The organism is Undibacterium sp. Ji49W, from assembly GCF_049340205.1.
In the GTDB taxonomy this organism is placed as follows: Bacteria; Pseudomonadota; Gammaproteobacteria; order Burkholderiales; family Burkholderiaceae_D; genus Undibacterium.
In genome coordinates, this window is sequence record NZ_JBMPOW010000005.1 from 230,686 (window position 1) to 346,028 (window position 115,343).

A 115,343-nucleotide genomic window follows, 5' to 3' on the forward strand; every position below is an offset into this window, starting at 1 on the left:
TGTATGAAAATCTGGATTACCCGCTCAACATCTTCGACAAAAACCATCAGTTGACTGGTGGCTTGCAAAAGGATTTTACTGACCTGCTTGCAAAAAAACTATCAGCACAGGTCAGTTATGCCGCCTATTCGCGACGCCGCATCGAAAATGCTGTGATACAGGGTGAAGCGGACCTCATGTGTTATTCCAGCCCGGGCTGGTTTGATTTGCCGAAAGAAGTCAGTTGGTCTTTGCCAACTTTTCCCCAGGTGGAAAGAGTGGTGGTGATGGCAGACAAACCTGCCCTTGAAAATTTTCCTCAGCAACTGGAAGGCAAAAAGCTGGCAGTGCAACTGGGCTACCATTATCCACAGATAGGTACACAACTGACAGAAGGAAAAATCAAGCGCGTGGACCTGACCGATGTACCGGGCATGTTTCGTATGCTGAGTCTGAGAGGGGCAGATGCCATGATCAGTTCCGACAGTGAAATCGAAGGCTATTTTAAAAATTATCCCGACAAGCGTGCTTTGTACAAAGTATCTAAAACCGCTTTTGCCATCGTGCATACCCAGTGTGCCTTGTCACATAAGTCTGGCTGGAAAATTGAACAGATCAATGCTGCCATCCAGAGCATGCAGGACAATGGCGATATCGACAAGATCATGCGCCGGTACGGGCTCTCATCCCGCTAGGGTTTGGAATGAGGCCGCCACGCAGATTAAGTTTGAAATTGCGCTGCCATTAGCGGTATCCTGCTGCCTTTACCATTTTCTTCCATAGACGATGAAATCATCCCTGAGTGCCGTGTTGACTGCATTAGTCTGTAGCCTGAGCTTGCCGGCAATGGCGGCAGCCGATCCGAATAAAGTCCTGCATCTGTCGTTTGAAGCTGCCGATGATGGTTTTGATGCCATGCGCACCAATAGCGCCTATTCCAACTGGGTGTCAGATGCCATTTTCGAGGGACTGGTGACCTATGATTATCTGGCACGTCCGGTCAAACTGGTGCCCAACACCATTGTCGCCATGCCTGACATCAGTGATGATGGCAAAACCATGACTTTCCGGCTGAAAAAGGGCATCTATTTCGCACCTGATCCAGCCTTCAAAGGCCAGCGCAGGGAATTGCTGGCCAGTGATTATGCCTATACCTTCAAACGCCTGGTGGACCCGAACAATCGCTCCACGCAGGCGAATATCCTTGAAGGCAAGATCGTTGGTCTGGATGAACTGGTGGCTGCTGCCAAAAAATCCGGCAAGTTCGACTATGACAAGCCAGTTGCCGGGCTGGAAACACCAGACCCGTATACCCTGATCATTCGTTTGAAAGCACAAAACCTTGGCCTGATTTACTACCTTGCCAAACCCATGGGGGGTGCTGTGGCGCGTGAAGTGGTTGAACATTATGGCGAAGCCGTCAACCAGCACCCGGTAGGCACCGGTGCTTATATGCTCAAGCAGTATGTGCCGCGCAGTAAAATCATTCTGGAAGCGAATCCCGAATACCGTGGTTTTGTCTGGGACTTTCAGGGTACCGGCAGTGACTGGGACAAACAAATCATCAAGGATATGAAGGGCAAGCAAATGCCGCAGGTTGGGCTGATAGAGATTGCCATCATAGAAGAAGAGCAGTCACGCTGGCTGGCCTTTGATTCCGGTCAGCTGGACTTTGAAATGCTGGTACCGGCAGCATCCGTCAAATTGCTGGATCAGGGCAAACTGAAGCCGGAATATGAAGCCAAGGGTCTGCGGCTGTATCGTACGGTAGACCCCGGCATCACCCGTACCTTCTTCAATTTCCAGGACCCGACCGTAGGCGGCTATACCAAAGAAAAAATCGCACTGCGACGCGCTATTGCCCTGTCCTTCAACCATCAGGAAGAAATTGATCAGGTCTGGTTCGGGCAAGCCATCAAGGCCAAATCCATGGTGCCGCCTGACGTGGCAGGACATGACAGTACCTATCGCAACAGCAATGCCTACGATCCCAATCTGGCCAACAAGCTGCTGGATAAATTTGGTTATAAACGTGGTGCTGATGGCTTTCGCAGCATGCCCGATGGTTCACCACTGAAATTGCGCATTCATTCCGCCCCCAAGACCAAGGACTATGCCCGCATGGAAGTCTGGAAGCGTTCGCTGGACAAGATAGGCATACGCGCTGAATTTCCGGTAGCCGGTTTTGCCGACAACCTGAAATCCGCTTACCAGTGCAAGCTCATGATGTTTGGCATGGGATATATCGCCGACATCCCGGATGGTATGGATTTCATGGAACTGTATTACGGCAATAACGCCTATCGCGGCAATCATGGCTGCTATAAATCAGCAGCCTTTGATGCCGCCTATGAAAAGGCCCGCATGATGCCGAACGGCCCGGAACGTCAGAAAGTCTTCAACACCATGGAAAGACTGCTGGAAGCCGATACCGTACACAGCCTGGAACTGTGGCGCGTCCGTAACTGGTTGATACAGCCCTGGGTCAAGGGCTATAAGACGCATCCCATCATGCGCGGTGACTGGCGTTTTCTGGATGTGGAAAAGAGCAAGTAAGTCCTCGGACTATTCAAACACGGGTTTGAAAAAGCTGCGTTCATAACTGACGATGCACTTGGTTTCTTCGGCAAACTTGAACGCAGCCTGGCATTCTGCATCGGCCATCATCTGTATGCGGTATTGTTCGTACGTCGCCAGACTGGGAAAGCTGAACAGTGCCAGCGCGACATTATTCGCACCCTCAGAAGGCAGGAAATAACCATGATGCTGGCCACCAAATTTGGTGACCAGTGGTATCCAGAGTTTGCCGTAATGCTCAAACTCTTTCAGTTTGACGGGGTCGATGATGTAGCGGATGTAGCAGGTGATCATGATTGGCTTTGCAAGGTGGGAGATATGGCATGTTACACCTCCTGCGTGTACCTTACCTGCCAGGGCAGCGCCTTATCTTGCTACACGCTATCCCTGGCAGGCATGGATCGGATCAGGCTCCGAAAAACAATCTGTTTTCGAAAAACAAACCCTTCAGGCGTTTGCGGAATATGGCCAGGCCAAGGGCCAGCACTATTACGAGTACATTGAAACCGAGGATTTTAGTGCCGCCCAGATCAACAAAGGGAATGGCATTCGAAGGCATGGTGGCAGCATACAGGCCGCGATCGTAACTTGCGCCTATCACCTGCCCGGTGTTGTTGATGGCATTGGTCAGGTACAGGCTTTTTCCAGAAGGGTGCAGTACCATCTTGTTGTCACGCCAGACGAAGGATAAACGCATATCCAGCGTATCGACCACACCGACCACATGGCCTTCATTGTTGATGCCGGTGGCGAAACTGTCGCCAAAACCTATCTTGTCGCCCAGGTCCACCATTTTGCTGCCGTCATGCACAAAGGCATGCCAGCGCCGGTCTTTGGTTTCCGATGTGCCCACCACTACACCCTTGTCATTGATGGCCGTCGCTGAACTGTAACGACCTCCTATGGTGCCAAGATCCACCATGCCCCGGGTGCTGTCATATAAGAAAGCGTGACGTGAGCCATCGGCTATCATTGCCGTGCCGGTTACTTGCCCCAGGTTATTGATGCCGCTGGCATAGCTGACCTTGCCACCCAGAGTGCCCAGGTCTTTCAATGCTTCGCCGGGTGTGTACAGGAAGGCATGCCAGTCACGGCTGGGGGTATCGGCAAAGCCGACTGCCAGACCGGCATTATTGATTGCAGCACCATAACTGCTGGGGCCTCCCAGCGTGCCCAGCTCTTGCGTGTCATGGTCTCGGCTGCGGATGAATGCGCGCCAGGACTGGTCTTTTTTTGAAGAACCGACTACCTCGCCCTTGTCATTGATGCGCTTGGCCTCACTCTCGGTTTCGCCCGGCAGTTCAAGCTTGATCAGCTTGCCATTTTCAAAAAACACGGCATGCGGCGTGCCATCCTTTTCCTTGATGACAGCAGCAACCTGGCCCGCCGCATTCATGTCATAGGCGATGGATTCGCCATATTGTTTACGTTCTATACCCAGAGAATGACTCGTCGCGGCGGCTTCGCCACCAATCAGGGCCAACAGCAACAAACCACTACGCAATGCATGAGGCATACGAGCATCCTTTCAAAAGGAGTTTTGTGCGGGAGAATTAGCTGATGAATATACAGATGTATTGCTTGATGATAAAGATAAATTATGGCTTCTGTCGTTACCGGCCATCGCGCAGCGTTTCTGATGCGCGATGGGTCGTTGAGTTTGCCTTATTCTTTCGCCGGACGATAGTGGCGCGCCCAGTTTGCAAAGGCGCCGACGCTGCGGGTCTGTATCCACAGCTTGCCTTCACCCTTGAAGCGGCAGACAAAGCCTTCGCCGGAGAAGAACAGGGATTTGTAGCCGCCGACTTTGCTGATGCTGTATTCCAGTCCATCGGTAAAGGCGACTATGTTGCCGGTGTCGACGACATAGCCATCCTTGACGTCGATTTCTATGATGGCACCGTAGCTGTTGAGCCACAGGTCACCTTCGCCGGAAGCACGGATCAGGAACAGGCTTTCGCCAGAAAAGAAACCCTTGGTAAAGCCTTGCCACTTAGTTTCTATGTTGATGCCCGGGGTGCTGGCTACAAAGGCACCGCTTTGCAGGTACAGGGTTTCACCCCGCAGGTACCGGTGGATCAGGTCACCAGGTGTGGCCGGGGCGATGCCGATTTCGCCTGGTCCGTTTTCAGCAGTGAATTCATTGAGGAACAGGTTTTCGCCAGACAGCATGCGCGAGATGCCGCCTTTCATCTTGGTTTTCATGACCAGGTTGGTGTCCATGGTGGCCATGGCACTGGCTTCGACTTTCAGCGTTTTTCCAGCTGGTATGTCAACGGTCAGGAAGCCGAAATCCGGGCTGCCGTCAATTTTAAATTTGAGACCTTCAAAGGTAACAACGGCGGTTGGCTTTGCCGGTTCGATGGCGTTTTGAGCGACAGGCGGCGCTTGTCTGGAAAGAGCAGGTGTTGCGGCATCTGGTACAGCGTTTTCCAGTGCTGCTGGTGCAGGTGCAGGTGCAGGTGCAGGTGTAGGCGCAGGCGCTACAGTTGCGGTAACCTCGCTTGCCACTGCGGTCGCGTCCCGCAGGCTGACCTTCAAGCCAGCTTTTTCTATGGTCAGGCGATATTTTTCTGCGGTGGCCGCATCCAGTCCGCGCTTGATGACACGCGGGGCTGTGTCGAGTAATTGTCTGGCCTGTTCGCTGGAAAGTTTGAACAGCTTTTCTATCGTCGAGCAGGCTTGCTCGACACTGATGCCTTCGGCCAGTTCACCGGTGAGGACGATATCTATATTGGTATTATTCATGGCTGTCCTTATCCTTTGCTGCCTGGCTTGAGATCGGGACCGAGCAGGCTGCCGAAACTGCTTTCATTGTGCGATTGGCACCAGACCGTGCCACGGCCAGAAAATTTACACACCAGACCTTCACCACCGAGTATGGATTGCAACCAGCTTTTACCGGCCTTGGTGATGGAGAATTGCAGGGTTTCGCTGAATGCCACGATGTGACCAGTATCGACGATGTAATCGCCGTCGATTTCTATGGGGTAAATGGCACCGAAAGAAGACAGGATAGCTGTGCCCCGGCCTTTCAGCTTGAGCCAGAAAATACGTTCCCCCGACAGGATGGATTTAAAGCCCTGCCAACCCAGATCAACTTCTATGCCCTGGTCGCAGGCGAGGAAAGAACCACCCTGTACGATCAGATTATCGTTGTTTAAGGGCAGTACTACCATGTCACCTGCCAGGTCGGTACCCAGCCACACTTCGCCCGGTGTATTCTGCGGTTCGAAATGATTCAGGAACAGGGATTCACCACCCAGCAAACGCTTGGCCGCCTTCAACAGCGAGCCGCTTTGTTTTTTGTGGGTAGTGGTAGTGATTTGCATATTGCTGCTCATGGCCAGCATGGCACCAGATTCAGCGGTACAGACTTCACCGGGGCGCAGGCTGATTTTGGCAGCGGTATTGCCAGGCTGGCTGACTAATTCTACTTGCATGATCGCGTCCTCTTATAATTTGGGATTAAGCCAGCCAGTCAGGCTGGAAATGCTGCGGGTTTGTATGATGATCTTGCCCTTGCCGCTGACACGCGTCACCAGACCCTCGCCACCAAAGAAACTGGAAAACAGGCCGCCGGCCAGTTGCAGGTTCAGACGCAGGGAAGGCTCATACGCCACCAGATGACTGGTATCGACGATGTATTCGCCATTTACTTCTTTTTCCAGCAGCGCACCATAGGCACCAAACCAGACCTTGCCATTGCCGCTGACCTTGATGCGGAACAGGCCTTCACGCGCTACCCAGGAAGCAAAACCGGCAAAGCCCAGCCCGATCTTTACACCTTCTTCGCAGGCCAGAAAAGCGCCGGGTTGCAGGTAATAGACTTCATCATTCAATTCCCTGCACAGGATTTCACCTGGCGTAGGTTGAACAATGTTGATGCGGCGGGCAGATGAAGTCGCATTCTTGAAACGGCTGATGAACAAGGATTCGTCACCCAGATATTTGCGTAGCAGACCCTGGATCAGGCCGCCATTGAAATGCGCCGTCAAATCCAGACTGGCATCCATGCTGGACATGGCATCGGGTTCAGTCAACAGGCTTTCACCCGGTTCGAGTTCGATCTCGACATAGGAAAAAGCATGTCCTCCCTTGATATTTGCTTTCACTGCGACACTCCTTTTGTTTGGTCAGGATGCTGATACTGATACTGACACTGACGGTTTTTCTGCTGTTGTTTTCGGTGGTTCTGCTTCGGACGATTTGGCGACAAATTTTTTGACGGCTTCCTGCAAGTCTCTGAATGCTGCTTCCTGATTCACGTATTGTCCCTTGGATTGACCGATCAGACTACGCAAATTTGTCAAGCGCTTCTCGCTGGCGGGGTGGGTACTGAGCAAGCCCATGGCGCGTTTGTAAGCTTCCCTTGCCTGCTTGTTGTCGATTTTTTCCATGGCGGCTTTTTCTTCCGCAATCATGCGTTCAAAAAAACGTGGCAAACCTTCGGGGTTGATCCGCGCGCGCTGCAACAGGATTACACCTCTTTCATCTGCATCAGTTTCAAATTGACGCGAATATTGCTGACTGAGCAGCAAGGGCGCAGCATTACCTACTGTCGCCAGCAAACCGCTGACATCGCCGAATACAGCACTGGCGACCAGATAGATGCTGGCATTGCTGATGACGCTGCGCATGCCATGTCTGGCTTCTACATGGCTGATTTCATGTGCCAGCACACCCAGTAATTCTTCAGCGCTGCCCGCCTTCAGGATCAGGCCAGAGTTGATGGTGACGTACCCACCCGGCAGCGCAAAGGCATTGGTGCTGCTGTCATTGGCGATGACGATGGTGTAGCGGTAGGGTGAATTTTGCAGAGCCTGTAGCAAGGGTGCTGTCAGTGGCTTGAGCAAAACATCCGCCTCTGCCCTGGGCATATGCTTGTTTTCCAGCGCCTGTTCAGCGGCAACGCCAGCACCCAGTTTTTCTTCCCATTGCACCGGGATTTTTTTTGCAGCATATTCTGAGAAGCTGCCCATTTGCCACAGCATACCCAGAAACAGTGCGATCAGCAGCAGACTCAGGCCCAGCAAGATGGTCCAGCCCTGCACGCGCTTGCGGCGGGCCACGCCTATCTGGCGTGAACATTCGGGATGGGTGCGCAGAATGGGGTTGTCCAGTATGTCCAGATCGCTGGTGTACAGGACCAGATCAGGGTGATCCTGGTGTTTGATGAAGACCAGTTTGTTGGCTGCCCCACCCAGTGTCAGTTCCAGTCGTGTAAATGGCAGGGTGCCGACCAGCGTTGCCACTTGATAACTGACCCCCATTTGCGTCAGTTGCAGTTCACCGGTATCACGGCCACCCGGCAGGGATGCATGAAAGGCATGACACGAATAAGTGGTGGAGGTGAGCGCAGCTGCGTGCATGAATGTCCTGTGTGATGATAAAAAAGAAACTGCATCTTGCCTGACCTTGGCCTGCATGTGATCAACATAGCCAGGATGATGGCTGAATTGTAAATCAGGCCTTGTCGTCTTTTGATATTGTTTTTGTCATGCACATTATTCATGCATTGCACGTAGCCAGGTCGAAGGGATTGGCTGTGCCGGCAGCCAAACGCTTATTCTCAAGCTATTGGGGTCAGGGCTGTCAGTCAGCCGCCCGCCGAGGCACGGTTGACTTCTTGAACAGGCACGTTGAATTATTTTTTTGCTGGCGTATCTGATGAAACCGACCAGCTTAAACTGCCCTTGTTGCTGCCTGTCGCCGTGCGCAGGCTGGCCAGCAGGCTGTTTGCCGATTCTGCCGTATCATCATTGACGGCCATAGGTTTCTGTAGCTCGGCTGCCCAGGTTGTGGAATGTCCGCCCTTGTTATCCGTTTTTTCGGTTACCGTTTTCAGATAGCGTAAATGATTGACGTTTAATACCTTGCAAAAGGAATCGAAGGCATCACCGTTGTCTGTCTGGAACTTGACCTGAAACCGGATGTTTTCAAGCCGGTTCTTGCTCATGGCATGTATGAGATCGGAAGGCAAATCATTGCCTGCATACACATTCGCAGAGGTGGCAATAGCCATGCTGGCCAAAGCAAGAAACAGGTAATTTTTCATGGGCGCGCGCTTTGATTTAAATTGTATTTGTCATAATGAAGTGAATTGTCCGTCATTTTGCTGGTGCAAGGTTAGTGTCGTCAGCAGTCATAATAATAACAAAAAAATAATAACATCTGGTGCAGTTTATGGTCAGCAGGACACTGCGCAAGACAGGAAATTCCCCTCAGTTCAAGGCATAAGAGTAAACTACGGCTATTAATATCCTGTCGCATCCTGCGATACGAGCGAACGAGCGAGCATCGCCATGTCAGAAACCAAACCCCCGATTACTTTTGAAGACCTGCAATTGAGCGCGCCCATCATGCGCGCCTTGCAGGATGTAGGCTATGAAACACCGTCGCCGATACAGGCGGCTACCATCCCGATTTTGCTGTCCAACCGTGACGTGTTGGGCCAGGCCCAGACCGGTACCGGCAAAACCGCTGCTTTTGCCCTGCCTATCCTGTCACGCATCGATATCCGCCAGACCACTCCACAGGCACTGGTGCTGGCCCCGACACGTGAACTGGCAATACAGGTAGCCGAAGCCTTCCAGACTTATGCGCGGCATATTCCCGGCTTTCACGTCCTGCCTATCTATGGTGGGCAAAGCTATGGTCCGCAATTGTCGGCATTGCGCCGTGGCGTGCATGTGGTAGTGGGTACGCCTGGCCGCGTGATTGACCATCTGGACAAGGGCACGCTGGATTTGTCTGCCCTGAAAACCCTGGTGCTGGATGAAGCCGATGAAATGCTACGCATGGGCTTTATTGATGACGTAGAGCGCATCTTGCAAGAAACGCCGGAAGGCCGTCAGACTGCATTGTTCTCGGCCACCATGCCTTCCGCCATCAAGCGCATCGCCCAGACTTATCTGAACAAACCGGCAGAAGTGACAGTCGCTGCCAAGACTGGTACTGCCGACAATATCCGCCAGCGTTACTGGCTGGTCAGCGGCATGCACAAGCTGGATGCCCTGACACGTATACTGGAAGCCGAGACTTTTGACGGCATGATCATTTTTGCCCGTACCAAACTGGGTACGGAAGAACTGGCAGCGAGGCTCGATGCAAGAGGCTTCTCGGTTGCCGCCATCAATGGCGACATCAACCAGCAACAGCGCGAACGCACTATCCAGCAACTGAAAGACGGCAAAATCGACATCCTGGTCGCCACTGACGTTGCTGCCCGTGGTCTGGATGTGGAACGCATCAGCCACGTCATCAACTACGACGTACCGTATGACCCGGAAAGCTATACCCACCGCATAGGCCGTACTGGTCGTGCCGGTCGCAGTGGTGAAGCCATCCTGTTCATTACCCCGCGCGAAAAAAACCTGTTGAAGGCGATTGAACGGGCAACGCGCCAGCCAGTGTCACCACTGGAGCTGCCAACCATACAGACGGTCAACGATGTTCGTATCGCCCGTTTCAAGGATCAGATTTCTGCCACGCTGGCACTAGGTGGTCTGGAACAATTCACGTCCCTGATCGAAGATTTTGAACGCGAACAAAATATCCCGGCAGTGGAAATTGCTGCCGCACTGGCCAAAATGGCCCGCGGTGATGAACCTTTGCTGCTGGATAAAAACCGTAAAGAAACCAAGACTGACGATAGCTGGCGCGATGAACGTCCGGCCCGTGCCGAGCGTGGAGATCGTGGTGACCGCGACCGTGGTGACCGGGGTGACAGATTCGAACGCGCCCCGCGTGAAGACCGTAGCGCACGCCGTGAACACAGTCCGCGTACGCCAGAGCCTGGCATGCAGACTTTCCGCATCGCGGTTGGGCATGACCATGGTGTCAAGCCAGGCAATATCGTCGGCGCGATTGCCAACGAAGCGAATATAGAATCCAAGTTCATCGGCCGTATTGATATCTATGATGACTACACCATCCTTGATCTGCCAGACAATCTGCCTGGCGACATGATGGAACATCTGAGTTCGGTACGTGTTGCCGGCCAGGCCCTGCGCATCAGTGCAGAAAAAGGCAGTGGTGGTAGTGCTGCATCATCTCGCCCGGCACCACGTGCAGCGCGTGAAGAAGCGCCTCGCGAACGCGCACCCCGTGCCTTTGCCCCTGGTGTTGCTGAAGCAGCACCAGGCAGCAAGCTGAATCAGGTCGTGGATCGTGCTGCCCGTGCACCTTTGGATGAAGAGCGCCCGGCCAAACCGAAAAAAGACAAGGCCGACGGCAAGGGCAAGGTCAGCATCCCCATGCAGACTTACCGTATCGAAGTCGGCAAGGCCGATGCCGTTACCCCCAGTAATATCGTTGGTGCGATTGCCAACGAAGCAGGGCTGGAAGCCAAGCACATAGGCCGTATTGATATTTTTGACGACTACAGCACACTGGATTTGCCAGATGGCATGCCCAAGGAATTGCTGAAACAGTTGAAGGCAGTCTGGGTCGCCGGCAAGCAAATCCAGATCAGCCCGGTGGGCGAAGAGCATGTGCGCAAGCCTTTGCCAGTAAACCAGCCATCACCTTTCGGCCCCAAGAAAGCAGGCGGTGATCGCCGCGTGACAGAAAAAGCCAAGGGTTATGGCTCGGGCAAACCCAAAACAGAGTCGGCCAAGCCGCATCGCAAAGGCCCTAAAGTTTGAGTGAGTCAGTGCTGCCAAGGTATCAGGTTTGACCGCACTAGCCGTATCTGTGCAAGTTAGACCACTACAAACCCCCGCTTTCATGCGAGGGTTTGTATTTGGTGCTCTGGGGCAGTATGCCCTGCGTCTGATTGATGGTATGCCACTTGCACGCAAGCACACCGCAGATAATGCTTGTTTTAAGATTGTGATTTGTATTTAAACTACATAATTGTTTTGTGATGGGATGTGTTTGTGAAATTTTTTGGCATCGTTTTCATGAGCTTTCCTCATAGGAGAGTCTAAAAATCATAGTCTGTCATTGTAGTGATTCTTGTTTTATTTTCACTTGATCCGTATTTTTTGTTGATGTATCTTGACTACATAAACAACAAAGAGACAAGATCATGAACAAACTAGCCAGTCTGGCCTTGCTTGGCCTGCTATCGCTGTCGGCACATGCGCAAACCAGCAGCAGCGTTAAACATCCGGCATGGAGCAGGAATGCGGCGATTTATGAAGCGAATATCCGTCAGCATTCTCCCGAGGGCAGTTTCAGGCGCTTCCAGGACTATCTGCCTGAATTGAAGAAAATGGGCGTGGGTATTATCTGGATCATGCCCATCAATCCAATAGGTGAAAAAAACCGCAAGGGCACACTGGGCAGTTATTACGCGGTCAGGGATTACAAAGGCGTCAATCCTGAATTTGGAACGCCAGCCGATTTCAAGAGCCTGGTGGATGCCGCCCATGCGCTGGGCATGAAGGTCATCATAGACTGGGTTGCCAACCACACCGCCTGGGACCATCCCTGGGTCACATCTCACCCCGAGTATTACCTCAAAAATGACAAGGGCGAATTCGTGCCGCCTGTACCCGACTGGCAGGACGTCATCAAGCTCAATTATGCGAACAGGCAACTGCGGGCTGAGATGATAGATTCGTTGAAGTTCTGGCTGACTGAATATGGTATTGATGGCTTCCGCTGTGACGTGGCCGAGATGGTGCCGACCGATTTCTGGAATGAAGCCAGGGCTGCACTCGACAAGGTCAAACCGGTCTTCATGCTGGCCGAAGCCGAGACCACAGACTTGCACGAAAAAGCCTTTGACATGACGTATGCATGGCAACTCAAGGATTTGTTTGGCGAAATCGCCAAGGGGAAGAAAAACGCCAATGACCTGGCGGCCTACATGGCTGGGCCGGAAAAGAAATTTAACCGCAATGCCTATCGCATGCTGCATACCTCCAACCATGATTTGAATTCATGGGAAGGTACAGAATTCGAACGTCTGGGTGATGGCGCAGAAAATTTCCTGGTGCTGTCGAATTTGCTGAAAGGCATGCCCCTGCTGTATTCGGGCCAGGAAGCGGGTAACACCAAGCGTCTGGAATTTTTTGAGCGTGACCCGATACAGTGGAAAGACCATCCCTATAAGACGATCTATACCACCCTGTTCCAGTTGAAAAAAACCAATCATGCCTTGTGGAATGGGCTGGATGGTGGTGAGCAAATGCGCTTGCCAACGACCAATGATGCAGCCATCTATGCATTTTCACGCAGCAAGGCCGGTAACCAGGTGGTGGGTATTTTCAATCTCAGCGGACAGGTGCAGCAATTCAGTTTCAGCAAGGCACCTGCTGCATCGCTGAGCAATCTGTTTTCCGGCCAGAAAGAAAGCCTGAAACAGGGCCAGCAAATCAGCCTGAAGCCCTGGGAATACAAGGTATTGGTCAAGTAAGTCCGATTACCAAATTAGTGTTTATCCGATATCCGACACCGGCACTGCCAGCCGGTCCGGATTGCTGATGCCGGCAATCCGGGTCAGGGTTTGCGTCAGCACCGCCACATCATGATCGAAATTGCCATGCCCTGATGGCATGCTGTGCTTGCCGTCATGCATATATTTGTCGTGAATGATGTGCAGAGTGGATGCCTGTGTTTTACTCAGACCCGCACCGGTGGCGGCAAAGCCTGAAGGTATTTTCCTGGCCCAGTAAAACTGGTTCCAGCTTTGCAGGCTGCGCATGCTGGCATGATTCCATTGTCCGTTTTGCTGGTTTTTGTCAGCAAAGCTGGCGGCATCGAAACTGGCTGCCATGCCCAGCAGAGGGGTCTTGTGCTGGCTTTCAAAAGCGCGTGCAATCAGATACAGCATGGATTTTTGATAGATGCCACCAACGTTGTCATCCAGCTCGCGGGTGTCAGACAGCAGGTGGATATGAAAGCTCTGTCGTGGCAGCAGGCCGGAACGTATGGCCGGGCGGTAAGTGCTGTCGGCAAAAGCGATACTGCATGCTGGTGCATACAGGCTGCAGGTTTTAACATCCAGCTTGTGCTGCTCCAGAAGACTCAGCAGATGTCCGTGCAGGATGGCACCGGCAGAATGGCCTATCAAATGGATTTCCAGCCTGTCCTGGCCGATGGCATGCCGTAATTCTTGCAGGTATTTTGCTAGCACATACAATCCGCGTTGCGGGTCGCCATCTTCCGCTGCCTGCGCTGCATTCATCTTCATCTGCACCCACAGGCCTTTGGCACCGGATGATTCGCAGGCAGCTTCCAGGGTGCGGTCCAGTGCTTCCTGTGCAGCCCTGTTGATGACAGGCGCATGTTCCTGCATCTTGTCTTGCAGTAGGTCGTTAAGGGCAGGGCAAAGGCCAGTCTTCCAACTGATGAACAGCGGGTAGATGCCATTTGCCAGAAAATAAGGTGCCAGGGCGGCACTGCGTTGCAGGCTGGCTTCTTCGCTATCCATGCCTGCCTGGGCATACAGCACCAGCTTCAATTTTTTATTGCTGCCCAGATTTGCCAGCCAGGCTTGCGGCGCTTGCAGCACCACCTGTTCCGCCGCTGCCACTGCGTCGGCGGCGCCCAGCAGGCGTTGTATCAAGCCGCCATCATTGCCCAGCACCAGCGTCAGGCCATAAGCCTGATCGACGCTCAGACTGGGTGGCCCGGCCTTGCTGCTGGCTGGTAAAGCCTGCGGCCGGACTGCGGAACCACTGGCACGGTAGGCCGGTAAGGCTGGCAATGCAGTCAGTTTGGCGGCACGCGGATTGCTGCCCTGCCAGTGGTGACGCAGGGCTGGGCGTTCGATTGCCACCCCCAGCGATATGGCCCAGGCATCGCCGCCGTAGGTAATCCAGTCATCATAGGTGAGTATCGCGAAACCCTGGTGGCCCCAGCCCTTACCCCAGGAATTTTGCACAATGAAACCCTGCCCGGTATAACCGAGTATGGCGTAGGCATGCCCGCTGGTGGGACCATTGTCAAACGAGAACGGGATCACCGGCAATTGTGCAAAGCTGGCTGCGACGTTTGCCTTGTTGTCCTGTTCCAGCGCCCAGCCCGCATGTACCCTGCCGGATACGTAGATGGCACCGATTTCCAGTAGCGCTGCCTGCATGTCAGTCACAGAACTCTTGTCAATGCGGTAGTACACACCAAGCGGCCTGTGTAAGGCTTCTTCCGCCCAGCCTTCACGCGGGGCTTCAAAGGCAGGGGCTCTGTCGTTTTTATTGACGGTGTAAGGCCATAAATCGCGTCGGCATACGCCATGTTTGTGCCAGCCCTTGAGCGCACCACGGCAACTCGAGCCGGTATAGTCTTCACCGGCCCATTCATCATAAAACTTGGCCAGGTGGTACAGCATTCGCGGGCTGCATTGCAGGCTTTCCGGGTCGCGCAGCCAGAACAGGTAATTGATGATGGCAGCCAGACCAAATCCTGTGCAGGCACCATCATTGCCCTGGTTCAGTACCATGCCGGCTTTGACGTATTCGGGAAACACGGTGCTGAGTGTCGTTGTCGGCGGGTGGCAGGGCGGCAGATTGCTGATCCGTGGTGCATACTGGCGGTCACGAATGTCGAGGCGATCCGGGCGTGCATCCAGCGACAGTGTGGCGGTATTGAACTGGAATTGACTGGTAGACATGCGGTTTCCTGGCGATGTGGACTATGCGTACGACTATGCGTACATTGCTTAATTTGCAATCGTAAAGTGTCGCAGGAATGCCAGCACTTGGCAATAGCGGGCGATAGTGAGCAATAGCGAGCAATATCGGGGAAGACACCAATAGGGAGGAGTGTGACTGGAGAGCGCTGGCAGCGCTGGTGATGCAATGGCTGCCAGTCTTTCGCATTCGCCAGGCGATACTGGCGAATGCGTGTTACTGATACTAAAGCCTGATTACTTCTTCACTTCAGCAGATGCGGAAGCAGAAGCCGATGCAGACGGTGCAGGCGTTGGTGTGCCAGGCGTCACTGTCAGTGGTGTACCAGTTGCAGCAGCAGCGGAGGCCGGTGCAGGTGCTTCGCCCTTGATTTCTATCTTGGCTTTTGCTTTCAGGTCATCCAGCATGGTTTTCAGGTTTTGCTGTTGCAATTGCTGAGTCAGGCCAGCTTTGACATCTTCCAGTGAAGGTGGCGTCAGTGGACGGCTGTCGTCAAGAATGATGACGTGATAACCGAACTGGGATTTGACTGGCTCTTCAGTGAACTTGCCTTTTTCCAGTTTGGCGACTGCTGCACCAAATTCAGGCACCATGCCGCGTGGGTTGAACCAGCCCAGATCGCCGCCCTTGTCTTTCGAGCCAGGATCTTTGGATTTGGATTTTGCCAGACCATCAAAAGCCTTGATGTCTTTCTTGATCTTGGCGATGATGTCTTTGGCTTCATCTTCTTTGGCAACCAGGATATGGCGGGCTTTATATTCGGTGCCGCCGGCTGTGGCCTTGAACTTGTCGTATTCGGCTTTCAGTGCTTCATCAGTGACCGTGGCTGTCTTGATGTAGTCTTTGACATAGGCATTCGCCAGGATGGACTGTTTGGTCATTTCCAGCTGGTCAGCCACTTCTGGTGACTTGTCCAGACCTTTGGTCACTGCCAGTTGGGCTACCAGGATTTGCATGGACAGGTTATCAATCACCATCTTGCGTGTTTCTGGTGTGTCAGGCATGCCCTGGGCTGCCTGTTGCTGCATGATCTGGTCCAGCTGTTTTTTGCTGATGGCCGTACCATTCACAGTTGCTGCCACTTCTGAGCTGCTGGCAGCAGCAGATGCGGATGCCGCCGCTGGTGTCGACGCTGTTTTTGCAGCATCTTTATCATTACAGGCGCTCAGTACCAACATGGCAAGCGCGCTACCCAGAACAACACGGGATTTAATTGACATACGAATTCCTTCAATATTGAGCTGTATCACAGCACGGATCATGAGCGCATGCAGCACAATCCGCATGCGACGAATAAAAAATGACGGTGAATTTTACTCGTGATTATGCTTGTTTTGCCAGAAATTCATTTTTACTTACCAATTAAAGATCAACTATCAAAGATCAACTATCGCAGCGCTTGTCCGGCGTGTTGCCATGCATTGCCAATCAGTTATCTTCATTTTTAAGATAAATTCCCTGCAAATGTTGAAAAATTTGCTGAATTCCCCTGAAAACAAGGAACAAAAGCGCAATTATTAACTCAAAGCAATGCTTTTAGCAGCAGGACAAATTAAGCTAAATGAACCCGACCCAGCTTTGCAACAAAGCAATGTCACTATCAAAGACACCCCAGATTTCCTACAGGAGACCAGCAATGCGCATGTTTCACGTTTTATTGGGTACCGCCATCGTCGCCAGCAGTTTTACCGCAAGCGCCAGCTTTGCCGCTGCCGCGACTGAAGAGAAGGTTGATCTTGAGCTCATCACCCGCTTGCGTGATGAAGCCATGAACCGCTCCAAAGCCCAGGAAATTTTTGGTGTACTGACCGATGAAATCGGGCCGCGCCTGACCGGCTCACCGGCATTGCGCAAAGCCAGTGAATGGACACGTTCAAAATTCAGTGAATGGGGTTTGCAAAATGTGCACAGCGAAAGCTTTGCCCCCTTTGGCCGTGGCTGGACGTTGGAAAAGACCACCTTGCGCATGGTCTCACCTTCACAGTTTGATATATACGCCATCCCCAAGGCCTGGACGCCAGGTACCGATGGCATGCAGCGTGGCAAGCTGATGATTGCAAAAATGCTGGCCGATGAAGACCTGGCAAAATGGAAGGGCAAGCTGGCCGGTGCGATAGTGTTGCTGGATGAACCTCTGCCCATCAAGCCGCATATGAAGGCCGATGCGCATCGTTATTCGCATGAAGAACTGGATGAACTGACCAAGGTCGATTTTGAAGCCGCACCCTCGCGTCGCGGTGATTTGCCGACCTATATCAAACAACTGGCCTTTCGCAAGAAATTGCGTACTTTCCTGGCGGAAGAAAAAGTATTGGCAGCACTGAACGTCACGCGCGGCGAAGACGGCACAATTTTTGTCCAGGAAGGTGGCTCTTACAAAAAGGATGAAGCCACTGGCCCCGCCAATCTGGTCGTGGCCAGCGAAACCTATAATCGCCTGTACCGCCTGGTCGAAAAGAAAAAAGACGTGGAGCTGGAAATCGACATCAAGGCCAGATTCAACGACGAAGACCCGGAAGCCGCCATCAATGTACTGGCAGAAATCCCCGGCACCGACAAAAGGGATGAAATCGTCATGCTGGGCGCGCATCTGGATTCATGGCATGGTGGCACCGGTGCCACCGACAATGCGGCCGGTGTAGCCATGGTGATGGAAGCGGTACGTCTGCTGAAGGTCAGCGGCTTCAAGCCGCGCCGTACCATACGCATAGCCTTGTGGGGCGGTGAAGAGCAGGGTTTGCTGGGTTCACGTGCCTATGTCAATAAATGGGTAGCTTCGCGCCCAGAACCGACCGATCCCAAGGAACTGGAATTGCCCCCCTTTGCCCGCAAGCTGACCGGCCCCATGAGCGTCAAGCCCATGCATGGCAAGATTTCTGCGTATTTCAACCTGGACAATGGTGGCGGCAAAATCCGCGGCATCTATGCGGAAAACAATGCAGCCGTCAAACCGATTTTTGATGCCTGGCTGGCCCCTTTCAATGATGTCGGCGCGACCACCACCACTCTGCGCAGCACCGGCAGCACTGACCATGTGAGTTTTGACCGCGTTGGTGTACCAGGCTTCCAGTTCGTTCAGGATGATATGGATTATGCCAGCCGTACCCATCATTCCAGCATGGACCTGTACGACAAGGTGCAAAAAAGCGACCTGACCCAGGCTTCCCTGGTCTTGGCCAGCTTTGTCGCCCATACCGCAAACCGCAACGACATGCTGCCGCGCAAGCCTTTGCCGAAAGACCCACCGGCAGAGGAGAAGAAGGAAAACAGCAAGGAAACAACAGCAACTGCTGACAGTAAGAAATAAATCCGTCGATAGCGCCTGATTGAGGGCCAGTTCTGCATTGCATTCCCGAACAAGAATACAATGCAGACTGGTCCTTTTTTATTGATGCGCAGACGATGAGCGATACTTTGCAAGACAGCCTTCCCACCAGCCTGGCAGATATGCTGCCGGTAGGGATGATTGCTGGCGGTGGCCTGGCCGCAGCAGCGATGGCGATCGTGGCACAACGCAAGCAGCAGCAAAGCGGCTGGGAAGCTTTTCATTACGAAAGAATTTCCTCAGCCGAATTTGAAATTACCGGCGGTATCGCCGTCATCAATGGTGGCGTAAAAAAATTCCAGGGCGCGCATGACAGCGTCCTCATCAGCGAAACCGAAATACTGGCAGAAATGCGCCGTCAGCAGGGTGATGCTGAACCAGTCAAGGCAGTCTTGTCTTCGCCACCGGTTCCGCTATCTGTCGCAATCAGCTCTGGCACTCCACTCCTGAAAGTAGTGTTCAGTCTGCCCGAAGATGAAGCCGGGCAACAACGTATTTTGCGTGCATTTCAATTGCAGGCCGACTTTTTTGGCGCCAAAGTCCAGTCCTGTTCCCTGCATGATGCCAGCCTGTTGAAGCTGGACTAAGTATCGGTATGGCGTCCGGCTCATGATCAGAACCACTTTACGCTGGCTGGTATTCTTCAGCGTCTGGCTGCTGGTGATTTCCATCTGGCGACGCGATATATTGCCGCCCTCGGCAGAATTAAATTCCATCCTGCTCAATGAACCGGTGCAGACCGAAATTACCCAAAAGGCTTTCCAGACCACGCGAGGTGGTGTTACCTATACGGTACAGCCTCTGTATGACTACGACCTGGTCGGCCTGGTTGTCAGCAAGCATGATGCGAATGCCTGGTGGGATTATTTGCACCGCGAATGGAACGATAACCTGAACGTGGTGGATTTGTGCGTGGTCTGGGGCAAGAACGTGAAAACCGGCGCCTATGGCGACCTGAACTTTTCCAGCGGCCAGTTCACCTGTAATTACGGCAGCAGTTCCATGGAAGCCTTTGCTGCCTTTGATGAAACCGCGATTTCAAATAATCATTTGCTGACCGATCAGACCAGGCTGGCCAAGATCATGCAAAAGGTACAGGTCGGCGACCAGATCCATTTCCGTGGCCGCCTGTCTGAATATTCACATCATCATAACGGCATGCCCTTCAAGCGCGGCACCAGCATAGTCCGCACCGATACCGGCAATGGTGCCTGCGAAACCGTGTTTGTCGAGAGTTTCGAGATCATCAAAAGCGGCGGCCAACCCTGGCGCAGCCTGGTGTGGGTCGCCGCCATCATGCTGGTCGCCAGTATTGTGGGATGGTTCATGCAGCCGGTGCGGTTCAATGATCGTATGCATTGATGGTGGAATGGTGGGATGGTGGGCCAGGCATGCTGCACTGCACATTGGCGTTCGTGTGTTTTTTCTGATCGCCTCGTCTGAAAATTTGAGGAAACGCAGAAAGTTTGTATTTATCGCTGTCTGAATATTTTTGTATTTTGTCTGCATTTTTGTCGGAGTAAGCAACACTTAAGCACGCAATATCCGTCTTTGTCCTGTTTCATTGATTTGCCGCACGGTCGTGCTCGTTTTGATGTCGGAGCATACGTTTGTTTGAACATGCATAATGGAGGATACTTGCACCACCAGATTGCATGCACCGCTGCAAACTTATCTCTCGTTATCTTCCAATCAGAAGGAGAACGTATGACCTCTTCCCACTTCGCTGAGCTGATCGCTTATGCGCAAGCGCACACTGGACCTGCTACCGAGCGTCAGGGCCATTTTATTACCGCGTATTTTGAAAATACCGACCCGGATGAAATCATCACGCGTGGGCCGGCGACCCTGTTTGCGCAGGCGAATGCCCACTGGCGTTTGCTGGATGCACCGCGTACGGCACATACGCCGAAGATACGCGTGTTTAACCCGACCTTGGCAGAAGATGGTTTTGTCAGTGACCATACGGTCGTGCAGATCGTCAATGACAATATGCCTTTCCTGGTGGATTCGGTGACGATGGCGATCAACCGCAGTGGCCGTACTGCACACTGGATCGTGCATCCTTTGCTGAGCGTGGCGCGGGATGCCAGCGGCAGTGTGGCTTCGGTCAGTACCGTGGCTGCGGCCAAGGCGGCGGGGCATGCTGATCCGGTCGAATCCCTGATCCTGGTGGAATGTGACCGCATTGTTGATCCGGCAGCCCAGCAGGCGCTGGTGGAAGACTTGAAAAGTGTCTTGTCCGATGTACGTGGTGCCGTGGTCGACTGGCAACCCATGCTGGCACGAGCACGCGAAGTGCGTGCAGCCTGTGAAAAATCTACCCAGTCACCAGAAAAACGTGATGAAGCGATTGCTTTCCTGGCCTGGCTGGAAGACCGTCATTTTACTTTCCTTGGCGTGCGCGACTACGATCTGAAGCGCGACGGCGACAATGTCAGTCTGGTGGCGATAGCCGATTCTGGCCTGGGTATCTTGCGTGGCCCTGTCAAAACAGCTGAAACCCGTTTGCCGCCAGAAGTCGTGGCCTTGATGGAATCAACAGAAATGGTCATGGTCACCAAGGCCATGACACGTGCTACCGTGCACAGACCAGCCTGGCTGGACTATATTGCCGTCAAGCGTTTTGATGACGCGGGTAATGTCATTGGTGAATCGCGGTTCCTGGGTCTGTACACTTCAACAGCGTATTCTGAAGCGGTGGGCAACATCCCGCTGGTGCGGCAGCGTGTGGCGAATGTCATGAGCACATCTGGCGTCGTGCCGGAAAGTCATGCGGCCAAGTCCCTGCAAGCCATCCTCGATGATTATCCGCGTGATGAGTTGTTCCAGATTGATGCCGCCACCCTGGCTGAGCACGCGATAGGCATTCTGCGCCTGCAAGAACGCCAGCGCACCCGCCTGTTCCTGCGCCGTGATCCTTTTGGCCGTTTCACCTCAGCCCAGGCGTTTGTCCCGCGTGACCGCTATAACACCGAGTTACGCGTCAAGATCGGCAATGAATTGATGATGGCCCTGAATGGCCAATCCATCGAGTTTACCCCCATGCTGACCGACAGCCCGCTGGCGCGCATCCATTACCTGGTCAGGGCCAAGGATGTGGCACCTCAAAACGTCAATCTGGCCATGCTGGAAGCACGCATCGCCAAACTCGCACAGCGCTGGGAAGATGATTGCACTTCAGAGCTGTTGCGCTCGCATGGCGAAGGCAATGGCCTGAGCCTGGCAAACCGTTTTGCGAATGCCTTCCCCACTGCATACCGTGAAGATTTTTCTGCACTGGTTGGTGCCGAAGATGCAGACATGCTGGCCAGCCTGAATGCCGGTTCACCGATGATGGTCAAGTTGTACCGGCCACTGGATGCTGGCCCGGGTAATTTACGCTTCAAGATTTATAACACCGCCAAGGTGGCCCTGTCTGATTCCCTGCCGGTACTGGAACACATGGGTGCCAGGGTACTGGATGAACACCCTTACGCCATCGTCAGCGGTGCAGAGACCTTATGGATACATGACCTGGGCTTGCAGTTACCTGTCAATACCGATTTGTCTGCGGTCAAACTGCGCTTTGAAAACCTGTTTTCGCAAGCCTGGGGTGGTGAGGTTGAAAGTGATGATCTCAATCGCCTGGTGCTCAATACGGCATTGGATGCTCGTTCCATCGCTGTCTTGCGTGCCTGTTCACGTTACTTCAAGCAACTGGGTTTCGCCTATAGCCAGAACTATATAGAAGCAGCGCTCAACAAGAATGCCGCCATCACCCAGTTGATCGCCGAACTGTTTGGTGCCCGCTTCAAGCCCGATTATGTTGGTGATCGCGAGCAGGCGCAAAAGCATATACGCGAACAGCTGGAAACCCAGATGAGCAATGTAGCGAGTCTGGATGAAGACCGCATCTTGCGCCAGTTTATCGCCACCATCGTTGCCACCTTGCGTACCAATCTGTGGCAAACCACGGCGACTGGCGCGTTCAAGCCTTACATGAGCTTCAAACTCAATCCACGTGAAGTGCCGGGTGTGCCTGAACCGAAACCGCTGTTTGAGATCTGGGTATATTCTCCCCGTGTTGAAGGTGTGCATCTGCGCGGTGGCAAGGTGGCCCGTGGCGGCTTGCGCTGGTCTGACAGGCGTGAAGATTTCCGTACCGAAATCCTGGGTTTGGTGAAAGCCCAGCAAGTCAAGAATACAGTGATTGTGCCGGTCGGTTCCAAAGGTGGTTTTGTGCTGAAAAATGCGCCACCGGCGACAGACCGTGAAGCCTATCAGGCGGAAGGCGTGGCCTGCTATAAAATCTTCCTGTCCGGCCTGCTGGATGTGACAGACAATATCGTCAAGGGTGCGGTAGTACCTCCGAAGCTGGTCGTCCGTCATGATATTGACGATCCTTACCTGGTCGTAGCGGCAGACAAGGGCACGGCCACCTTCTCGGATATCGCCAATGGCGTGTCGGCTGATTATGGCTTCTGGCTGGGTGATGCGTTTGCATCCGGCGGCTCGGTCGGCTATGACCACAAAAAAATGGGTATCACCGCCCGCGGTGCCTGGGAATCGGTCAAGCGCCATTTCCGTTCAGTGGGTGTGAATACGCAGGATACTGAATTTACAGTAGCCGGTATCGGTGACATGTCAGGCGACGTGTTCGGCAACGGCATGCTGCTGTCCCAGCATATCAAACTGGTGGCTGCGTTTGATCACCGCCATATCTTTATTGATCCATCACCAGATGTGGCGGCTTCATTTGCCGAACGTCAGCGCCTGTTCAACCTGCCGCGTTCCAGCTGGGATGATTACGAAAAAAGTCTGATTTCTGCTGGCGGCGGTGTCTATCCGCGTACGGCAAAATCCATCAGCCTCAGCCCTGAGGCACGCGCAGTATTGGGTATAGAAACGGCTGAACTGGCGCCGGTAGAATTGCTGCGTGCCATTCTGCAAGCCCCTGTTGATCTGTTGTACAACGGCGGTATAGGTACCTATGTCAAAGCCAAGTTTGAAACTCATGCCCAGGTTGGTGACAAGGCCGGCGATGCCTTCCGTGTCAACGGTAGTGACTTGCGCTGCAAGGTATTGGCCGAGGGCGGCAATCTTGGCTGTACCCAGAATGGCCGCATAGAGTTCGCGCAAAAAGGTGGCCGCATCTATACTGATGCGATAGACAATTCTGCCGGTGTCGATTGCTCTGATCATGAAGTCAACATCAAGATACTGTTGGGTAGCATCGTCGAAGCTGGTGACCTGACATTGAAGCAACGCAACGACTTGCTGGCGTCGATGACGGATGAAGTTGGCCACTTGGTGCTGACCGACAATTATTATCAAAGCCAGGCACTGGATATTGCTGCGCATCGTCCATTGTATGTGCTTGATGGCCAGCAAAGGCTGATGCAGTCGCTGGAAAAACAGGGGCGACTGAACCGTGCCATTGAATACCTGCCCAGCGATGATGAAATCTTCCACCGCAAGGCATTGAAGCAGGGCCTGACTGCACCCGAAGGTGCGGTGGTACTGGCCTATGCCAAGATGTCAGTGTTTGATGAACTGGTCGCCAGTAATCTGCCGGATGATCCTTTCTTCAGCCGTGCATTGAAGGCTTACTTCCCGCAAGTCCTGTCGGAACGTTTTGCCGAAGCGATTACGCATCACCCGCTGAAACGTGAAATCATCGCTACCTTTATCACCAATACCGTGGTGAACCGTGCCGGTGCGACTTTCGTCAATTTCATCGCTTCTGAAGCAGGGGCGACTGCGGCTGATGTGATTCGCGCCTTCAATCTGGCACGCGAGATTTTTGATTTGGAATCCTTGTGGGATCAGATTGATGCACTTGATTATGTGGTTGATTCCAAGCTGCAACTTGATCTGCTGTCCAAGCTGATTGCGATCGCCCAAAGAGCTTCGCGCTGGATGTTGCGCATACGTTCGCAAAGCACCGATCTGCCAACGCTGATACAGCGCTACCAACCTGCCGCACGTGAGTTGCGCTGGCAACTCGACGACTGGTTGCCAGCCAATGCCCACGCCAACTGGCAAAAAGAGGCAGATGCACTGACGCAGGCAGGTGTCGAAGCCACATTGGCACAAAACCTGACGGCGCTGGAATACATCTTCCCGGCACTGGACCTGGTTGACCTGGCGCAAAGCACCAGCACCGGTCTGGAACAGGCGGCCCGTGCTTACTTTGGCATTGATGATGAGCTAGGCCTGACTGGCTGGCGCAATCAGATCAACCGCCTTCCTACCGACACACTGTGGCAGACCCAGGCGCGTGGTAGTGCACGTGATGACGTGTATTCGATCGCCAGCCAGATTACCCGTGGCTTATTGTCACGGCAGGAAGATGTCAGCAACTGGCATGCCCAGCATGCACCAGCCATAGACAGGCTGACCGCCTTGCTGACCACCATCAGCGCACAGGGGCCGGATCTGGCACCGGTATCGGTGGCCCTGCGGGAATTGCGGCATCTGGCTTAAGCTATTAGCTTCGGTATTTTTGAAGTATTGCCTGAAGTATTGTGCGGTGAAGCCGGCCTGTTTTGACTAACAGGCCGGTTTTTTTATACGCATTTATTGTTTGCTGACCGGCTTGCAGCTTGCATCCAGCGAATACTGCCTTGGTTGCCGGTTTTTCTTTGTGCCTTCCATACTCTGCACGCGTATCGTGTTGCCGTTGATTTTCCAGTGGGAAACGGATACATCCAGGTCATGCAGCTTGCTGCAATCGGCTGTCTTGTAAAACATCAGATAATCATTGGAACCGCTGTATTCGTGGGTCACCAATACCTGCTCATCCTGGCTCAGATAGACATCCTTTCTGACCCAGATACCGCTGTTGATTTCACACTGCTGATGCGTGGCATTGTGCAATACCTGTAAGGGTGGTTCAGGAAAGGCATCGACTTCAGGATCATTGGTATCGCTGTGGAAGCGCAATTCCACGGATTTGGCAAGCGCGTGGAATGTGTCATAGCGACCCGGCTTGAGCGGGGTCACCAGGATATGTTCCAGCTTGCAGGCGGCAGCCTGTGCCTCTGTCGCCAGCATGCAGAGCAGCGTAGCGAGCAGGATGGTCGGTTTGAGTGACATGCGTGATTCAGTCATGTGGCGGAACTATATACAATTTATATGAAATTTTAGGTACAGATGTTGAACGTATTCCGTTTTTTTTACTCCAAATGGCCTGTTCTTTTCTCATCCAGTTTTGAATAATAATGAAAAAACATCCTGCACACTATTTATCTTCTGCCTTGTTGGGATTGGTACTGGGGCTTCCTGTATATGGTTTTGCGCAAGCACAGGCGAACAGGGTAGATGAAACTACCTTGCGCGCTCATCTAGCGCTGTTGTCTTCCGACCTGTTTGAAGGCCGCGGCACCGGGCAGCGCGGCGGTGATTTAACGGTTGCTTACCTGGAAACCCAGGCCGCCGTTGCCGGTTTATTGCCTGTCAATGGCAACAGTTACAGGCAAGCCGTTAGCATCAATGGCACCAAGTCCTTGCCACAGGCAAGCAGCCTGCGTGTGGAAAGTGCCAGCAAGCAATTGAGCTGGAATTTTGGCAATGACTGGATCTGGAGTGCGGGTGATGCCGTGGCCCTGCATCAGTTTGACCATGAATTGCTGTTCGTCGGCTATGGCATCAACGCGCCTGAAGAACAGTGGGATGATTTCAAGGGTGTTGACTGCACCGGCAAAATCCTGGTCGTCATGGTGAATGACCCGCAACCGACGGCGGAACAGCCTGATCGCTTTGGTGGCAAGGCCCTGACTTATTACGGCCGCCGTACCTACAAGACCGAAGAAGCCCTGCGGCGCGGTGCTGCCGGGGTCTTGCTGATACACACCGATGTGTCCGCCAACGCGAGCTGGGATGTCTTGAAAAACGGTGGCATGGGTGAGCAATTCCAACTGGCTAGCAAGGATGCAAAGGGGCTTGCCTTGCAAGGCTGGATCACGGATTCCGCAGCAACTGCATTGTTCAGCGCCGCCGGTCTGGATTTGAACGCCTTACGCCAGGCTGCTGAAGGCAAAGATTTCAAACCGGTGGCCATCAATGCCAGACTCAAGGGCGAAGCAAAATCGCAAATACGTCAGCTCGAACAATTCAATATCGCCGGTGTCGTGCCAGGCACCGATGCGCAACTGAAAAATGAGCTGGTGATTTACAGCGCGCACTGGGATCATCTGGGCAAGCACGAAGGCGCAGGAGATCAGATATATAACGGTGCAGTCGATAATGGTTCTGGCACGGCAGCCTTGCTGGCCATGGCAAAAGCCGCGGCGCAGCAACCGGCAAAACGTAGCCAGATGTTCTTGTGGGTGGCCGCAGAAGAACAGGGCCTGTTGGGTAGCGCCTGGTATGCTGCCCATCCATTGTGGCCTTTGAAGCAAACTGCCGCTGCCCTGAATTTGGATACCCTGAATTTTGTTGGCCGTACCAAAGACATCAGCGCCTTTGGGGCCGACCGCAGTGATCTGATTGTCGCTGCCGGCAAGGTCGCGCAAGCCATGAATATGACGGTTGCGCCGCCGCGTGTGGATGTCGGTGGTGGCTATTTCCGCAGTGACCATTTCAGCTTTGCCAAGGCGGGTGTACCAGCGTTTTCCATAGGCAGTGGCCGCGACTATGTCCAGAATCCGGAAGCCTCGCAGGAAAAAGCGCGTGGCTATGGCAAGCGTTACCATCAGGTTACGGATGAATATGACCCGGCATGGGATTTGTCCGGCATGACTGAACAGGCACAGTTCACCCTGAACCTGGGACGAGAAATTGCCAATGCTGTAAAAATGCCGGTATGGAAGGAAAATGATCCTTTTGCAAAAGCACGTCAGTAGAAAAAATTGGAAGAAGCAGGCGCAACGCATTTGTAGTAGCGTTCTGCATGACCAGCTTAATTTGCAACAAGCTCTAAAAGAATTCACAGGAAAGAAAATAATGAACCAGACAACATTTAAATTAAAGCCCGTCGCCAGCGTCTGCCTGCACCTCATGCTGGCCCTGCCTTTGATGCATACTCAGGCACAGGCCGCCGATGCGCCAGCAGCAAAAACAGCAACGGCTGCAAAAACAGAAAGTGGCATGGATACCTCCGTCGCACCGGGCGATGACTTTAACCGCTATGCCAATGGTGGCTGGGAAAAGACGGCGGTCATCCCCGATCATAAAGTTGCAGTAGGCATCTTTGATGTACTGGTGGAAGAATCCGATGCCAAGGTTTTGAAGCTGATAGAACAGGCGACCAAAGCCGATGCCGGCAGTGCGGCCCGCAAGATAGGTGATTTTTATACTTCTTATCTGAATACCGATGTCATCAATCAGCGTGGCCTGGCACCTTTGCAGGGCGAGATGCAAAGCATTGCTGATCTGAAAGACAAAACTGCACTGGCAAGTTATCTGGGCAAACATTTGCGTGCCGATGTTGATCCTATCAATGCCACCAATGTATTCACTGAAAACCTGTTTGGCCTGTGGGTGTCGCAAGGTTTCCATGACCATACGAAATACATGCCTTACTTGCTGCAAGGTGGACTGGGTTTGCCTGACCGTGAATACTATCTGTCAGCCAGCCCCAAGATGGTGGAGCTGAGGAAAAATTATCTGGCGCATATTGCCGCCACCCTGAAGCTGGCCAATGTGCCGGACCCGGAACAGGCAGCCAGGCGCGTATTTGATCTGGAAACCCTGATCGCCAAAGGCCATGCAAACCGTGAAGCAACGTCTGACGTTCTGAAGGCTGACAATACCTGGACCCTGGCCGACTTCAACAAGAAAGCACGTGGTCTGGACTGGGCTGCCTATTTCAAGGCCGCAGGTCTGGATGGCCAAAGTAAATTCATCATCTGGCATCCGGGTGCCATGAAAGCCTCATCGGCACTGGTGGCGAACACACCGCTGGCCAACTGGCAGGATTACTTGCGCTTCCATGCCATCAACACGCGTTCCACAGTATTGCCACAGGCTTTCTTTGATCAGCGCTTCAAGTTTTACAGCGCACTCAGCGGTGCCAAAGCGCCACAGCCACGCTGGAAATATGCCGTGACAGCGACCAATAATGCGCTGGGTGAAGAAGTTGGCAAATTGTATGTGGCCGAAAATTTCTCGCCAGAATCCAAGACGCGCATCAATGGCATGGTGAATAATTTGCTGGTCGCATTTGGTGAACGGGTCCAGGCCCTGAAATGGATGACACCTGCAACCAAGCAGGAAGCATTGGCAAAAATCAAGTCTACCTATGTCGGTGTCGGCTACCCGGATAAATGGCGTGATTATTCCGGCCTGAGCGTGGATGCGAATGATGCCTTTGGCAATCGTGAACGTTCGCAGGAATTTGAATACCGTCGTGCCCTGGCAAAATTTAGCCAGCCTGTGGATGTTACCGAGTGGTGCATGAATCCGCAACTGGTGAATGCCGTCAACATGCCGCTGCAAAATGCCATCAACTTTCCGGCTGCGTATCTGCAATCACCCAACTTTGATTTGAATGCCAGCGACGCCAGCAATTACGGCGCACTGGGTGCCACCATAGGCCATGAAATCAGCCACAGCTTTGATAATTCCGGTGCCATGTTTGATGCAAAAGGTGAATTGCGCAACTGGTGGAGCAAGGCTGATCTGGCGCATTTCCAGGCGTCTTCCAAGGCACTTGTCGCCCAGTTCAACCAGTACAAGGCTTTCCCTGATCTGTCCGTCAATGGTGCGCAGACCCTGGGCGAAAATATTGCCGACCTGGCTGGCCTGATGGCTGCTTACGATGCTTACCGTGCGTCGATGAAACAAAAAGGCCAGGCCATCACCAAAGAAGATGAGCAGGAATTTTTCCTGGCCTATGCCCGCAGCTGGCGCGGCAAAATGCGTGATGAAACCTTGCGCACGGCTATCATTACCAATGAACATGCGCCAGGACAGTTCCGTGTGCTGACCGTGCGTAATCTTGATGCCTGGTACGACGCCTTTGCCGTGCAGCCCGGCCAGAAACTGTATCTGGCACCCAAGGACAGGGTTAAAGTCTGGTAAAAAAACCTGCTTACGATCTTACTGCGCGAGCGCAATCGTAGTTCACGCGGGACTCATGTGCTGCTCAAAATGCTCATGTACTACAGTACATTCCGCTTTTTGCGCTGCGCTTAGTTACCCTGACCCCGCTGACGCACGCTCGCTACAGATCGTAAACAGGTTTTAAGAAAAAAAGATGTCAGCCGGGCCGCAAGCCATCATGCATGCGCCGTCTGACTTCAGCAACATAGCGCTCGCTGACGGGGACTTTGTCCTGGTTGGCGAGCACTAGTTGATAGACTCCGTCACCCAATACCTCAAGCTGGCTGAGCTGATCACAGCGCACGATGGCGCTACGGTGCACGCGCATGTAGCTTGCCGGATCGAGATGTTTTTCCAATCGGCCAAGAGCAACCCTGTGCAATACCTGTCTCTGTCCCAGATGCAGTTGCATGTAATTTCCTGCTGCTTCTATCCATAAGACATCAGCCAGTTGTATGCACTCTATGCGGCCTACTGAGCGAATGCTTACTTGTTGCCAGTAAGCTGGTTGTTCTTTTTTTGCCTCATCTTCAGCCCTGACATACTGGCTCATCGCCTGCGCATAACTGGCTTGCTGACGTTGTTTGAGCATGGCAGCAGCGCGTTCCAGCGATAGCGCCAGACGCTCATCGTCAAAAGGTTTCAGCAAGTAATCAAGAGCATGCAGGTCAAAGGCTTCAATCGCATGGGCGTTGAAGGCGGTGACAAAAATCACCAGTGGTGGTGTCGCCTGGGTACTCAGTTCACGTGCCAGTATCAGGCCGGTTTCGCGCGGCATCTGTATATCCAGAAAAATGACATCGATCGCCTGCTGCGCCATTACGTCACGGGCCGCGGCCACGCTGGCGCATTCCGCCACGATCTGCCAGTCGGGATGATCTTGCAAGGCAAAGCGCAGATTGATGCGGCCAGGCTCCTCGTCATCGACGATCAGTGCACGTATGGTGGTCATTATGCTGCACCTTCCGGCATATGCAGCGGCATGCGGATTTCCACTTCATAGCGACTCTGCCCCGCATCTGATACCTTGCCACTTTGCATGCTGGCACGTCCGGCATACATCAGTTCCAGCCGGGCGCGGGTCTGTGGCAGACCCAGTCCCAGGCCTGGGTTGGCAGCATTGCCATCAGTGACAGTATTGCTGACCCTGATACTGAGTTCTTCATCCTTGAGGCTGAACTGCATGCGTATATCGCTATCGCCTTCATGACAGTCAAGGTCATGGCGCAAGGCATTTTCCAGCAAGGGTTGCAGCAGCAAGGGCGGGCAATCACCCGCCAGTATGGTCGCGGTATCACCGTTAATGTGTATGTGCAGACGTTCGCCATAACGTAGTCTTTGCAATTCCAGATAATCGCGGATGAATGTCATCTCGTCTTCAATACGTACCCAATCCTTGCTGCTTGCAGTCAGGGCATAACGCAACAGGTCACTGAGCCGGTTCAGGCCAGTCAGGGCAATACGCTTGTCGTCGCTTCTGACCAGGGCACTGATGGCGTTCAGGCAGTTGAAGATGAAGTGCGGTTCCAGTTGGCCACGCAGGGCGTTCAGTTTTTGCTCTTCCAGATCCAGCCGCAAGCGCAGTATGTCGTTCATGGATTGTTGCAGGGCCTGTTCACGTACCCGGCCCTGGCGCCAGGTACAGATTGCCAGCACGGCGATGAAGGTACCAGTACACCAGGCAAATTCGAGGAAGATGGTAAAGCCACGCAGATTGAAAGCGGTGCTTACTATGTCTTGCAAGCCAAAGCCGGGCTTGTCCATGGGCAGATCAAGGATGGTGATGTACATCAATTCCAGCGGCAAAAATCCCAGCAGCATGACGCCATAGGCCAGCGCGATGCCACCCACCTTATTGATTAGCCGTTCGCGGCGCATGAAGATCAGATAGAGGCAGGTGCTGAAGACCATCATCAGTAAATGACTGCTGACCCAGGCCCATAGTATCTCGCCATAGTTGCGCTGGGTAGTCCCATACTTGATCAGGTCACCATAATTGCCCAGGGCACCAACGGCGCACATGCTGGTCCATATCAGGATATTGGTGAGCAATAGCTTTAGCACACCCGCTACGGTGCTGGCCGCAGTCCGGGGCTTGAGCGCATTGTCAGAGATCAGGTTTTCCATGCGGCACAGTATAGCAGCCAGCATAACCTCATTCTGCCATGGAAGGGGGAGGTGGTAACAGGATTTCGGGGTTTCATCACAAGCGCTGTCCTTGCAATTCGACCTTGCCAGATAATCTGTCGCAGCAGTTAGTGTCCAAAGACAACTGGAGGGAAATATGCACCTGAATCTGAAAGTCAACGGCCAGGCCCGGCAGTGTCAGGCAGATGGTGATACCCCGCTATTGTGGATATTGCGTGAAGACCTGGGCCTGACAGGCACCAAGTTTGGCTGCGGAGCAGGGCAGTGCGGTGCCTGTACCGTGCACCTGGATGGGCAGGCCATGCGCAGTTGCGTCATGCCGGTAGAGGCTTTGAATGGCCGCAGCATCACCACCATAGAAGGTTTGTCACCTGATCGCAGCCATGTCCTGCAACAGGCCTGGATAGAACATCAGGTACCGCAATGTGGCTACTGCCAGTCGGGTATGCTGATGGCGGCGGCTGCGCTGTTAAAAGCCACGCCACGGCCCACAGACAGGCAAATCGACGCGGCAATGACCAATCTGTGCCGTTGCGGTACCTACCCGCGTACCAGGGCGGCTATCCACACGGCTGCCGCCAGGCTGAAACCGCAAACAGGCAAGAAGGGGAGCAAGGTATGAGCATAGTCGCTTCCCCTGCACGCAGGAGTTTCCTGAAATCTTCCCTGGTTGCCGGTGTCTGGGTCGTGGGCAGCAGCACGCTGCCTTTGCTGGATAGCGTGGCGGCAGCAGATCAAAAAGATAAGCCGGTGTCACCGTTTGATTTCTGGCTCAGCATGGACGCTGGCGGCGTGGTGACTGCCTGCACCACCGTCACCAATCTGGGCCAGGGCACCCATGCGGCAATCGTGCAGATCGTGGCTGAAGAGCTGGAAATGCCCTTGACGCACGTACGGATAGAACATGCACCCGTCATCCGGCAGTTTCATCAGAAATGGCCGCCCGGTATCACCACCTTTGGCAGTGCCGGGTTTAACTCCGCACAGGCGACGGTAGCGCCAGCCTGCGCAGCAGCGCGACAGATGTTGATACAGGCGGCAGCGCTGCAATGGCAAGTCGATGCGAAAGACTGTACCGCTGCCAATGCACGGGTTCATCATGCCGCCAGCAATCGCAGTGTGCCGTATACCGAATTGATCAAGGTGGCAGCCACGCTGGTTCCGCCAGAAAAACCGGCGATCAAGGCATCTAAAGACTGGAAGGTATTGGGGCAATCGGCACCACGTCCGGATATCCCGGCGCGGGTGGACGGCAGTGCCGTATTTGGTATTGATGTACAGCGTCCCGGCATGCTGGCGGCGGTCGTCTTGCACGCACCGCGTTTTGGCAGCACGCTGTCCAGCGTGGATGATAGTGCGGCCCTGGCAATCAAGGGCGTGCATAAAGTCGTGCGGCTGGCGAATGCCGTTGCCGTTGTCGCAGACCGCTACTGGATTGCCAGCAAGGCCGTGCAATTATTAAAGCCGGTCTGGCAGGATGGCGCACATGCAAAGATCAACACGGCCAGCATGCGTGATAGTCTGCTGAAGGCGGTGGCAGCAGGCGAAGGTTTGCCGGTGCAGAGTACGCGGATACAGCATGCCATGGAAACACAAAAAGCCATGGAATCGGCAAAGTGGGTTATTGATACCACCTACGATGTCCCCTTTCTGGCCCATGCAGCGATGGAACCGCTGAATGCAACGGTGGAAGTCACCGCTGGTGGCGCGCAAGTCTGGCTGTCCACACAAAGCCAGACCGATACCCAGCAGGGTGTAGCCAAAGCTTTGGGATTGCAGCCTGGGCAAGTGCACATCCATACGCAAAATACCGGTGGTGGCTTTGGCCGCAGGCTGGAACATGATTTTGCTGTCGAGGCAGCCCTGATCGCGCAGGCGGTGGGGGTGCCGGTAAAAACCATATGGTCGCGTGAAAATGATATGCGCTCTGGTTATTACCGCCCCATTACCGCTTCACGCGTGCGTCTGGCGCTGGATCAGGATAATTTGCCGCTGGCGCTGCGCCATGATACGGCGGGCCCTTCGCTGCTGGAATACACGGGCGTAACGAATAGTCCGGCGGAAGATGGGTTTGACTGGACCTATCTCATGGGCTGGTTTAGCAGCAGTTACCGTTTCCCCTTGTTTGATACCCGCTGGACCAGGGTGGATTTTGGCGTGCCCTGCACTTACTGGCGTTCGGTAGGGAATTCACAAAACTGTTACTTTCTCGAACATACGCTGGAACAGGCTGCCCGCAAAGCAGGAATGGATAGCCTGGAATACCGGCGGCGTTTATTGAAGCACAATCCCAGGGCAATTAATTTTGTAAATGCTCTGGCTGAACGCGCAGGCTGGAACAAGCCGCTGGCAAAGGGGCATTATCGCGGCTTTGCCATGAATGGCACTGGCGACGTACTGTTCAGCGGTCATATTGTTGAAATTGCCGTGGTCAGGCCCGGACAATTCCGTCTGATAAAAATCACGGCAGCGATCAACCCTGGCCTGGTTGCCAATCCCGGGGCCGTCGAAGCGCAAATGATGGGTGGGACTTTGTTTGGTTTGTCGGCTGCTCTGTTTGGGGAAATCAGCTTCAGAGACGGGCAGGTCGAGCAGGGCAATTTTGATGGCTATCGCCTGGTCAGTCTGGCGCAGACACCGCTGCTGGATGTGCTGGTCATCAGCACAGGTGAAAAAGCCCGGGGTGTAGGCGAAGAAGGCCCACCATCGATAGCACCGGCAATCGCGAATGCGTTACTGGCTGCCAGTGGCAAACCAGTTACCCGTCTACCGCTGACGCAGGCGGGCTGGCAACTGGTGGCTTGAGGCTTTGTGCGTTAGTGGTGACAACTATGCTGACCACAAATGTTGAAAATAAAATCGGCGCAATATGCGCCGATTTTACTTATCTACTGTTTGCCAGCAAACTAGCTAGCTCAACACGACCTGATGCGTGTCAATTATTTTGCAGGTGCTGCTTTTGTTTCTTCAGTTTTTTCTGCTTTTTTCGCTTTTGCATGTTTCACATGCTTGGCTGCTTTTTTCTCGGCAGCAGGCGCTGGTGCAACCGCAGAGGCGGATGTCGATGCACTGGCAGAAGCAACTGGTGGAACTGCAGTTTTTGCTGGCTCTGCAGGAGTTTTAGCGAACGCTGTACCCATAGCGAAGGTAGCAGCAACGAGAGTGGCGATCAGCTTGTTCATATTGAATCCTGTTCTGTGGTTGATTTCTTTGACGTAGTCAATCTACGTAAGCCAAGAACGCGACCGGACGCGATTGTGTTGACAAAGAATGTGTTGCGAATTGTTACCAGAACACCACGTGGTATCGTGCGGGCAAGGTACAATCATCGCTATAAAAACCGGGAGGAGAGAAAAATGAGCATAGCAAACTGGTGTGTACTGGCCGCATGTGCGTTACCCATCGTCAGCGTCGGGCTGGCCAAGGGCGGCTCAGCCAGGCGGGGTGGTAAGAACCAGGTCTATGATAACCAGGCACCGCGCGAATGGGCCAAAGACCTCAGTGGCTGGCAGCAAAGAGCGCACGCGGCACAGCAAAACGGTTTTGAAGCCTTGCCGCTATTTATTGCGGCTGTGGTGCTGGCGCAGCAGTCTCATGCGGATCAGACACGTATAGATCAACTAGCGTTGCTGTTCATTGCCATTCGTATCGTGTACCTGATTACCTACCTGGCCAATCAGGGTACATTGCGCTCGCTGGTCTGGTTTGCAGGTGTTGCCACGTCGGTGGCAATACTTGCGATGGCCTGATTTTACGCGTCAGATTTTTTGCAGGAGCATGATGTGAATGGCGATATCTTCGCCATGATCGCGACGGGCAAATTCCTGGCTTGTTTCCACGATGGTGAAACCGTGCTGTTGTGCCAGGTCTTGCAGGTAAGCTGTAGCGTGGGCATAGCGGTGTGAAGGGCGCAGTGAAAAATCTGGGTTATCACCGGCTTCGGCAGAAAACGCAAACAGGCCGCCATCACGCAGCACGCGGTTGACTCCGGTAAATACCTGTTGCAAGTCGCCGATATATACAAACACGTCGGCAGCGATGACCAGGTCATATTCTGCTGTCGTGGCGATCAACAGGAAGCTGGCAATGTCGGCACAATGCAAGCTATCGTACAGTCCCGTCTGCCGTGCCTTTGCCAGCATTTTTTCGGATAAATCGACACCCACCAGCCTGCTTGAATATTGGCGCAATAAGGGTGCGCACAAACCCGTACCACAGCCCAGATCCAGACTGTGACATGTTCCAGTACTTCTGTGCCGCTCTATGGCAGCAGCCAGTAAATCAGGCACGGTATAGCCCAGCACATCCAGCAAATGGTGGTCAAAATGGTCGGCATACTGGTCAAACAATTCGGCCACATAGCCTGGCGGTGCTGTGGCCGGTGTGTCACCTGTCCCCAATGCGGCCAGAGCATAGTGAATCTGTTCTGCATTGGCACCATGCGCCAGCGCATTCTGATAAGCGTCAATGGCTTCGCCATTGCGTTGTAGCAGGCGCAGGCAATGGCCGCGCTGCTGATGGGCTTTGGCAAAATCAGCCTTGTATGCCAGTGCCTGATCGATACTATACAGGGCAGCTTCGTACTGCTGCATTTTTTGCAGCAACATGCCGCGATTGCACCAGGCTTCGCTATGTGCGGGATGCAGTTGTAGTAAATGGTCGTAGTCTTGCAGTGCTTCTTCGTGGGCATGCAGGTATTGCAGGCTGACGGCGCGGGCAAACAGGGCTTCCGTATAATTTTTTCGCAAGGCCAGGGCATCATCAAAATCCGGTAATGCAGATTCGTGTTCAGCCAGCCCCTGCAACAACAGGCCCCGGTTCAATAATGCTTCAGGATAGGCTGGCGTGATCTGCAAGGCCTGGTCATAGCTGGCCAGTGCCTGTTCCAGCTGACCCAGGCTGCGCAGGGCGTTGCCACGGTTATTCCACGCCATGGCGTAATCCGGTTTCAACAGCAAGGCGCGGTCATAACTGGCCACTGCTTCTTGCGAGCGCCCCAGGTCTTGCAGGGCGGCCCCCAGATTAATATGGGCTATGGCTTGCTGCGGGTTGACGGCAATCGCTTGTTGCAGGCTGCTTACAGCAGTTTCTGCATCACCGCGCTGGCGCGCCAGCGTCCCCAGTAATTGCAGGGCATCAAACTGGTTTGCATGTACTTTCAGCACTTGCAGATACAATGCTTCTGCCAGCTCAAACTGGCCCTGCTGATGGTGGGCCAGTGCCTGTTCCAGCAGGGTTTGTATATTTGCTGTTTTCATTGATGAAACTGGAATCGCCTCTGATTTTTCTTACTACGCTTATACTGCACATGTATTGCAACACCTGCACTTCATTTTAAAGGCCACACATGCTGGATGAACAGGAACTCACCGCCTTATTGTTAAGCTTGTTGCCCAGCCCAGCTTATATCTACGGTGCCATCATTTTCGGCATACTGGGTATGGCGGCCTACGCCTATGGCAAGAAAAAATCCAGCACCCGCATCAAATGGCTGGCCCTAGGCCTGATGTTTTATCCCTACCTGATAGGGAATGAAACCTGGTTGCTCTATCTGGTGGGCGTAGCACTATGCGGGGCCATTTACTATTATCACGACAAATCCTGATCATTGACCAAGTGTGCACAAGTGCTTGAAATCAGGACAGTATTTTTTCCATCTCTTCAAACTGCAGGTTTTCAACCAGCATCTGTTCCTTGCCGTTGTTTGAAGGGAAGGGCTTGAAGCGGCCCGTGCGTACATAACCACGGCGTTCGTAGTAGGCAATCAGTTCTTTCCTGACGCTGATAACGGTCATCCAGATTTTATCTATGCCCCATAATTCTTGCGCGTGCCTTTCAGCCGTTTGCATGAAATGCTTGCCTATGCCGTTACCTTGCAATATCGGGCGTACTACAAACATGCCCAGATAAGCGGCACCGTCGGTTTTTTCCAGATTGACACAACCTATGATGTCGTCACCTTGCAGGCATAGCAGGATGACGGAATCGGGCGTGGCGATCAGCTTGCGTACTTCTGGCGCAAGTATGCGTGAACCCTGCAATAAATCAGCTTCCGTGGTCCAGCCCTGGCGGCTGCTGTCGCCACGGTAGGCGCTGTTGACCAGATCGGCGATTGTTTCGGCATCAGCATCCACCGCAGGGCGAAAGCTGATTGTGCTGGTATTGCTTGAGGTGTTTTCTGTCATACGTGTCTCTGTGTTATGTCGGGCTTGCGATTGCGCTTACAACTGTGATTGCAACTGAGCTTACCGCGGGCCTGAAATAATAACATGTGTTTTTCCTGGGCCAGAATCCGGCTTTGCTGATGCGAAAACTGCGTGTTAGCATATCGTGAATGTATGAAATTTTGGCTTTCTATCAAGAATTTTCCGGTATTTTCTGATTTAACGATGAAAAACTCCGCCACCAAAGCAGTTCTGTTTGTCTGTATGGGTAATATTTGCCGTTCACCTAGTGCTGAAGGGGTGTTCCGTGCCCAGGCTGAAGCTGCGCAACTGAATTTGCTTATCGATTCTGCCGGGACCCATGCCTATCACATCGGCGAGCCACCCGACCCACGCTCGCAAGACTTTGCTGCCCGCCGCGGCATTGATCTGTCGCAGCAAAGGGCGCGCAAGCTCAGCGCTGACGATTTCGCAAAATTTGATTTGTTGCTGGCCATGGACAAGGACAATCTGGCCAGGATGAAGGCAGCCTGTCCTGTGGCGCATCAGCATAAGCTCAAGCTGATGATGGACTATGCCAGTCAAAGTGACAGTGATATCGTACCCGACCCTTACTACGGTGGCCCGGATGGCTTTGATCTGGTACTGGACTATATAGAAGATGCCAGTGCCGGCCTGGTCTGCGCAATACAGCAAGACCTGAACAGAGGAAAAGAATAATGCAGACTCAAGATCAGGAATTCATCGCGAATGCCATACGCCGCTATATACAGCAGCGCCCGAACAGTGCTGATACAGCTGAAGGCATTACCCATTTCTGGATAAACTGGTCAAGTGAGCCACTGTCCATGTCGGTGGTATTGTCGGTACTTGAGAACATGCGTAATGCCGGTGAGCTGGAAAGCATGGTGGTAGGCGGTCGCACGATCTGGCGTGCTGCCCGTTCTGACGATTGACCTGAATGTGTATGTCAGCCAGCAGAGCGTTATTTGTTGCCGTCTTTTGTTATGCCCTGTCTTTCAGCCAGCTTTCAACAGCCTATGCCGTTAACGACCTGGTGAAGATAGAAACAGCCAAAAAAGCCGGTTCAGATACCGTGATTGCCACCAACAACAGTCGCATGCCGGTGATGGTGACACTACAGCTCAGCAGTTCCAGTAACCTGGCATCGAGTCGCAACTGGCCTGTACAGGTACTTCTGGCGGGTGGACAAAGCATGGAGCTGGTGGACGTATTTGCTGCCAACAGGCAGTTTGGGTATACGTATTATTACAATAGCCAGTTCGTTCAGGGTGACCCCAGGGCGCGGCATGATGCGGGTGTCAGCTACCGCATCCCTTTTCTTGCTGACCAGGCTTTTCAGATATTGCAAGCCGCAGATGGACCCCTGTTTACGCATACCACGGTGGCCACGCGCTATGCGGTCGATATCAACATGCCTGTCGGTACAGCGGTTGTTGCAGCACGGGCCGGTATGGTGGTGGAAGTGGTGCGCCAGTTTGCTGACAATGGCAAAGCTGAGGCCGAATTTTTTGACAAGGCCAATTATGTACGCGTCCTGCATGATGACGGTAGCTGGGCTGATTATGTCCACCTGATGCAAAACTCTACCCAGGTGCAGCCCGGCCAGCGGGTGGAGATAGGGAATGTGCTTGCCCTGTCTGGCAATAGCGGTTTTTCGACCACCCCGCACCTGCATTTTCATGTGCAGGTGAACCAGAACGGCACCATCATTTCCCTGCCGTTTCGCTTTCGCAATGCACATGACGGGGTGTTTACCCCACTCTACAAGACCTGGCTCATCCCCGATCCACCGAACCTGTCCGTCAGCAGGGCAAAAACCAGAAAGACCCTGCGCGAATGCCTGCCAACCGGCAAGGCGATTGATGATGCAGTGATACGTTGCCTGGCTTCTTAGCGACGACCCGGCCAGGCGCGATGACCTTTTTTGCTGGCTATCAGGTGCAGGCTGTTGATGCATTTGGACTACATGCACCGGATAGACTGCATTTCGCCAGGTAAATGGCATTGCGCTGCGCACCCTTTTACACGCCGGAAGCCTGTCTGGATCTATTCCAATTTTCACAGTTTTTCGCCCGAACCTGCTTAAAATAGCAGTAATCCGGCATGCAGGAATTGGAACTTATTACGCATATCTTGGTCTGACCCGGCACAATTCCAGTGGGAGCAAATGCATTTCAACCCGCGAAAACTGCATTTCATCCATAAAAAAGAGCAATTCAAAACCTGGGGTATTGAACTGGACAAGCTCTCGGGGAATACTCTCTCATCAAATTTTCCCAATAACAAATAGCGACAGGGATTCATCATGTTACGTAAAACACTCCTCGTTCTCGCCATCGCCTCGGCCCTGGCAGCCTGCAGCAAAGACAAAGCTCCGGAAAAAGCCAGTGCAAGTTCCAGCGCCAGTGCAACAGCAGACAAGGGTGGAGCTACGGACAAAAAACCACCCGTCAAGCTGGTGATTGCACCGGAAGACATCATGACCGTGCAAAGCAACGCCCTGGCATCCGGCCCTGTCGTTACCGGCTCGATACAGCCTGAACGCAAGGCAGACCTGCGTGCAGAAGTCAGTGCCGTGGTGCTGCAAGTGCTGAAAGAAAACGGCGATGTCGTCAAACGCGGCGATATTCTGGTGAAACTGGATGAAACCTCGATTCGCGACAACCTCAATTCAGCCGAAGACAATGCCCGTAGTGCCGCCATGGCCTTGGATCAATCTGACCGCGCCCTGCAAAGGCTGAAAACCCTGCGTGCATCCGGCATGACATCCCTACAGGCGCTGGATGATGCCGAAGTACGTCGCAACAGTGCCCAGAGCGAACTGTCGGCTTCCCGGGCCCGCGCGGTGGTAGCACGCCAGCAATTACAACGTACAGTCGTACGCGCCCCGTTTGACGGCGTTGTTAGCGAGCGCAAGGTATCGGCCGGTGATACGGCGTCAATCGGCAAGGAACTGGTCAAGGTCATCGACCCGACCAGCATGCGTTTTGCCGGTCGCGTCTCTACCGACAAGATTGCCCAGGTCAAGGTCGGTCAGCCGGTTGGTTTCCGTATCAATGGCTATCCCGGGCAGGAATTCCGTGGCAAGGTAACCCGGGTCGACCCGGCAGCCAATGACGTGACACGTCAGGTGGAAGTGCTGGTGGCGTTTGCCGATAGCAACCAGCCACGGGTATCTGGCCTGTATGCAGAAGGTAATATCGAAGCCGCCACCGTCAGCGCCCTGATGTTGCCGGAAGCGGCAGTCGTCAAGGCTGGCGACAAGGCCTATGCCTGGAAAGTGGCAGGAAAAACCCTGAACCGGGTGGATTTGCAGATCGGCAAACGTGACCAGCGCACCGGCAATTATGAAATCCGCAGTGGTCTGGTGGCGGGCGATGTGGTCATGCGTAGCCCAAGTTCCAGCTTCAAGGATGGTCAGAACATAGAAATGGCAGCGGCCAAGGTTGCCGTGGCTGACGCGACTCCAGCGCAAGGAAAATAATCATGTTCCTATCCGATTTCAGTATCAAAAAGCCGACCGCGACGATCGTACTGATCATCGCCCTGATGGCTTTGGGTTTGCTGGCACTCAGCAAACTCAGGGTGAACCAGAACCCGGATGTCGAAGTACCGGGCCTGTCCGTCGTCATGCCATATCCTGGTGCATCACCGGATACGGTGGAACGCGAAATCATCAACCGCGTTGAAAAATCTCTGCAGGCAGTATCAGGTGCACAGGAAGTCTGGGCAACGGCAGCAGAAAACAGCGGCCGTTTCGATATCCGCTTCACCTTCAAGAAAAACATGATCGAGGCTTCGGATGAAGTCCGTAACGTGATTTCTACTTTGCGCTATAAACTGCCGACAGAAATGCGTGAGCCAGTCATACAGCGCTGGGACCCGGGTGCACAGCCGATTCTGAACATGGCACTGTCCTCCAGCAAGCAAACGCATGCCGAAATTTCTCGCCTGGCCGAAGATAGCCTGGCCGACAAGCTGCGCAGCATCAATGGCGTGGCGACGGTAGAGGTGACCGGTTCACTGAAGCGCGAATTGTCAGTCCTGCTGCGCGCAGAAAAATTGCGTGAATTTAATATCTCGGTCGGTGATGTGGTGAGTGCCCTGCGCAATCAGAATACCAATGCCCCGGTCGGCAAGATACGCGGTACTCTGGATGAAGAAAGCATACGTCTGGTAGGCCGTATTGAATCGCCGGAAGAATTCCAGAACATCGTGGTCAAACGCAATGGTGAGCAAATTGTTCGCCTGGCGCAGGTGGCCACGATAGAAGACAGTTTTGCTGACGTGAATGGCCTCAGTATACGCAGCGGCAAGCCCAACGTGGGTATCTATGTGACCCGTGCCCGTGACGCCAGCACCGTCAGCGTGGCACAGGCAGTGCGTGAAAAGGTCAAGGAAATCAACAAGGACCTGGAAAAAAACCTGCCAGGTACCAAGCTTGAAATCACCCGTGATGGCGGTGAAGATGCGCAGCGCAGCCTGAACAATGTGATCGAATCACTGATACTGGGTGCTGGCCTGACCATCTTCGTGGTATATGCCTTCCTGAATTCCTGGCGTTCTACCCTGATCACGGCCCTGAGCTTGCCGACTTCTGTCATTGCCGCCTTCATTGCGGTATGGCTGTGCGGCTTTACGCTGAACTTCATGACCCTGCTGGGCCTGTCACTGGCAATTGGTGTGTTGATCGATGATGCGATTGTGGTGCGGGAAAACATTGTGCGCCATATGCAGAACGGTTCTGACCGTCGTACTGCGGCACTCGAAGGTACGGCTGAAATCGGCATGGCCGTGGCTGCTACGACGTTTTCCATCATTGCAGTGTTTATTCCTGTGGCCTTCATGCCTGGCATGCCGGGTGAATGGTTCCGTCCGTTTGCGCTGACGGTGGCCTGTTCGGTGTTTGTCAGTCTGGGTATTTCCTTCACGCTTGACCCGATGTTGTCGGCATACTGGGGTGACCCGCCAGATCACCATACTGCGCCGAAAAAAGGTATCAGCAAGGTATTGGCCAATTTCAATGACTGGTTTGACCATCAGTCCGACCGTTACAGTAATGTGATTGCCTGGGCCCTGCATCACAGGCGCTGGATGAGCGCGATTGCCCTGTTCAGCCTGGTGGCTGCACTGGGTGTACAGATGAAGTGGGGCGGCACCAGCTTTTTGCCAACCGCAGATTCCGGCAACCTGATGATCACCGTGCGTACACCAGCTTCTTCATCCATAGAATATGCGCGCCTGAAAATGGAAAGAGCGGCAGAAATTGCACGTGGTATTCCAGAAACCAAGGAAACCAATAGCAATATCACGGCAGCCGGTGGCCGTATTTATGTGGATATAGGCAAGCGCACACAACGCAAGCGCAGTGCCAAGGAAATCGCAGTTGAATTGCGCGAAAAAGTAAGAGCCTTGGTCGGTGCCGAATATGTGGTACTGGATGATTTGAACAACGGCGCACAAAAACCGGTACAGATAGAATTCACCGGCCCGGATTCACGCAAGCTGCTGGAAATTACCAGTGCTTACATGGATAAATTGCGTCAGGTGCCTGGTGCGGTCGACGTCGGCCTGTCTGAACAGGACCCTAAAAAAGAACTGAAGATAGAACTGAATCGTGGCCTGGCCAATTCCATGGGTATTTCATCGAATGATGCAGCGCAGGCCTTGCGTGTGGCCTTTGCAGGTATCGAAGTCGGTGACTGGGTTGATCCAACAGGTGAAACCCGTGATGTGGCAGTGCGCCTGCATCCGAACGACCGCGTCAGCAAGGAAAACATAGAACGTTTGCCTATCGCCGTATCCGGCACCAGCCAGATGGTACCGCTGGACCAGATCGCCACTGTCACCATGGGCAAAGGGCCTTCCGGTATCGAGCATGCAAATGGCAAGCGCACCATTACCGTGTCTGCCAATGCGCAGGGACGTTCTAACGGTGAAGTGATCGCTGATGCCATGAAACTGGCGCAGTCCTTTGATTATCCACCAGGCTATGGCCTGTCACTGGGTGGTTCTGGTCAGGATCAGCAAGAAGTATTCGGTGCCATGCTGATTGCCCTGTTGTCCGGCATCGGTTTGATGTACCTGATCCTGGTGATACAGTTCGGCTCTTTTACAGCTCCACTGGCTGTGATGCTGTCGCTGCCTTTGTCTTTGATCGGTGTGGTGCTGGCCTTGCTGATTACCGGCAGTACCCTGAATCTGATGAGCTTTATCGGCATCATCATGCTCATGGGTCTGGTGGCGAAGAATGCAATTCTGTTGCTGGATGCCGCCCGCAAACGTGAGTCAGAAGGGTTTGACCGTGAAGACTCGCTCATGCATGCGGGCCGTGTTCGCCTGCGTCCTATCCTGATGACGACCTTTGCATTGATTGCCGGCATGATGCCTGTTGCACTGGGCCTGGGTGAAGGCGGTGAGTTTTATCGTCCGCTGGCGATTGCGATTATCGGCGGCACTATCACTTCCACCATCCTGACACTGTTGGTTGTGCCTACCTTCTATGACAGTATAGAAATTGCACGTGACCGCATGATGGCAAAAATGCGCAGACGCATGACAGAACGCAACCCGTTGGTCGGCTTTTGCATGACCATGCTGGAAGCCATATTTACCCTGTTGTTCATACGCTTGATATATCGCACTTTGATGAAACTTATTGGCATGCTGACTGGTCGAAATCGTAAAGCAGCAAATACGCTGACGGTCAAGCCAGAAAATGCATGAGCAGGAAAAAGAACGAGAACAATGAAATGGAATGAATTGAAGTAGTAACGCTTCCCTCTTGCTGATAGACCGTTGTTATCTGGTCAGCAATTTCAAAGCCTGTGCAACGAGGTGTGCACAGGCTTTTTTTTGAGCGAGGACATCCACAAAATCGCCCCAAAGCGTTGCTGCTCCCGCTTTTCATTTTAAGGTTGTACTAAAGTACCGTCGTCGTCGTCTTGTGTAGTCGGGGTTTCAGGCAACATGTTGCCTGCCGACGAAACGAACCTCCCCTTTAAGGGAGGTTTCTTAAAGCATAGCCTTGTTGGGACAATTTTGTGAATGTCCTCTTTTAGTCTTTAAGTACTATCTACGAGTTTGGTGCGGCAGCCTGCAACTGGCTGGCAAGCTGTGCAGCAATTTCATATGAATGCAGGCGTGCGGCGTGGTTGTGGATTTGCGAAGTCAGCATCAATTCATCTGCGCCTGTGTTGTTGATGAAGGCCTGTATTTTTTCAGCCACGGTATCGGGTGCGCCGATGGCCGAGCAAGATAAAATTTGATCCAGCAGCATTTGTTCTTGCGGTGCTGTCTGCTTCAGAAAATCACGTACCGGTAGCGGTAATTTGGCCGGGCGACCACTGCGCAAATTGATAAAGGCTTGCTGGGCAGAACTGGCCAGGTAATGCGCTTCGTCATCCGTATCGGCAGCAAAGACATTGAAGCCCAGCATCACATAGGGCTTGGCCAGTTGTGCAGAAGGGCGGAAGGTGGCGCGGTAGATATCGATTGCCTGCATCATCTGCTGAGGCGCAAAATGCGAAGCAAAGGCGTAAGGCAAGCCCATGGCCGCAGCAAGCTGCGCACCAAACAGGCTGGAACCCAGTATCCAGATCGGGATGGACAAACCAGCGCCAGGTACTGCCCGTACATAGCGCGGATCACCTTCAAAATACCCAATCAGTTCCGCCACATCTTGCGGAAATTCATCTGCGTCGCTGGACAGATTGCGACGCAAGGCACGTGCCGTGCGTTGATCTGACCCAGGTGCGCGCCCCAGCCCCAAATCGATGCGGCCAGGGAAGAGTGATTCCAGCGTACCAAACTGTTCGGCAATGACCAGTGGTGAGTGATTGGGCAGCATGACGCCACCGGCACCCACGCGTATGCTTTTGGTCCCGGCGGCAATATAGCCTATCAGCACAGATGTAGCTGCACTGGCAATACCGGGCATGCCATGGTGTTCTGCCAGCCAGTAACGCTTGTAACCCCAGTTTTCGCCATGCTGGGCCAGGCTGAGGGAATTATGGAAGGATTGTGCAGCATCGCTGCCTTCTGCTATCGGTGACAGATCGAGTATGGATAAGGGATACATGAGCCTGCAATTTCAAATGACAAGAAAATCATTATGGGTGAAATTGCCAATTCTTGTTGGCAGGCATCAAAAATGCTGTTAAAAACGAATTATTTTTTCGCCAAGCTTCCCATTACGGTATCACGCAGCAGGCGGTCCAGAACAGAAAAATCCATATCTTCGGTAGCATGCTGCTTCACGTTTTCCAGCCTGCCCAATTCGGTTTCAATAAAGCGGTTGATGACAGGCATGGCCGGTGCCAGTTCTGATTCTTTGGCACGTCGCTTGATGACCAGCAGTTCAGCGATGGCTGCCTTCAACACGCTGTCAGTGATCAGTGCATCCACCAGGTCCTGGAAGCGCATCGGTACTGTACCGAGATTTTTCTCTATCCATAAACTGGCCAACAGCGGGCGCAGTACATACAGGTATTTTTTCAGCTTGACGATATCGCCACTCAAATGCTCACGGTAGTTTTTTGCCGCCATGTGCAGGTAATGATAGTAAGAGCGTTCTGGCCGGTGCACCTCTTTGGTTGCTGCTTGTATTGCCTGCAGAAACACCGCATCAGCCGCATACACCACAGGTGACGACAGCCACTCGATCAGGGTTGCATTACCCATGCGCAGCAGGCCCAGTGCCTTGCGTACATCCCAGCCGCTGACATCATAAATTTCATTGACCGGCAATTCGATGACATCACGACCGGGCACCACTGTCAGATACCAGTCTGGCCGGTTCACGTAGATAAAGCGTACATCATAATCATTGTCAGGCGAGGCAAAGCCCCAGCCACGACTGCCTGATTCACAGGCAAACAAGACCCTGACATCATGCGTCTGTTCTATGCGTTGCAGGGTGGCATTGATTTCTGTGCGTATCGCAGGGTCTATCGGGTGTTCCTGTTCTTCAAATGCCAAATGATCGTCATGCATGTCAAAATCCTCTATTGTTTTTTGCAGCCTGCCTGAATGGCTGCCTTGTTGAAAATCATACCTTCCTGCGCAGATAATTTGTAAGAAAATGCAATTCGCATTGTCTGCATACCGGATCAGCACTAGGCTGGAAGCCCACTTGCCTCATGCCGGAAGTAAAACCACCATGCGATGCACTACAGTTCAAGGACTATCCGTCATTACACTCATGCTTGCGCTGACTGCCTGTGGCGGTGGTTCTGGCAGTACCAGTAGTGGTGCGAGCGGCAGTACCACGGGTACGAGCGGCGGCAATACGGGTAACACGGGTTCTACCGGCACCACCACTGCCACAGCACCAGTAATCAATAGCTTTGTCGCCACTTCTGCCAGCATCACTTCAGGACAAAGCACACAATTGAGCTGGAATATCAGTGGTGCCACCAGTGTCACCGTCAATGGTGCCGCCGTGACGGGCAGCAGCCTTACTGTCAGTCCAGTCGCCACCACAAGCTATACCCTGCTTGCCAGCAACTCCGCTTGTAGCACCACATGCAATACATCCGCGTCGGTCACCGTTACCGTCAATACAGCAGGCACTGGCAGCACAGGTGGCACAAATGGCGGCACAACGGCTAATGCCATTTATGGCGACTTGCGCAAGGCTGATCTGGGCGCAGGGGCCAATCTAAACGGAGCTGTGCCTTTTCCGGCAAATAATGCCTGGAACACGGATATTTCGGGTGCCGCAGTTGATCCGGCATCCGATGCGCTGATCAGCAGCATAGGCCTGGGCACCAGTCTTCATCCCGACTTTGGCGCTGGCCTGTATGATGGTGCACCCATAGGCATACCCTATGTGGTAGTTGCCAGCAGCCAGCCCAGAGTCGCAGTGCAATTTACCGACTATGGTGATGAGAGCGACCCTGGGCCTTACCCCATACCTGCCAATGCACCGATAGAAGGACAGCAGGCCAGTGGCATTACCTTTGGCGGTGATCGCCACGTACTGGTCATAGACCGTGACGCCAATCGCCTGTATGAAGTGGGTAATGCCTATCCACAAACAGGTGGCAGCTGGAAAGTCAGTGGCGGTGCCATCTTTGATCTGACATCCAACACGGTAAGGCCAGGCGGCAAACCAGGCTGGACCAGCGCCGACGCTGCCGGTCTGCCCATCTTCCCCGGTCTGGTACGTTATGAAGAAGCCGCCAGCGGTGCGATACGCCATGCCCTGCGCTTTACTGTCAGCCGCAGTCGTCGTGCCTATGTGCCACCGGCTGCCCACTGGGCTTCATCGAATACCAGCAACACCCTGCCACCGATGGGCATGCGCGTGCGCCTGAAAGCCAGTTTCCAGATACCGGCCAATTTCTCCAACGAGAGCAAGGCTATTCTGCAAGCCATGAAAACCTACGGCATGCTGGTGGCTGACAATGGTTCCAACTGGTACATCAGCGGTGCACCAGATGCCCGCTGGAACAATGACAAACTGGTGTCTGAACTGGGCAGTGTCAAAGGTAGCAATTTTGAAGTGGTGAGGATGGATGGACTGGTGACGCCTTAGTGTTAATTACTGACGATAATCTTTTCAAGCGAAACGGCGTATCCGGCACTGCCGGATACGATTTTTTTCTTGCTGGTCCAACTCCAGTGTTCCCGTAAAACAGAGACGGTCAATGTATAGCTGTCTTTGGGAATAATCGGGCTCATGAACTTCAGCGCAGACACTGGGTATTTACTGTACATGTCGATGATGGATGACAATACAGTTTCGCCTTTGCTGTTACGCATGTTCACCCGGGCATAACCGCCATCGGGGGTCGCAAGGCTATATAAGCTGATTTGTCGACCGGTAAATGACACAGAAAAAGTAGCATCCTTCACATCTGACCTGCTTTGTGCAAATGGCGTCGTTTCATGTTGCCATGTGCCGGTGTAAGCAATGCTGTCATCCGTATTCTTGATAAACCGTCTTCCAGTCGCGACAGGTGCAGTGATGCCGGTGGCGCTATCGATTTGCCATGCTTCCTGATATAGAGGAATAGAAATAGATGTGTCATCGATAGTTAGCGGCTGCCAGACATAGGTAGCAGCAGATGCCTGTCTGGGGTAAGACCAGCGGTCACCCATGAACATATAGGTGGTGCCTTGTGATCCTTCAATCGGCAACACAAAAGTGACTTGCGAATTCCAAGTCAGTGTACCTTCCGGCGCAATGAAACCCCTGCGCGTCCACGGCCCCTTTAGTGAGGTGGCGGTGAAATAATAATTGTCATTGCGTTCCCAGCCGGTAAGGTCTGATCCAAGAAAATAATAGATGTCGTTTTTTCTGAACAGGGCAGGGGATTCAAAACCTGGTGTCATGGCGTGATTGACCTGCTCACTGACACCGGTATAGTCGTCTGTCAGTTTGTAAATATCACCCCCGTGCAGCAGCACGTATCCGGCACCATCCTTATCCTGAAAGCTGCCCATGTCCCATTTTTTGATGGGCTTACCCTGATATAGCAATGGTCCGCGATAGGTATAGGGGCCGGTAATGTTCTTTGATGTGGCATAACCGACAAACTGGCTTTTGTAGTCAAGCGCATCAACGTGCATAAACATGACATATTCACCCGTGGCGGGTGACTTCATGACTTTCGAACGTTCTCCCACCGTATCCGGGCCTAAATCGCCGCTGGCCTGAACCGGCAGGGCAATGCTCTCGAATGTCCAGTTATACAAATCTTTCGATGAATAACAATTGAAACCGGCAAACGCATTGCCCGCATCCGTATGTGCTTCGCCAAACAGGTAATAGCTATCTTTATCCTTGATGATGTTGGCACCGTGGGCACTGACGACTTGCCCGCGGTTGTCGAACCAGGGCGTACCCGAATGAATCGCCTTGTAACTGACCGGTATCTGCGCCACTGAAAGATGAGAAATGACCATCAGGATGATGAATAATGGCCAATCGCTGATCAGTGTGCGTTTCATTTTTCCAGACGTAAAATCAGGGTTACGCAGTCGCTTCCTGCAAAAACCTCGCCTTGATGGCTTCAGGGCTGGCTTCAATAAAAAAGTTTTCAAAACTGGTTTCATCGGAAAATGAATTGCGTACACGTGCCATCAGTTCGCCCAGTTCCTTGCCGGCCAAGCCGGTAATCTCAGCGGCCAGGCCACCATTGAATTGGCGCTTCACCTGCTTTTTGCGCCCATAGTCTGCCAGTGCATCGTGATAGGCTAGCCTGAAATTGGGGAACCGCGCAAACGTTGTATCGAGAAACTCATTTTTCTGATTGTTACGTTCTGCCGTGCCAGCTTCGGCCCAAGGGTAGGCTGGTAATTCCACTTCGTCCTGTTCATCCAGCCAGGTCAGAAAGGCATTGTAGGTCGCTCTTTTGGCATCACGTATGCGGGCTTTATGGTTTCTGTTATCGAGCAGGTAAATTTCCCGGTTGGCATAGGGTGATGCCACGACATAACGGAAGATGTCATTCAAGGTTCGGAACTGCCCATTGGTGCGCATGGTTTCGTAAAGCGCGGCATCGTAGCCAAGCAGACTCAGGGCTTCGCCAAAATCCGTCGTAATGCAAACTTCGGCAATCATGTGGCTGCTGTTGTCCGGATCGCGTAGTGGGTACAGCAAGCCAAGATGCCCGAACTTGGCACCAAACTTGTGGGCAATGCGGCCCACCAGGTTACCAAAATCGTTCAGCCCAAAATAGCGCGAAGCAAAATCAAATGATGCTGGTGCTGTCCGTATCAAGTCAACCTGGAACACACCTTCGGCTATCGCCAGACCCATGCTGGTGACATCGCCATTAAAGACCACTTCAGTCGCCTGCAATGCCTGTGCCAGTTGCGCAGCATCATAATCCTGGCCAGCTTCGACCAGGATGTCCAGATCACCAAAATCTGTCTTGTCGGCATAGGCAATGACAGCCTCAATACGGCGTTCTGGAAAACACCGCTGCAATGTTGTCACTGCATGGCGTTCCACTTCACGGTATCTTGATGCTGACAATCGAACCGATTCAGCCTGTAGTGCATTTCCACCCATGACATTTCCTTATCTGTCGCCATGCTTTAACAAATAGCTGTTTGAAATCGCCTTGAATGACATACTGCCGTCCAGACGTTTGAATACCACGCCTTCTCTCAAAGTTGCCGGATTCAGGGAGCCACCTTCGGCATATTCCAGTACCTTGGCCACATCTGCTTGAAAGCGTTCCAGTGTCGTATTTTCCAGCCATGGTACCTCATTGACACTGGCACCCAGTGCGCGCAGATCAGCCACAACTTGCTGGCGTTCTGCCCTGCCCAGATATTGACGGGTATCGCTGTTGAACACGTCAAACAGATAAAATTCCTGACCGCGCAGTTTTTCTGGATTACCTTGAATGCCTTCGCCCATGATTTCACCTTGCAAGGCAAGATTGCGACCATAAGCCGTCAGTGCAGTCAGCAGTTTATTTTGCTTTGCCACCTTCCACAGGCTGTTGCTTTCTGATTCCCTGATCCACCAGTTTCTACCGCAGATGCCAGACACAGCATCATGGTGGAAGACCGTCATGCTGGAACCATCCAGTTTGATGGTGACTTCAAATTCCGTTTTTGCATCCGTACTCAGTACTTCCGTCAGATTCTGGATACGTTCCTGATCGGTCTTGCTGATGAAATCCGGAAATGGGCCTTCCACTTCACCAGACAGTGAGGCAGGTATGGCGGGTTCCCATTTTTCAATGCCAAGCAATGCACCAAGATCAACGTCTCCGGCTACAACATGTGCAGCCAGTTCCGGGAATTCACCCAAAGGCAGAATCAGACCCTGTGACAATTGGCCACGCAATCTGATGGTACGCAGCCGCACACCAACTTTATCGTTCCAGTTGATCTTGTTCTTTTCCAGAAAAGTAAAACGCGCGTCGCTTAAAGGTAAAAAGGAATCAATCTCGAAATATACGCAGGCATCGCCAATCTGGAATTCATTTTTCTTGACCACGACAGACCAGCCATCCACGCTTGCGCATTCAATCGCATCTGCGCCGGGGATGGGTCTGATGTTGCTGACTTGTCTGATGGTGACTAATTTTCTCATTGGAATTTCCTTGTTATTTTTATGGTTGCCGCTATCGCGCAGTGCGCGAAAAAATGCTGATTGTATGTGATTAGGTGTATAGCTGGATAAAAAACGGGGGATGGGAAGTATGGATTTTGTTGTCGTGGTCGAGATTGCCGGATTTGAACCAGCGACCGCTCGCATATGAAGCGAATGCTCTGCCAACTGAGCTAAATCTCGATTTACATCGATTGAAAAGAAGGGGATGATCGCCACGAATCGGCAATGCCGAAACGGGTCTGTGTGTGGCGATCAAAACTGGCGCGTCAGGCAGGATTTGTGTGGTGAGAGTGCGTTTCAAATCAATTGGGTATAACTCAGCACATTGGCACTTTATCGAAATACCGGATTACTTTTAGCCGATTAGGTATGCAAGTTTGTCACTTTGGGTCGGGGGTAATGCGTTCACATACGCACTCCAACACGTGAACTAAACTTTGGTGATAGTACTTTTTCGATTAATTGCATTAATTTTCAATTTTATTGAGTGCTAATATTGAAACTCTTTTGACGTTCGCAAGAATGATTGCTTACAAAGAGATTGAAATGTTTCTAAAAGATGTCGTTCAATTCAAGACTGGCGGGTCGTACATGACCAGTGACCAATGTAAATGATACCAGTGACATTGTTGGTCAAAAGAAGCGGTGATCTGCACTTGGTTTGATGATTAAAAGAAATTCCAAACCGCGACGTTCTCAGCTGCACTTCTTACTACAGGCATTTGATTCAATTATGTAACTGCTGCGACCCTCATGGTTAAATTTTTTTAGAAATTTAACACAACTACAAAAGATGGATTGCCAAACAAAGTCACGGCTTTTTATCAGCTTCTTTAACCATATTTCATAGCAAGGAGTAAGATGAATTTCGAAGAATTGAATGTTCTATGGGCAACGTATCGAAGAAAATTTAGCGACTGGCGAAGGAAACTTTTGCAATTGGAAAGGCTGTTGAAGCGAGCTTGTCTCCACCGCAGGGGTTGTCTGAGATAAACGGCGGACAGCGTCACTCTTATATTCTGACCTGTTCAGTCGAGATTCAATGTTCGGCTACCAACGACCCAGTATAGTTTTTTGTAAAACCGTATGCCAGATAAGAGGCAAACTATCAATCACAGACTTAAAGCGTATAAACAGCAGGGCCGCTAATACAGCGCCTCTATTTTTTGAATTAGTGTGAATTTCCCTTGCAATTTTAATTTTGCTGCGTACTTGAACGGAGTGGTAAATGGCTTCCCCAGAATCATTTTTACTAGACATATCTAAAACGCTGATCGGCACCTTTGTTGGAGCAGGCCTAGCATTTTTTGTAAACTGGACATTTCGACAAAGTCAAAAAGAAGAAGAACAGATCAAAGCGGGCTATGTTGCGATGGTCATCTTAGGGCGAATGATTACTGCTTTCATATCTTACAAAGAAGGCATAACCAAAGCCAGGGAGAGCGTGTTAAATGATTCACCAGACGCGCCATTTTATTTACAAATACGATATACCGTATTTGATTTTGATGAAGCGTTAGCGCTCGACATTCCTTCAATTACTTTTCTGTTTGATTCAAAGAACGTAAATTTGATCAATCATCTTCTTATGGCTCAAGATGCGTACAGAAATATTGTACATTTACACAAACATCACACTGTTTCAATGGAGCAATTCCGGGAAAAGATTGCTGAGTTTACCGATGCGCAAAGGAAAACGGTTAATATTAAGAATGTCCAAGAGCATCTTCCTCGACATTTAACGTCTCAAATGGAAGAGTTAAATAAGTCTCTTATCGCTGCCCTTACCAATGATGAAGTGAAATTAATCGAAGCGGTAAAAGCCCTCAAGGCCGCACTTAATCGGAAATTTAGCAATCGCGTGAATATAGGCCTTTCAACTGCATTAGGTATCTCATTCACGCCAAATAATGAACCTTGAAGCAAGTCGATAGAGCCAAAGTATTGTACTGAGTAAGAAAATTTAAATTCATGCGTAAACAGGTTGAAAGTTTTGCACCGCCTTACAACTAAAACCCGCAACAGTCGGTGTAGAAGACTGGGGCTCTATCCTTTGAGCTACTGACGCAATATGGAGGAAGCGGTGAGATTCGAACTCACGGGTCCGTTATGGACCTCCTGTTTTCAAGACAGGTGCAATAAACCACTCTGCCACGCTTCCATGATTGGTGCCGGTTGCAGGATTTGAACCCGCGACCCACTGATTACAAATCAGTTGCTCTACCAACTGAGCTAAACCGGCAAAAACTGGCGCCCTATAGCGGAATCGAACCGCTGGCATTTCGCTGGACAGGCGAATACTCTACCATTGAGTTAATAGGGCAAAAAATTGGCGGAAGATGTGCGATTCGAACGCACATAGGCCTGAGGAGCCCGCCGGGTTAGCAACCCGGTGCAATACCATTATGCGAATCTTCCTAATTAAAAAAATTACCGTGCATGTGCATTCCACATCCTGCTGGCGAGGTAGCAGTGATCACTTGATCACACGATAAAACTGGACCCGCCTGCAGGGATCGAACCTGCGACCTCAACATTCGTATTGTTGCGCTCTTCCAACTGAGCTAAGGCGAGAAATAGTGGCATCCCAGACAGGACTTGAACCTGTAACCTTCGGTTTTGGAGACCGCGACTCTTCCAATTGAGCTACTGAGATAATGAGAATTGACGATTAACTGTCTGAGTAATTTCGTAAATGCTGTTAAAACTGGAATTGAGTGCCTCGTCAAGACAGCGCTCTGTGTGGGTTTTGGTGATACATCGTCAAAAAGAAGTTGATATAATCAAACTGGCAAGAGTAATTGCCCAAAAGGGGAGAAATTCTTTGAACACAAAGCTAGAAAAAATAACTATAGCCTGCTTTTTTTCGACAATACTTTTGATATCAGGTTGTGATCGTCGTCCAATTACGAAAAGCGACATGCCATTCAGTTTGGGAGGGATTTACATTGGAATACCAAAGTCTGAAGTAGACCGGGCACACAAACTTTTGCCATGCAAAACGGAATCAAAGGCCGTAGCGGAATGTTATTTGGATGACACAGAGCAACGATACGATTTTCTCGGAGCATCCACATCATATGCCAAGTTGAAGCTGCGGAATCCATACGAGAGCGTGTCCGAAATTGAATTCTCCACAAAAGGAAAAATCATTTCCAAGAGCGACATAGAATCTAAGTGGGGCATAAAAGGGCGTTGCCTATCAAAAAACGACATTGAAGAAGCCGTCAAATTTGATGGCGAGTCGACTTCACCGTTCGTTCGGTATCTCAACGAAATTAATCTGATACCGTCTAATTACGGGAGCTTTATTTGCATAGCAGCTAATGCTCAAGTACTCCAGTACAAAAACTATGGCGGGCAAGATGGAAGTGCATCAATTTTCTATCTGCAAGAAATTTGGGTACGAAACTTCGAGCATATTTTCGAAGCTAGAGCCAGAATGGCGGGAGCAAAAGAAGAGATTGATCAAAAGCTTAATAACAGCGTCGCCACACATGAAGTCAAGATCAATCTAAATACCTGCAAAAATTATGAGTATGGAGCAGATACTTATCATGACAACATGGAGAAACTTGCAAAGATTGTAGGACGAAAAGACGGCTACTACGACCGGTCAATAGAAAGCTACGTTGGATCTTTGTGTGCAGGAAAAACCAGCGAAGCCCAAAGTATGGTGAATGATGGAAGTGTTGACCGCGAAGAAGCGCAAGCAATTCGAAAGATACTGTCTCAGTAGTATAGTGGTAATCACAATCACGCCTGAAGTGTAAAAACTGGCTCCTCGACCTGGATTCGAACCAGGGACATGCGTATTAACAGTACGCCACTCTGCCTGCTGAGTTATCGAGGAATTGAAAATTGGGGCTTGTACAAAACACCGGTTAAAACGATTGCGCTTTAATCGAAATTCTGTGATGGTCGGGACAGAGAGAATTGAACTCTCGCCGTTCGGTTAAAAGCCGAATGCTCTACCTTTGAGCTACATCCCGCGTGGTTTTATGGTTTGGCATCTTGCGATGCATGGTCTTTCGTTTCATGTGATGCTCCGGTAATTGCGTTGTTAAAAAATTGGTGGAAGTGGTCGGAATCGAACCGACGACATTCTGCGTGCAAAGCAGGCGCTCTCCCAACTGAGCTACACCCCCGTATTGGTTTTCTTGCTTTATAAATAGTGGTCGGAGTACGAGGATTTGAACCTCGGACCTTCTGCTCCCAAAGCAGTTGCGCTACCGGGCTGCGCCATACTCCGATTGATTAACTTTTCTTGCTTGGTGATGCTGGTATGTCTCTTTTTGATTGAGACACAAAAAATGGTGGAGATGGACGGAATCGAACCGACGACACTCTGCATGCAAAGCAGGCGCTCTCCCAACTGAGCTACATCCCCGTATTGGTACTGTTAGAAATGATGGAGTCCTTGAGCGGAATCGAACCGCCATTCGCTGATAGAAAGTCAGCCGTCCTGACCTTTAGACGACAAAGACATCATGAAAAAAACCTCGAAATCATTGATTGTAAAGTCACTTTCATGATGAAACGGGCAGAGGGATTTTTACCCTTGTGAACGATAAATGTTCACACTACCCTGATATCCACTCTCATTCCACAGGCATGTGAGGATGCCTGTGGAATGAACTTGAATAATACTTCCCGAATTGTTAAAGAAATTCCATGGGCCGGTGTTGTCCGGTCACGACCGCTTGCACGGGTTTGACTGCTGTGATCTGCGTTGTGCGGATCAAAAAAAGGAAAAACAAAAAACAAAAAAGCCCGGAGCTGTTGAAGGCATCCGGGCTTTTCAGCGCTGGGGTCGGGGGAGCGGGCTTAGCTTGCTCCTGTGACCTTAAGGGTTGCCCCTCGTATGCCTGTTTGTATAAACCATGTATCTTGCAGATTCATGGGGTTGACATCATTGAACATTTCACTATCGGCGTGTTCTGGTGATGTGAAGAATGGAATCGTATTGCGGGCAGCCTTCTTCGCCGCGGCTTTGCTGGCCGTGGCCGATGCCCGGGCTTGCGCATTGAAGCGCAGGCTTGGTATCAGTTGTTGGAGCAAAGTTGTTTTCACGATCATTCCTAAAAGAGTGTTTGTTAATGCGAGTGCTAGTGGGTATTGCTTAGTCGATGGATGTATCTTGCCACAGGTTTTTGAATAAAACAAGCATGGCATGACGAATTTAATGAAATATTTGATGTATTTTTGCGACAGGTGCAATATTTCTTCGTTTATTGCTATGATGCGCGCCTTCGAAGTGAGGTTCGGACATGCATACCATATCAACAGTTTTACCAGAAACAAGCATAGGCCAACAACGTATCAGGGTCGTATTGCGACTACGCGAATTAATGGCGGAACACAAAATTCGTTCTGTCTCTGCCCTGCATCGCATACTGATCAGCAAGAAGGTCACCGTATCGCATTCACAGCTATTGCGCATCGTCGATAACAAGGCAGATCACTGGAAGGTGGAATTTCTGTCTGCCTTTATTGAGGTGTTTCAATGTAGTGAAAGCGAGCTGTTCAAGATTGAACGTTATGTGGAAACAGATGAGAATGCTGCTGGCACCTGAATACAGCAGGAAGCCTTGTGTGCTGCTATGCTGCTAAATAGGTTTGTTCAAGTATAGAACCCGGGCATTAAGGTCAGACATTAAGGTCAGACATTAAGGTCAGACATTAACCCCAGACATCACACCAGCCTTCTTCCTTTACCAGCTTGCCTGGGAAAATGCCGCATGCACCCCAGCCGTTGCGTTTGTCTTCATAGAGCTGGCAGCTACCGCATTTTTGTGTGTTCTTGAATTCGGGAAAGCGCTTGATGTCGACCTTGGCCGCATTTTCCACATAGGCATGCTGCTTGGCTTCGGCTTCATCTTCTTTCAGCGGGACTTCGTTGGCGGCGCGGCTGGGCAAGGCGCATAGAGCAAGACCTGCACCGAGCAGGCGGGCGACAAATATTCTGCGTTGTTGATTCGAGTTCATGACTGGGCCTTTCGTCAAAGACATCATGTCCGTCAGTGTACTGCTGTTTATAAATCCAATGGCGCCCCGGGCTTATTTTTGCAGATTCTCAATCTGTTTTTGCAGAGAACTATCCACGACATAATCTGGATAAACACTGCGGAACCTGTTCCATTCCTCCAGCGCTGTTTTGTTTTGTTTGGCCTTGATCAGTTTCTCTATCTTTGCCAATCGCAACTGCACATCAGATACTGGTGCTGCCGCTGGTGGCGTCTGCACCATGGGTGGCGGTGCTGCAGCTACCGGTGCAGGCATGGCAACATTGTTGCTACTGTCTGCAAGTTGCTTTTCTATGGACGACTTCATGGCTGCCATGGCTGACGCATTAAGGGGAGGGGCATTTTTTGCCATGCGCGTATCCATGCTTGCAGGCGGTGCAGCGGGTTTGGATTCAGCCTCGTTCGCCCTTAAATATTGTCGTGGTGCTTCTTCTTTCATGGCGACTGAACCGGTGGCAAATACGCGTGCCCGTTCAGCTTGCCCGCCAGCCGCCTGTTTGTCATCCGATGCGGCATTCGCTGCCATTTTTGCTAGGGCCGAGACTTCGGCAGCGGACATGGCGGCTGGTGCAACCGGAACAGCGCGCCGCAATGCGTCTGGTGTCGCAGACGCCACAATGACCGGTTCGGCGGCAATGGCAGCAGCAGGGGGCACGGGAATAGCGATAGTGGCCGCAGCAGGTGCAGCGGCAACTTGTGCAACAACTGGTGCAACCGGCTCGGGCCGGTTCATGGCGACAACCGTATTGTCCTTGTCCATCAGGCGTGATTTGGCTTTGACGCTGCCTGCAGGTTTGCGTGGTGATTGTGCGGGTATGTTTGCTGCCGCACTGTCCATGTCGGCCATTGGCGCGGCAGCCACGACAGTTGCTGCCTTGCGCTCTTCTGGTACTTGCAACTGCACCTCATTCTTGGCAAGTTGCGGGTATGTATCCTGCTGATTTTTTTGCAGCAAGACAAAGGGTACGGCCAGCAAAACGCTGGCTGCCAAACCCAGTGGCAGTTTCCAGCGCCATAAAAATGAAGGCTTTTGTGATGATGGTGACGATAGTGACGATGGTGACGACGCGTCAGGATTTTGCACATCATTGGCTGCAGCCAATGATGACAATAGTGGTTGAACTGGCAGAGTTGGCTGAGGCGCCAGAATAGCTGCCTGTATCATGGGCACTTCCGACGCAGCCAGTCTCAGGTTTGGGACCAGGGCTGCTTCGGCATCGGCCAGTATTGCTGCATCGAGTGTCGCTGAAGGCGCTTCCTGCGGAAGCTCATGCAGCAAATCGGCAAGCGCACCTTTGCCTTGCAGGAACTCTTCAAATTCGGCGTCCTGCATAGGGTCAATATCGTTGATGTCGGTATCTCTGGAAGTCATGCTGGCTCACCTTGCTTCGTCTGGCTATGCAATTGGGAGCGCAACTTCTGCATGGCATAGCGTAATCTGCTTTTGACAGTCTCCACAGGTACTGCAGTGATGACTGCAATTTCTTCGAGGCTGAGTCCATTAAACTGTTGCAAGACGAGTGCCTCTTTCTGGTCATTCGGTAAAACCCGTATGGCTGCATGCAGCCTGTCGGCCTGCTGTTTTTTATCCAGCGCTGCTTCTGGCGACAGCGCATCCTGGCTGGTATGTGTGGCGTTGTCGATAGCAGCATTGTCGAAGACGTCGTGATGTGCGTCGTTATGTGCATCATCGCCAACCAGAAAAATTTCTTTCTGGCGCAACAGATCAATCAGGCGGTTGCGTGCAATCTGGTACAGATAGGTACGAAAACCTGCCAGAGGCGTGTAATGCGGGCGGGCAGTGTGCAATGCTGCCCAACTGTCCTGCACAATCTCATCCACCCATTCACGGCGTGGCGAACGCCAGCTGATAAAACGGTACAAGCCATTGCTGTGACGCTGATACAGCTCGCGAAAGGCTTGCAGGTCGCCTTCGCAGTACAGCAGCATCAGTGCTTCGTCAGTTTGTGGGGTGGAAATCATGCCGTCTAGTTTAACGGATATTCCCCGGTTTATCGCAGATTTTGCATTGCCTGCATTTGACAACCCAGTGTCTTTTTCTGTGTCTTTATATGCGATGTTTCCCGTTACCTGACACCACCAATGTGATGCCAGGTAACGGGGCTTGCTGCATCGTGTCATCGCATCAAGGCGTGATGCTTATGCTCATTGGTGCTGTCCACGTTTTATCCGTGTCGTTGTAATACAGGTAGGCCGATGATGCCGGGCTGGTATAGGTGCCCGGTACGGTTGCCACCAGATCAATTGCCAGTTTCCGGACTTCGCCTGGTTTCATGTCACGGAAGTAAAGTATCACTTCACGCGCACGGGTTTCAAAGAAGGCGATCTGGCCTTTTTCGCGCATTTCTTTCAACTGCCAGTTCTGGAAAGTCAGGCCACCGGGCAAACCCAGGCGTACCAGGCTCATGGGTTGGCCAGTCTGCGTTCTATTGCTGACGACGGCATCCAGACGCACGGTTTCACCCATCTTCATGTCCGTTTTTGCCAGACTGGTGTTGAGGTTGATGACCGCATCTTTTGACGAAGCAGGCGCTGTCGTGCGGTATTCAACAGCAATTGAATACGGCAGGGCTTCGCTGCTTTTTGACAGCAGGCTGATGCTATGTTTGCCTGGTGTCAGCAAGTCATCAATGTCGTTGAACATGACAGCTTCACGTCGGCCAGCTTCGTAATTTTGTTCACGTACCACGACGCCATCTATCAACAGGCTGATCTTGCCGGCTGTGGGGGCAATGCGGGTGGCATTGTCAAAGGCGATCATGGCTTTCAGTGCCAGCACGGTTGCCTGCGTGGCGCCCCATTGGCCAAAGCCGCTGCGATTTTTTTGCAGCCAGTCTATGCCCTTGCGTGCCTGTTCCAGATGGCCGCCAGCTTTCAACATGCTCAAGATTGCCAGTGAAGTGGTTTCTATCTGCAAATTGCTGCCGCCACTGCGGGTGATGGAATGATCGGCATTGGTCCATGCGCCAGATGCTGCCTGCATTGCCGCCAGTTTGTTCACCGCTGCCTGACGTGCCTTGTCTGTGACGGCAGACGCACTGCCTTTTTCCAGCATGGTGCCGGTAGCGAGTGCCAGTTGATAGGCATCCTGCGTGTTTTCTGCCAGTTTTGCTGAGCGGGCAATTTCTTTGTCGAGGCCAGTTTCACCTGCCGACACCAGCGCCCAGGTGATATAGGCATCGGTGACTTCTGGTGCAGCGCGGCCAAAACTGTCCAGTGCCTTGACATCGCGCTGGTAACCGCCGTTGCCGTCGCGTCTGGATTTCAGCCATGCCGCAGTGCGTTCCAGCATGGCCCGGTCAACCGAGCCATAGATAGGTTTCATGTCGGCAAATTCCAGCAGGCCATAGGCTGTCAGGGCTTCATGTCCAGGGTCACCACCAAACCATTCATAGCCTTTTTTCGGTGATTCAAATCCCGCAAGCTTTTTATAGCCACTGTCGAGCAACTTGCTGGTGCGTTCCAGCAAGGCGGTGTCTGCCACGTCATGCTGCTTCAGGTATTGCATGATCATGACGTTGGGGTAATTGGTGGACGAGGTCTGTTCGAAGCAGCCATTCGGTTCACGCAACATGCCTTCCAGACCCGATATCATGGTTGACAGTGAAGACGTGTACACCTTGATACTTGCCTGTGCGCTACCCTTGCTGGCCTTGCTCAGATCAAGTTCATGGCTGACCTGCCCCTTGATTTGTCCGGATTTTTCGAACAGCTGTGGAAAGCCAGGTGCCACCACCGGTATGCTGCGCAAGATTTCATCTTTCAGGCCCGCCGCGGTGGCAGACAGACGTACTTCAGACTGCCCGCGTACCCCGGTCACTTCTACTGGTATGAACAGACTCTTGCGCTGGCCTGCTCCCAACACTTCCGACAGCTTGCCGTTGCCGGGCTTACCCGCTTCGCTGCTTGCCTTGAGCATGGCACCAAAACTGCTGTCCATGGATACCGGCATCGATTGCTCGCTTTCATTGGTCAGCGTTACAGGTATCAAAGGATGGTCACCAGCTGATATCTCCAGCGGCAGCTTGGCGGACAAAGAAAACGGCAGTGAAGACTTGATGACAGTCTCATTGCGTCCCGCCAGCCCGGTCGCTGACTGGCCACCGGCCGCCCCCACACCTTCGGTAGAAACACGGAAAGAAGTTACTGCATCAGACAAGAAAAATTTCACACTGGCCTTGCCCTGTTTGTCGGTCTTGACCGATGGTGCCCACATGACGGTTTCGCGGTAATCATCGCGGGGGCCATCATGGCTGACCTGGTTTGCCTGGTAAGCCGGTACAGGGAACACGCGCACCGGTGCCAGGGCCAGCGGTTCTTCTTCAAAGCGAAAATCCAATTTCGCGGCTGCACGGGCAAAGTCCTTGTCCACCAGTTCGTTCGCCATGACGTTGCCTGCTACGGCTCTTTTTTCCGGGATCATGACCATTGCCGGCGCAGCTGCTGCTTGCATGTCTGCGATAGCCGCGCGTTGTTGTGGTGGACGCCGGCGTACTTCGGCTTCAGCCTTCATGAGAATCGGATTTTGCGCAACTGGCATGACCAGTCTGCCTTCGGCTGCTTTTTTCATATCCCGCGGCAGTGCCATTGGCATAGGTGGGCTGGGAAGCGGGGCTGGCTTCATCGGTGCTTCAGGCATTTTCATCTTGACCAGGTCTGCAAAACCACCTCTGGCAAGCGGCGCGGCTAAAGGTGCCATTTGTGTGTGGAAGGCGTTGATAACGGGCACCCAGTCAAAGCGGCGATAGCCACGCGTCCCCATCAGCATATCCAGCGCCAATGCGCTTTTTTCTTCAGCCAGATCCATGTAGAAATTGGGTTCTTCCACCTTGCCTGGCAATTCTGATTCCAGCAACAGGCGTGACAGCAAGTGGGCACTCTTGTCATCGGCAAAAGACAGCACCGTATCATCCACCACCGCCAGCGCCAGTTCGGCAGGTACGGGTTTGCCGCTGATATCTCTGGTGGTGATGGACAATGCGACCTGGCCACGTGGGGTATAGCTTTTCTTGTCTGTCTCTACCTTGATATCGAGCCGGTTGCGGCGATTGCGAAACACCAGTCTTTCGGCGAGTGGGGTCAGGGCCTGATCAAATACCGTGACCCGCGCAATACCAGCCGCATTGCGGATAGCTGGATCACTGGCCCGCAAGTAAATCACGGCGGGCTTGTCGGGGCCGGCTTCGATGGCACCCACATCAAACAGATTTTCACGCACGGTTGCTGCCACCACCACTTTTTGTTTTTCCGAGCATTGCACGGCAATACGCAAGTCTTTTTCCTGGCCATCCAGGTCATCATAGCTACGCAGCACACAGCCACTTTCTTCGGCCAGCGGCAGGGTATAGGTTTCTGTCACCGTATCGGGTTTGCTGATTTCGGCGTGATAGCTGCGGCCAGTAGCGGGGGTAAAGGCAATACGGCCCAGACCGTTTTTATACGTCGCAAAGCGCGCCACGGTATTGCCCTGGTCATCTACCAGACGGCCTTCGACATCGGCGGGTTTACCCAATCTGTTCCTGGCTTCAAAATACAAGCGGGTGGGCAGGCCAGCCACCATTTTCCCACCTTCGGGGAAGAAGGACAGTGCCAGCTTTTTCTGCAATATCGGTATGGATTTTGAAATCGATTCGGTAATGCCACCATCTTCTACCAGTATCGTCAACAAGCCATCGCCGGTATCTATTTTCTTTGGCAGATCAAATTTTACCAGGGCATCACCTTCACTATTGGTCGTGGCCCTGACGCGTGGCAGCTCCACACCATCTACCGTGACGATGGCGGTGATCTGTTTGTTTGCCAGCACCTCACCAGTGGGGCGTTTGACTTCAACCGTGGCGCTGACCTGTTCACCGGCGCCATACGATTTTTTGATGAATTCCAACTTCTTTTTCAGACGCGGTGCTTCATATGCCGACACAATGATGGCACGTTCGACTGTTTGCCCATCTGCACTGGTGGTACGCAAGGTATATTCACCACCCTGCGCATCCGGAGGGATTTCAAAATCATTGCTTGCTGTACCAGCCACCACGGCCACATTTTTTTTCAGAACCGTGGCACCTTTGGGCGAAATCAGCTCGACCCGGGTTTGAGATTGATCACTGCCCGTTAAGGTACGTGCTTTTAAATCCCAGGTCTTGAACCAGATGGTTTCACCCGGTTTGTACAAAGGCTTGTCCACCTGCATATACATGCGATGGCCAACCTGGTAATCAAAATAGCTGTTGATCAGTTCTGGCAACTCTTTGCCGCGTGTCGTATTGTCGCGTTTGGCTGCATCCGGTGCCGCTTCTGCCGCCAGCGCCGGAAGTATGTCTTTTTTGCTTTTGGCGACCTTGCCCTCCTGACCATCCTGATTGTCACTCGCATGCAGGTCATTGTCTGTTTTTTTTGCATCCCCCGGCCCTTGGTCGGTGCGGTCTGTCATATTGGTCAACTGGCAGCCGCCGAGTATCAGGGCTAATAATAATGTGCTGGGCTTTTTCACGATGGGTGTCCTTTTTGTGGAATGCTATTTTTTATATGCTGACGGGTTCAGGTGCAGTTGTTTGGGATTATTCGGAATTATTAAGAGTTATTCGGGATCAGGCACAAAACCGCCGGGGAAAGGGTTGGGCTGATCATGGCGTGTACGCGGGATGATGCCGCGTGCCACCAGGTGGGCATAGGTGTCGTAACGGATGCTGATGATTTCATTTGCCATTGACGTAGCACGACGAAAATCCGTAGACCGGACTGCGCTGGGCAGACGTTCTCCATGCCCGGTGCCTATCCTGGAATCAGCCAGCTCTGCACCGTCGGCACGTTTTGCCATGCTGCCTGTGATGGCAGGGGCGGGGGCGGACGAAGGGACAGGAGCCTGTGCTGTAGCAGCGGAATTGCGCGAATATTCTTCTTGCCTGACGTATGCAGGTTCCACGTATTCACGAAACAGGGCTATGCCTATCACGCCCACATTGTCGGGGCGACCAGTACGGGCAGCATATGAATCAGGCAGTTGTGAGAAATAAAATGCCGCCACTTCATCCATATTCTTGCGCCAGCCTTTCACTTCCATGGTTTGCCAGGTGTTCAGCACATAACCTGCCTGTGCTGGCGAAGCCGTGCTACCGGTCAGTACATTGATGCCATCGACGGACAGTACAGATAAAACCCGTTCATCTGTCTTGTTCCTGATTTCTATCGCATAGCGGTCACCGGGCTTGCCCGCGACATAGTTCACCCCCTGATGGCGCCAGATGGGCAGGCGTTCGCCTGTGGCCTGATTGATGATGTTGACAGCAGCCAGTTGCCCGGCACTGGCTATGGGAGCCAGTAAGGCCATGATCAGCGTTGTTACGATAGTTATCCAGGTTTTCATGTTCACTCCAAAAAATGAGGGTCTTGTTCATTAAACGGAGCAGCAAAAGAAACGGGGTTAAAGTTTTTGGAAATTATTTGCAAGAGGCGATAAATCAGTTTTCTCGCGTTGTGGTGTCACATTTTCAATTTTTAAGGATAATATGAAGCCAATAAGGCCCTTGCGGAGTATTAGCCAGCCGCAGCAACAATGACAGGAATCAGCATGAACACAGAAAATACCGCCGAATCAGGCAGCCCAGCCGCAGTAGATGCCCAGTTTTTAGATGAAGTTGAAGTGCGGGTACTGGGCGCACTGGCAGAAAAAGAAGCCGCCACCCCAGACAATTACCCGCTGTCCCTGAATGCGATGGTGAACGCCTGCAACCAGCTCACCAGCCGCGACCCCGTCATGTCCGTGACCGAGGCCGAAGTGCTGGAAGCCATAGACAGGCTGGCTGCCAAAAAATTGGTCAACGCCATCCACCAGGCTGGTGCCCGCGTCGCCAAGTATGAACACCGCATGCGCATCAAGTGGATGCTGGACCAACCCAAGGTGGCTGTACTGAGCATCCTCATGCTGCGCGGTTTTCAGACCGCAGGCGAAATCCGTAGCCGCGTTGGCCGCCTGCATGAATTTGCTACCGTAGCAGAAGTGGAAAAATGCCTCGATTACCTCATCGACAAATACCCACCCCTGGTCGCCCGCCTGAACCTGACACCGGGCACCAAGGAACCACGCTATGCCCACCTGCTGTCCTGCGATGAAGAAAGCCTGGACCAGGCAGAAGCCAGCCACCCAGTCAGTGCTGGCGGCGGTTCAAAAGCTGACAGGGTAGGTCAGCTGGAAGCAGAAGTCGCGCAACTGAAGCAGCAGGTCAGCGATTTGAGCCTGCAATTTGCGGAGTTTAAGAAGCAGTTTGAATAGACAATTAGAAGACCAAGAAGCTCACCACAGAGGCACCGAGACACAGAGCAAAGGCAGAGGAAATTCGCTGCTAAATGAACTTCTCTCAGTGCTTCCTCTGTGTCTCGGTGTCTCTGTGTTGAGAGGTCTTTCCGTTAAATTACTTATGCCCCAGCATAATCAACACCCCAACCACAATCACTCCCAGCAACACCGCCCCGGCGATCTTCCATGCTGAATACGGGCGTTCACCCTGTACTTCGCCCGTCTGGCCATTGACCAAAAAGCGGTAAGTCTTGTCGCCGTATTTATACGAAGACAGCCAGATAGGCAGCAGGATGTGCTTGAAGCTGATATTGGAATAGCGCGGCTGCATGGCGGTGATGCGCTGGTGGTCACCACCAATGTCGCGGCAGATGGCATTGCGGATTTCGTCTTCCATCTTGCCCTGGGCATCCACAAAGCCCGGTTCCAGACCAACCTGATACGCTTCTACCGTGAAGCCGGATACATAATCGTCGCGATAGCCTTGCAATTTATCCAGACGCCACGGTGCCAGGTTTTCTGCATACGAAGTGGGCAGGGTTTTTGATCCGACGACCAGGACATCATCAAACGACACCTGTACCGCACCTACCGCCGGGTACCAGTTGGTTCTTGTGACCTGGCGGCTCTTGGTTTCACCGTTTTCGGTATAGGTTTCTGTCACCGTGTAATCAACGCCGCGCTGGCCCTGATAAGTGGTGTCGCTGTCGGCATCATAGGTCCAATATGGGGTGTAGATACCCTTGAGGCCACGTTCTGCACGGTAGGCGCGTTTCAGTGCATTCGGGGCAAACCACAAGCCTGTCACCCAGTTCGTAAATTTCGAACGCGCTTCCGATTCCTTGATGTCAAACGGGGCAATCGCCTTGGGCCTGATCTTGCGTGCGGCATAGGCATTGGCGGCTATCAGCGGCACCGAACAAAACGGACAACGGTCAGACACCAGATTGGCCGCCAGTTGCGATTCTGCCCCGCAACCTGTGCATTTCACATGCTGGCTGGCGAGCATGGGTTCATTGCCAGCCTGTTCTGCCAGATAAGCCTGGTAATCCAGCTCTTCTACCGCTGCAACCGTGGCTTGCTGGTCTTCAGGGATATCATTCTTGGCGCCGCAATACGGGCATTGCAGGGCGTGCTGGCCAGGCGCGTATTCCAGCTTGGCACCACAAGATTTGCAGGGATAGTTTTTTGTCGTCACAGGTGAAGGTTCCAGAACAAAACAGAAATGGCGTCGCCCCCATCCGGGTGCGACGCCGCATCATGAAGCAGGTTTTATTGTGGTGGCAGTGGCGGCGGCATGGCAGCAAACAGGCCAGATAGATCCGATTGTTCACCCGCTTTGCCCCAGGCAGCCATACCCTGACGCCATACCAGGCTGTCACGCGTCAGGCTGCCACCGGCAACATGCGATTGCAATACAGGCAAATCAAACGGGCCCGTCTGCGCACCGTTTTGCGCTACAAAGTATTGTACTGCCGTTGGCAAAGGTGGCGGCATGCCACCGCCCGCCGCAGGTGCCGATGCCGTGCTTGCAGCCGGGGCAGCAGCTGGTTGTGGATTATTACCAAACATCGTACCCATGCTCTGGCTTAACATGCCGCCCACACCCACGCCCATCATGGCGCCTGCCATGCCGGGGTTTTGTGCGGCATCACGCAAGGCCTGCGCGCCCTGGTACTGAGCAAACTGGTTCATGTTGCCTATCACGCGCATTGCGCCCTGCTGGTCGATAGCTTTTTCCACCTCTTCCGGCAAGCCTATGTCCTGCACCTGCACTTCACACAGTTCCAGACCAAACTGGACAAAATCAGCAGCAATCTTTTCCTGTATGCGCTTGCCCACTTCGGTGACCTTGGCTTCCAGATCAATTACTGGCACGCCAATTTCAGGCATTACCTCCTTGATGCGCATGCCTATCTTGCCGCGCAGGTTTTCTTCTATATCCTGCGTGGTAAAGTCAGCCTTGGTGCCCACCAGCTCAGACAGCATGGCCTTGGCATCAACAATGCGTATGCCATAGATACCAAAGGCAGTCACACGCACCACACCAAATTCAGGGTCGCGCATGGTGGCCGGGCCAGCTGTACCCCATTTCAGGTTGGTAAAGCGGGTGGTCTTGAAGAAATACACTTCCGCCTTGAAAGGGCTGTTAAAGCCATACTTCCAACCCTTGAGCGTACTCAGCAAAGGCATGTTCTCAGTCGACAGGTCATACATGCCTGGCATGAAGACATCTGCCACCTGGCCCTTGCCCATCTGGCCTTCATTGACCATCACGGCAATCTGCCCCTCGCGCACCGTCAGCTTGGCACCCATCTTGATTTCGTTCTGATAGCGCTCAAAGCGATGCACCATCACATCGGGACTGTCATCCAGCCATTCGACAATATCGATAAATTCATTGCTGAGCTTATTCCACAGACCCATAGTCTTCTCCAAAAACAAAATTCTTGCAGGATGCTGGCAGGCAATTCCATTGATAGCGGCCAGCAGCTATTCGGCGAACAGGTGTGGATAATTGAAATCCAACAGCGCATTCGGCGTAGGCGAAGTATTGCTGAATTGGTACATTATCACAAGGGTGGGGAGGGGGGTTTCTGTTGTAAGCGTTTGTAAATGTTAGTTGTTTGAAATATATGCATGTTCCTTTTCACAAAATGATCGCAAGATATGGCATTTTGACCAAAATATGATGGCAAGGATTGAGAAATCCAATAGTTGGGTTTGTGAGCAGCTTCTGATTATCTTCAATTTATATTGCCTGCTTACTTTGCGTAAATTTCTTGGTTATAAACTGTCCTGCTGCTAAAGGGATTAACAACGGAAATATGGCTACATTCAAATTTCGGAGACAATGAGAAACGACATGCTTAAATTCGATATCGCTATACAGCGGCAAGTTATTACGGCTAACTTAGATGACTTCTCGCCAAACGCAATGTTACCAAATGTGCATGGAGGGCAATATGGGATGACGCCGCAAAAGTGGCGTACAGACGTTATTTCTCTTACATGCGGCATGCTGGCCGCAGAGCTTATTGAGCCGCTTCCTGGAATGGAGGCTTATCATGGGAAGCATTTTGAAAAAATTAGAGAGATTTTGCAGCACGGTGATGCAGAGAATGGATTTGATGTCGATTTGACTTGGAACGTTATACATTTTTATGGAACAAAAAAACTGCATGACTTGCTTGAAAAGCTTCAGCTAGATAGCTGGGAGGCAATTCATGATGAGCTGTCACCGTCGCTTGGTAATATTTTGGCTGAAATGCATGTTGTGTATTTTTAATGTCAACGTCGAGCCGTTTTAAGCGTCTATGCAGGGCGTTGTTGTATTACGGGATTAGCTTAGAATGAGCTTTCGGTGCGAGCGTTGGCTGAAGTGGTTTCTCATAAATTGTTTTCGTGCAGAAATTCGCTCATTTATAAGTCTGGTTCATGTGCATCTAACAGCTTGGCCACTTCCGTCGGAAAAGTACGTAATTCTTCAAATTCAAACTGCGGCAATCGTTCGCGTATTAAGCCTATGACGACTTTGGCCTGGCTTTGGTCACGAACACGCTTGGCATATTCCCGATTTGCTTGCTTCGCCATCCAGAGTTTGAAAAGTACGAATGCTCTGGGATCGACAGTGACCATGCGGGCGATTCCACCATTGATGCCGATGACAATTTCACTGAATTTGGGCGCGCTTAATAACCAGTCTGCATTTTTCGCCTTGACTGCCCAGAAGTCATCATCAATGGTTGACATGCGTGCGGGTTCATTGTCGCTGCCTGGTCCCATTCTGCGCAGAATATCGACCTCGTAACCATGTTTGTTGACTGCAGTGTATTGCTGGTCCTCACGTAGCGTAAATGAAGAATCTATCCGGCGTAGAAATCCCAGCATGCCTTCTGCTAAAGGGCCTTCCATTGTGGCAAGACTGAGTTTGCTTCGGTTATCCCATAAAAGATCAAAGTCTCTTGTGGCCAGTTGTCCAGCCTCAACACGGGCGCTGGCTGCGGTTTCGTAAGCGTAGAGTGCGTTTGTGCCGATCACAATCAGCTTGTCATTCAGACCTGCACGTTTCAGTCCATTCAGTATGTCGATTAACATATCGGGTGTGCGGCCAACCCGCAGAGCCTTGTTCATGCGGCGGTGACGTTCCAGCGTGGCGCGCAGTTTTTTCAGATTGTCTTCAGCACGTGCTTTGCCTGAAGTGAATTTGTCGTAGATTGCTTCTGTTTCCGGACCACGTACCCCTAATCCGGTTTGGGCACCTCTGGTGCTGGTTCGAACAAGATAATCGCGATTCTTTTGTTGACGCCAAATCATTCCACCACGGAACTCGCTCAATTTGGTTTGTGCTTGTTCGTAAGCGAGAAACGTCTGCCTTGCGTCTATATATTGGCGAAGGGCGTCTTCCGGCAAGTCCAGGGTTTCAACATTTTTTATCATTTCAGAAGTTTATGTTGAAACTTTATATTTATCAATGACTTATATCATTGAACATTGCCTAAATTTTTGGAATGAAATATTTGAGACGAGAATTGTAGTTGTTTTTGCTATAGGACTGATGAAAATACCAGAAGCAAATATGCTGCAATTAGGCGATATAAGAAACATTATGAATGTGCGGGTAAAGTGGGGCGGGGTAAGTTTTCCCGGACCTTTAAATTTGCTAACTGCTTGAATAGTGACGCTGCTACATAGCGGCAATTCGTTCAAACACTAATGCTGTTCACGTGCTACTTTTACCGGGTTCTACATAAATGCCATAAGGTAAGAGCAAAGAGAAATCCATTAGTTTTCTATAGATTACGGTGAATTAACCGTAATTTCCAATGGAATTGTATTGGTTATGAGCGTGATTACATTGGGTGGTATAGCGTCGTTTTTAACTAATCAATCGCACCCCTAAGCCACCCGCATTTCCCCAAAACTCCGTACAAATTCATCCAGATATCGTTGGTAAGGCCCCAGGTCTACGGTTTGCATTTTGATCAACAAAGCCTGCCCTTCCTTGTTGCGGCGTAGTTGCTGGTAGGCGCGTAGCAGGTTCAGGCCGGCCATGGGGTCGTGGCGTTCTGGCTGGTAGACGGGGGCGATCAGTTCGATGATGTTGGTGAGGTGGCCGTGGCTGCCCAGTGCACCGGAGATGCTGGCCAGGGCGCTGGCATCAAACAGTTTTGCATGCAGAACCTTGTGGTACAGGCTGACGGCGGTTTCAGGCTGGTTTTGTTCCAGGTAATATTGTGCCAGTACCAGTTGCGCCCGCCAGGTCTGGGGCAGGGCGCAGACGGTGTGCAGGGCATCCACGTAGGCGGTGTCACCATGCTGTTCGCGTTCTATGGCCAGCCACCACATCAGGCCGTTTTCCAGATTTGGGGCGGCTTGTACGGCTTCCCACAAGATGTCTTTGGCTGCCGCTTCGTTGCCGGTTTCCCATACAACCTTGGCCAGATTGGTCAACAGGGTGCCGGTAGCACCGACCTTTTGCATGCCAGCTTTCAGCGTGGCTTCGGCTTCTGGCAATCGGCCGTTTTCCAGCAAGACGATGCCGTGCACGGTATAGCCGCGTTCGGCGATGGTATCGATGGCCAGCAGGCGTTCTGCTGCGGCTACCAGGTCTTTGGCAAAGCCATCATTCAGAGCAGTCATGATGACGTTGTACAGGGCATCGGGGTCATTCGCTTTTTCTGCGATGCTGGGCAACAAGACTTTTTCACGCCATTCATTGCGCGGCACTACGACCTGTCTGCCTTGTGCATCATAGGCTGTGATTGGTTCGCCTTCTTCTACTTCCGCCGGTGTTGGCACCGGAGTGCTGGCAGATGGTTTTACTGGTGTTGCAGCGGGTTCCGGCGCGGTTTGGTCGGACGATTTATGACTGTTAAAAACAGACAGAAGGCGTTTGAACATGGCAAATGACTATTCAATATTGATAGTTCATTATGCCTGCCGGATATTTTGGTGCAAGAAATTATGTGCAAATAAATTACCGAAGTTGTAACAATTTCTGCTCGCTAATTATTTATGTAATGGATGTCAGCTCTGGTTTTTCGTATTTTTCACCACCAGCTTCTCCAGTAAATCAAAGCTCCATTGGGTCAACAATGCCAGTGCCGCCGCAGGCAGGGCACCGGCCAGCAGCATCTGGTTGTCATTCAGGGCCAGACCTATGGCGATGCGTTCTCCGTAGCCACCGGCACCGATAAAGGCAGCGATGGTGGCCGTGCCCACGCTCATGACGGCAGCGGTCTTGATGCCTGCCAGAATGGTTGGTAGTGCGAGTGGCAGATCTATGTGCAGCAAACGGTCACGCGCAGACAGGCCCAGCGCATGGGCTGCCAGCCGCAAGCCTGCTGGTACCTGCGCTATGCCGACACTGGTATTGCGTACTATGGGCAGCAAGGCATACAGCGACAGGGCAATCAGGGCGGGTGTAAAACCTATCATTCCCAATAGCGGTATCAGCATTGCCAGCAAAGCCAGCGATGGTATGGTTTGCAAAATGCCGACCACGCCCATGACCACTTCGCGCAGACGTGGAGTAAACGCCGCGATAATGCCAAGAGGTATGCCCAGCACACTGGCTACGGCAATTGCCAGCAGCACCAGCAGCAGATGTTGTGATGTCAGGCGTAAAAAATCCGGGCCAAACAACTTGTGCATGAAGCTTTCACGCGCGACCGCCGTGCCAGGCGCTTTTGCCACGAATTGCTGCGCCACCTGGGCAAAGCTCTGGCCATCGATTTCTGCTGCTGCGTTCATGGCGATCATCTGTGCATTGTTGATCTTGCCTTCCAGTTGCTGAATTGCCGCCCAGGCTTGCGGGAAGCGTGCCGGCATGTCCAGCCGGTACAGCAAGACGGCGTCATAACGCGGAAAATAATTCCTGTCATCAGTCAGTACGCGCAAGCCCAGTTGCCTGATCTTTGCATCGGTAGAATAAATATCGATGACGTCAACCTGGCCTGCTGCCAGCGCTTCATACGCAATGCCATGGTCCAGCCCGGTTGCCTGCTGCGGCAGACCATATAGTTTGATCAGCCCTGGCCAGCCATCGGCACGTCCTAAAAATTCATGCGACAGGCCAAAGCGCAAGCCGGGCTGCGCCGCCAGATCAGTCAGTGTTTGCGTGGCGGTGCTTGCGATCCTGGGCAACATCGCCAGCGCATAGGTGTTATTAAAACCCAGTGGCACGGCCACACCCAAGCCCTGTAAGGCCAGCTCTGCCTGCATTTGCGGCAGGCTTAATGCACTGTCGTGCTTCAGGATTTCGGTATTGATGGTGCCCATGTATTCCGGGTAGATATCAATGCTGCCGGTCTTCAGTGCATTGAACACGATTGCAGTGTTGCCCAGGCCCTGTTGATGCCGCACACGGGCATGTGGTGCGGCGGTCTGTGTCAATACTTCACCCAGCACATAAGATTCGGTAAAGCGTTTGGAACCCACATTCAGCGTGTCTGCGGCCTGTGCCTGTACCGTCACGACAAAGAATAGCAAAAGCAGGCGCGTCAGCGTTGTTGCGGGGTATTGCAGCCTGCACTTGATAAGCATGGGTTTGCTCCGCTAAACCGTCAATATAATCCTGTGTATTCTACATGCCCCGCATGCTTGGCCAATTCAACCCTGATTCTGTCCAAACTACCGCTACGCGCAACGATTGTACCGATTTACACTGCAAGCTCCACACCAGACAGGAGCATCCATGTCCATTCCCATCAAAGATATCGGCAAGCAAGAGATCAATAAACAAGACATGCATGTCGATGATTCGCTGACTGATTTTACCTCGCGCCAGATCACGTTCAATGATGTCAGCAAGCGCGTATATGTCACTGGCAGCGGGCCAGCCGTCATCGTGATGACAGAAATGCCCGGCATCAGTCCGCATGTGGCACGCTTTGCGCGCTGGGTGCGTGATGCGGGTTTTACTGTTTACATGCCATCACTGTTCGGGCGTGACGGTGTGGTTGCAACGGCAGAAGAGGGGGCTGTCGTGTTTCAGAAAGCCTGTGTCAGTGCAGAATTCCGCGCTTTTGCCGGCAAGGGGGCCAGCCCTGTCACCTTGTGGTTACGCGCATTGGCAAAGGTGGCACATGCAGAATGCGGTGGCCCTGGTGTCGGTGCCATAGGCATGTGCTTCACCGGCAATTTTGCCTTATCCATGATGTTGGAACCGGCAGTACTTGCGCCAGTGGTGGCGCAACCATCATTGCCCATGGATGACCCGGCAGACACAGGGCTGGAGGCAGCCGACTTGCAAGTAGTACGCCAGCGATTGGAAAGCGAAGACCTGACCGTTATGGCTTACCGCTTTGAAGGCGATGCCTTTTGTCGTGCCCAGCGCTTTGCTGCGTTTTCAGAAGCACTGGGTGAGCGCTTTGTTAGCCGGGTATTGCCAGACAGTGCCGCCAATCAGGATACTGCCCCGTTCTTCAAACGTTATGTCACCACGCCGCACAGCGTCGTCACTGCACATTTGATTGATGAAGCAGGACAACCAACACTGGCAGCGAGGGATGAAATACTGGCGTTTTTCCGCGGCAGGCTTGTGCAGGCCGACGTAAATTGAAGACACAAAAAAATGCCCGGATATTTCCGGGCATTTTCATTACAGCATATTGATTACGCAGCTTGCAGGCTAGGGTAATCCGTATAACCCTTGGCACCTGGTGAATAGAAAGTCGAAGCATCAGGCGCGTTCAATTCTGCACCTTGTTTGATACGTTCCGGCAAATCAGGGTTGGCCAGGAAGCTGGTGCCAAAAGCAATCGCATCGAGCTTGCCGCTACTGATAGCCTGGCTGGCTTCATCGGCCTTGTAACCCATATTGCCTACCAATACACCCTTGTAGTTTTCGCGGGCAACCGTCATGACATCACCAGTTTGTGCCTGGAAGAAGTCAGCGCGCATTACGTGCAGATACGCCAGTTTGAAATCATTCAGGCGGGTAGTCAGGTAAGAAATCAAAGCCAGCGGATCGCTGTCCTTCATGCTGTTATAGCTGTTGAGAGGAGACAGACGCAGACCCACCTTGTCAGAGCCGATAGCAGCATTGACCGCAGTCAATACTTCAAACAGGAAACGTGCACGGTTCTCGATAGAGCCACCATAACTGTCAGTACGCTGGTTGGCGCTGTCACGCAAGAACTCGTCGATCAGGTAACCATTGGCACCATGCACTTCAACGCCGTCAAAGCCGGCAGCAATCGCATTTTTTGCACCCTGTGCATAGGCGGCTACCAGCGCAGGGATTTCATCCAGGCGTAATTCACGTGGCACAGCGTTAGGGATCTTGCCGTTCGGTGTTTGTACTTCTGAATCGATGGCGATGGCGCTTGGGCCTACGTTTTCAATACCGTTGTTGAATGCAGGCACGGCAGCGCGACCAGCGTGCCAGATTTGCATAAAGATCTTGCCACCTTTGGCGTGCACGGCGTCTGTCACAACTTTCCACGCAGCGATTTGTTCAGCGTTGTAGATGCCTGGTTCAGCATAGAAAGCCGAGGTGTTTTCGGCCACCATCGTGCATTCAGTGATGATCAGACCGGCACTGGCGCGCTGGCTATAGTATTCCGCCATCAGGGCGTTAGGCATATGACCGGCATCAGCACGTGCACGTGTCAGTGGTGCCATCAGGATACGGTTAGGCAGTGAAACAGAACCAGTTTGCAGGGGATTGAATAACATTTCTTTTTTCCTTTATCGGGGCGTGTGGGGTAGCAAAAAACAAACAGCAAAACTTAAAAATCAAGGCAGATAAGCCACAATTGGAATGCTATGTGTAGCTTAATTAAGATACTTCAAGATAAAAATTAGACTGGTCGTCTATAAAAAGCTTAAGAAGCTAAATGATTTATAACTATGTCAATTCAGGGAAATTCGGCCCGGGTGTTACAACTGAAGCATCTCGCGTGTGGCCCGCATGGCGCTTTCCAGCGCACTCATGTCACGTCGCATCTTGGCCAGCAGTGTTGCACCCAGCCACATCTGATACAGGGTCTGGGCGCAATGAGCCGCATCCAGATCAGCCGGCAGCGAGCCATCGGCAATACCTTCACGCATACAGTCTGCTAGGCGGGCAATGATACTGTCCGTACCATGTTGCAAAGCCAGCCGCATCGCTTCAGACAAATCCGATACTTCGCCACCCAGCTTCGCCGCCAGACACTGGCATTGCACGCTTTCACCCGGACGTTCCGGCAACCAGCCCTGCCAATAACGCATCAGGCGCTGGGCCGCAGGTTCATCACTGCTTTTCAACAGCGCATCGATTGCTGCCAGATAGCCAGCAAAATAATCGTCCAGCAAGGCTTCACCAAACAATTCCTTGGATTTGAAATAGTGATAAAACGAACCCTTGGGCACCGCAGCCGCTTTCAACACTTCATTCAGCCCGACCACAGAAAAGCCCTTGCCCAAAATAATGGGCTTGGCAGTATCGAGGATATGTTGCCTGACATCGGCGCGCGGAGTATTCATGGTTCGCATTCTAAATCAAATTAGACCAGTCGTCTAGTGAATTTATTTTAGTCTTGTTTGCCAGGGGGAAGGGAGCCTTACTCCTACCTGTAATCTCAAATTCGTCCCTCCAGCGAAGGCTGGCTGCCGTCCGGAATAATGTGCCTGACAGAAAATGACCAGGAAATCCCCTTCCTTTCAAGGGGAGGGCCAGGGTGGGGATGGGTTTCTGTCGATTGACGATAGACGAATTTACGTCGAACGCTGCGAAATTCCGCTACCGCCTCACCCCATCAGCCCCTAAAGAACTCGGCATGTATCGCCTGCAAAGCCAGCTTCCTGTCCTCTTGCTGCACCAGCATATAAGCCGCCACTTCACTGGCACCCGCAGCCGCCAGGCAGACATGCACACCTGCCGCAATGGCAGCCGACAGGGCGCGGCTGGCAATGGCTCCACCAACGTCAGATGCTTCCAGCACGCCATCACCCACGACGGCAACGATGGCTACCTCGGCATTGCGTGATACTTCCACCACGCCCGCCAGGTGATGCTCCATCAGCGCCGCGTAGGCGGCATCCAGATGATCACGCGCCACCAGAATATTGATGGCAGTCTGCGCTGTCAGCACACTCTTGATATTGATACCGTTCGCGTCCAGCGTATGAGTCACCTGCGCCAGGATGCCGGGCTTGAAACCCACGCCAGGGCCATGCAGTTTCAGTATCGCCACGTCTTCGGTTGAAGTGACACTTTTCACTACGTCGCGCGTTACCTTGCGTTGCGCATTGATGATGGTGTAAGGCTGCAAGCCGCGTTCCGGACGGGTGATGTTCAGGATGCGGATAGGGATATTCTGATCAAACAAAGGCTCTACCGTGCGCGGGTGCAAGATTTTGGCACCAAAGTAAGACAGCTCGGCGGCTTCCAGGTAATTCAACTGCGCGATGGTGTGCGGTACGGCTACCGTGCCGGGGTCGGCACTCAGGAAACCATCGACATCCTTCCACACGTCCAGCGATTCTGCTCCTATGCAACAAGCAATCGATGCGGCTGAATAGTCAGAACCACCACGCCCAAACAAAGTCGCCTTGCCATTGCTGTCAACACCATAAAAGCCGGGTACGACAATCACTTCATCGCCCTCCAGAGCTTTGGCGACAGCAGGTGTACTGACTTTAAAATCACAGGCAGCATTGCCAAACACACCATCTGTCACCAAACCGATATCTTCTGGCAAAGCTTCACGTGCCCTGATGCCACGACTCAGCAAGACCTCTGTCAGCAACAGGCTGGACAGGCGTTCGCCATAACTGAGAATGGCGTCATTCACGAATGTAGGCACATCGCCTATGCAATGTATGCCGGTCAAGTAACGATCAAGCTGATCCAGCCGTACCGCCAATGCCTTTTCTACACGTGCGCGATGGGCTACATCGCTGATATTTGCTTCCAGTATCTGTTTTTTCAGCGCCCGCAGGTTGAGGGTGTAATCCTGGCTTTCGGCCAGAGCCGCTGCCGTGCCCGCGCCTTCTCTTGCGGCTTGTACACAGGCAATCAGCGCATTGGTAATGCCATAAAACGCCGACACTACCAGCACCAGCGGACGTTGATAAGTTTGTACTACGCTGACGACGCGGTTGATATCTTCAGGCTGACGCAGGTTGGAACCACCAAATTTGACGACGATTTTTTTCATTGCAATTTCCAAAACAGGGATGGCACATTGATCAGAGACATTCCACAGACATGCTGCAAAAAGCTGGCAACAGGCATGAAATGACGCATATCGAAACCGACAAGGGTAATGCAGGCAAGTTGACAGGTCAACGCGCTTACAAATTCATCCCGCAAGCAAATGGCAAAAGCCAGTCTTGTTCACCCATATGATCTGGCGCTTCAAGTCTTATAGTAGGATCATCGCGCGTACTATGACCCTGCCTCACCATGAAAAAATGCCAAGCCCCGGATCACCCGCATTGCACGCACTGGGTGGCGGAAGGCGAAGCCATCTGTGCTGCTGGCCATTCGCAAGCAGCGACGCCAAACGCCAGCCGCACCGCCGTGTTAAAGGCATCGGCAGGCATTATCACCCGGCAAGCGGTGACGACTACAGCAAGCAATCTGCATCTGCATTTCAGCGGTTACGATCCACGCGCAGCAGGTGGGCGTCAAACCATACGGCTGGAATTGCGTGGTACGCTGCCGCCCGGCATACGCAGCCTGGCCGTACAGTTGCGTTCAGAATTGATTGCCACTGGTGCATCCACACACAGACTGTTGCGCACCACGTCCGGCCAATGGCAACCTCTGCTGATCAGTTTTACCTCCAAAAACAAAGAGCATGGGCAATACCTGCTGGAAGTCGCTCTACTGCATGAACCGGAAGGCAGAGACCAGCGCAAATGGATATGCACCAGCGTGCTCTTCGTCCCACGGTCAGATGCCACACTGACAGAAATTCATAGTGTGTTTTTGGCAGTACAAAAAAATGTCCGGGTGCTGGCGGAAGATGGCGCGATCGCCACTTTAAGTGGCTGGGGCCAGTCGAATGCCTATGCGCACGGCAATATGAATATAGAAATCAATGCCAAAGACGCCGCCATTGCCAAGCTGGATATGCAGCCTCTCACAGGCAAATCTGAAATTGCCATTGGTACCATCGCCTGGGATGAAGAACTGATTGAAGTCGCACCGGAACAAGAAGCCACGCCCAGGCAAGTTGCGATACCAAATATCGCAAAAGCACCTGTCAGGACAGTCACCGACATTGTGAATAACGTTGCCAACAACGCCACCACTGCAACACTAACATCGGCCAGCCTGATCACCACTGACAAGACGCAGCCGCATAGCACGATACGACTCTTCGCTTTGGATGAATGGATATTAGGCCGCATGGAACACCAGCCCCAGGCCGATATCCTCCTCAGTCACCGCACCAGCAATGCATCAGAGAATGCCAGGCTGACCCGTCGCATTAGCGCCCGTCATGCCATCATCCGCAGAAAAGACCATGGCGCAGAGATCACCGATGTATCGCGTTATGGCACCATGCTGGATGGCGTCAGCATGGATAAAGACCAGTCGTATCCACTATGCGTCGGCATGCATATTGAATTTTGCGCCAGTGTCAAAGGCATAGTGAAGCTGCAAGTGCTAGCCATAATGCCGCACGCCATCATCATTGCTGAGGCAGATGCCAAGCCGGGTACTGAATTGTTGTACCTCTTAACACCAGAAACCCGCCCCGGGCCTATCGATGCCTCCGTGGCGCCAGCATTGCCCGTGCTATTTCATTTCCAAGGCTGCTTCTGGCACAGGGACAGGCAAACTTTGCAAGATACCAGGCTGGATACCAGAGCCAATATGAAAGAACTTTCCCAACTGCCGACAGGATGTCAGTATTTGAGCGTGCCGTATGTCAACAGACAGAATCAGGTCGCCTGACCAATTCAACATCCCGAACTGTGCAGCGATGCCGTAGGCGCATTTTTGCCAGGCTTGGCAGTGGAAGACAATAAAATAAACCTACCCCCGCTATTTGACCCGTTGATATCTATAATAAAGTCTGGGAAGCCATCACCATCGATATCAGTGATGGCGAGCACGCGTGAATCCCAGCCAAAATAACCCAGCGCGTATTCAAATTTCTTGCCGTCGTATTCGATGAAGTAATTCGCACCTTCCCCATAAGGCGCGCCATTTTTTCCTTTCAGGCCATTCTGTACGCGCAGGCCGAATGGTACGCCATTCAATTCCAGATGATACTGATAATCTAGTTGCGGTTGTAAAGTGCCTGTTCCATTCTTGAATACATAGATAGGCTGTTTGCCAGATTTGAATTTGACGCCGGGTACACGCAGGTATTGCAGACCATCATATTCCTGCGCTCTCTCAGTTTCCATATTGGCTTGCTGATCCTTCCCAGGGATTTGCTTCACGATTTTCTGTAACCAGTCCGGCATTTTCTCTTTGCCTGAAGCGGGGGCTACTTCCAAGTACTTATCCATGATGGCAATAGAAACCCAGTTATCCTTTGGCCATTGTGTTGGTAATATTTTTTCAAATTGCTTGGGAATACCATGACTACCGATATCCTGCCCCCATTCGCCCGACACCAGTAAAGCCCCCACTTCCTTATCCGCCGCATGGCTGACAGATGCACATACAGCGATACTCAATAACAGCAAGGATGGTCGAAAATTTTTCATGTCGTTGGTAATGAACAAGTTTATTGTCTTCGTTGAATAGGGCAAGGCAGTGAATCAACATATCAATTTTATCTTTAAGCCATTTTCTATTATAACTTTCTTAATTAACCAGAGGTAAGACAGCTACTTGTGTCCCAACTTCCCAATTGATTAATGTGAACAATTGCAAAGGTGCTGCATCCATCCCGGCCTGACCCAGCAATACTCCGATCTAAGCCCCGATCTAAGCCAAAATCCCCCTTCTGTTCATGCATTTCAAATCCACCCCCGGTGCTACCATTTTTGCTCAGGTGCAAAATTTATGTCCCCGCGCCGAAGGAGTCTCGCATGTTCAGCCTGTTTGGTACTTCCAAGCTCAAATGTCCCCGTTGTGACCACAACAACATACAAAATGCTGTGTATTGCACGCATTGTGGATTGATGTTGAGCAGCCCCAGGCATGATGCCGTGCTGCGCCACAGCCGCTGGTTACCTACCGAGAATGAAGTCGCCCTGTTTTTCGGCGTGCGCCCGTTGAGTAGCATCACCAGACAAAATCTGCATATCCCTGTCAGTGCGCGTGCCTATGTGCTGCAAGACAGCCAGATTGTTGAATTGCATTCTGGTGACTATGTAGAGCAGGATATGTCCGGCCAACTGGCGGGTTTGCAGACAGAGCAGGCAGCAGAAATTTTGCTGACCCGCCTCAACCCCTTTGCCTTGCTATTCAGTTTCGATGATTTGCATACGGCAGAATTTCTGGCGATTGCTGCCAAGTTTGTCATCAGCGTCAAGATTGCCGATGTGCCTGCATTTGCCAAACATTTCATGCATGCACCGGGCATCATCACTTGTCAGCAGTTGCAACAACTGCTGGAACCCATGGTGCGTCAGATTGCGGTGGAATTTTTGGGCGCGCAATCACTGCGTGAACTGCAAGACAATGTCCATCTGCGTCAACAGCTTGATGAACGTCTGCTGTCCACATTGAATCAATCTGTAGCCCAATACGGTTTCATCGCCACCCAGGCGGTGACACGCGAGCTACGTCACGACAAGTTGACAGATGACAGGGAAAAACTCAGCGAGAAAATCGGCACCCTGCATCTGGTCGTCGATGGTCAGCGCGCACAACTGGAACACAGCAAGCGCCTGGATGCCATCTATACCAATAGCGAATGGCAAAAAATCGCCAAGCAGGAAGAACAAATCCGCCTGCGTTATCGGCGTGAAGAAATGCGCCAGCAATTTGGTAAAGACCTGGGCTGGCTGTATATGCAGGGTCAGTTGGAAAACGCCAAAAAACGCCTGGGCCGTGCCAAGCTGCGCCAGGATGAAAACGAACGCCTGCAAACCATACGCGCCCGCGAGCTGGAATTGTATGGCCGCGTGATCGAAGCCACCACCCGCAAGCATGCGCTGGAACGTGGTGCGGCAGAAACCATCAAAGAGCTGGAACACAGTCTCAAACAAAAATCAGAGCAACGTCAGAACGAAGCCGACCAGTGGCTGCATATACGCACTCTGGCGCGCATCAAAATGCGTTCAGAATCAGAAATCACCCAGTTGCAAAGCAAAGAAACTGCACAACTGATGCATCAGAAAATCCAGCATCAATTGCAAAAATTCCAGCTTGAACATGAAGTCGCACAAGCCAGCCTGATCGCCGATCAGGAGCAGCAAAAAGTCCAGACAGAATTATTGCGTCACAAGCAAAACCAGTTGGCCCGCCGTGAACAGGAACTGGAAGACGAAGAACAAAAAAGCCGTCTCATCCTCATCAGCATAGAAGCCGAAGCCAGGGCGCGTGAATTCCAGCGCCTGCAAGCCTGGGAAGAAGAACTGCAGCAGCAACGCAAACGTGCCCTGTTGCGCGAAGACAGCATCAGTGACGCCGATACCGAACTGCAACTGAGCCAGTTGCAAGAAAAGGTCAACAGCATCACACGCAGCGACAGCCAGGCCGATGCCATGGCCCAACATGAAAAATTGCTCAACACCCTGAAGGCACAGGCCCAGTTTGAACAACAATCGCAACAACAACGTCATCAGGCCACGCTGGCAGATATAGACGCAGAAACCCTGCGCCAGCAACTCAAACACCAGGACGACGAACGCCGCTGGCAACGAGAATTGCAACAGGCAGAAGCAGAGCGCGTCGACAAGTTTTCCAGGTTGAACCTGGAACGCGAACAGCGCCAGGCACAACAGGCGCATGACGCCCTGCTGGCCCGCATTGCCATCGAACGTATGAGTGCGATTGCCAACTTCAGCGAAACCGGCAAGATCGCCACTGCCGATGCACCCAATGCAATTGCCCTGGCCGAGATTGTCAAAATCCAGGCACAATCCAGTTTGACGGCAGAACAAATTCTTGCCATGCAGGCCGGCATGTCAGCCCACGCGGCCCAGGCCATGAGCGCCATGGCCAGCGTGCAGCAAGGCATGACCTGGGAGCAGGCTGTCAAGATGCTGCAAGAACGCATACAGGATGAACGCGAACAAAGGGAGACCGAACAGCAAAGACGCCATGAAATAGATCTGAGCATGGCGCAAAATGCCAATAGCCGCGCCGCGCAAACTGGACATGGTGGCCGCAAATGAAAAATACTATTAGGACTTACGCAAAACGGCCCCAGCAAGGCGTAGCGACGAAGACAGTACGAATAGTACGGCGAGGAGCTGCAACGCAGCTGGGGCCGTTTTTCGTACGTCCTAACTATTTTGATCAGTCAAAGAAATTACAAACCGTACAACCACAATTCAACCACAATTGATTTCTCCGTTTAATAAAAGTAGCCCTTATCAACACCATGCAAACGCCAATACAAAAAATCCGTGAATTGCGCGCATTGCTGGATGAAGGGCTGCTGACGGAAGACGAATTCAAACAACGCAAAGACGCCATACTCGATACCGAACTTGCCCCCGTCATCTCCAGACACGCAAATCAAGCCGGTCAGACAAGCAAGGCTGCACCAGAAAACACCCAGGGCACCGACCTCGGTTTTCTGGCAGGGCAAGAAGTGGGCGGATTATCCAAACGTTATCGGCTGGAACGCCTGTTAGGGCAGGGTGGCATGGGCCAGGTGTGGCAAGCCACTGACCTGGCAACCCAGGCAGAACTGGGCCATAGCGAAATGGTGGCGCTTAAAATCTTGCCGCCGCAACTGACGCAAAGCGCCATCCATGCGCGTCTGCTGGTGGAAGAAGCATCACTGGTACGCAGGCTCGCACATGAGCATATCGTCAGGGTGTATGACTGGGCGCGTGATCCAGCCACCAACAGCTATTTCATCATCATGGAATACCTGGATGGGCAAGATCTGGAAAATTATCTGACCAGGCACAGCCGCTGCACCTTAATACAAGTGCTGGAAATGCTGGGCCCCGTGGCCGATGCACTGCATTATGCGTGGGACAAACACAAACTCGTCCATCGCGATTTAAAACCCGGCAACCTGTTATTGACGCAGGCAGGCGATATCAAACTGCTGGATTTTGGCATTTCAGCCCGTTTGCGCAGCCACACCGAAGCCGGGCTTGTTTCCACCGGCATGACGCCATCGCGTTCACCCTATGCAGGCACCGCTGGTTACCGCGCGCCAGAAGCGGGTAGCCATCAGCATAGCCCCGGCCTGGATGTCTATGCCGTTGCTGTCATGATCTACCAGATGCTGGAAGCGGCCATGCCCTTTGGCGACTACCGTCATCCGCAACAGCACCCGATACAACCTGCTGCACTCAATGCCGCACAATGGCAAGTCTTGCAAAGCGGCTTCGCCATCCAGCCAGACCAGCGCCCGGCCAGTGTGCGCGCATTGCTGCAAGCCTTGCAAGCCACCTTCAAACCAGGTGCCAGCACAGTGCAGGCCAGGGCAGGCATCAGCAAGACAGAAATCAAGGAATCACCCATAGAAGCCGCTGCCCGCCAGCGTGCCGAACAAAGACGGCAACGCAAGGAACTGGAAAAGCAAAGACGCGAACACGCCAGCGCCGCCCTGCATGCACTCATCGCCAGGCAAAATCGCCTGCGCGCGATTGAAGATGCGCAAGTGCGGCACAAGGAAGAACAACTGCGTCAAAAGAAAGAGCAGCAAGAGCAAAGACGCCAGCAAGAAGAGGCTCTGCTCGCTGCTACGCAGGACGATGTGCCGACAGATGTCACCATTTCATGGGAAGAAGCGCAACGCTATCTGGCAGCCATCAGCCGCAATGCCGGGTCAGACAATGGGCAGCCAGCGGCTTAGAACGGGTTCTAAGAGCCGGTCAAAAATAAGGCCGTACTGCTCAGGGAAGCAGCACGGCCATCATCACTTCATCATTACCGTCAACAACAGCGGCCAGCCCGGCCCCTATCGATTAACGCTGAACCGCAGCAAAGATTGCATCTGCAACGGCTTTAGGCTGAGACAACATAGGCACATGGCTGCTTGGCACAGTGGTGGTAACCGCATTGAGCTTCTTGGCGAAAGCAGCTTGCAGGCCCGGATCAATCATGCGGTCTTTGCTGGCCACGATGTAATAGTTCGGCTTGTTTTTCCATGCGACGTAAGTCACCTGTTCACCGAATGCCTTGGCTGGGAACAAACCCTGTGTGGTCGCCAGCACGGCAGTTTTTTCCTTGGCCACATCTTGCGCGAAATTGGCAGCGAATGATTCAGGGGACAATTCAAGATTACCATTGGCATCCGGTTTCAGTGTCGCCACGCCAGCTGGTACAGGGTAGTCTTTACCCAGGCTGCCCAGGGTTTCACCTTCGGATGGGGCGAACGCTGCGACGTACACAAGTGCCTTGATCTTGTCGCTGTTGCCAGCTTGCGTAATCACGGCACCGCCCCATGAATGACCAACCAGCACCACTTTACCAGTCTGTGCATCGACAACGCGCTGTACCGCAGCCACGTCATCTGCCAATGAAGACAAAGGGTTTTGCACGGCGATGACTTTCACTCCTTTGGCTTGCAGCAGCGGCGTTACCTGGTTCCAGCTTGAACCATCGGCGAAAGCGCCGTGGACCAGGACAACGGTAGTGTCATTGGCAGATGCTGCCAATGCATGGCCTGGCAGGGCAATAGTGGCACCGGCAGCGGACAAGGCGGCAGACAGGATCAGGGCATTTTTGCTTGTGGTTTTCATTTTAATGACTTTCAAAAAGTGATAATAAGAAATTTATTGATTAGCGCGCTAAGTATTTAAGAGGCTTTCTAATGCCTTTGCGCCTGACCATGGAATATATAATAGCGCGCTAATCATTAGTGTGCAAGTTAATTTCAATTATTTTTTTGCGTCATATACCACCACGCGCCACGCAATATTCGCCCCACGTTATTTAAAGATCGAGATTACGGCCCAGTTTGTTCAGTGCAGCCATAAGCTGATGAAATTCGGCCAGTTGCAAGTCGCAGGCAGCGGCAATCTGCTGGCTGATGCGTACCCCGGCGGCACGCAGTTTTTGGCCGGCATCGGTCAGGGTCAGTACACGATTGCGTTCGTCATTGGGGTCACGATCACGCAGCAGATAACCTTCTGCTTCCAGACGCTTGGCAATCGGCGTGATTGAACCCGAATCCTGTCCAAGGCGTTCAGCCACGTCACGTATGCCCAGACCTTCTTCTTCCCACAAGACGACCATCACCAGATATTGCGGATACGTCAGATTCAGCTCGGCAAGCAGCGGCTTGTACAACTGCGTCATCTTGAGTGATGTCGAGTACAAGTTGAAACACAGATGGTCTGCCAGCAGTGGCGGTTGTTTGCGGGATGTCATGGGACTTAAACTTCTTAGGAGGCTGTTAGCCTAGCGTACTTTGGTCACGACCGCAAATGACAGACTTGCATGTTGCATGCGTGTGGTTAAGTCGCTGACGCCAGCAAATTCTGCAACTTCACATGCAAGTCATCTTCCCATTCCACCTTCAACTGCTGTTTGGCCCGTAGATAGTGGTCGGTGAACAGGTCCAGGTACATTTCCAGCGCCTGCGCAGCGGCAGTGTCACCGGCCAGGGCCAGGCATAGCGCAGCTACTTCAGATGTGCACAAATGATCATCGCGGCGCGAGCGGCGCAGGCGATAGCGTGACAACTGTTCCGGCAGCAGACTCAATACCGGGAATTGATTGAGGTAAGGGCTTTTCTTGAATATCTTGCGCGCTTCTGGCCAGGTGGCATCCAGCAGGATGAATAGCGGGCGCTTGTTTCCCGCACTGGTTGGTGCGGATGTCTGTGGCGCATCGGCAGGCAACAAGTCGGTAATCACCCGTTCTGGTGCCACAAACTCACCCGGAAAAACCACATATGGCTGCCATTGTGGGTCAGCCAGTACCGCCAGCAGCGCCGGGTTAACTTCGGTACGAGCCCAGGCAAACGCCATCGTATCCGGCACCACATCGGCTATCAGCCAGCCGGTGTTGCTGGGCTTTAGGGCTTCATGTTCCGCCATCAGCAGGCAGATCGCGGCGCGGCTGGGCACGATAGGGCGCAGGGCGCACAGGCAATGGCTAAGGATCAGCCGGCAACCACTGCAACGTTCACCCTTGGGGCCACCACGCGCCAGAAACGGCCGCGTGCTGCGCAGCAAACGGTCAGCACGCAGGCGGGATACGGCATGGGGTGGGTAGGTGGGTTTCATCTAAGTGGCAACATCAATGGTGATCAACAAACATACCTGGCAGCGTACATTGATGGGTAATGTGTGGTGGGCAAAGAACAACGCCAAAGACACCGGGCAAGCCCGGTAGCAGAAATAATGGTGAAACAGTGACGGGTGCAGCATGCACCCGTACCAATCAATCAGCGGTAAAACGCCTCGACCACACCCTTGACCTTGATCATCAAAGGATTGCCCTTGCGGTCACGCGCCTTGCCGGCAGCAACGCTGACCCAGCCTTCGCTGATGCAATATTCTTCAACGTCGGTGCGCTCTTTGCCATTGAGCTTAATACCGACATCGTGTTCAAACACGGCGGCAACATGGTATGGGCTGCGCGGATCAACCGACAGGCGATCCGGTAATGGAGGGTATTGTGTAGTGTCGTTCATGGACGCAATTATCCCTTAGAAGCGCGGGGGATTCAATGCCCTGTCATTTTCATGTAGATAAGATATTATTAATTGATAAGACTCATCCGTAACTACATAAGCGAGTATGAAGGTGAGTATTATTGCTATTTTGATTATTTATAGTCAAAATAAATTGAATCAATAAATTAAATTAAGTATACCTATCATCTTTCCATCTCTACAATCGCTCAGGTAGTTAGTGCCACAGTTCATTCAGGGGCTGTTGCAAAAAGAAGTTGGTGATATGCCGATATGTCGCTATGCAGGATAACCAGCCCGATTTTGCAACAGCCTCTCCATCCAAGGAGATAACGATGTCAAACGAAGCAAAATGCCCATTCTCAGGAAGCGCCCGTACCGCAGTGGCAGCCAGCCACGCCAACGCAGACTGGTGGCCCAATCAGTTAAACCTCAAGATATTGCATCAACATGCCCCTGCTTCCAACCCGCTGGGCGATGCTTTCAATTACGCTGAAACTTTCAAGACCCTGGACCTGGATGCCGTCATCAAAGACCTGCATACCCTGATGACCGATTCGCAAGAATGGTGGCCAGCCGATTACGGTCACTATGGCCCCTTCTTTATCCGCATGGCCTGGCATAGCGCAGGTACCTATCGCACTGCCGATGGTCGTGGCGGCGCAGGTGCGGGCGCTCAGCGTTTCGCCCCGCTCAACAGCTGGCCAGATAACGGCAACCTCGATAAGGCACGCCGCCTGCTGTGGCCCATCAAGCAAAAATACGGCAACAAACTGTCCTGGGCAGATTTGATGATACTGGCCGGTAACGTCGCGCTCGATTCCATGGGCTTCAAGACTTTCGGCTTTGCCGGCGGCCGTGCCGATACCTGGGAACCAGGCGAAGATATCTACTGGGGGCCCGAAGGCAAATGGCTGGACGACCAGCGCTACACCGGCGACCGCAATCTGGAAAACCCCCTTGCCGCCGTGCAAATGGGCCTGATCTACGTCAACCCCGAAGGCCCCAACGGTAAGCCAGACCCTGCCGCATCGGCACGCGACATCCGCGAAACCTTTGCCCGCATGGCCATGAACGACGAAGAAACCGTCGCCCTGGTCGCCGGTGGCCATACCTTCGGTAAAGCCCACGGTGCAGGCGACCCATCACAGGTTGGTGCAGAACCAGAAGGTGCCAGCCTGGAAGAACAGGGCCTGGGCTGGAAAAACAGTTTCGGCAGTGGCAAAGGCGTGCACACCATCACCAGCGGTATCGAAGGTGCCTGGACACCCACCCCTATCACCTGGGACAACTCTTACTTCGAAACCCTGTTCGGCTACGAATGGGAACTCAACAAGAGCCCAGCCGGTGCCCACCAATGGACACCCAAAGACCCGGCCGCCAAAACCACCGTGCCAGATGCACACGACCCATCCCTGCGCCATGCGCCGATGATGACGACCGCCGACATGGCTTTGCGTGTGGACCCTGCTTACGAAAAAATCTCGCGCCGCTTCCTGCAAAATCCGCAAGAGCTGGCCGATGCTTTTGCCCGCGCCTGGTTCAAGCTGACCCACCGCGACATGGGGCCTATCACCCGTTACCTTGGTCCTTTGGTCCCAAAAGAAGAACTGATCTGGCAAGACCCTGTCCCCGCCGTCAACCATGCATTAGTGGACGACAATGACGTCGCCAGCCTCAAGGCCAAACTGCTGGCGTCCGGTCTGTCGGTATCGCAACTGGTGAATACCGCCTGGGCATCCGCATCCACCTTCCGTGGCAGCGACAAACGCGGCGGTGCCAACGGCGCACGCATACGTCTGGCCCCGCAAAAAGATTGGGAAGCCAACCAGCCAGCCGAACTGGCCACTGTGCTGGCCAAGCTTGAAGCCATACAGGCAGATTTCAACGCCAGCCAGTCTGGCAAAAAAATCTCGCTGGCTGATTTGATCGTTCTGGGTGGTAGTGCCGGTATCGAAGCAGCAGCGAAAAAAGCGGGTCATGACATCAAGGTGCCTTTCACACCAGGCCGTATGGATGCAACGCAAGAGCAGACCGACGTTGAATCCTTTGAAGTGCTGGAACCAGCCGCTGACGGTTTCCGCAATTACCTGCGCAAAGGCCTGGAAGGCACAGCCGCCGCCCTGTTGATAGACAAGGCACAATTGCTGAACCTGGGTGCGCCTGAACTGACAGTCCTGATCGGTGGCCTGCGCGTACTGAATGCCAACGCCGGTAAAACCCAGTTGGGTGTATTCACCAAACGACCAGAAACCCTGAGCAACGATTTCTTCGTCAATTTGCTGGACATGAACACCAAGTGGCAACAGTCAGGCATTGCAGGCGTACTGGAAGGCCGTGACCGTGTGAATGGCGATGTAAAATGGACAGCCAGCGTGGTTGACCTGATCTTTGGTTCAAATTCACAACTGCGCGCCATTGCAGAAATCTACGCAAGCAGCGATTCGCAACAGAAATTTGTGAATGATTTTGTGGCAGCCTGGACCAAGGTCATGAATGCAGACAGGTTTGATTTGGCGTGAGCTTAATTAAACATGCTACGAGTAAAACGTTCAAGTAGCTAATTCCCTCCCCTTCAAGGGGAGGGTTAGGGGGGGGATGGGGTTCCGTTGATTAATTTGGTTTCAAAGTACACAAGAACCCCATCGCACTCCTGTTTATTGAAAGAGTGCCAGTAATCAAATGACATAACGCTGCTGCACTGCAAATCAAACGGCCTTATCTGCCACCGTAGCCACAGTCCCGACACGCAGCGTATCCTTATCAAACCCCGCCAGGCGTTTATAACGCAAAGAAATCGCCTCCAGTTCCGACCGTGGTATCACGTCTGTCACATCCGCAAAACCTTGCGGCGCTCGTTCTTCTGCCAGTTGCATCACCTGCTCAGGCCCGTTCATGCGGTTGCGTAATACGATGCCCGTGGTGCGTGGCAAACGCTCTGCTTCATATTCACGCAGCGCATACAATATGGTCGCCTCATTCGTCAGGCAATCCGTCAGGTAACGTGCATCAAGAATCGCCTGCGCGCTGCCGTTAGAACCTATCGGGTACATAGGGTGGGCGGCGTCGCCCATCAGTGTCACCCTTTCGAACGTCCAGCGTGGCAGCGGGTCGCGGTCTACCAGCGGGAATTCATATACTACCTCTGCCGCCTCTATCAGACCGGGGATATCAATCCAGCCCCATTTCCAGCTATCAAACGGTTTGCTGAAGGTCGATTTATCCACCTTGCGGTTCCAGTCTGACGTGGGCAGTTCACCACCGGGCACGCGCAGTTCGGCAATCCAGTTGATCAGCGACGGGCCTTGCGTGCGTAAGGGTTCCGAGATGGGGTAGGCAACAAATTTCTGGTCCTGATGCCCGGCCATGAACATGCTGCGCCCATCCATGTAAGGCTCGGCTTCCGTGGTTGCCCGCCATAACATGCGGCCAGAAAAGCGTGGCTGATCACCCTGTGGATACAAAAAGCGTCGCACCGCCGAATGAATGCCATCCGCGCCAATCAACAAGTCTGACTCCACCTGCACCGCCGCTTTGTCTGACTGACGTGTGAAGGTAGAAATCACCTTGTCTGCCACTTGTTCAAACGAAGTGAAAGCATGCCCCTGATGAATGTGGCCAGCACCCAGGCGGTCTATCACATTTTGCAGCAAGCTCATCTGCAATTCACCACGGTGTATGGAATATTGTGGCGAATCATAGCCAGCGGCACGACCACGCGGCTCCTGCCAGATCTTTTGCCCCAGCTTGTTGAAATACGACAGTGAAGAAGTTTCAACACCGCGCTCGGCCAGGCAAGCCTCCAATCCCAACTGGCAAAGTTGCTGACTGGCATGCGGCAATAAATTAATACCCACGCCCAGCGGCTTGATTTCATTGACTGCTTCGTAGACCTCAACAGCGATCCCACGTTCATGCAACATCAGCGCAAGGGTCAGGCCGCCTATACCGGCACCGGCGATAACTACTTTCATGTCGTCCTCCGTAAATTATTTTGCCGCCGGTCATTTTTTAAACCTGCGTTATTGTTCTACTGTATAACAATTATTTGGTGTAACACAAGTTCTGTTGCAATTTTTTAGCTGGCCGGTCCTTGCATTCTGGTAAATCAGTTTTGTGTATTTTTGCCAATTTAAAATAGCCAACATGTACAATACTTCAAAGAACCAGTTCATCTATAGCGTCTGACCATGCCTCTCAAAAAAACAGCCTCTCCCAAAGTGCAAGCCAAGCGTCCGGCCAGCCAGGCGCAAGCCCCGGTCTTCAATGCTCGCATAGCGGGCATCAACTACGACATTCTGGAAGAACTCACAGGCTATGCCGTGCGTCGCGCCCAGCTATCCATCTATGCAGACTTTACCGCCAGCCTGGGCGCGTATGACATTACCCCGCAGCGCTTTTCTTCACTGGTGATCATCAGCAACAACCCCGGTATTTCACAAACCCGCCTTGCAGAAGTCATGGGTATTGCGCGATCAGGCGTGGTTGCCATCATTGATAATTTTGAACAGGCCGGCCTACTGGAACGACAAGACGCCGGCGACCGCAGAGCCTATAACCTGCACCTGACCAAAGAAGGCCAGCGACAATTAGAGAAATACAAACAGGCAGTGAAAGAACATGACGACAGAGTCAGCCAGCAATTGACGACAAAAGAAAGGCAGCAGTTGCGGGCATTGCTGGGCAAATTGTGTATAGAGCCAAAATAAAGCAGCGATCATTTGGCGGCGGGTGACCATATTTGCAGGGTGCGCCGCGCGCACCGTTCAATTGCCAATATTTAATATATGCATGGTTTCATGCACTGCAGCATAGTTACATGCCTCAAAAAAACGGTGCGCGCAGCGCACCCTACGAGACGCTCTATTGCTGCAAATTTAAAGCGTCACATTGCTATGTGTACGCCACAACTCGTCAACACAAAATCCAAAAAACACAAAACCCCGCTTGCATCGTACTCAAAATATTATTATATTGAATAACTGTTCTGCGATATAACAATAATAAATTGCAACAACGAAACACAACAACGAAACATAATAAGTACGTCACCAATTCCAAGCCCGGCCTGGCAAACAAGGTTAAATAACCATAAGCAACACCAAGCAACAATAAGCAACACCCGCATCTGCAATACCAACAATAATCAGGAGACAGCAATGCAATTCATCACCAAACCCACGCTATTGGCCCTGTTGATCGGCGCGACCATAGGCACGGCCCAGGCCGACATCACCATCGGTGTCAGCCTGCCATTAACCGGCCCTGCATCCGGGTTGGGCATCCCCACCAAGAACGGCATCACCCTGTGGCCCGACACCATCGGTGGTGAAAAGGTCAAACTCGTCATCCTCGATGATGCATCCGATACCACCCAATCCAGCAAGAACGCCCGTCGGCTCATCACCGACGACAAGGTAGACGTTATCGTCGGCTCAACCGCTACACCAGCTTCGGTGGCACTGGCTGAAGTCGCGTCTGAACTTAAGACACCTCAAATTTCCACTTCGCCAGTTGAAGTAGGCCCCGGCAAAGGTACCTGGACATTCCGCGTCGCCCAGTCAACCCCACTCATGGCCCATGCCGTGGCTGATCACATGAAAAAAGTGGGCGTCAAAACCTACGCTTACCTCGGCTATTCAGATGCCTACGGCGAAACCTGGTTGAAAGCCATGACAGCCGCCGCTGACAAGGCCGGTTTGCAATCCGTCGCCACAGAGCGCTTCAACCGTCCCGACACCAGCGTCACCGCACAAACCCTGAAGTTGCTCGCCGCCAAGCCCGACGCCATCCTCATCGGCGCATCCGGCAGCGGTGCAGCCATGCCGCATAAAGCCCTGATAGAACGCGGCTACAAAGGCAAAATCTACCAAACCCACGGCGCTGCCTCGCGTGATTTGATACGCCTGGGTGGCAAAGACGTAGAAGGCTCTTTCGTCGTCGCCGGTCTGGCCATCCTGCCAGAGCTGCTGCCAGAAGACCACCCATCCAAACGCCTGGCAACCGACTTCACCAACCGCTATGAAAAACAATTCGGCGAAGGCACCAGAAACCAGTTCGCCGCCCACGGCTACGACGCCTACCTGCTGCTGAACCGCGTTATCCCCATTGCGCTAAAGAAAGCCAAACCCGGCACGCCAGAATTCCGCACGGCACTGAAAGACGCCATGGAATCCGAAATCGACATCCCCATCACCCAGGGTGTCTTGCATTACACAGCGAATGACCATTTTGGCCTGGAAGAAAAGGCAAGGGTGATGTTGACGATACAAAATGGCAACTGGAAGGCGGTTGGGCCCTGACACATCAGAGCGCAGGTAATCTGCATCACCAGGCGAAATATCCCAGGTGAAAGTCTACCTTGAGAGCCTGTTGTCTTTAGCAAGTGCTGCCTGCGTGGCGGCACTTGTTTTTCTCGTTCATTATTGATCGCTGGCTTCGCTTTCAGACTTGTCCCATAAGCGCCGATACGCGCCATCACGATCATGGTCATTGATTTGTTTTTGAACATTGAAACGCCTGCCATTACGCGGGTCTGTGCCGCGCCCTGCGATATACAACCAGTTCCCCTGATTGCTATACACATCATAGTCAACGAGCTGTGTCTCAAACCATGCCGCACCGGCACGCCAGTCGCAAGCCAACTCATGGATGAGATAACTGGCAACTACCTGGCGCATACGGTTGGATAAATAACCTGTCGCTGCCAGCTCTGTCATCGCCGCATCAATAAAGGCATCACCTGTTTGGGCCAGACACCAATTCTTAAACTTTTCTTCATCATGCGCGGGCGTCGGCAAATCGGTCAGGCCTTTTGCAAAATATAACTGGCGTCCGTATTTGAGATGCAATAAACGAAAATAATCACGCCACAATAGTTCAAACCAGATCCAGTAACTACCATCATTGGCACCATGTTCGGCTTCGAATTTTTTCAGTGCACTAAAAATCTGGCGTGCCGATATAGCGCCAGATGCCAACCATGGTGAAAATTTGGTTGAATAGTCCAGCCCCGATAATTGATTGCGGGTTTGCTTGTAGCTATGCGGCAGTTTCCGCTTCAGATAGCTTTCCACATGCGCGCTAGCAGCAACTGAACCGCCAGAAAACGCAGGCAAAAAATAGGGGAACGACGAGCGCTGATCAGACTGTAATAGTGATGCTTCAGCATGTTGTAAGCCAACCGCCCACTTCTTTGCGATCTGGCTGTAGTTGTGCGGCAAAGCTGGCAATGACCGTAATGCTGGCAGCGGTGCAGGTGGCTGGACACCGTTGCCTTCAATGATGGTGCGAAACTGCGTGAATACATCAGGCAATGCCTCTGGTTTGAAGGGCAAATCTGCCGGGGCGAGCAAGGTAGATTGCCACCGTGTATGCACAGTCAAGCCTGCCAATCGCAGCGCGAAAACCTCGTCCTGCTCATAAGGTGCGGCTATCTCTTCACAATAAACCACGCTGCTACCCAGTTCATTTGCAAGCTGCGGAATAAATTCCACGGCATCCATGTTGACTTCTAACAGCTCGCTGCCTCTTGCGTGTAATTGCTGTCTTAGGTCAGTCAAAGTAGATGCCACAAACCGCTGACGATGCAGTCCCGGATGCGGCAAATTCCAGCGCTGTGCATCTAAAGTAGCGGGCGGGTGGCAATAGACACATACCAGGTTTTCCGCATGATGGCAGGCGTCAACTAATGCCGGGTTATCTTCGATGCGCAGGTCATTGCGAAACCAGTAGATCACCGTGCCATGCGGCTTGCGTGTGCTTGGTTCTTCAGCCTGTGCCGGCGGTGTTCTTGAATTATCAATCATCGCAATTGCTGACCCCTACTCACTGTTCGCTGCTCGTTGTTATCATCTCACCAGTCCAATTCCAATTGCACAATGTCTGGCTGTTTTTTGGATGCAGAATGCTGACGCGCCTTGCTAGATGTTTTTTTGCGCGAACCATGCTTTTCTATGATGACCAATTTAGGTGCCTGCATGTGTGGCTGCTTGCGCAAATCAAACAGCCGGGTCTTGGCAATGCGCGTTGCCAGCTCCAGATCGACAACAGGTTCAGGAATATCGACACCGACTATTACACCGCAAGCAGCTTGCACATCTGGCGGCATGCGCCATGGTTCAAACAACCACGTATCAGGAACACGTCGCATCGCAGGCAACCAGTGCCGCACAAAATGACCGTGCGGATCATGATCGCTGGCCTGCTTGATAGGGTTGTAAATACGCGGCACATTCATCCCGGTGGTACCCGATTGCATCTGCATCTGGCTCCAGTGTATGCCCGGTTCATAATCCAGAAACTGGCGAGCAAGCCACAGCCCCACAGGTCGCCAGTCCAGCCACAAAGGATAAGCCGCTACCGATACCAGCATGGCTCGCATTCTAAAATTAAGCCAGCCTGTCTCCCGCAACATCGTGACGCAGGCATCTACCAATGGCCAGCCAGTTCGGGCGCTTATCAATGCTTCAAAGTGTGCCTGATTAAATTCCTGCTCACGCAGCCCGTCATAGCCGCGATGCATATTGCGGTATTCTATTTCAGGCTCGCTCTCCAGCTTCTGGATGAAATGGCAGTGCCAGTACAAACGACTGATAAAAGAATTCAAACCCTTTTTGTGGCGCTCTGCCGTGGGTGGCAGAGCCGCGAGGTGTTCGCGTGTTGCATGCACGACCTCACGCAAACTAAGGCAGCCAAACGACAGATAGGGCGACAAGCGCGAACAAGCCGTTGGTGCTGACAAGGGGGACGAAATGCCACCCCGGTATTGATGACTGCGTTCATGCAAAAAACTGTCCAGCGTGATCAAACCGTTACGTCGGCCGCCACGCTGCCGCTTGGGCGGGTCATACCCATCCAGCTGCAATTCTTCCGACGAAGGTGGTAATTGCGGGAGCGAGATAGCAGGCATCAAGCCCACAAAGCTCGCCCTGCTTAAATCTGGTGTTGGTACACAAGCCACGTCATTATGTGCATTCCACTTTGCCTGCCAGTCATCCCTGTTTTGCAAACACCGCACCACCCCAAACTGCGCAAATTCATGCCATTCAATCTGCCTGATTTTGCACCAGCGCCCCAGTGCTATATCCCGTTGATAGGTAACATCGTTGCCTGTTTCTTCATGCGAATAAATCGCCGAAAAAGGCTGATGTGCAAAAATGTGGGCAAATACCTCAGTGACCTCACCCGTCAGGATATGCAATTGCCCACCGCTTTTGCGCAGAGCCGAGTAAAGCTCACGCAAGCTCTCCAGCAAAAACTGGTAGTGCTGATTCGCCACATCAGCCTGTGCCCACAAAGAAGGTTCAACCACGTACAAGCACAGCACCGGTCCACGCCCAACCGCAGTGTGGAGCGCCAGATGATCATGCAAACGCAGATCGCGTTTGAACCAAACAATGCTGTATGTCATTCAGCCATTATATCAAGACCATTTTAAGGAGTGGGTAGGAGTAAGTAGGAGCGCTTGCAGTGTTAGAAGTAGTGGTTACGCATGGGCTGTATGATTGATGTGGCATCACCCGTAGTAGCCTGGTAAAAAGATTGATCCGCCACTATTCTCTGTTCGAATTTGTTTTAAAAATTGCAAAAAGCTAATAAACTCTGACGTTTGGAGCGTAAGCCGCCTGATGAAAATATAGGGGCCGCTAAACGGCTCAGTCGCATTGTTGAACAAAGTGGGCCGCAAATCATGGATATTGACAGGAACCCTGATGATCAAAGTCACACAACTGCAATTTGAATATGTACGCAAACGCGTCTATGACGATTTTTCGCATGGTGGTAGTGTGGAGGTGTTGGGGTATCCCGCCATCCCCTGGGGCTGCGTGTTTAAACAATATGTAGTGCAACGAGGCGAACGCAGGGGTCTACCTTTCACGCACCCAACCACTGAAGGTGCAAGATGAAACGAGTACTACGCTGGTTCGTCTGGAGTCTATTGGGTCTGCTTGGCTTCATCGCTGTGTGCGGCGCGCTTTTCGCTTACTTCGTTTATTCCCCAACACCCATCCGCCCCGGCTTGTCTGGCGCTGTGCAAAAAGGCAGCATACAAGCAGACGGCATCAAGCGCACCTACATCAGCTATGTTCCACGTGATCTGCCCAAGGGCGCACCCCTGGTGCTGGTCATGCACGGCTCAGGCCAAAGCGCAGACGACATACGCGTAGAAACCGGCTACGCCTTCGAACGCCTCGCCGATCAACACGGCTTCGCCATCGCCTATCCCGATGCCTACAGTTTTGACTGGAACGATTGCGGCAAAGTCGGCGACTACCAGGTCAATGGCCGCGACATCGACGACATCGGTTTCCTCAATATCCTGACCGACAAACTCGTCAACGACCTGGGCACTGACAAAAACCGCGTATTCGCCACCGGTGTATCCGCAGGCGGCTTCATGTCACTACGCCTGGCGGTAGAATCCCCAACCCGCTTCCGCGCCGTGGCCGCAGTATCCGCCAGCGTACAAGTGCCGCAAAACTTCCGCTGCAAACCAGCAGGCACCGGCACATCGGTAATGATCATGAACGGCACCAAAGACCCGCTGGTGCCATACAACGGCGGCGAAGTGAACCTGCTAGGCCTGTTCTACAAATGCGGCGACGTACTCAACGCACGCACATCCGCGCAATATTTTGCAGACCTGAACAAGATCACAGCCACGCCCACAGCACAAACGACCGTAATATCAGGTGTCGATGTAGAACAAGTAAGCTGGAAGCGTGATGCCAGAACCGAAGTCGAACTCGTCACCATCCACGGTGGTGGACATGGATTGCCACAACCCTACTACCGACGTGCACGTTTGCTAGGCCCGTCGCCAATGGCGCCGAATGGGGCGGAAATGATTTGGGAGTTTTTTAAACGGCAACAACCGTGAGGATCCTGTAGCTGGCCACACAAAATTTTAGTAAATGTGCATACATAGGCGAAATTTAGTGAAGCTTTGGCGACATCGCATGAACTAGAACTCATCCCCATTGATGAAATGAGTTCTGGACATCGGCTGACTATTCTTTGCCATCACGGGAAGGTCAAGTCCAAACCCAACATCCTGGCAAGGGCGAAGGTGAAGATACCCAGGCCCACAAGCGATAGCATGAAGATGACGCCCACTTTGCCGCTCGCGCGTAGCACCGCGTGCATCTCCTTCGCATGGTCCTTTTCCTTCTTCCCTTGATCGTAATGCCACTTGATGGCGAAAAACATGCCCACGCCAAGCACGAGAGCCTTGAAGGTAACTAAGACTATAGGAATCCATTCCATCATTTTGAGTATTTCCTGGTATTACATAAAACTATCTATCGTGAAGCCTACTAGCTTAAACCTTGCTTCAGCGGCTTCGTTTTTTTGTTCAAACTATCCCCCTCAGGCATCCTGCTTGAATCTTTCACTGCATCCACTTATGAAACAAGAGTGGCTTCCAGCGGCGTGATTTGCCGAATGCAGATGAATGAGGAGAAAACCTCAATGACTGCCATGCGCAGCATAGTGTTGCTGCACGTCTTGATGCATACTACTCCAAAGCAATTTCCATGCATGAGGACAAATTGTCTCAGTTGAAAAACACACAACGCGCCTCTTTGGGTAGCATCAAGGATGCGTGGACGCTTGCAAGCGGCTCTGCAAGGGCTCTCTCATATGCTGGCGCTGCGGCCAGAGTCGTTCAACGTTGTTGTGGTTTAACGCCCAGGAAACACTTTGCCCATCCGGAAGTTCTCTCAATGCGGTCGCACATAGCTTTGCTGCTTCAGTATCTATTTATCGTGAGATTACTTGCGAAAGTGAACAGGCAGAAAGAAAGCTAGGTTAACCGAGATGAACTGCCAACGGTACTACGAGTGCAGCTGGCCTCTTAACATGCACATATACGTTCTCAATGCAAATTTGAAAATAATTGTCAATATTGAATTGTTTGTATTGACAGGGCAATGCTTGCTCATTAGAGTAAATAAGCACAAGCATTTTTTCTTTATTAGAGGGAAGTCAACGACTAATTAAATTACGAAAATTATAAGTAACATGACCAAGCGTCTTATATAATATGGTGATCATTATGATCGCCATATGGGATTTAGAAGCAAGGTAGGCATATTCTAATGCGACCCATAAGCTGGTCACAGTTACCCTCAATCACCACGTCAATCGCCTACCAACGATGTTCAACGAGAAACTTGTAAAGTTGACGCAGTCTCAACGTGATCGTCTCGCATTTGTTGAAATGCGTATACGGTTTCTTGGGGTAATACGACGCCATGATTTGGTGGCACGTTTTGGTATTCAGTCCGCAGCTGCTACCAGAGACCTTGCTCTATACAAGGAGTTGGCGCCGAGAAATATTGATTACGATTTGAGAGGTAAGTCTTATGTTCTGGGGCAGCAATTTCAGCCATTTTTTGACTTCTCAGCAGACCGAATAATCTCTTGGATAACTCAAGGTTTTGGCGATGGTGAGCCAACTGGACTAAAAGCGTGGGTGGTAAGCGAAAGTTCATCACAACTGAGACATCTGGATCTGGACGTATTAGCATGCGTGACCCGGGCGATATATCAACAATGTCCACTTTGTATCAAATATCACTCGATCACCAGTGGTGACACTGAAAGGGAAATCGTCCCTTTTGCGCTACTTGATAACGGGTTGAGTTGGCATATACGTGCGTTCGACCGACAATCGCAAGAGTTCCGAGACTTCGTTATTACACGGATTCGCCGCCCAGTAATGCTTAAAGGGCAGACAGTGTTACCCCATGAAGTTAGCGATCAAGACATCCAGTGGACCCGAATTGTCGAGCTGGCGCTGATTCCGCATCCGGGCAAACCTCGCCCAGAAGTTACCGAGATGGACTTTGGCATGCGAGACGGCGTGCTTTTGGTTAAGCTCCACGCAGCTACGGCTGGCCACATCTTGCGCAAATGGAACGTTGATTGCTCTCCTGACCATAGCCTGCAAGGTAATGATTACCGACTTTGGTTGAAGGATCCCTTGGCGCTGTATGGTACCGAGAACGCTGCATTAGCACCCGGCTATGTTTTCCAACAGGAGGGACAGAATAAATGAATAACGTATTTGACTTCCGCGATCAGCTTATTGCTGAATACAGCTCGTTTTCGCGAAGCTTTTCCCGAATAGCTGCAGCAGATATCAGGGATGAAGTGGAACGCCAGTATGCCGATGGGCGCTACTGGCCGGAGCCTCTCGTCCAAATCAATCCAAACTATCAGCGCAAAGGTACGGTGCAAGAGTTGGTTGTGGAAGGCATCCTGCATCTCGCCTGTGCTGAACTCTTTCAGACTGGAAAGGCTGAGGGGCACCCCCAGTCTCTGCATCTCTATGCACATCAGCTGCAAGCCTTGGCCAAGGGACAGGGAAGGCAAAGCTACGTAGTTACGACAGGTACTGGTTCGGGCAAATCATTGTCCTTTTTCATCCCAGTTATTGATAGGATTTTGAAAGTCAAAGACCAGGAAAAGACCGGACGAACCCGCGCCATCGTGATCTACCCGATGAATGCCCTCGCGAATAGTCAGCTTGAGGAGCTTGATAAATTTCTTCATGGCTATCCTGATGGGCAGGAGCCCTTTACGGTAGCGCGTTATACCGGTCAAGAATCAAAGGCAGAACGCGATGCTATTGCTAACAATCCGCCTGATATCCTGCTGACCAACTTTATGATGCTGGAGCTAATCCTTACACGCTTCGACGAGGTTGACCGCCGCGTAGTGAATCACTGCCAGGGGCTGGAGTTCTTGATCCTCGACGAACTTCACACCTATCGTGGACGCCAAGGTGCGGATGTGGCATTGCTGGTACGGCGGTTGCGCGAGCGGTTGCAGGCGGAGGAATTAGTCTGTATCGGTACATCCGCAACGATGTCCAGTACCGGCAGCTTAGCGGATCGAAATAGAACCGTGGCAGAGGTTGCCAGCAAGCTTTTTGGTGTGAGTCTAAGCGAGCAAGATGTTATAGGTGAAACGCTGGAACGGGTGACCGATCAACTAAAAGATGTTGTCGCAGTTCAGCCTCAATTGGGCGCTGCAGTAGCTCGCCCTGAATTTTCTTGGGTAGACTTCGATGCTTTTCGAATTGACCCGCTGTCAATCTGGGTCGAATTGAACCTTGGCATTGAACTGCCGGACAATGAACCGCCGCGTCGGGCAAAGCCGATGACCGTCCAGGCAGCCAGTGAAAAGTTGGCGAACGATGCCGATTGTGCGATCGATGTAGCGCGCATTGGTCTGCAGCGCTTTTTGGTGGCCGCACATGAAATCAAAACCCCACAAGGACGACCGCCGTTTGCGTTCAAGCTTCACCAATTCATCAGCGGTCCTGGCAAGGTGCTTGCCACGCTTGAGACGCAAGGTGTTCGTCATATCACTCTGGATGCGCAACGTTTCGCGCCAGGTCGTCAGGATGAAGGCGTCCAGCTTTACCCCGTGCACTTTTGCCGCGATTGTGGTCAAGAATACCTACCGGTTTGGCAATCAAAGCGAGAGCACGCGAGCTACACCCCACGCGAAATTGATGACATTACGGCAGATGATAACGAAGACGTCTTTTATGGGTTCCTGTGCCCTGCGGGCGCCCATCTATCCTACCGAGGCGATAACGAAGATCTGCCAGAGACCTGGCTGGACTTGAGCCGCGACCCACCTAAGATCAAACAAAACTACAAAAATGCCGTGCCCTATCGCGTCAGCGTTGACGTACAAGGAAACGAGGGTGGCGTCGAACAGTTTTGGTACATCCCGGGAAAGTTCCGCTTTTGTCTAAAATGCGGACAACTGCATGAAGCGCATGGCAAAGACATCAACCGCCTCGCTAGTCTTTCAGGCGAAGGGCGGTCCTCTGCCACAACAATTCTGACATTAACGGCGCTGCGCCAACTCTTCAAAGATACCGAGCCCGCAAGCGGCCAGCCAGATTCGCGCAAATTGCTTGGCTTTACTGACAATCGTCAGGACGCAGCGCTACAAGCCGGTCATTTCAACGATTTCATCTTCTTACTGACCTTGCGCGCAGGCCTGATTGGCGCTCTCCAGAACAGCAATGGTCAATTAAGTGAAGAGCAGTTAGCCGATGCTGTATTCAAGGCAATTGGCTTCGATCGACTAGATGAATCCACGTTGGTCGAATACTTACGTACACCCAAGCTGATGGGCCTGGCTCGACAAGAAGCTCAGCGCACACTTCGCTATATCATCGGCTATCGGTTGTTACGTGATTTACGGCGCGGCTGGCGCTTCAATAATCCGAACTTGGATCAACTGAATCTGCTGGCGATCGACTACCGCAGTCTGGATGAGTTTTGTGCCGACACTGCAGCTTTCAGAAAAAATGTAGTTTTAGAGAGGTTGAGTGACGTACACAGGGTGACTTTGTGTAGGCTTATTTTCGACGCTATGCGGCGCGGACTGTGTCTGGAGACGCGCTATCTAGATCCTGTCGAGCAAGACAAAGCCCGCACCAGTGCTTTCGCTTATCTCAATGAGCGGTGGGCATTTGCGCCTGATGAGTTGCTGGAAACAGCGAAATATCTGATTCTTGGTAAACGGCCGGAATACCGAGGCAAACTAAGAATGGATCTGGTGACCGGTGGATCTCGTTCACGACTTCTGCGCGACATCAAGACTGCCGCATTCTGGAAGGAAACCGTCTTTGTCGGTCAAGTCACAAACTGGAAAGATCCCGAGTGGGTCGAGCTGGTGGAGGCACTCTTGCAAGCCGCTGCGCTCTATGGTTATGTCCAGAAGCATTCGATTGATCAGCAGTTGATAGGGTGGCGTCTGAACGCAGCGGCGCTGGATTGGTGTTTGCCAGAAGAGTCTTTTCAGACTGGCGACACACGCGCCAATCAATTCTTCCGTGCTCTTTATTTGAGCGTCGCCGATTCATTGCGGCAGAAGAATCATCCTCTGTTCGACTTTGAGGCGCAGGAACACACCGCTCAAGTGGATGCTGGACGCCGCCAATTGCTGGAACAACGCTTTCGCTACACCGACAAGGACCGCAAGGACTGGGGCGATAATCCAGCACACGAAGCTCCGCTGGAGCGTCTGCCTGTCATGTTCTGCTCGCCCACGATGGAGCTGGGTGTCGATATATCTGCATTGAATACCGTATACCTGCGCAATGTTCCACCGACACCAGCCAATTATGCCCAGCGAAGTGGTCGCGCTGGCAGATCAGGTCAACAGGCGCTTGTGATTACATATTGCGCCTCGTTGAGTCCACATGACCAGTGGTTTTTCCATCACGCTAATGAAATGGTACACGGCATTGTTCGTGCACCCACCCTAGATCTAGCGAATCGCGATCTGGTTGAAAGCCATTTGCAAGCTGTTTGGCTGGCAAATGCTCACATTGCACTTGATGTCAGCATTGCTCCAATGCTTGACCTTGATAAGCAGGGTAAGCCGCTGATTAAGTCCTTCTACGACGCGCTGAATGATCCTGCAGTCACACAGCGTGCGCAGGCCAGCGCTTCTCGCGTTGTTGCGCAATTGCAGCAGGAATTGGCAGACATTGACTGGTTTTCAACCGATTATGTAAAAAAGGTGATTGAGAAGGCGCCTCAGGCGTTCTCTGATGCGCTGGAGCGCTGGCGTGTCTTGTTCGATGCAACTCGCACACAAATGAACTTGGCCGACCAGATCGTCAAAAGTCATACAGCCTCTCACAATGAACGCCAAAATGCCCAGCGTCGTTACGGCGATGCAGCACGGCAGTACGCAGTGCTGCTGAAGAATGGCAATACACAGAATTCGGATTTCTACACCTACCGCTATTTAGCAAGTCAGGGCTTCCTACCGGGGTACAACTTCCCGCGCCTACCCCTCATGGCCTGGATCCCTGCGCGCGGGGGCGCAACTGCAAGCGGTAAGGATGATGAAGGTAGTATGGTGAGTCGTCCGCGTTTTCTGGCATTGTCGGAGTTTGGTCCACGCAGTCTGATCTATCATCAAGGGCGCATGTATCGCGTAGTGCGCGCCAAGCTTAACGTAGGTTCAGCCGATCACATCACCGGTAACAGCCAACTCGCCACCATTTCCTCGTTGGTCTGCGGTCAATGCGGCTACGGCCATTTGGGAGAGATCAACGGCGCGCAACCCTTGGTAAATCGTTGTGAAAACTGCGATGCCTTGTTGACCGAACACGACTGGGTACGCGAGTTGTATCGGATCGAAACCGTGGAAACTATCTCTGTCGAACGAATTTCCATCAATGATGAAGATCGTCAACGCCAGGGTTTTGATCTGCAAACCACCTATCGTTTTCTACCAGGACCGGATGGCGTAGTCCAACAGCGCAAAGCAGATGTCAGGCACGGAGAGGAAACGTTGGCTGAGCTGACCTACGCGCCTGCTGCGCGTTTGTGGCGTATCAATCGTGGTTGGCGTAGGCGAAAAAACAAAGAGCAACTGGGTTTTTACATCAACCCGATCACCGGTACCTGGAGCAAACAGGACGAACCTGGTGGAAATGAAGACGACGGCAATGATGATTCACTGCTTGACAAAGTGCCCAACCAGCGCATTGTTCCCTTCGTCGAGGATCACCGCAACCTACTGACCCTCACGCCCGCGAATGCCCTCTCGACTGAGGCCATGGCGACTTTACAGGCGGCGCTAAAACGAGGTATCGAGATGACTTTTCAGATTGAAGAGTCAGAGCTCGTAGCTGAGCCTCTGCCCAAAGCAGACGAGCGTCGTGCCTTGATGTTCTATGAAGCTGCTGAGGGTGGTGCGGGCGTTCTGACCCGCATTGCAAGCGACCCAGTCAGCCTCGCGCAAGTAGCCCGTAATGCACTTAAACTACTGCATCATAATGCGCCGCAAGGGCCTTGGAAATTGGAAGACTTGCCAGCGCTCGAGCAAACCAATGCACTGGGTAACCACATCTGTGAAGCTGGTTGCTATCAATGTCTGTTATCTTACTTCAATCAACCCGATCACGAAAACATCAACCGCCGGAATGTCGATGCGCTCAAAGTGTTGGTGGCGTTGGCCAATGCCGAAGTTCAACCAAGGCAATATCCACCGCCAGCGCCGGAAAACGCGTCGGCTAATGATCTACTCCAGCAGTGGTTAAACGCCTTAGATGTAGCAGGTTTGCGCCACCCGGATGTCACGCAGGTGCCCGTCAATAAGGGCGCGGTGATAGCTGCAGGCCAATATAAGTCAGCCCGTGCCCTTGTGTTTCTTGAAGCCCTTGATTCAAACACTGTGGACTTGCTGACAGACAAAGGCTGGCGAGTACTAAACTTCTCTGACTCAACTCTCTGGCATGTGCAGTTTGCTACTTATTCGGATGTGTTCGGCAAATATGAGCAAATATAATGACCCAACTTGAACACGACTTTATGCCCGGCAATCTGGTCCGTGCCCGTGGGCGCGAGTGGGTAGTACAAAGCGAATCACGACGTGACTGGCTGCGCCTGCGTCCACTTGCTGGTGCGGATGACGACACTATATCCCTAATTCCGGAGCTTGAGCTACAACCTGTAGAACCAGCCATTTTCCCCTGGCCAGAACCAGAGCATGCGGGAAACCACGCTGCTGCCTTGCTGCTGCGGGATGCTTTGCGCCTCAAGCTGCGCACCGGCAGTGGGCCATTCCGGTCGTTTGGCAATATAGCGGTAGAACCACGTGGCTATCAGTTAGTGCCATTGCTAATGGCTCTGCGTTTGACTACTGTCCGCCTTTTGATTGCCGATGACGTGGGTGTCGGGAAGACTATCGAAGCAGGACTGATTGTCCGTGAACTAATCGATCGCGGTGAAATTGCACGGTTAGCTGTGCTTTGTCCGCCACATCTAGTAGAGCAATGGCAAAGCGAACTGGAAAATCGTTTTAACTTGCAGGCGGTAGCATTGACCTCCGCGTCGGCTGCGCGAATCGAACGAAATCTGCCTCATGGAGTCGGTTTGTTCGATCATAACCCCATAGTGGTGGTGAGCCTGGATTACATCAAAAGCGAGCGCCATCGTGAGCATTTCCTAGCAATTGCTCCAGAGTGCGTGATTGTTGACGAAGCACATACCTGCGCCAGCAGTGGTGCAGGCAAACAATTGCGTTTTGAGTTATTGCAACGTTTGGTCCAGGACGAAAATCGTCATCTGATCCTTCTCACTGCAACGCCACACTCCGGCGACGAGACCGCGTTTTACAATCTACTGTCTTTGCTCGACCCACGCTTCAGTGCCTTGCAAAACCGTATGTCAGCGGGTGATCCATTGCGTCAGGAGCTGGCACGACATTTTGTGCAGCGCCGCCGCAAGGATATCGTCGAATGGCAGGCCGAAACCGGCGATGGCCGTGGCTTTCCGCGTCGTATGAAAACCGAGGTCACTTATCAGCTCAGCGGGGATTGGGGCGCGTTTTTTGATTCAGTTCAGGACTATTGTCGCAAACTAGCTGAAACCATCGAGCGACAGGGGGAAGCCCGTGGCCGCATAATCTGGTATGCCACACTAGCCTTGTTGCGCTGCGTTGCTTCGTCACCCGCGGCCGCGGTCAAAGCGCTCACTACCCGGCTGGAAGGTAATGTTGAAGCATTCGACCTGCTGACCGATGAACGGCTGCACGATGGTGAGGCAGATAATCTCGATAGCAGCGACTTAGAGCCGCCAGGGCAATTGGAAGACGCTAGCCTGCTGCAAGGCCTGATCAAAGAAGCCGAGCGTCTCTCCAGTAAGGCGGGTGATCCGAAGTTGGCTGTACTCATCCGGCATGTCAAGGAGCTGGTCAAAGACGGCTACCACATCGTGGTATTCTGTCGTTACGTCGCCACTGCGCACTACGTAGCTGAACACCTGCGCAAAGCATTCCCCAAGGCCAATATCGAATCTATCACCGGCGAATACACCCCGGAAGAACGGCGTGAACGCGTTGACGCCATGGAGGAGGGTGAACCACGCATTCTGGTCGCCACCGATTGTCTATCCGAGGGCATTAACCTACAGCATCTTTTTACTGCAGTAGTCCACTACGACCTTGCCTGGAACCCCACTCGCCACGAACAGCGCGAAGGTCGTGTTGATCGTTTTGGTCAGCAGGCCGCAGAGGTACGCTGCACTATGCTCTGGGGGCAGGATAACCCCGTCGATGGTTTTGTACTGAACGTGATTCTGCGTAAAGGTGAAACCATCCAAAAAGAACTCGGTGTGCTGGTGCCTATGCCTGAGGATGAGCAGCGTATTAGCCAGGCATTAGTTAAAGCGGCTTTGATGAAACGAGGCGGTCGCACCCAACCCTATACGCTAGATATGTTTGCAGAGGCCAATGTGGAATTACAACCATTGCAAGCCCAATGGCAGGACGCACTGGAAAAAGCTAAGGCCAATCGCACTGTGTTTGCTCAGCGTCGTATCCGTCCCGATGAAGTGTTACCAGAGTGGCAAAAACAGCAAGAAGCGCTAGGCACCCAAATCGATGTGCAGCGTTTTGTCCAAAGTGCGTGCGCTCGTCTCAATGCGCCGCTGGAACCTATGCGCAAGCAGCAATTTCGCTTTCTCCCGCAGCACCTGCCGGAAGGTCTACGCATGCGTCTGGCCGATGAAGGTATCGACAAAGCATTGCTGCTGAATTTCAACGAATTGCATCGCAGCCACCCGCTGGTCAGTGCGTTGGCCGAATACCTTCTTGAGACCAGTCTGGTCGGCGAGGCAAGCATTGTCGCGCGCTGCGCCGCGACCCTGACCGATGCTGTAGATGTAGTCACCACTGTCTTCCTCCTACGCTTGCGCCATCAATTGAGCTACGTGCGCCGTCGCGAACCGTTCCAGATGATGGCGGAAGAAACCGTAGCCCTGGCAGTTGCAGGCCGTAGCAATCCACAATGGTTGGAGGGTGATAGTGTGACGCGCATGCTGGAGTGCACGCCAACCGGCAACCTACCGATAGAGGTGATGCAGCGTGAAATCCGCATTGCGTTGGAATTTATTGCCGCACATCCCCGGCAATTTCAAGTGCTGGCAGAAAAACGCGCCCAAACGCTGCTGTCCGACCATCAGAGGGTGCGTGAAGCAGCCCGTGATGTCGGCCAATACAGTGTCAGCGCCTGCCTGCCGGTAGACGTGATGGGGGTGTATGTGCTGCTGCCCGACACACTATAACGAGCGGCCACCACGGATAAATAATGAGAAAACTTCGAAAAGCCCAAACGGCCCTCAACCTGCCTACCATCACGTTGGAGGGCGGCCTGTTTCTCCCGGATCAATTGGAAAAAGCCGCGCTCGGGAGTGCACAGTGGCAAGCCGAAGCAGACTATGGCACCCCCAAGGGCCTCAAGCTCAAAGATGATTACAGCCGTGCCTTCCAGATTGCCTGCGCCCAGTGGAAACACTTCGTCACCCGGCTCGAGCGCGCCGATGTAGATGCCGCTGCAGTCACGCAAACCTTTGTGCAAGAGTTGCTACGTGATGTGTTTGGCTTTGCCACGCATTCCTGCAACGGTATCACGCTGGGCGAGCGTCATTACCCGATCGGCTTGCTGGCAGACCGCATACCGGTGGTGGTGGCCCCGCATACTCTCTCACTGTATGACAGCGATACGCGTTTTGCGATCCCAGGTTCCGGCGTCCGCAAAAAATCGGCCTTCATGCTGACGCAAGAACTGCTAAACGCCAGCCCGGATCACTTGTGGGCTATAACCTGCAATGGAAAACAACTGCGCCTACTGCGTGATGCCGCCACGTTGACTCGTCCGAGTTATCTCGAAATCGATCTGGCTGACTTACTCGGCGGCCAGCGCTATGCCGAGTTCGCGAATGTCTGGCGTCTTCTGCACGCCAGCCGTGCCGCCGGGAAGCCCGCGGATTGCATCTGGGAACGCTGGCGTGCAGCGGGTCAGGAGGAAGGCACCCGTGTGCGGGACAGGTTACGTCTGGGCGTAACCGATGCCTTGCTGACCCTGGGGGAAGGCTTTTTGCAGTACTCTGCGAATGAGGCCCTGCGCAACGCACTGCACAGCGGTGAACTCAGCAAGGACGCCTACTTCCAACAACTGCTGCGTCTGATCTACCGACTGATTTTCTTGTTCAGCGTTGAAGAGCGCGGCCTGCTGCATGGTAAAGACGAAAGCGAAACCGCACAAGCCGCACGCCGCGATTATGCCGAGGGATATGCCGTGGCGCGCCTGCGCGAGCTGTGCCTGAAGCGTCGTGCTCGTAACCGTTTTGATGACCACTGGCAAGCGCTGCGTATCGTTTTCAAGGGCTTGAACGAAGGTGAGCCGCGTCTGGCATTGCCTGCTCTCGGGGGCTTGTTCGCCATTGATCAATGCCCGGTGCTGGATGCGGCCAGCCTGGATAATGCCCATCTGCTCGCTGCCATGCAAAACCTCCGCTGGGCCAGCCACAAAGGCGTACTCGCCCCGGTGGACTACCGAAACATGGGGCCTGAAGAGTTGGGCAGCGTGTACGAAAGCCTGCTAGAGCTGGTGCCCGAGATCGACCTTCCTGCGCGTCAGTTCGGTTTTGTCGGCCTCACTTCCGATGGCAGCACCGCAGGCAACGCGCGGAAACTTAGCGGCAGCTACTATACGCCGGATTCGTTGGTGCAGGAGCTGATCAAGTCAGCTCTCGACCCTGTAATCGAACAACGCCTGACTGTACAACCTGAATCGCCTATCGAGGCATTGCTCGCCATCCGCGTCATCGATCCAGCGTGTGGTAGCGGTCACTTCCTGCTGGCGGCCGCTCGTCGTCTGGCTGAAAAGCTCGCACAACTGCGTGCCACGAGCGGCGAACAAACCGAACAGGACTTCCGTCATGCTCTGCGTGAAGTGGTAAACCGTTGTATTTTCGGAGTGGACCGCAACCCCATGGCCATTGAACTGGCCCGCACTGCGCTATGGTTGGAAGGCTTTGAAGAAGGCCGGCCGCTGGGTTTTCTTGACCACCATCTGCAAGTTGGCGACGCGCTGCTCGGACTAACTGATTTGAACGCGCTGGAAATGGGCATTGCGCAAGATGCCTTCAAGCCGCTCTTCGGGGATGACAAGGAAGTATGCAAGCAGCTGGCTAAAACTAACGCCGCCGCGCTCAAGGATTTAGAAAAGAAGCGCAATGCCAGCACCTTTGGTCAGCTCGATGTGACTAACACCCCAGGCAGTGGTCTTGGTCAGTTGCAAGCACTTGAGTTCTTGCCGGAAAGCACCACAAAAGAAATTGCCGCCAAGGAAGCCGCCTACCGTGCGTTCTTGGAGCAAGCCAAAACCAGCCGTCTGGCGCATGCCGCTGATTTATTGGTGGGAGCCTACCTGCTGCCTAAGCTTGCTGCATCGATAGATGATATCCCCACCAGCGCCACGCTTTATCTAACCTTGTTGGGCGATGCACTACCAGCGCAGCAATTGGGAGCCATGGCCGCTGCCCAAGCTGCTTGCAAGGGTGCCCGCGTGTTGCACTGGCCGCTGGCTTTTCCGCAGGTCTTTGCTAGTGGCGGTTTCGATTGTGTGCTGGGCAATCCACCGTGGGAAGTGTCCCAGATGGGGGAAGAAGAATTTTTTACCACGCGAGCACCGCACATTGCGCAACTCCCTGGTGACAAACGCAAGCGTGCGATTGCGGCGCTACCAGTGACCGATCCTCACTTATGGGCTACGTACGTTATAGAAGGGCATCGCATTGCTGCAGTAAATAATTTTTTTCGTGGATCAGGGCGTTATCCACTTACCGCCTTCGGGAAATTAAATACGTATTCATTATTTGCAGAAACCATAAGTCATATTTGTCATGACAAAGGCCGGTGCGGGGTCATTGTTCCAACCGGACTAATAACAGACTATAGCAATAGTAATTATTTTGATTGGCTGGTTTCCAACAACCTTCTTATCAGCTCACTGGCTTTTGACAATCAAAGAAAAATCTTCCCGGGTATTCATTCTGACACTCCATTTACACTTCTAACGATTGGCAAGTCGGATGGCGCTCCTGAGTTTGCTGCATATTTGCTAGCGCAGGAGCATATTTACGACCCTCGACGTAGATATCGTCTTTCTCCAGCGGACATTAGAGACATTAATCCAAACACAAAAACTGCGCCAATATTTCGTTCACGCGCCGATGCTGAACTTACATCAAAGATATACAAACGCATACCTATATTGGCACATGAAAGTGGACCGATGGGATTTGATGTTGAGATCATTCAAAATTTTTTTTCGACTTCAAATAGGATTGATTTGCGATTATTTTCTGAAGCAGAGATTGCAAACGACGACTCCATTTTTCAAGTGCTTCGCGGCACAACAATTGATCAATACAATCATCGCGCTTCTCTTTATGACGGATCATTGAGGAAATTCAGGTCATTAAGCGTCGAAGAAAGAGATTCGCCGGCCTTCTTTACCATTTCGGATAAGCGAGTTTCCAAGCTCGAAGTTCAGAAACGGCTTAATGCACGTAGTTGGCCCTTCCAGTGGATGATGGGATGGCGCGACATAACTAATGCAACAAACGAGAGAACAGTTATTGCGTCAGTCTTTCCAGTATCTGGAACGGATGACACGCTCTCATTACTTTTGCCTAAAGGTGGTTCCCGAGAGGCATGCTTGCTATTGGCAAACCTAAATTCCCTAGTTCTCGATTATGTAGCTCAGCAAAAGGTTGGCGGGACGCACATTAGAAAATATACAATCTCGCAGTTCCCCATAGCGTCCTGCGTCGCATATACGTCCTCTGACTTCGCATTTGTGATCCCTCGCGTATTAGAGCTAACTTACACTGCGCAGGATCTCACGTCTTGGGCGCAAGACCTTGGTTACCATGGTGCGCCATTCTCCTACAATGCCTACCGCCGCGCTGTCCTACGGGCCGAGCTTGACGCTTGGTACGCCCGCGCATATGGCCTTACTCGTGACGAGTTGCGCTATGTCCTCGACCCAGCCGATGTGATGGGCGAAGACTATCCCTCCGCGACCTTTCGTGTGCTCAAGAACAAAGAGCTGAAAGAGTTTAGTGAGTACCGCACTGGAATCCTCGTGCTTCGTGAGTTCGACCGCATGGCCCTTGCCGAAGCGAGTAGCGAGCCCTATGTCAGTCTCCTGGACCCCCAACCGGGCCAGCAAGCACAGCCAGCCTATTCAGCCCATGGCATCGTCAAAGACGAGGTCGATTCGCGACTTCTTGGTTTGCTGCTCACGATGGTTCTGCAACGGGGACGTTTGTTACGCCGCCATTTGATGGATGCACTGGCGCTTGCCAATCAATCTTCGTTGCTCGGTGCCTTTGCCGAAGCGCAGAGCATCGATGTCATCACCGAATTTCAGCAGCACTATCCATCCATATTCGACACTGTTCGGCTCGCGGGCGACCGCATTCATGCGTGGCTCCGTCACTTGGAATCCGTGGGAGTGATCCGGTTGGACTCGCAGACGGACGAGCTCGTTGCTGTGTCAGGTGTTGCCGTGCCTACTCATGTGTTAAAGGACGATGAAACGGTACGTGTCGCAGCTGTGTTGATCCGGGTAGCCGAACAGGTCTCGGCTAGCGCAGCTACCAGTGATGTGTCATCGATGGATACATCAGTGAAACAAGCCTGACGACAGGAGCATCTCAATGGAAGAACTGACCCAGTACCTACCTACCGACAGACGTCATCCGCGTCTCTGGTTCGAACGCTTGGTTATCTTCAGCGAGCCTGACGAAGTGCACGTCGTTCGCACCATCCCTTTTCATCGCGGATTGAATCTGGTTTGGGCCAAGGAGCCTGCGATTGGTCATGCACTCGGTACAAGAGCAGCCGGTCACGGTGTCGGCAAAACATCTTTATGTCTACTGCTGCGCTTCTGCTTGGGGGAACCTTCCAAAGCGGTGGCAGAACTACGCGATGAACTTTTCCGTGAGTTTGCCCAAGGCGGCGTTATTGCTGTCTTGCATGTGGATGGCCAGCCCTTCACGGTATGCCGCTATTTCAATGCGCATAAAGAAGGCATAGCTTTTAATGGGAAGGACATCGCGGATATTTGGACTCGTGTTACGGAATTGAGCGATCGCGCCTTCTTGAAGCAACTCGCCAGTGACATGATGAGTCCTGTTTCTCCGCGTAACATCCCAGAAACTGGTCAGGAAATGGAATGGAAGCATTTACTAGCATGGATCAGCAGGGATCAGGGGTCGCGCTTCAAATCCTTTTTCGCTTGGCGAGAGGGTGAAGGTACCGGCCTTCAGCGTGGTCGACAAGATCCGCCTATCGTCATGCGATCTGTGCTTGGCTTGCTCGCTCAAACAGAGTCGCTTCTCATGGGCCAAATTGCCGCTCTGGAGCAAGAGCTGGTACAAGCTAAGCAGAAGACGACGGAGCTTCTTCAAGAACCGGTTCTCATCAAACGTCGTATCGAATCAAGCTTGCGTGCATCAGGCAATTTGCCTAATGATCTTCCCATACGTGCGAATGATCTCTTTGTTGACTCGGTAGAGCAGCGCATCAGGTTGGCCAACGAGAAATCTGCCATAGGTCTGGCGCAGTTCGAGGCCAAGTACGAAGAAGCTACGCAGGCCGTAGCTGACCTGCGAGCCAACATGAAGCTGGTCAAGGATGAACGCTTCAAGGCGCAGACTCAGTACGATTTCGCTGATGCAGCCAGACGCGGGGATGAGGCAGCTTTTTTATCAATCGGAACCAAGCTTGCAAAACTAAAGAACTTGACAGGACATTGCGAAGAAGGAAATCTTTCCTTTTCTCAGTGCAGACATATTCAGGACGAAATGAATAGGTTGCAGTTCTCAAGTATGCAGGACGCTCGTGATAAAAAAAATCTTGAAAAGGCTATGACAGAATCTGCAGGACGAGCCAACGCTGCACTTTCTCGAGTGAACGATTTGAACGCGAAGGTCGCTTCGTTAGAGAAGGAGGAGAAGGCGTTGGAGGCCGTTAAGGCGAGAATCGGCATTTCCAAACGAACTGCCGAGATTACGGCAAACAAATGGCCAGCGCTGCTGGAGGAACTTGAGCGCTGGGAAAGCTTATCTGGTTCTGCGGAAGCGCAGGTCGCAATTGATGCATCTCGCACAAAAAGTGCTCAAATTGAAAAGGACTTGAACAGTGCCAATATTAGGTTAGTGGTACATCAGAAAAATAGATCTGACCGGGAGAAGGCGCTTGCCCACATAACAGACGGGTTGACGCGCCAATTGCTTCCCGATGGCGCATTTGGCTCCTTTGATCCTCACGATGAGATTCGGCCTTTTCGACTATCGCTTCGTGGTGGCGAGGCTTATCGCGTGCTGGAGGTTCTGCTCGGTGACATCGCATGCATGCTGGATAGCTCCAGAGTGGAGAGTGCATTACCAGGCTTGTTCATTCATGACTGCCCTCGCGAGGCCGACATGAGCACGGGTCTATATGAAAATTTCCTTTTGTTGATTGCCCAACTTCAGCAACAACAATTCGAAGGCG

At 52.5% G+C, this 115,343-nt stretch carries 84 protein-coding genes and 13 tRNA genes (2 of these 97 only partly in view); 41 read left to right on the forward strand and 56 right to left on the reverse strand.

The genetic code is table 11. The features are described 5' to 3' along the window. A protein-coding gene (locus ACO0LK_RS08215) for a substrate-binding periplasmic protein (protein WP_422973968.1) crosses the window boundary here: on the forward strand, window positions 1-674 show its 3' portion. Its footprint begins 148 nt before the window's first position; only the last 674 of its 822 coding nucleotides appear in the window; the start codon falls outside the window, past its left edge; it ends in the stop codon at window positions 672-674. Between the two features lie 91 nt (window positions 675-765). Next, entirely contained in the window at window positions 766-2,535 is a 1,770-nt protein-coding gene (locus tag ACO0LK_RS08220; RefSeq protein ID WP_422973970.1) for an ABC transporter substrate-binding protein, read from the forward strand. A 9-nt stretch (window positions 2,536-2,544) separates the two neighbouring features. Here the strand turns inward: ACO0LK_RS08220 and ACO0LK_RS08225 are convergent, their stop codons facing one another. The 7 genes from ACO0LK_RS08225 to ACO0LK_RS08255 all read right to left on the reverse strand — a co-directional run bounded on the left by ACO0LK_RS08225 (window position 2,545) and on the right by ACO0LK_RS08255 (window position 8,614). Next, the gene (locus ACO0LK_RS08225; protein WP_422973972.1) at window positions 2,545-2,850 is read right to left on the reverse strand and encodes an NIPSNAP family protein; all 306 of its coding nucleotides are present in this window, start codon (window positions 2,848-2,850) and stop codon (window positions 2,545-2,547) included. A 112-nt stretch (window positions 2,851-2,962) separates the two neighbouring features. After that, window positions 2,963-4,072, reverse strand: a complete 1,110-nt coding sequence (locus tag ACO0LK_RS08230) for an HAF repeat-containing protein (RefSeq protein WP_422973974.1) — start codon at window positions 4,070-4,072, stop codon at window positions 2,963-2,965. Window positions 4,073-4,221: 149 nt separating this feature from the next. Next, complete coding sequence (locus ACO0LK_RS08235) at window positions 4,222-5,304, reverse strand: TIGR00266 family protein (protein ID WP_422973976.1); 1,083 nt, start codon at window positions 5,302-5,304, stop codon at window positions 4,222-4,224. Window positions 5,305-5,312: 8 nt separating this feature from the next. Then, a complete protein-coding gene (locus ACO0LK_RS08240; RefSeq protein WP_422973978.1) occupies window positions 5,313-5,999 on the reverse strand; it encodes a TIGR00266 family protein in 687 nt (228 codons plus the stop codon). Window positions 6,000-6,011: 12 nt separating this feature from the next. After that, a complete protein-coding gene (locus tag ACO0LK_RS08245; RefSeq protein WP_422973980.1) occupies window positions 6,012-6,671 on the reverse strand; it encodes a TIGR00266 family protein in 660 nt (219 codons plus the stop codon). A gap of 21 nt (window positions 6,672-6,692) precedes the next feature. Next, window positions 6,693-7,928 carry a M48 family metallopeptidase gene (locus ACO0LK_RS08250; RefSeq protein WP_422973982.1) on the reverse strand — a complete coding sequence of 412 codons (1,236 nt, stop codon included), beginning with the start codon at window positions 7,926-7,928 and terminating at the stop codon, window positions 6,693-6,695. A gap of 275 nt (window positions 7,929-8,203) precedes the next feature. Continuing rightward, window positions 8,204-8,614 (reverse strand): hypothetical protein, encoded by a 411-nt coding sequence (locus ACO0LK_RS08255; protein WP_422973984.1) that lies wholly within the window; start codon window positions 8,612-8,614, stop codon window positions 8,204-8,206. Window positions 8,615-8,861: 247 nt separating this feature from the next. On the opposite strand from ACO0LK_RS08255, the gene ACO0LK_RS08260 reads away from it, so the two are divergent. Both ACO0LK_RS08260 and ACO0LK_RS08265 read left to right on the forward strand, forming a co-directional pair. Then, a complete protein-coding gene (locus tag ACO0LK_RS08260; protein ID WP_422973986.1) occupies window positions 8,862-11,204 on the forward strand; it encodes a DEAD/DEAH box helicase in 2,343 nt (780 codons plus the stop codon). Between the two features lie 386 nt (window positions 11,205-11,590). After that, a complete protein-coding gene (locus tag ACO0LK_RS08265; RefSeq protein ID WP_422973988.1) occupies window positions 11,591-12,925 on the forward strand; it encodes an alpha-amylase family glycosyl hydrolase in 1,335 nt (444 codons plus the stop codon). A 21-nt stretch (window positions 12,926-12,946) separates the two neighbouring features. On the opposite strand, the gene ACO0LK_RS08270 is transcribed toward ACO0LK_RS08265, so the two are convergent. Together ACO0LK_RS08270 and ACO0LK_RS08275 are read right to left on the reverse strand one after the other, a co-directional pair. Further along, the gene (locus tag ACO0LK_RS08270) at window positions 12,947-15,121 is read right to left on the reverse strand and encodes a C1 family peptidase (protein WP_422973990.1); all 2,175 of its coding nucleotides are present in this window, start codon (window positions 15,119-15,121) and stop codon (window positions 12,947-12,949) included. A gap of 255 nt (window positions 15,122-15,376) precedes the next feature. Then, complete coding sequence (locus ACO0LK_RS08275) at window positions 15,377-16,360, reverse strand: peptidylprolyl isomerase (RefSeq protein ID WP_422973992.1); 984 nt, start codon at window positions 16,358-16,360, stop codon at window positions 15,377-15,379. 416 nt (window positions 16,361-16,776) lie between these two features. On the opposite strand from ACO0LK_RS08275, the gene ACO0LK_RS08280 reads away from it, so the two are divergent. The 4 genes from ACO0LK_RS08280 (at window position 16,777) to ACO0LK_RS08295 (ending at window position 24,933) form a co-directional block, all read left to right on the forward strand. Next, a complete protein-coding gene (locus tag ACO0LK_RS08280; protein WP_422973994.1) occupies window positions 16,777-18,447 on the forward strand; it encodes a M20/M25/M40 family metallo-hydrolase in 1,671 nt (556 codons plus the stop codon). A 95-nt stretch (window positions 18,448-18,542) separates the two neighbouring features. Further along, the gene (locus tag ACO0LK_RS08285) at window positions 18,543-19,052 is read left to right on the forward strand and encodes a hypothetical protein (RefSeq protein WP_422973996.1); all 510 of its coding nucleotides are present in this window, start codon (window positions 18,543-18,545) and stop codon (window positions 19,050-19,052) included. Window positions 19,053-19,074: 22 nt separating this feature from the next. Next, entirely contained in the window at window positions 19,075-19,827 is a 753-nt protein-coding gene (locus tag ACO0LK_RS08290; RefSeq protein WP_422973998.1) for a hypothetical protein, read from the forward strand. Between the two features lie 345 nt (window positions 19,828-20,172). Further along, window positions 20,173-24,933: an NAD-glutamate dehydrogenase gene (locus ACO0LK_RS08295; protein ID WP_422974000.1), complete on the forward strand. Its 4,761-nt coding sequence runs from the start codon at window positions 20,173-20,175 to the stop codon at window positions 24,931-24,933. 93 nt (window positions 24,934-25,026) lie between these two features. Here ACO0LK_RS08295 and ACO0LK_RS08300 read toward each other — a convergent pair whose 3' ends face one another. Then, window positions 25,027-25,560 (reverse strand): hypothetical protein, encoded by a 534-nt coding sequence (locus ACO0LK_RS08300; protein WP_422974002.1) that lies wholly within the window; start codon window positions 25,558-25,560, stop codon window positions 25,027-25,029. Window positions 25,561-25,670: 110 nt separating this feature from the next. Here ACO0LK_RS08300 and ACO0LK_RS08305 point away from each other — a divergent pair, with 110 nt between their 5' ends. Both ACO0LK_RS08305 and ACO0LK_RS08310 read left to right on the forward strand, forming a co-directional pair. Beyond that, complete coding sequence (locus ACO0LK_RS08305; RefSeq protein ID WP_422974004.1) at window positions 25,671-27,293, forward strand: M28 family peptidase; 1,623 nt, start codon at window positions 25,671-25,673, stop codon at window positions 27,291-27,293. Window positions 27,294-27,393: 100 nt separating this feature from the next. Then, window positions 27,394-29,472, forward strand: a complete 2,079-nt coding sequence (locus ACO0LK_RS08310; RefSeq protein ID WP_422974006.1) for a M13 family metallopeptidase — start codon at window positions 27,394-27,396, stop codon at window positions 29,470-29,472. Between the two features lie 178 nt (window positions 29,473-29,650). On the opposite strand, the gene ACO0LK_RS08315 is transcribed toward ACO0LK_RS08310, so the two are convergent. Together ACO0LK_RS08315 and ACO0LK_RS08320 are read right to left on the reverse strand one after the other, a co-directional pair. Next, window positions 29,651-30,445: a LytR/AlgR family response regulator transcription factor gene (locus tag ACO0LK_RS08315; RefSeq protein ID WP_422974008.1), complete on the reverse strand. Its 795-nt coding sequence runs from the start codon at window positions 30,443-30,445 to the stop codon at window positions 29,651-29,653. Beyond that, window positions 30,445-31,644 carry a sensor histidine kinase gene (locus ACO0LK_RS08320; protein WP_422974010.1) on the reverse strand — a complete coding sequence of 400 codons (1,200 nt, stop codon included), beginning with the start codon at window positions 31,642-31,644 and terminating at the stop codon, window positions 30,445-30,447. The genes ACO0LK_RS08315 and ACO0LK_RS08320 overlap by 1 nt, the downstream gene beginning before the upstream one ends. A 139-nt stretch (window positions 31,645-31,783) precedes the next feature. Between ACO0LK_RS08320 and ACO0LK_RS08325 the strand changes: the two genes are divergently transcribed. Together ACO0LK_RS08325 and ACO0LK_RS08330 are read left to right on the forward strand one after the other, a co-directional pair. Further along, the gene (locus tag ACO0LK_RS08325) at window positions 31,784-32,263 is read left to right on the forward strand and encodes a (2Fe-2S)-binding protein (protein ID WP_422974141.1); all 480 of its coding nucleotides are present in this window, start codon (window positions 31,784-31,786) and stop codon (window positions 32,261-32,263) included. Continuing rightward, window positions 32,260-34,446, forward strand: a complete 2,187-nt coding sequence (locus ACO0LK_RS08330) for a molybdopterin cofactor-binding domain-containing protein (RefSeq protein WP_422974012.1) — start codon at window positions 32,260-32,262, stop codon at window positions 34,444-34,446. The genes ACO0LK_RS08325 and ACO0LK_RS08330 overlap by 4 nt, the downstream gene beginning before the upstream one ends. Window positions 34,447-34,580: 134 nt before the next feature. Here the strand turns inward: ACO0LK_RS08330 and ACO0LK_RS08335 are convergent, their stop codons facing one another. After that, on the reverse strand, window positions 34,581-34,823 hold the full coding sequence (locus tag ACO0LK_RS08335; RefSeq protein ID WP_422974014.1) for a hypothetical protein: 243 nt from the start codon (window positions 34,821-34,823) through the stop codon (window positions 34,581-34,583). A gap of 174 nt (window positions 34,824-34,997) precedes the next feature. Here ACO0LK_RS08335 and ACO0LK_RS08340 point away from each other — a divergent pair, with 174 nt between their 5' ends. Next, complete coding sequence (locus tag ACO0LK_RS08340; RefSeq protein ID WP_186945938.1) at window positions 34,998-35,390, forward strand: MAPEG family protein; 393 nt, start codon at window positions 34,998-35,000, stop codon at window positions 35,388-35,390. Between the two features lie 9 nt (window positions 35,391-35,399). Here the strand turns inward: ACO0LK_RS08340 and ACO0LK_RS08345 are convergent, their stop codons facing one another. Further along, window positions 35,400-36,899 carry a tetratricopeptide repeat protein gene (locus ACO0LK_RS08345; RefSeq protein WP_422974016.1) on the reverse strand — a complete coding sequence of 500 codons (1,500 nt, stop codon included), beginning with the start codon at window positions 36,897-36,899 and terminating at the stop codon, window positions 35,400-35,402. Between the two features lie 89 nt (window positions 36,900-36,988). Between ACO0LK_RS08345 and ACO0LK_RS08350 the strand changes: the two genes are divergently transcribed. Continuing rightward, the gene (locus tag ACO0LK_RS08350) at window positions 36,989-37,246 is read left to right on the forward strand and encodes a hypothetical protein (RefSeq protein WP_422974018.1); all 258 of its coding nucleotides are present in this window, start codon (window positions 36,989-36,991) and stop codon (window positions 37,244-37,246) included. Window positions 37,247-37,277: 31 nt separating this feature from the next. Here the strand turns inward: ACO0LK_RS08350 and ACO0LK_RS08355 are convergent, their stop codons facing one another. Further along, window positions 37,278-37,826, reverse strand: coding sequence for a GNAT family N-acetyltransferase (locus tag ACO0LK_RS08355; RefSeq protein WP_422974020.1), 549 nt, complete (start codon window positions 37,824-37,826; stop codon window positions 37,278-37,280). A 204-nt stretch (window positions 37,827-38,030) separates the two neighbouring features. Here ACO0LK_RS08355 and ACO0LK_RS08360 point away from each other — a divergent pair, with 204 nt between their 5' ends. The 5 genes from ACO0LK_RS08360 to ACO0LK_RS08380 all read left to right on the forward strand — a co-directional run bounded on the left by ACO0LK_RS08360 (window position 38,031) and on the right by ACO0LK_RS08380 (window position 44,555). Continuing rightward, window positions 38,031-38,525, forward strand: coding sequence for a low molecular weight protein-tyrosine-phosphatase (locus ACO0LK_RS08360; protein WP_422974022.1), 495 nt, complete (start codon window positions 38,031-38,033; stop codon window positions 38,523-38,525). After that, window positions 38,525-38,761, forward strand: a complete 237-nt coding sequence (locus ACO0LK_RS08365) for a hypothetical protein (protein ID WP_422974024.1) — start codon at window positions 38,525-38,527, stop codon at window positions 38,759-38,761. The genes ACO0LK_RS08360 and ACO0LK_RS08365 overlap by 1 nt, the downstream gene beginning before the upstream one ends. A gap of 11 nt (window positions 38,762-38,772) precedes the next feature. Continuing rightward, window positions 38,773-39,723 carry a M23 family metallopeptidase gene (locus tag ACO0LK_RS08370; RefSeq protein ID WP_422974026.1) on the forward strand — a complete coding sequence of 317 codons (951 nt, stop codon included), beginning with the start codon at window positions 38,773-38,775 and terminating at the stop codon, window positions 39,721-39,723. Between the two features lie 411 nt (window positions 39,724-40,134). Next, on the forward strand, window positions 40,135-41,313 hold the full coding sequence (locus ACO0LK_RS08375; RefSeq protein ID WP_422974028.1) for an efflux RND transporter periplasmic adaptor subunit: 1,179 nt from the start codon (window positions 40,135-40,137) through the stop codon (window positions 41,311-41,313). 2 nt (window positions 41,314-41,315) lie between these two features. Continuing rightward, window positions 41,316-44,555, forward strand: coding sequence for an efflux RND transporter permease subunit (locus ACO0LK_RS08380; RefSeq protein ID WP_422974030.1), 3,240 nt, complete (start codon window positions 41,316-41,318; stop codon window positions 44,553-44,555). Between the two features lie 349 nt (window positions 44,556-44,904). On the opposite strand, the gene ACO0LK_RS08385 is transcribed toward ACO0LK_RS08380, so the two are convergent. Both ACO0LK_RS08385 and ACO0LK_RS08390 read right to left on the reverse strand, forming a co-directional pair. Next, on the reverse strand, window positions 44,905-45,909 hold the full coding sequence (locus ACO0LK_RS08385) for an LLM class flavin-dependent oxidoreductase (RefSeq protein WP_422974032.1): 1,005 nt from the start codon (window positions 45,907-45,909) through the stop codon (window positions 44,905-44,907). A gap of 89 nt (window positions 45,910-45,998) precedes the next feature. Further along, window positions 45,999-46,823, reverse strand: a complete 825-nt coding sequence (locus tag ACO0LK_RS08390; protein ID WP_422974034.1) for a nucleotidyltransferase domain-containing protein — start codon at window positions 46,821-46,823, stop codon at window positions 45,999-46,001. A gap of 208 nt (window positions 46,824-47,031) precedes the next feature. Here ACO0LK_RS08390 and ACO0LK_RS08395 point away from each other — a divergent pair, with 208 nt between their 5' ends. Then, window positions 47,032-48,369 carry a hypothetical protein gene (locus ACO0LK_RS08395; protein WP_422974036.1) on the forward strand — a complete coding sequence of 446 codons (1,338 nt, stop codon included), beginning with the start codon at window positions 47,032-47,034 and terminating at the stop codon, window positions 48,367-48,369. Between the two features lie 2 nt (window positions 48,370-48,371). Here ACO0LK_RS08395 and ACO0LK_RS08400 read toward each other — a convergent pair whose 3' ends face one another. From ACO0LK_RS08400 to ACO0LK_RS08415, 4 genes are all read right to left on the reverse strand, one after another. Then, window positions 48,372-49,787 (reverse strand): family 43 glycosylhydrolase, encoded by a 1,416-nt coding sequence (locus ACO0LK_RS08400; protein WP_422974038.1) that lies wholly within the window; start codon window positions 49,785-49,787, stop codon window positions 48,372-48,374. 22 nt (window positions 49,788-49,809) lie between these two features. Then, window positions 49,810-50,853 carry a hypothetical protein gene (locus ACO0LK_RS08405; RefSeq protein WP_422974040.1) on the reverse strand — a complete coding sequence of 348 codons (1,044 nt, stop codon included), beginning with the start codon at window positions 50,851-50,853 and terminating at the stop codon, window positions 49,810-49,812. 9 nt (window positions 50,854-50,862) lie between these two features. Beyond that, window positions 50,863-51,891, reverse strand: coding sequence for an RNA ligase (ATP) (locus ACO0LK_RS08410; RefSeq protein ID WP_422974042.1), 1,029 nt, complete (start codon window positions 51,889-51,891; stop codon window positions 50,863-50,865). A 125-nt stretch (window positions 51,892-52,016) separates the two neighbouring features. Beyond that, window positions 52,017-52,092 (reverse strand) — tRNA-Met (locus ACO0LK_RS08415). Between the two features lie 1,048 nt (window positions 52,093-53,140). Here ACO0LK_RS08415 and ACO0LK_RS08420 point away from each other — a divergent pair. Next, entirely contained in the window at window positions 53,141-53,833 is a 693-nt protein-coding gene (locus tag ACO0LK_RS08420; RefSeq protein ID WP_422974044.1) for a hypothetical protein, read from the forward strand. A 151-nt stretch (window positions 53,834-53,984) separates the two neighbouring features. Here the strand turns inward: ACO0LK_RS08420 and ACO0LK_RS08425 are convergent. The 6 genes from ACO0LK_RS08425 to ACO0LK_RS08450 all read right to left on the reverse strand — a co-directional run bounded on the left by ACO0LK_RS08425 (window position 53,985) and on the right by ACO0LK_RS08450 (window position 54,568). Continuing rightward, a tRNA-Ser gene (locus tag ACO0LK_RS08425) sits at window positions 53,985-54,073 on the reverse strand. A 5-nt stretch (window positions 54,074-54,078) separates the two neighbouring features. After that, a tRNA-Thr gene (locus ACO0LK_RS08430) sits at window positions 54,079-54,154 on the reverse strand. A gap of 6 nt (window positions 54,155-54,160) precedes the next feature. Further along, a tRNA-Asp gene (locus tag ACO0LK_RS08435) sits at window positions 54,161-54,235 on the reverse strand. A gap of 7 nt (window positions 54,236-54,242) precedes the next feature. After that, a tRNA-Ser gene (locus tag ACO0LK_RS08440) sits at window positions 54,243-54,330 on the reverse strand. 80 nt (window positions 54,331-54,410) lie between these two features. Further along, window positions 54,411-54,486 (reverse strand) — tRNA-Arg (locus ACO0LK_RS08445). Window positions 54,487-54,492: 6 nt separating this feature from the next. Next, window positions 54,493-54,568, reverse strand: a tRNA-Trp gene (locus ACO0LK_RS08450). Window positions 54,569-54,607: 39 nt separating this feature from the next. Between ACO0LK_RS08450 and ACO0LK_RS08455 the strand changes: the two genes are divergently transcribed. Continuing rightward, entirely contained in the window at window positions 54,608-55,651 is a 1,044-nt protein-coding gene (locus ACO0LK_RS08455) for a hypothetical protein (protein ID WP_422974046.1), read from the forward strand. 38 nt (window positions 55,652-55,689) lie between these two features. Here the strand turns inward: ACO0LK_RS08455 and ACO0LK_RS08460 are convergent. From ACO0LK_RS08460 to ACO0LK_RS08490, 7 genes are all read right to left on the reverse strand, one after another. Next, window positions 55,690-55,765: transfer RNA gene (locus ACO0LK_RS08460), tRNA-Asn, on the reverse strand. A gap of 65 nt (window positions 55,766-55,830) precedes the next feature. Continuing rightward, window positions 55,831-55,904, reverse strand: a tRNA-Lys gene (locus tag ACO0LK_RS08465). An 80-nt stretch (window positions 55,905-55,984) separates the two neighbouring features. Then, window positions 55,985-56,060: transfer RNA gene (locus ACO0LK_RS08470), tRNA-Ala, on the reverse strand. A gap of 27 nt (window positions 56,061-56,087) precedes the next feature. Continuing rightward, window positions 56,088-56,164, reverse strand: a tRNA-Pro gene (locus ACO0LK_RS08475). A 62-nt stretch (window positions 56,165-56,226) separates the two neighbouring features. Continuing rightward, a tRNA-Ala gene (locus ACO0LK_RS08480) sits at window positions 56,227-56,302 on the reverse strand. A gap of 22 nt (window positions 56,303-56,324) precedes the next feature. Further along, window positions 56,325-56,399, reverse strand: a tRNA-Glu gene (locus ACO0LK_RS08485). Between the two features lie 340 nt (window positions 56,400-56,739). Then, a complete protein-coding gene (locus ACO0LK_RS08490) occupies window positions 56,740-56,985 on the reverse strand; it encodes a hypothetical protein (RefSeq protein ID WP_422974048.1) in 246 nt (81 codons plus the stop codon). A 197-nt stretch (window positions 56,986-57,182) separates the two neighbouring features. Between ACO0LK_RS08490 and ACO0LK_RS08495 the strand changes: the two genes are divergently transcribed. Further along, a complete protein-coding gene (locus tag ACO0LK_RS08495; protein WP_422974050.1) occupies window positions 57,183-57,488 on the forward strand; it encodes a helix-turn-helix domain-containing protein in 306 nt (101 codons plus the stop codon). 106 nt (window positions 57,489-57,594) lie between these two features. Here the strand turns inward: ACO0LK_RS08495 and ACO0LK_RS08500 are convergent, their stop codons facing one another. The 5 genes from ACO0LK_RS08500 to ACO0LK_RS08520 all read right to left on the reverse strand — a co-directional run bounded on the left by ACO0LK_RS08500 (window position 57,595) and on the right by ACO0LK_RS08520 (window position 65,322). After that, entirely contained in the window at window positions 57,595-57,900 is a 306-nt protein-coding gene (locus ACO0LK_RS08500; protein WP_422974052.1) for a high-potential iron-sulfur protein, read from the reverse strand. Window positions 57,901-57,972: 72 nt separating this feature from the next. After that, the gene (locus ACO0LK_RS08505; RefSeq protein WP_422974054.1) at window positions 57,973-59,310 is read right to left on the reverse strand and encodes a hypothetical protein; all 1,338 of its coding nucleotides are present in this window, start codon (window positions 59,308-59,310) and stop codon (window positions 57,973-57,975) included. Then, complete coding sequence (locus tag ACO0LK_RS08510; RefSeq protein ID WP_422974056.1) at window positions 59,307-59,921, reverse strand: sigma-70 family RNA polymerase sigma factor; 615 nt, start codon at window positions 59,919-59,921, stop codon at window positions 59,307-59,309. Before ACO0LK_RS08510 ends, ACO0LK_RS08505 begins: the two co-directional genes overlap by 4 nt. A 163-nt stretch (window positions 59,922-60,084) precedes the next feature. Beyond that, the gene (locus ACO0LK_RS08515) at window positions 60,085-64,449 is read right to left on the reverse strand and encodes an MG2 domain-containing protein (RefSeq protein ID WP_422974058.1); all 4,365 of its coding nucleotides are present in this window, start codon (window positions 64,447-64,449) and stop codon (window positions 60,085-60,087) included. Window positions 64,450-64,536: 87 nt separating this feature from the next. Beyond that, a complete protein-coding gene (locus ACO0LK_RS08520; RefSeq protein WP_422974060.1) occupies window positions 64,537-65,322 on the reverse strand; it encodes a hypothetical protein in 786 nt (261 codons plus the stop codon). 204 nt (window positions 65,323-65,526) lie between these two features. Between ACO0LK_RS08520 and ACO0LK_RS08525 the strand changes: the two genes are divergently transcribed. Beyond that, window positions 65,527-66,228 (forward strand): YceH family protein, encoded by a 702-nt coding sequence (locus ACO0LK_RS08525; protein WP_422974062.1) that lies wholly within the window; start codon window positions 65,527-65,529, stop codon window positions 66,226-66,228. Between the two features lie 139 nt (window positions 66,229-66,367). Here ACO0LK_RS08525 and ACO0LK_RS08530 read toward each other — a convergent pair whose 3' ends face one another. Next, window positions 66,368-67,450, reverse strand: coding sequence for a hypothetical protein (locus ACO0LK_RS08530; protein WP_422974064.1), 1,083 nt, complete (start codon window positions 67,448-67,450; stop codon window positions 66,368-66,370). A gap of 74 nt (window positions 67,451-67,524) precedes the next feature. After that, window positions 67,525-68,679, reverse strand: a complete 1,155-nt coding sequence (locus tag ACO0LK_RS08535; protein WP_422974066.1) for an SPFH domain-containing protein — start codon at window positions 68,677-68,679, stop codon at window positions 67,525-67,527. Between the two features lie 439 nt (window positions 68,680-69,118). On the opposite strand from ACO0LK_RS08535, the gene ACO0LK_RS08540 reads away from it, so the two are divergent. Next, window positions 69,119-69,541: a hypothetical protein gene (locus ACO0LK_RS08540; protein WP_422974068.1), complete on the forward strand. Its 423-nt coding sequence runs from the start codon at window positions 69,119-69,121 to the stop codon at window positions 69,539-69,541. Window positions 69,542-69,675: 134 nt separating this feature from the next. Here ACO0LK_RS08540 and ACO0LK_RS08545 read toward each other — a convergent pair whose 3' ends face one another. Further along, the gene (locus ACO0LK_RS08545) at window positions 69,676-70,692 is read right to left on the reverse strand and encodes a GSU2403 family nucleotidyltransferase fold protein (protein WP_422974070.1); all 1,017 of its coding nucleotides are present in this window, start codon (window positions 70,690-70,692) and stop codon (window positions 69,676-69,678) included. 34 nt (window positions 70,693-70,726) lie between these two features. On the opposite strand from ACO0LK_RS08545, the gene ACO0LK_RS08550 reads away from it, so the two are divergent. Next, window positions 70,727-70,927, forward strand: a complete 201-nt coding sequence (locus ACO0LK_RS08550) for a hypothetical protein (protein WP_422974072.1) — start codon at window positions 70,727-70,729, stop codon at window positions 70,925-70,927. Between the two features lie 224 nt (window positions 70,928-71,151). On the opposite strand, the gene ACO0LK_RS08555 is transcribed toward ACO0LK_RS08550, so the two are convergent. Together ACO0LK_RS08555 and ACO0LK_RS08560 are read right to left on the reverse strand one after the other, a co-directional pair. Next, entirely contained in the window at window positions 71,152-72,156 is a 1,005-nt protein-coding gene (locus ACO0LK_RS08555; protein ID WP_422974074.1) for a hypothetical protein, read from the reverse strand. 126 nt (window positions 72,157-72,282) lie between these two features. After that, window positions 72,283-73,800, reverse strand: a complete 1,518-nt coding sequence (locus ACO0LK_RS08560; RefSeq protein WP_422974076.1) for a glycine betaine ABC transporter substrate-binding protein — start codon at window positions 73,798-73,800, stop codon at window positions 72,283-72,285. Window positions 73,801-73,951: 151 nt separating this feature from the next. Here ACO0LK_RS08560 and ACO0LK_RS08565 point away from each other — a divergent pair, with 151 nt between their 5' ends. Next, entirely contained in the window at window positions 73,952-74,818 is an 867-nt protein-coding gene (locus ACO0LK_RS08565) for a dienelactone hydrolase family protein (RefSeq protein WP_422974078.1), read from the forward strand. 53 nt (window positions 74,819-74,871) lie between these two features. Here the strand turns inward: ACO0LK_RS08565 and ACO0LK_RS08570 are convergent, their stop codons facing one another. The 3 genes from ACO0LK_RS08570 to ACO0LK_RS08580 form a co-directional block, all read right to left on the reverse strand. Next, window positions 74,872-75,936, reverse strand: coding sequence for an alkene reductase (locus tag ACO0LK_RS08570; protein ID WP_422974080.1), 1,065 nt, complete (start codon window positions 75,934-75,936; stop codon window positions 74,872-74,874). Window positions 75,937-76,140: 204 nt separating this feature from the next. Further along, a complete protein-coding gene (locus ACO0LK_RS08575) occupies window positions 76,141-76,728 on the reverse strand; it encodes a TetR/AcrR family transcriptional regulator (RefSeq protein ID WP_422974082.1) in 588 nt (195 codons plus the stop codon). 272 nt (window positions 76,729-77,000) lie between these two features. Continuing rightward, the gene (locus ACO0LK_RS08580; RefSeq protein WP_422974084.1) at window positions 77,001-78,404 is read right to left on the reverse strand and encodes an aspartate kinase; all 1,404 of its coding nucleotides are present in this window, start codon (window positions 78,402-78,404) and stop codon (window positions 77,001-77,003) included. Between the two features lie 50 nt (window positions 78,405-78,454). Here ACO0LK_RS08580 and ACO0LK_RS08585 point away from each other — a divergent pair, with 50 nt between their 5' ends. Further along, window positions 78,455-78,595, forward strand: coding sequence for a hypothetical protein (locus ACO0LK_RS08585; RefSeq protein WP_422974086.1), 141 nt, complete (start codon window positions 78,455-78,457; stop codon window positions 78,593-78,595). A gap of 57 nt (window positions 78,596-78,652) precedes the next feature. Continuing rightward, window positions 78,653-80,155, forward strand: a complete 1,503-nt coding sequence (locus tag ACO0LK_RS08590; protein ID WP_422974088.1) for an FHA domain-containing protein — start codon at window positions 78,653-78,655, stop codon at window positions 80,153-80,155. A gap of 5 nt (window positions 80,156-80,160) precedes the next feature. Here ACO0LK_RS08590 and ACO0LK_RS08595 read toward each other — a convergent pair whose 3' ends face one another. Beyond that, window positions 80,161-80,919: a hypothetical protein gene (locus ACO0LK_RS08595; protein ID WP_422974090.1), complete on the reverse strand. Its 759-nt coding sequence runs from the start codon at window positions 80,917-80,919 to the stop codon at window positions 80,161-80,163. 327 nt (window positions 80,920-81,246) lie between these two features. Here ACO0LK_RS08595 and ACO0LK_RS08600 point away from each other — a divergent pair, with 327 nt between their 5' ends. Then, entirely contained in the window at window positions 81,247-83,502 is a 2,256-nt protein-coding gene (locus tag ACO0LK_RS08600) for a hypothetical protein (RefSeq protein ID WP_422974092.1), read from the forward strand. Between the two features lie 209 nt (window positions 83,503-83,711). Beyond that, the gene (locus ACO0LK_RS08605) at window positions 83,712-85,148 is read left to right on the forward strand and encodes a protein kinase domain-containing protein (RefSeq protein WP_422974094.1); all 1,437 of its coding nucleotides are present in this window, start codon (window positions 83,712-83,714) and stop codon (window positions 85,146-85,148) included. Window positions 85,149-85,260: 112 nt separating this feature from the next. On the opposite strand, the gene ACO0LK_RS08610 is transcribed toward ACO0LK_RS08605, so the two are convergent. From ACO0LK_RS08610 to ACO0LK_RS08625, 4 genes are all read right to left on the reverse strand, one after another. Further along, on the reverse strand, window positions 85,261-86,037 hold the full coding sequence (locus tag ACO0LK_RS08610; RefSeq protein ID WP_422974096.1) for an alpha/beta fold hydrolase: 777 nt from the start codon (window positions 86,035-86,037) through the stop codon (window positions 85,261-85,263). A 193-nt stretch (window positions 86,038-86,230) separates the two neighbouring features. Then, window positions 86,231-86,668, reverse strand: coding sequence for a MarR family winged helix-turn-helix transcriptional regulator (locus tag ACO0LK_RS08615; RefSeq protein WP_422974098.1), 438 nt, complete (start codon window positions 86,666-86,668; stop codon window positions 86,231-86,233). Window positions 86,669-86,754: 86 nt separating this feature from the next. Beyond that, entirely contained in the window at window positions 86,755-87,528 is a 774-nt protein-coding gene (locus ACO0LK_RS08620) for a tRNA-uridine aminocarboxypropyltransferase (protein WP_422974100.1), read from the reverse strand. Between the two features lie 161 nt (window positions 87,529-87,689). Next, on the reverse strand, window positions 87,690-87,938 hold the full coding sequence (locus ACO0LK_RS08625) for a DUF3297 family protein (protein WP_186945987.1): 249 nt from the start codon (window positions 87,936-87,938) through the stop codon (window positions 87,690-87,692). 335 nt (window positions 87,939-88,273) lie between these two features. On the opposite strand from ACO0LK_RS08625, the gene katG reads away from it, so the two are divergent. After that, on the forward strand, window positions 88,274-90,460 hold the full coding sequence (katG, locus tag ACO0LK_RS08630) for a catalase/peroxidase HPI (RefSeq protein ID WP_422974102.1): 2,187 nt from the start codon (window positions 88,274-88,276) through the stop codon (window positions 90,458-90,460). Between the two features lie 186 nt (window positions 90,461-90,646). Here the strand turns inward: katG and ACO0LK_RS08635 are convergent, their stop codons facing one another. After that, window positions 90,647-91,912, reverse strand: a complete 1,266-nt coding sequence (locus ACO0LK_RS08635) for a flavin-dependent oxidoreductase (RefSeq protein WP_422974104.1) — start codon at window positions 91,910-91,912, stop codon at window positions 90,647-90,649. Window positions 91,913-92,128: 216 nt separating this feature from the next. Between ACO0LK_RS08635 and ACO0LK_RS08640 the strand changes: the two genes are divergently transcribed. Beyond that, window positions 92,129-92,647: a MarR family winged helix-turn-helix transcriptional regulator gene (locus tag ACO0LK_RS08640; RefSeq protein ID WP_422974106.1), complete on the forward strand. Its 519-nt coding sequence runs from the start codon at window positions 92,129-92,131 to the stop codon at window positions 92,645-92,647. Between the two features lie 450 nt (window positions 92,648-93,097). After that, the gene (locus tag ACO0LK_RS08645) at window positions 93,098-94,240 is read left to right on the forward strand and encodes an ABC transporter substrate-binding protein (protein WP_422974108.1); all 1,143 of its coding nucleotides are present in this window, start codon (window positions 93,098-93,100) and stop codon (window positions 94,238-94,240) included. 120 nt (window positions 94,241-94,360) lie between these two features. Here ACO0LK_RS08645 and ACO0LK_RS08650 read toward each other — a convergent pair whose 3' ends face one another. Next, window positions 94,361-95,746, reverse strand: coding sequence for a DASH family cryptochrome (locus ACO0LK_RS08650; RefSeq protein ID WP_422974110.1), 1,386 nt, complete (start codon window positions 95,744-95,746; stop codon window positions 94,361-94,363). Window positions 95,747-95,793: 47 nt separating this feature from the next. Next, on the reverse strand, window positions 95,794-97,350 hold the full coding sequence (locus ACO0LK_RS08655; RefSeq protein WP_422974111.1) for a deoxyribodipyrimidine photo-lyase/cryptochrome family protein: 1,557 nt from the start codon (window positions 97,348-97,350) through the stop codon (window positions 95,794-95,796). A 301-nt stretch (window positions 97,351-97,651) separates the two neighbouring features. On the opposite strand from ACO0LK_RS08655, the gene ACO0LK_RS08660 reads away from it, so the two are divergent. Both ACO0LK_RS08660 and ACO0LK_RS08665 read left to right on the forward strand, forming a co-directional pair. After that, complete coding sequence (locus tag ACO0LK_RS08660) at window positions 97,652-97,846, forward strand: hypothetical protein (protein ID WP_422974113.1); 195 nt, start codon at window positions 97,652-97,654, stop codon at window positions 97,844-97,846. Next, entirely contained in the window at window positions 97,843-98,820 is a 978-nt protein-coding gene (locus ACO0LK_RS08665; protein WP_422974115.1) for an alpha/beta hydrolase family esterase, read from the forward strand. Before ACO0LK_RS08660 ends, ACO0LK_RS08665 begins: the two co-directional genes overlap by 4 nt. A gap of 143 nt (window positions 98,821-98,963) precedes the next feature. Here ACO0LK_RS08665 and ACO0LK_RS08670 read toward each other — a convergent pair whose 3' ends face one another. After that, complete coding sequence (locus ACO0LK_RS08670) at window positions 98,964-99,209, reverse strand: hypothetical protein (RefSeq protein ID WP_422974117.1); 246 nt, start codon at window positions 99,207-99,209, stop codon at window positions 98,964-98,966. An 889-nt stretch (window positions 99,210-100,098) separates the two neighbouring features. Between ACO0LK_RS08670 and ACO0LK_RS08675 the strand changes: the two genes are divergently transcribed. The 5 genes in view from ACO0LK_RS08675 to ACO0LK_RS08695 are tightly spaced (at most 23 nt apart) and all read left to right on the forward strand, a layout consistent with a single transcriptional unit that may run on beyond the window. Beyond that, on the forward strand, window positions 100,099-101,001 hold the full coding sequence (locus tag ACO0LK_RS08675; protein WP_422974119.1) for a WYL domain-containing protein: 903 nt from the start codon (window positions 100,099-100,101) through the stop codon (window positions 100,999-101,001). Next, window positions 100,998-106,280 carry a DEAD/DEAH box helicase gene (locus ACO0LK_RS08680; RefSeq protein ID WP_422974121.1) on the forward strand — a complete coding sequence of 1,761 codons (5,283 nt, stop codon included), beginning with the start codon at window positions 100,998-101,000 and terminating at the stop codon, window positions 106,278-106,280. The genes ACO0LK_RS08675 and ACO0LK_RS08680 overlap by 4 nt, the downstream gene beginning before the upstream one ends. Further along, a complete protein-coding gene (locus ACO0LK_RS08685) occupies window positions 106,280-109,057 on the forward strand; it encodes a helicase-related protein (protein WP_422974123.1) in 2,778 nt (925 codons plus the stop codon). The genes ACO0LK_RS08680 and ACO0LK_RS08685 overlap by 1 nt, the downstream gene beginning before the upstream one ends. Window positions 109,058-109,080: 23 nt before the next feature. Continuing rightward, on the forward strand, window positions 109,081-113,487 hold the full coding sequence (locus ACO0LK_RS08690; RefSeq protein WP_422974125.1) for an Eco57I restriction-modification methylase domain-containing protein: 4,407 nt from the start codon (window positions 109,081-109,083) through the stop codon (window positions 113,485-113,487). Window positions 113,488-113,503: 16 nt separating this feature from the next. Beyond that, window positions 113,504-115,343, forward strand: partial view of a hypothetical protein gene (locus ACO0LK_RS08695; protein WP_422974127.1) — the 5' portion only. 152 nt of this gene lie beyond the right edge of the window; only the first 1,840 of its 1,992 coding nucleotides appear in the window; it begins with the start codon at window positions 113,504-113,506; its stop codon lies off the right edge, out of view.

What these genes read in the sequence shown, in the direction of transcription:
- ACO0LK_RS08220 (WP_422973970.1), top strand. Translation starts at nt 766, where the DNA reads ATGAAATCATCCCTGAGTGCCGTGTTGACTGCATTAGTCTGTAGCCTG.
- ACO0LK_RS08225 (WP_422973972.1), bottom strand. Translation starts at nt 2,850, where the DNA reads ATGATCACCTGCTACATCCGCTACATCATCGACCCCGTCAAACTGAAA.
- ACO0LK_RS08230 (WP_422973974.1), bottom strand. Translation starts at nt 4,072, where the DNA reads ATGCCTCATGCATTGCGTAGTGGTTTGTTGCTGTTGGCCCTGATTGGT.
- ACO0LK_RS08235 (WP_422973976.1), bottom strand. Translation starts at nt 5,304, where the DNA reads ATGAATAATACCAATATAGATATCGTCCTCACCGGTGAACTGGCCGAA.
- ACO0LK_RS08240 (WP_422973978.1), bottom strand. Translation starts at nt 5,999, where the DNA reads ATGCAAGTAGAATTAGTCAGCCAGCCTGGCAATACCGCTGCCAAAATC.
- ACO0LK_RS08250 (WP_422973982.1), bottom strand. Translation starts at nt 7,928, where the DNA reads ATGCACGCAGCTGCGCTCACCTCCACCACTTATTCGTGTCATGCCTTT.
- ACO0LK_RS08255 (WP_422973984.1), bottom strand. Translation starts at nt 8,614, where the DNA reads ATGAAAAATTACCTGTTTCTTGCTTTGGCCAGCATGGCTATTGCCACC.
- ACO0LK_RS08260 (WP_422973986.1), top strand. Translation starts at nt 8,862, where the DNA reads ATGTCAGAAACCAAACCCCCGATTACTTTTGAAGACCTGCAATTGAGC.
- ACO0LK_RS08265 (WP_422973988.1), top strand. Translation starts at nt 11,591, where the DNA reads ATGAACAAACTAGCCAGTCTGGCCTTGCTTGGCCTGCTATCGCTGTCG.
- ACO0LK_RS08270 (WP_422973990.1), bottom strand. Translation starts at nt 15,121, where the DNA reads ATGTCTACCAGTCAATTCCAGTTCAATACCGCCACACTGTCGCTGGAT.
- ACO0LK_RS08275 (WP_422973992.1), bottom strand. Translation starts at nt 16,360, where the DNA reads ATGTCAATTAAATCCCGTGTTGTTCTGGGTAGCGCGCTTGCCATGTTG.
- ACO0LK_RS08280 (WP_422973994.1), top strand. Translation starts at nt 16,777, where the DNA reads ATGCGCATGTTTCACGTTTTATTGGGTACCGCCATCGTCGCCAGCAGT.
- ACO0LK_RS08285 (WP_422973996.1), top strand. Translation starts at nt 18,543, where the DNA reads ATGAGCGATACTTTGCAAGACAGCCTTCCCACCAGCCTGGCAGATATG.
- ACO0LK_RS08290 (WP_422973998.1), top strand. Translation starts at nt 19,075, where the DNA reads ATGATCAGAACCACTTTACGCTGGCTGGTATTCTTCAGCGTCTGGCTG.
- ACO0LK_RS08295 (WP_422974000.1), top strand. Translation starts at nt 20,173, where the DNA reads ATGACCTCTTCCCACTTCGCTGAGCTGATCGCTTATGCGCAAGCGCAC.
- ACO0LK_RS08300 (WP_422974002.1), bottom strand. Translation starts at nt 25,560, where the DNA reads ATGACTGAATCACGCATGTCACTCAAACCGACCATCCTGCTCGCTACG.
- ACO0LK_RS08305 (WP_422974004.1), top strand. Translation starts at nt 25,671, where the DNA reads ATGAAAAAACATCCTGCACACTATTTATCTTCTGCCTTGTTGGGATTG.
- ACO0LK_RS08310 (WP_422974006.1), top strand. Translation starts at nt 27,394, where the DNA reads ATGAACCAGACAACATTTAAATTAAAGCCCGTCGCCAGCGTCTGCCTG.
- ACO0LK_RS08315 (WP_422974008.1), bottom strand. Translation starts at nt 30,445, where the DNA reads ATGACCACCATACGTGCACTGATCGTCGATGACGAGGAGCCTGGCCGC.
- ACO0LK_RS08320 (WP_422974010.1), bottom strand. Translation starts at nt 31,644, where the DNA reads ATGCTGGCTGCTATACTGTGCCGCATGGAAAACCTGATCTCTGACAAT.
- ACO0LK_RS08330 (WP_422974012.1), top strand. Translation starts at nt 32,260, where the DNA reads ATGAGCATAGTCGCTTCCCCTGCACGCAGGAGTTTCCTGAAATCTTCC.
- ACO0LK_RS08335 (WP_422974014.1), bottom strand. Translation starts at nt 34,823, where the DNA reads ATGAACAAGCTGATCGCCACTCTCGTTGCTGCTACCTTCGCTATGGGT.
- ACO0LK_RS08340 (WP_186945938.1), top strand. Translation starts at nt 34,998, where the DNA reads ATGAGCATAGCAAACTGGTGTGTACTGGCCGCATGTGCGTTACCCATC.
- ACO0LK_RS08345 (WP_422974016.1), bottom strand. Translation starts at nt 36,899, where the DNA reads ATGAAAACAGCAAATATACAAACCCTGCTGGAACAGGCACTGGCCCAC.
- ACO0LK_RS08350 (WP_422974018.1), top strand. Translation starts at nt 36,989, where the DNA reads ATGCTGGATGAACAGGAACTCACCGCCTTATTGTTAAGCTTGTTGCCC.
- ACO0LK_RS08355 (WP_422974020.1), bottom strand. Translation starts at nt 37,826, where the DNA reads ATGACAGAAAACACCTCAAGCAATACCAGCACAATCAGCTTTCGCCCT.
- ACO0LK_RS08360 (WP_422974022.1), top strand. Translation starts at nt 38,031, where the DNA reads ATGAAAAACTCCGCCACCAAAGCAGTTCTGTTTGTCTGTATGGGTAAT.
- ACO0LK_RS08365 (WP_422974024.1), top strand. Translation starts at nt 38,525, where the DNA reads ATGCAGACTCAAGATCAGGAATTCATCGCGAATGCCATACGCCGCTAT.
- ACO0LK_RS08370 (WP_422974026.1), top strand. Translation starts at nt 38,773, where the DNA reads ATGTCAGCCAGCAGAGCGTTATTTGTTGCCGTCTTTTGTTATGCCCTG.
- ACO0LK_RS08375 (WP_422974028.1), top strand. Translation starts at nt 40,135, where the DNA reads ATGTTACGTAAAACACTCCTCGTTCTCGCCATCGCCTCGGCCCTGGCA.
- ACO0LK_RS08380 (WP_422974030.1), top strand. Translation starts at nt 41,316, where the DNA reads ATGTTCCTATCCGATTTCAGTATCAAAAAGCCGACCGCGACGATCGTA.
- ACO0LK_RS08385 (WP_422974032.1), bottom strand. Translation starts at nt 45,909, where the DNA reads ATGTATCCCTTATCCATACTCGATCTGTCACCGATAGCAGAAGGCAGC.
- ACO0LK_RS08390 (WP_422974034.1), bottom strand. Translation starts at nt 46,823, where the DNA reads ATGCATGACGATCATTTGGCATTTGAAGAACAGGAACACCCGATAGAC.
- ACO0LK_RS08395 (WP_422974036.1), top strand. Translation starts at nt 47,032, where the DNA reads ATGCTTGCGCTGACTGCCTGTGGCGGTGGTTCTGGCAGTACCAGTAGT.
- ACO0LK_RS08400 (WP_422974038.1), bottom strand. Translation starts at nt 49,787, where the DNA reads ATGAAACGCACACTGATCAGCGATTGGCCATTATTCATCATCCTGATG.
- ACO0LK_RS08405 (WP_422974040.1), bottom strand. Translation starts at nt 50,853, where the DNA reads ATGGGTGGAAATGCACTACAGGCTGAATCGGTTCGATTGTCAGCATCA.
- ACO0LK_RS08410 (WP_422974042.1), bottom strand. Translation starts at nt 51,891, where the DNA reads ATGAGAAAATTAGTCACCATCAGACAAGTCAGCAACATCAGACCCATC.
- ACO0LK_RS08420 (WP_422974044.1), top strand. Translation starts at nt 53,141, where the DNA reads ATGGCTTCCCCAGAATCATTTTTACTAGACATATCTAAAACGCTGATC.
- ACO0LK_RS08455 (WP_422974046.1), top strand. Translation starts at nt 54,608, where the DNA reads ATGCTGTTAAAACTGGAATTGAGTGCCTCGTCAAGACAGCGCTCTGTG.
- ACO0LK_RS08495 (WP_422974050.1), top strand. Translation starts at nt 57,183, where the DNA reads ATGCATACCATATCAACAGTTTTACCAGAAACAAGCATAGGCCAACAA.
- ACO0LK_RS08500 (WP_422974052.1), bottom strand. Translation starts at nt 57,900, where the DNA reads ATGAACTCGAATCAACAACGCAGAATATTTGTCGCCCGCCTGCTCGGT.
- ACO0LK_RS08505 (WP_422974054.1), bottom strand. Translation starts at nt 59,310, where the DNA reads ATGACTTCCAGAGATACCGACATCAACGATATTGACCCTATGCAGGAC.
- ACO0LK_RS08510 (WP_422974056.1), bottom strand. Translation starts at nt 59,921, where the DNA reads ATGATTTCCACCCCACAAACTGACGAAGCACTGATGCTGCTGTACTGC.
- ACO0LK_RS08520 (WP_422974060.1), bottom strand. Translation starts at nt 65,322, where the DNA reads ATGAAAACCTGGATAACTATCGTAACAACGCTGATCATGGCCTTACTG.
- ACO0LK_RS08525 (WP_422974062.1), top strand. Translation starts at nt 65,527, where the DNA reads ATGAACACAGAAAATACCGCCGAATCAGGCAGCCCAGCCGCAGTAGAT.
- ACO0LK_RS08535 (WP_422974066.1), bottom strand. Translation starts at nt 68,679, where the DNA reads ATGGGTCTGTGGAATAAGCTCAGCAATGAATTTATCGATATTGTCGAA.
- ACO0LK_RS08540 (WP_422974068.1), top strand. Translation starts at nt 69,119, where the DNA reads ATGCTTAAATTCGATATCGCTATACAGCGGCAAGTTATTACGGCTAAC.
- ACO0LK_RS08545 (WP_422974070.1), bottom strand. Translation starts at nt 70,692, where the DNA reads ATGATAAAAAATGTTGAAACCCTGGACTTGCCGGAAGACGCCCTTCGC.
- ACO0LK_RS08550 (WP_422974072.1), top strand. Translation starts at nt 70,727, where the DNA reads ATGACTTATATCATTGAACATTGCCTAAATTTTTGGAATGAAATATTT.
- ACO0LK_RS08555 (WP_422974074.1), bottom strand. Translation starts at nt 72,156, where the DNA reads ATGTTCAAACGCCTTCTGTCTGTTTTTAACAGTCATAAATCGTCCGAC.
- ACO0LK_RS08560 (WP_422974076.1), bottom strand. Translation starts at nt 73,800, where the DNA reads ATGCTTATCAAGTGCAGGCTGCAATACCCCGCAACAACGCTGACGCGC.
- ACO0LK_RS08565 (WP_422974078.1), top strand. Translation starts at nt 73,952, where the DNA reads ATGTCCATTCCCATCAAAGATATCGGCAAGCAAGAGATCAATAAACAA.
- ACO0LK_RS08570 (WP_422974080.1), bottom strand. Translation starts at nt 75,936, where the DNA reads ATGTTATTCAATCCCCTGCAAACTGGTTCTGTTTCACTGCCTAACCGT.
- ACO0LK_RS08575 (WP_422974082.1), bottom strand. Translation starts at nt 76,728, where the DNA reads ATGAATACTCCGCGCGCCGATGTCAGGCAACATATCCTCGATACTGCC.
- ACO0LK_RS08580 (WP_422974084.1), bottom strand. Translation starts at nt 78,404, where the DNA reads ATGAAAAAAATCGTCGTCAAATTTGGTGGTTCCAACCTGCGTCAGCCT.
- ACO0LK_RS08585 (WP_422974086.1), top strand. Translation starts at nt 78,455, where the DNA reads ATGCTGCAAAAAGCTGGCAACAGGCATGAAATGACGCATATCGAAACC.
- ACO0LK_RS08590 (WP_422974088.1), top strand. Translation starts at nt 78,653, where the DNA reads ATGAAAAAATGCCAAGCCCCGGATCACCCGCATTGCACGCACTGGGTG.
- ACO0LK_RS08595 (WP_422974090.1), bottom strand. Translation starts at nt 80,919, where the DNA reads ATGAAAAATTTTCGACCATCCTTGCTGTTATTGAGTATCGCTGTATGT.
- ACO0LK_RS08600 (WP_422974092.1), top strand. Translation starts at nt 81,247, where the DNA reads ATGTTCAGCCTGTTTGGTACTTCCAAGCTCAAATGTCCCCGTTGTGAC.
- ACO0LK_RS08605 (WP_422974094.1), top strand. Translation starts at nt 83,712, where the DNA reads ATGCAAACGCCAATACAAAAAATCCGTGAATTGCGCGCATTGCTGGAT.
- ACO0LK_RS08610 (WP_422974096.1), bottom strand. Translation starts at nt 86,037, where the DNA reads ATGAAAACCACAAGCAAAAATGCCCTGATCCTGTCTGCCGCCTTGTCC.
- ACO0LK_RS08615 (WP_422974098.1), bottom strand. Translation starts at nt 86,668, where the DNA reads ATGACATCCCGCAAACAACCGCCACTGCTGGCAGACCATCTGTGTTTC.
- ACO0LK_RS08620 (WP_422974100.1), bottom strand. Translation starts at nt 87,528, where the DNA reads ATGAAACCCACCTACCCACCCCATGCCGTATCCCGCCTGCGTGCTGAC.
- ACO0LK_RS08625 (WP_186945987.1), bottom strand. Translation starts at nt 87,938, where the DNA reads ATGAACGACACTACACAATACCCTCCATTACCGGATCGCCTGTCGGTT.
- katG (WP_422974102.1), top strand. Translation starts at nt 88,274, where the DNA reads ATGTCAAACGAAGCAAAATGCCCATTCTCAGGAAGCGCCCGTACCGCA.
- ACO0LK_RS08635 (WP_422974104.1), bottom strand. Translation starts at nt 91,912, where the DNA reads ATGAAAGTAGTTATCGCCGGTGCCGGTATAGGCGGCCTGACCCTTGCG.
- ACO0LK_RS08640 (WP_422974106.1), top strand. Translation starts at nt 92,129, where the DNA reads ATGCCTCTCAAAAAAACAGCCTCTCCCAAAGTGCAAGCCAAGCGTCCG.
- ACO0LK_RS08645 (WP_422974108.1), top strand. Translation starts at nt 93,098, where the DNA reads ATGCAATTCATCACCAAACCCACGCTATTGGCCCTGTTGATCGGCGCG.
- ACO0LK_RS08650 (WP_422974110.1), bottom strand. Translation starts at nt 95,746, where the DNA reads ATGATTGATAATTCAAGAACACCGCCGGCACAGGCTGAAGAACCAAGC.
- ACO0LK_RS08655 (WP_422974111.1), bottom strand. Translation starts at nt 97,350, where the DNA reads ATGACATACAGCATTGTTTGGTTCAAACGCGATCTGCGTTTGCATGAT.
- ACO0LK_RS08660 (WP_422974113.1), top strand. Translation starts at nt 97,652, where the DNA reads ATGATCAAAGTCACACAACTGCAATTTGAATATGTACGCAAACGCGTC.
- ACO0LK_RS08665 (WP_422974115.1), top strand. Translation starts at nt 97,843, where the DNA reads ATGAAACGAGTACTACGCTGGTTCGTCTGGAGTCTATTGGGTCTGCTT.
- ACO0LK_RS08670 (WP_422974117.1), bottom strand. Translation starts at nt 99,209, where the DNA reads ATGATGGAATGGATTCCTATAGTCTTAGTTACCTTCAAGGCTCTCGTG.
- ACO0LK_RS08675 (WP_422974119.1), top strand. Translation starts at nt 100,099, where the DNA reads ATGTTCAACGAGAAACTTGTAAAGTTGACGCAGTCTCAACGTGATCGT.
- ACO0LK_RS08680 (WP_422974121.1), top strand. Translation starts at nt 100,998, where the DNA reads ATGAATAACGTATTTGACTTCCGCGATCAGCTTATTGCTGAATACAGC.
- ACO0LK_RS08685 (WP_422974123.1), top strand. Translation starts at nt 106,280, where the DNA reads ATGACCCAACTTGAACACGACTTTATGCCCGGCAATCTGGTCCGTGCC.
- ACO0LK_RS08690 (WP_422974125.1), top strand. Translation starts at nt 109,081, where the DNA reads ATGAGAAAACTTCGAAAAGCCCAAACGGCCCTCAACCTGCCTACCATC.